Origin of the sequence: Bradyrhizobium sp. B117 (assembly GCF_038969555.1) — a bacterium.
In the GTDB taxonomy this organism is placed as follows: Bacteria; Pseudomonadota; Alphaproteobacteria; order Rhizobiales; family Xanthobacteraceae; genus Bradyrhizobium.
The window spans coordinates 5,850,854-5,963,610 of the sequence record NZ_CP152414.1; the positions used below are offsets into that span (position 1 = coordinate 5,850,854).

At 64.1% G+C, this 112,757-nt stretch carries 101 protein-coding genes and 3 pseudogenes (2 of these 104 running past the window's edge); 53 read left to right on the forward strand and 51 right to left on the reverse strand.

Annotation, left to right across the window (positions count from 1 at the left end; translation table 11 throughout):
* On the reverse strand, window positions 1–5 hold the start of the coding sequence (locus AAFG16_RS28765; protein WP_342730680.1) for a class I SAM-dependent methyltransferase. 640 nt of this gene lie to the left of the window's left edge; only the first 5 of its 645 coding nucleotides appear in the window; it begins with the start codon at window positions 3–5; its stop codon lies off the left edge, out of view.
* Window positions 6–13: 8 nt separating this feature from the next.
* Window positions 14–127 (reverse strand): annotated as a pseudogene (locus AAFG16_RS28770) (PadR family transcriptional regulator); the annotation flags it as partial.
* A gap of 91 nt (window positions 128–218) precedes the next feature.
* Between AAFG16_RS28770 and AAFG16_RS28775 the strand changes: the two are divergent.
* From AAFG16_RS28775 to AAFG16_RS28790, 4 genes are read left to right on the forward strand one after another with little or no spacing between them, the layout of a single operon-like run.
* The gene (locus AAFG16_RS28775) at window positions 219–902 is read left to right on the forward strand and encodes a GntR family transcriptional regulator (protein ID WP_342730682.1); all 684 of its coding nucleotides are present in this window, start codon (window positions 219–221) and stop codon (window positions 900–902) included.
* A complete protein-coding gene (locus tag AAFG16_RS28780; protein WP_342730684.1) occupies window positions 899–1,939 on the forward strand; it encodes a dicarboxylate/amino acid:cation symporter in 1,041 nt (346 codons plus the stop codon). The genes AAFG16_RS28775 and AAFG16_RS28780 overlap by 4 nt, the downstream gene beginning before the upstream one ends.
* Window positions 1,939–2,982 carry a low specificity L-threonine aldolase gene (locus tag AAFG16_RS28785; protein WP_342730686.1) on the forward strand — a complete coding sequence of 348 codons (1,044 nt, stop codon included), beginning with the start codon at window positions 1,939–1,941 and terminating at the stop codon, window positions 2,980–2,982. The genes AAFG16_RS28780 and AAFG16_RS28785 overlap by 1 nt, the downstream gene beginning before the upstream one ends.
* 41 nt (window positions 2,983–3,023) lie before the next feature.
* Window positions 3,024–3,377, forward strand: coding sequence for an MmcQ/YjbR family DNA-binding protein (locus AAFG16_RS28790; protein ID WP_283079721.1), 354 nt, complete (start codon window positions 3,024–3,026; stop codon window positions 3,375–3,377).
* An 18-nt stretch (window positions 3,378–3,395) separates the two neighbouring features.
* Here AAFG16_RS28790 and AAFG16_RS28795 read toward each other — a convergent pair whose 3' ends face one another.
* Window positions 3,396–3,908 carry a MarR family transcriptional regulator gene (locus tag AAFG16_RS28795; RefSeq protein ID WP_342730688.1) on the reverse strand — a complete coding sequence of 171 codons (513 nt, stop codon included), beginning with the start codon at window positions 3,906–3,908 and terminating at the stop codon, window positions 3,396–3,398.
* 104 nt (window positions 3,909–4,012) lie between these two features.
* Between AAFG16_RS28795 and AAFG16_RS28800 the strand changes: the two genes are divergently transcribed.
* The 3 genes from AAFG16_RS28800 to AAFG16_RS28810 all read left to right on the forward strand — a co-directional run bounded on the left by AAFG16_RS28800 (window position 4,013) and on the right by AAFG16_RS28810 (window position 5,821).
* Window positions 4,013–4,414 carry an Ohr family peroxiredoxin gene (locus AAFG16_RS28800; RefSeq protein WP_342730690.1) on the forward strand — a complete coding sequence of 134 codons (402 nt, stop codon included), beginning with the start codon at window positions 4,013–4,015 and terminating at the stop codon, window positions 4,412–4,414.
* Window positions 4,415–4,489: 75 nt separating this feature from the next.
* Window positions 4,490–4,903, forward strand: a complete 414-nt coding sequence (locus AAFG16_RS28805) for a cupin domain-containing protein (RefSeq protein WP_342730692.1) — start codon at window positions 4,490–4,492, stop codon at window positions 4,901–4,903.
* A 45-nt stretch (window positions 4,904–4,948) separates the two neighbouring features.
* Window positions 4,949–5,821, forward strand: coding sequence for a bifunctional helix-turn-helix transcriptional regulator/GNAT family N-acetyltransferase (locus tag AAFG16_RS28810; RefSeq protein ID WP_342730694.1), 873 nt, complete (start codon window positions 4,949–4,951; stop codon window positions 5,819–5,821).
* Here AAFG16_RS28810 and AAFG16_RS28815 read toward each other — a convergent pair.
* On the reverse strand, window positions 5,818–6,543 hold the full coding sequence (locus tag AAFG16_RS28815) for an SDR family oxidoreductase (RefSeq protein ID WP_342730696.1): 726 nt from the start codon (window positions 6,541–6,543) through the stop codon (window positions 5,818–5,820). The genes AAFG16_RS28810 and AAFG16_RS28815 overlap by 4 nt on opposite strands.
* Before the next feature lie 109 nt (window positions 6,544–6,652).
* On the opposite strand from AAFG16_RS28815, the gene AAFG16_RS28820 reads away from it, so the two are divergent.
* Together AAFG16_RS28820 and AAFG16_RS28825 are read left to right on the forward strand one after the other, a co-directional pair.
* On the forward strand, window positions 6,653–7,543 hold the full coding sequence (locus AAFG16_RS28820; protein ID WP_342730698.1) for a LysR family transcriptional regulator: 891 nt from the start codon (window positions 6,653–6,655) through the stop codon (window positions 7,541–7,543).
* A gap of 16 nt (window positions 7,544–7,559) precedes the next feature.
* Complete coding sequence (locus AAFG16_RS28825) at window positions 7,560–7,946, forward strand: ester cyclase (RefSeq protein WP_342730700.1); 387 nt, start codon at window positions 7,560–7,562, stop codon at window positions 7,944–7,946.
* Between the two features lie 22 nt (window positions 7,947–7,968).
* Here AAFG16_RS28825 and AAFG16_RS28830 read toward each other — a convergent pair whose 3' ends face one another.
* Window positions 7,969–9,189, reverse strand: coding sequence for an MFS transporter (locus tag AAFG16_RS28830; protein ID WP_283079729.1), 1,221 nt, complete (start codon window positions 9,187–9,189; stop codon window positions 7,969–7,971).
* 371 nt (window positions 9,190–9,560) lie between these two features.
* Between AAFG16_RS28830 and AAFG16_RS28835 the strand changes: the two genes are divergently transcribed.
* Window positions 9,561–10,019 (forward strand): cupin domain-containing protein, encoded by a 459-nt coding sequence (locus AAFG16_RS28835; RefSeq protein WP_342730703.1) that lies wholly within the window; start codon window positions 9,561–9,563, stop codon window positions 10,017–10,019.
* Window positions 10,020–10,202: 183 nt separating this feature from the next.
* Here AAFG16_RS28835 and AAFG16_RS28840 read toward each other — a convergent pair whose 3' ends face one another.
* Together AAFG16_RS28840 and AAFG16_RS28845 are read right to left on the reverse strand one after the other, a co-directional pair.
* Window positions 10,203–11,552, reverse strand: a complete 1,350-nt coding sequence (locus AAFG16_RS28840; RefSeq protein WP_342730705.1) for a squalene monooxygenase — start codon at window positions 11,550–11,552, stop codon at window positions 10,203–10,205.
* Between the two features lie 271 nt (window positions 11,553–11,823).
* Window positions 11,824–13,161, reverse strand: a complete 1,338-nt coding sequence (locus AAFG16_RS28845; RefSeq protein WP_342730707.1) for an extracellular solute-binding protein — start codon at window positions 13,159–13,161, stop codon at window positions 11,824–11,826.
* Between the two features lie 475 nt (window positions 13,162–13,636).
* Here AAFG16_RS28845 and AAFG16_RS28850 point away from each other — a divergent pair, with 475 nt between their 5' ends.
* Window positions 13,637–15,256 (forward strand): winged helix-turn-helix domain-containing protein, encoded by a 1,620-nt coding sequence (locus AAFG16_RS28850; RefSeq protein ID WP_342730709.1) that lies wholly within the window; start codon window positions 13,637–13,639, stop codon window positions 15,254–15,256.
* A gap of 178 nt (window positions 15,257–15,434) precedes the next feature.
* On the opposite strand, the gene AAFG16_RS28855 is transcribed toward AAFG16_RS28850, so the two are convergent.
* Entirely contained in the window at window positions 15,435–18,548 is a 3,114-nt protein-coding gene (locus tag AAFG16_RS28855; protein ID WP_342730711.1) for an efflux RND transporter permease subunit, read from the reverse strand.
* Window positions 18,545–19,648 carry an efflux RND transporter periplasmic adaptor subunit gene (locus AAFG16_RS28860; protein ID WP_342730713.1) on the reverse strand — a complete coding sequence of 368 codons (1,104 nt, stop codon included), beginning with the start codon at window positions 19,646–19,648 and terminating at the stop codon, window positions 18,545–18,547. Before AAFG16_RS28860 ends, AAFG16_RS28855 begins: the two co-directional genes overlap by 4 nt.
* 577 nt (window positions 19,649–20,225) lie before the next feature.
* On the opposite strand from AAFG16_RS28860, the gene AAFG16_RS28865 reads away from it, so the two are divergent.
* Genes AAFG16_RS28865 through AAFG16_RS28890 form a run of 6 tightly spaced genes read left to right on the forward strand, consistent with a single transcriptional unit; the run spans window position 20,226 to window position 24,284 of the window.
* Window positions 20,226–20,663: a Na+/H+ antiporter subunit E gene (locus AAFG16_RS28865; protein ID WP_342730715.1), complete on the forward strand. Its 438-nt coding sequence runs from the start codon at window positions 20,226–20,228 to the stop codon at window positions 20,661–20,663.
* Window positions 20,656–20,946 (forward strand): MrpF/PhaF family protein, encoded by a 291-nt coding sequence (locus AAFG16_RS28870; protein WP_027560005.1) that lies wholly within the window; start codon window positions 20,656–20,658, stop codon window positions 20,944–20,946. Before AAFG16_RS28865 ends, AAFG16_RS28870 begins: the two co-directional genes overlap by 8 nt.
* Window positions 20,943–21,236: a monovalent cation/H(+) antiporter subunit G gene (locus AAFG16_RS28875; protein ID WP_027560006.1), complete on the forward strand. Its 294-nt coding sequence runs from the start codon at window positions 20,943–20,945 to the stop codon at window positions 21,234–21,236. The genes AAFG16_RS28870 and AAFG16_RS28875 overlap by 4 nt, the downstream gene beginning before the upstream one ends.
* Window positions 21,233–22,177, forward strand: a complete 945-nt coding sequence (mbhE, locus tag AAFG16_RS28880; protein WP_342730720.1) for a hydrogen gas-evolving membrane-bound hydrogenase subunit E — start codon at window positions 21,233–21,235, stop codon at window positions 22,175–22,177. Before AAFG16_RS28875 ends, mbhE begins: the two co-directional genes overlap by 4 nt.
* Window positions 22,174–22,515, forward strand: coding sequence for an NADH-quinone oxidoreductase subunit K (locus AAFG16_RS28885; protein WP_342730722.1), 342 nt, complete (start codon window positions 22,174–22,176; stop codon window positions 22,513–22,515). Before mbhE ends, AAFG16_RS28885 begins: the two co-directional genes overlap by 4 nt.
* Window positions 22,515–24,284, forward strand: a complete 1,770-nt coding sequence (locus tag AAFG16_RS28890; protein ID WP_342730724.1) for a proton-conducting transporter membrane subunit — start codon at window positions 22,515–22,517, stop codon at window positions 24,282–24,284. Before AAFG16_RS28885 ends, AAFG16_RS28890 begins: the two co-directional genes overlap by 1 nt.
* 113 nt (window positions 24,285–24,397) lie before the next feature.
* On the opposite strand, the gene AAFG16_RS28895 is transcribed toward AAFG16_RS28890, so the two are convergent.
* Window positions 24,398–25,354, reverse strand: coding sequence for a LysR family transcriptional regulator (locus tag AAFG16_RS28895; protein ID WP_342730726.1), 957 nt, complete (start codon window positions 25,352–25,354; stop codon window positions 24,398–24,400).
* 9 nt (window positions 25,355–25,363) lie between these two features.
* On the opposite strand from AAFG16_RS28895, the gene AAFG16_RS28900 reads away from it, so the two are divergent.
* Window positions 25,364–26,833, forward strand: coding sequence for an MFS transporter (locus tag AAFG16_RS28900; RefSeq protein WP_342730728.1), 1,470 nt, complete (start codon window positions 25,364–25,366; stop codon window positions 26,831–26,833).
* A 258-nt stretch (window positions 26,834–27,091) separates the two neighbouring features.
* On the opposite strand, the gene AAFG16_RS28905 is transcribed toward AAFG16_RS28900, so the two are convergent.
* On the reverse strand, window positions 27,092–28,054 hold the full coding sequence (locus AAFG16_RS28905; protein WP_342730730.1) for an AraC family transcriptional regulator: 963 nt from the start codon (window positions 28,052–28,054) through the stop codon (window positions 27,092–27,094).
* Between the two features lie 214 nt (window positions 28,055–28,268).
* Here AAFG16_RS28905 and AAFG16_RS28910 point away from each other — a divergent pair, with 214 nt between their 5' ends.
* The 3 genes and pseudogenes from AAFG16_RS28910 (at window position 28,269) to AAFG16_RS28920 (ending at window position 30,657) form a co-directional block, all read left to right on the forward strand.
* The gene (locus AAFG16_RS28910) at window positions 28,269–29,039 is read left to right on the forward strand and encodes an alpha/beta hydrolase (RefSeq protein ID WP_342730732.1); all 771 of its coding nucleotides are present in this window, start codon (window positions 28,269–28,271) and stop codon (window positions 29,037–29,039) included.
* A gap of 193 nt (window positions 29,040–29,232) precedes the next feature.
* Window positions 29,233–30,090: pseudogene (locus tag AAFG16_RS28915) on the forward strand (alpha/beta hydrolase); the annotation flags it as partial.
* Window positions 30,091–30,162: 72 nt separating this feature from the next.
* The gene (locus tag AAFG16_RS28920; RefSeq protein WP_342740991.1) at window positions 30,163–30,657 is read left to right on the forward strand and encodes a DUF302 domain-containing protein; all 495 of its coding nucleotides are present in this window, start codon (window positions 30,163–30,165) and stop codon (window positions 30,655–30,657) included.
* 182 nt (window positions 30,658–30,839) lie between these two features.
* Here the strand turns inward: AAFG16_RS28920 and AAFG16_RS28925 are convergent, their stop codons facing one another.
* On the reverse strand, window positions 30,840–31,658 hold the full coding sequence (locus AAFG16_RS28925) for an alpha/beta hydrolase (protein WP_342730734.1): 819 nt from the start codon (window positions 31,656–31,658) through the stop codon (window positions 30,840–30,842).
* Window positions 31,659–32,053: 395 nt separating this feature from the next.
* Between AAFG16_RS28925 and AAFG16_RS28930 the strand changes: the two genes are divergently transcribed.
* Window positions 32,054–32,977 carry a LysR family transcriptional regulator gene (locus AAFG16_RS28930; RefSeq protein ID WP_342730736.1) on the forward strand — a complete coding sequence of 308 codons (924 nt, stop codon included), beginning with the start codon at window positions 32,054–32,056 and terminating at the stop codon, window positions 32,975–32,977.
* Window positions 32,978–33,155: 178 nt separating this feature from the next.
* A complete protein-coding gene (locus tag AAFG16_RS28935; RefSeq protein ID WP_342730738.1) occupies window positions 33,156–34,031 on the forward strand; it encodes an alpha/beta hydrolase in 876 nt (291 codons plus the stop codon).
* 18 nt (window positions 34,032–34,049) lie between these two features.
* Here the strand turns inward: AAFG16_RS28935 and AAFG16_RS28940 are convergent, their stop codons facing one another.
* Entirely contained in the window at window positions 34,050–34,625 is a 576-nt protein-coding gene (locus tag AAFG16_RS28940) for a DUF308 domain-containing protein (RefSeq protein WP_342730740.1), read from the reverse strand.
* Between the two features lie 101 nt (window positions 34,626–34,726).
* Window positions 34,727–35,311, reverse strand: a complete 585-nt coding sequence (locus AAFG16_RS28945; RefSeq protein ID WP_342740992.1) for a TetR/AcrR family transcriptional regulator — start codon at window positions 35,309–35,311, stop codon at window positions 34,727–34,729.
* A gap of 177 nt (window positions 35,312–35,488) precedes the next feature.
* On the opposite strand from AAFG16_RS28945, the gene AAFG16_RS28950 reads away from it, so the two are divergent.
* Together AAFG16_RS28950 and AAFG16_RS28955 are read left to right on the forward strand one after the other, a co-directional pair.
* Entirely contained in the window at window positions 35,489–35,986 is a 498-nt protein-coding gene (locus AAFG16_RS28950; RefSeq protein ID WP_342730742.1) for a peptide deformylase, read from the forward strand.
* A gap of 67 nt (window positions 35,987–36,053) precedes the next feature.
* Entirely contained in the window at window positions 36,054–36,293 is a 240-nt protein-coding gene (locus AAFG16_RS28955; RefSeq protein WP_342730744.1) for a LysR substrate-binding domain-containing protein, read from the forward strand.
* Between the two features lie 339 nt (window positions 36,294–36,632).
* Here AAFG16_RS28955 and AAFG16_RS28960 read toward each other — a convergent pair whose 3' ends face one another.
* Together AAFG16_RS28960 and AAFG16_RS28965 are read right to left on the reverse strand one after the other, a co-directional pair.
* Window positions 36,633–36,995 (reverse strand): metalloregulator ArsR/SmtB family transcription factor, encoded by a 363-nt coding sequence (locus AAFG16_RS28960; RefSeq protein ID WP_342730746.1) that lies wholly within the window; start codon window positions 36,993–36,995, stop codon window positions 36,633–36,635.
* On the reverse strand, window positions 36,995–37,657 hold the full coding sequence (locus AAFG16_RS28965) for an SRPBCC family protein (protein ID WP_342730748.1): 663 nt from the start codon (window positions 37,655–37,657) through the stop codon (window positions 36,995–36,997). Before AAFG16_RS28965 ends, AAFG16_RS28960 begins: the two co-directional genes overlap by 1 nt.
* A gap of 207 nt (window positions 37,658–37,864) precedes the next feature.
* On the opposite strand from AAFG16_RS28965, the gene AAFG16_RS28970 reads away from it, so the two are divergent.
* Window positions 37,865–38,215 (forward strand): cupin domain-containing protein, encoded by a 351-nt coding sequence (locus AAFG16_RS28970; protein ID WP_283079754.1) that lies wholly within the window; start codon window positions 37,865–37,867, stop codon window positions 38,213–38,215.
* A 74-nt stretch (window positions 38,216–38,289) separates the two neighbouring features.
* Here the strand turns inward: AAFG16_RS28970 and AAFG16_RS28975 are convergent, their stop codons facing one another.
* Together AAFG16_RS28975 and AAFG16_RS28980 are read right to left on the reverse strand one after the other, a co-directional pair.
* Window positions 38,290–39,171 carry an AraC family transcriptional regulator gene (locus tag AAFG16_RS28975; protein ID WP_342730751.1) on the reverse strand — a complete coding sequence of 294 codons (882 nt, stop codon included), beginning with the start codon at window positions 39,169–39,171 and terminating at the stop codon, window positions 38,290–38,292.
* A 166-nt stretch (window positions 39,172–39,337) separates the two neighbouring features.
* Window positions 39,338–40,588, reverse strand: a complete 1,251-nt coding sequence (locus AAFG16_RS28980; RefSeq protein ID WP_342730753.1) for a serine hydrolase — start codon at window positions 40,586–40,588, stop codon at window positions 39,338–39,340.
* A gap of 160 nt (window positions 40,589–40,748) precedes the next feature.
* Between AAFG16_RS28980 and AAFG16_RS28985 the strand changes: the two genes are divergently transcribed.
* Entirely contained in the window at window positions 40,749–41,114 is a 366-nt protein-coding gene (locus AAFG16_RS28985; protein WP_342730755.1) for a bleomycin resistance protein, read from the forward strand.
* 144 nt (window positions 41,115–41,258) lie between these two features.
* Here AAFG16_RS28985 and AAFG16_RS28990 read toward each other — a convergent pair whose 3' ends face one another.
* A complete protein-coding gene (locus tag AAFG16_RS28990) occupies window positions 41,259–42,158 on the reverse strand; it encodes an HNH endonuclease (RefSeq protein WP_342730757.1) in 900 nt (299 codons plus the stop codon).
* Between the two features lie 211 nt (window positions 42,159–42,369).
* Here AAFG16_RS28990 and AAFG16_RS28995 point away from each other — a divergent pair, with 211 nt between their 5' ends.
* Window positions 42,370–42,762, forward strand: a complete 393-nt coding sequence (locus AAFG16_RS28995) for a VOC family protein (protein ID WP_342730759.1) — start codon at window positions 42,370–42,372, stop codon at window positions 42,760–42,762.
* A 213-nt stretch (window positions 42,763–42,975) separates the two neighbouring features.
* Here the strand turns inward: AAFG16_RS28995 and AAFG16_RS29000 are convergent, their stop codons facing one another.
* From AAFG16_RS29000 to guaA, 3 genes and pseudogenes are all read right to left on the reverse strand, one after another.
* The gene (locus AAFG16_RS29000) at window positions 42,976–43,821 is read right to left on the reverse strand and encodes a hypothetical protein (RefSeq protein ID WP_342730761.1); all 846 of its coding nucleotides are present in this window, start codon (window positions 43,819–43,821) and stop codon (window positions 42,976–42,978) included.
* A 362-nt stretch (window positions 43,822–44,183) separates the two neighbouring features.
* Window positions 44,184–44,347: pseudogene (locus tag AAFG16_RS29005) on the reverse strand (Arm DNA-binding domain-containing protein); the annotation flags it as partial.
* Window positions 44,348–44,567: 220 nt separating this feature from the next.
* Window positions 44,568–46,166, reverse strand: coding sequence for a glutamine-hydrolyzing GMP synthase (gene guaA / locus AAFG16_RS29010; RefSeq protein ID WP_342730763.1), 1,599 nt, complete (start codon window positions 46,164–46,166; stop codon window positions 44,568–44,570).
* A 149-nt stretch (window positions 46,167–46,315) separates the two neighbouring features.
* Between guaA and AAFG16_RS29015 the strand changes: the two genes are divergently transcribed.
* The 3 genes from AAFG16_RS29015 (at window position 46,316) to AAFG16_RS29025 (ending at window position 47,645) form a co-directional block, all read left to right on the forward strand.
* Window positions 46,316–46,687, forward strand: a complete 372-nt coding sequence (locus AAFG16_RS29015; RefSeq protein ID WP_342730765.1) for a nuclear transport factor 2 family protein — start codon at window positions 46,316–46,318, stop codon at window positions 46,685–46,687.
* A 147-nt stretch (window positions 46,688–46,834) separates the two neighbouring features.
* Window positions 46,835–47,167 (forward strand): DHCW motif cupin fold protein, encoded by a 333-nt coding sequence (locus AAFG16_RS29020; protein WP_342730767.1) that lies wholly within the window; start codon window positions 46,835–46,837, stop codon window positions 47,165–47,167.
* A 268-nt stretch (window positions 47,168–47,435) separates the two neighbouring features.
* Window positions 47,436–47,645, forward strand: coding sequence for a cold-shock protein (locus tag AAFG16_RS29025; RefSeq protein ID WP_008141931.1), 210 nt, complete (start codon window positions 47,436–47,438; stop codon window positions 47,643–47,645).
* A 219-nt stretch (window positions 47,646–47,864) separates the two neighbouring features.
* Here AAFG16_RS29025 and AAFG16_RS29030 read toward each other — a convergent pair whose 3' ends face one another.
* A complete protein-coding gene (locus tag AAFG16_RS29030) occupies window positions 47,865–49,166 on the reverse strand; it encodes an RsmB/NOP family class I SAM-dependent RNA methyltransferase (RefSeq protein ID WP_342730769.1) in 1,302 nt (433 codons plus the stop codon).
* Window positions 49,167–49,202: 36 nt separating this feature from the next.
* Complete coding sequence (locus tag AAFG16_RS29035; RefSeq protein ID WP_342730771.1) at window positions 49,203–49,625, reverse strand: MAPEG family protein; 423 nt, start codon at window positions 49,623–49,625, stop codon at window positions 49,203–49,205.
* Between the two features lie 156 nt (window positions 49,626–49,781).
* Between AAFG16_RS29035 and AAFG16_RS29040 the strand changes: the two genes are divergently transcribed.
* The 3 genes from AAFG16_RS29040 (at window position 49,782) to AAFG16_RS29050 (ending at window position 52,215) form a co-directional block, all read left to right on the forward strand.
* On the forward strand, window positions 49,782–50,417 hold the full coding sequence (locus tag AAFG16_RS29040; RefSeq protein WP_342730773.1) for an acriflavin resistance protein: 636 nt from the start codon (window positions 49,782–49,784) through the stop codon (window positions 50,415–50,417).
* Window positions 50,418–50,419: 2 nt separating this feature from the next.
* The gene (locus tag AAFG16_RS29045; protein WP_342730775.1) at window positions 50,420–51,280 is read left to right on the forward strand and encodes a tetratricopeptide repeat protein; all 861 of its coding nucleotides are present in this window, start codon (window positions 50,420–50,422) and stop codon (window positions 51,278–51,280) included.
* Between the two features lie 92 nt (window positions 51,281–51,372).
* On the forward strand, window positions 51,373–52,215 hold the full coding sequence (locus tag AAFG16_RS29050; RefSeq protein ID WP_283079912.1) for a metallophosphoesterase: 843 nt from the start codon (window positions 51,373–51,375) through the stop codon (window positions 52,213–52,215).
* A gap of 10 nt (window positions 52,216–52,225) precedes the next feature.
* Here the strand turns inward: AAFG16_RS29050 and AAFG16_RS29055 are convergent, their stop codons facing one another.
* From AAFG16_RS29055 to guaB, 3 genes are all read right to left on the reverse strand, one after another.
* Window positions 52,226–52,522, reverse strand: a complete 297-nt coding sequence (locus AAFG16_RS29055) for a hypothetical protein (protein WP_342730778.1) — start codon at window positions 52,520–52,522, stop codon at window positions 52,226–52,228.
* Between the two features lie 150 nt (window positions 52,523–52,672).
* Window positions 52,673–53,695 (reverse strand): NADP-dependent oxidoreductase, encoded by a 1,023-nt coding sequence (locus tag AAFG16_RS29060; protein ID WP_342730780.1) that lies wholly within the window; start codon window positions 53,693–53,695, stop codon window positions 52,673–52,675.
* A 222-nt stretch (window positions 53,696–53,917) separates the two neighbouring features.
* On the reverse strand, window positions 53,918–55,411 hold the full coding sequence (gene guaB / locus AAFG16_RS29065) for an IMP dehydrogenase (RefSeq protein ID WP_027557456.1): 1,494 nt from the start codon (window positions 55,409–55,411) through the stop codon (window positions 53,918–53,920).
* 463 nt (window positions 55,412–55,874) lie between these two features.
* Here guaB and AAFG16_RS29070 point away from each other — a divergent pair, with 463 nt between their 5' ends.
* The 3 genes from AAFG16_RS29070 (at window position 55,875) to AAFG16_RS29080 (ending at window position 59,686) form a co-directional block, all read left to right on the forward strand.
* Window positions 55,875–57,365 (forward strand): MFS transporter, encoded by a 1,491-nt coding sequence (locus AAFG16_RS29070; RefSeq protein ID WP_342730782.1) that lies wholly within the window; start codon window positions 55,875–55,877, stop codon window positions 57,363–57,365.
* A gap of 219 nt (window positions 57,366–57,584) precedes the next feature.
* On the forward strand, window positions 57,585–58,628 hold the full coding sequence (locus tag AAFG16_RS29075) for a cache domain-containing protein (RefSeq protein WP_342730784.1): 1,044 nt from the start codon (window positions 57,585–57,587) through the stop codon (window positions 58,626–58,628).
* Window positions 58,625–59,686 carry a neurotransmitter-gated ion-channel ligand-binding protein gene (locus AAFG16_RS29080; protein WP_342730786.1) on the forward strand — a complete coding sequence of 354 codons (1,062 nt, stop codon included), beginning with the start codon at window positions 58,625–58,627 and terminating at the stop codon, window positions 59,684–59,686. The genes AAFG16_RS29075 and AAFG16_RS29080 overlap by 4 nt, the downstream gene beginning before the upstream one ends.
* Window positions 59,687–59,713: 27 nt before the next feature.
* Here AAFG16_RS29080 and AAFG16_RS29085 read toward each other — a convergent pair whose 3' ends face one another.
* Genes AAFG16_RS29085 through AAFG16_RS29095 form a run of 3 tightly spaced genes read right to left on the reverse strand, consistent with a single transcriptional unit; the run spans window position 59,714 to window position 62,556 of the window.
* Window positions 59,714–60,385 (reverse strand): response regulator transcription factor, encoded by a 672-nt coding sequence (locus tag AAFG16_RS29085; protein WP_342730788.1) that lies wholly within the window; start codon window positions 60,383–60,385, stop codon window positions 59,714–59,716.
* The gene (locus AAFG16_RS29090) at window positions 60,378–60,839 is read right to left on the reverse strand and encodes an Hpt domain-containing protein (protein ID WP_342740993.1); all 462 of its coding nucleotides are present in this window, start codon (window positions 60,837–60,839) and stop codon (window positions 60,378–60,380) included. The genes AAFG16_RS29085 and AAFG16_RS29090 overlap by 8 nt, the downstream gene beginning before the upstream one ends.
* Complete coding sequence (locus AAFG16_RS29095) at window positions 60,736–62,556, reverse strand: ATP-binding protein (RefSeq protein WP_342730790.1); 1,821 nt, start codon at window positions 62,554–62,556, stop codon at window positions 60,736–60,738. The genes AAFG16_RS29090 and AAFG16_RS29095 overlap by 104 nt, the downstream gene beginning before the upstream one ends.
* Window positions 62,557–62,580: 24 nt before the next feature.
* Here AAFG16_RS29095 and AAFG16_RS29100 point away from each other — a divergent pair, with 24 nt between their 5' ends.
* The 4 genes from AAFG16_RS29100 to AAFG16_RS29115 all read left to right on the forward strand — a co-directional run bounded on the left by AAFG16_RS29100 (window position 62,581) and on the right by AAFG16_RS29115 (window position 72,794).
* The gene (locus AAFG16_RS29100; protein ID WP_342730792.1) at window positions 62,581–62,778 is read left to right on the forward strand and encodes a hypothetical protein; all 198 of its coding nucleotides are present in this window, start codon (window positions 62,581–62,583) and stop codon (window positions 62,776–62,778) included.
* 402 nt (window positions 62,779–63,180) lie between these two features.
* Window positions 63,181–65,007, forward strand: a complete 1,827-nt coding sequence (locus AAFG16_RS29105) for an autotransporter domain-containing protein (RefSeq protein ID WP_342730794.1) — start codon at window positions 63,181–63,183, stop codon at window positions 65,005–65,007.
* A gap of 453 nt (window positions 65,008–65,460) precedes the next feature.
* Window positions 65,461–69,945: an Ig-like domain repeat protein gene (locus tag AAFG16_RS29110; protein ID WP_342730796.1), complete on the forward strand. Its 4,485-nt coding sequence runs from the start codon at window positions 65,461–65,463 to the stop codon at window positions 69,943–69,945.
* A gap of 713 nt (window positions 69,946–70,658) precedes the next feature.
* Window positions 70,659–72,794: an Ig-like domain repeat protein gene (locus tag AAFG16_RS29115; RefSeq protein WP_342730798.1), complete on the forward strand. Its 2,136-nt coding sequence runs from the start codon at window positions 70,659–70,661 to the stop codon at window positions 72,792–72,794.
* A 292-nt stretch (window positions 72,795–73,086) separates the two neighbouring features.
* Here AAFG16_RS29115 and AAFG16_RS29120 read toward each other — a convergent pair whose 3' ends face one another.
* Window positions 73,087–74,598 carry a hypothetical protein gene (locus AAFG16_RS29120; protein WP_342730800.1) on the reverse strand — a complete coding sequence of 504 codons (1,512 nt, stop codon included), beginning with the start codon at window positions 74,596–74,598 and terminating at the stop codon, window positions 73,087–73,089.
* 1,092 nt (window positions 74,599–75,690) lie between these two features.
* Here AAFG16_RS29120 and AAFG16_RS29125 point away from each other — a divergent pair.
* Window positions 75,691–76,617, forward strand: a complete 927-nt coding sequence (locus tag AAFG16_RS29125) for a class I SAM-dependent methyltransferase (RefSeq protein WP_342730802.1) — start codon at window positions 75,691–75,693, stop codon at window positions 76,615–76,617.
* Here AAFG16_RS29125 and AAFG16_RS29130 read toward each other — a convergent pair.
* The 3 genes from AAFG16_RS29130 to AAFG16_RS29140 all read right to left on the reverse strand — a co-directional run bounded on the left by AAFG16_RS29130 (window position 76,547) and on the right by AAFG16_RS29140 (window position 81,302).
* Entirely contained in the window at window positions 76,547–79,291 is a 2,745-nt protein-coding gene (locus AAFG16_RS29130) for a hypothetical protein (RefSeq protein WP_342730804.1), read from the reverse strand. The two genes, AAFG16_RS29125 and AAFG16_RS29130, sit on opposite strands and share 71 nt — an antisense overlap.
* Before the next feature lie 249 nt (window positions 79,292–79,540).
* Window positions 79,541–80,227 (reverse strand): RlmE family RNA methyltransferase, encoded by a 687-nt coding sequence (locus tag AAFG16_RS29135; RefSeq protein ID WP_342730806.1) that lies wholly within the window; start codon window positions 80,225–80,227, stop codon window positions 79,541–79,543.
* Between the two features lies 1 nt (window position 80,228).
* Window positions 80,229–81,302 carry a Ppx/GppA phosphatase family protein gene (locus AAFG16_RS29140; protein ID WP_342730808.1) on the reverse strand — a complete coding sequence of 358 codons (1,074 nt, stop codon included), beginning with the start codon at window positions 81,300–81,302 and terminating at the stop codon, window positions 80,229–80,231.
* A 217-nt stretch (window positions 81,303–81,519) separates the two neighbouring features.
* Between AAFG16_RS29140 and AAFG16_RS29145 the strand changes: the two genes are divergently transcribed.
* Complete coding sequence (locus tag AAFG16_RS29145) at window positions 81,520–83,892, forward strand: xanthine dehydrogenase family protein molybdopterin-binding subunit (RefSeq protein ID WP_342730810.1); 2,373 nt, start codon at window positions 81,520–81,522, stop codon at window positions 83,890–83,892.
* 55 nt (window positions 83,893–83,947) lie between these two features.
* Here AAFG16_RS29145 and AAFG16_RS29150 read toward each other — a convergent pair whose 3' ends face one another.
* The gene (locus AAFG16_RS29150) at window positions 83,948–85,390 is read right to left on the reverse strand and encodes a DUF5107 domain-containing protein (RefSeq protein ID WP_342730812.1); all 1,443 of its coding nucleotides are present in this window, start codon (window positions 85,388–85,390) and stop codon (window positions 83,948–83,950) included.
* Window positions 85,391–86,191 carry a hypothetical protein gene (locus tag AAFG16_RS29155; protein WP_342730814.1) on the reverse strand — a complete coding sequence of 267 codons (801 nt, stop codon included), beginning with the start codon at window positions 86,189–86,191 and terminating at the stop codon, window positions 85,391–85,393.
* A 107-nt stretch (window positions 86,192–86,298) separates the two neighbouring features.
* Between AAFG16_RS29155 and AAFG16_RS29160 the strand changes: the two genes are divergently transcribed.
* From AAFG16_RS29160 to AAFG16_RS29170, 3 genes are all read left to right on the forward strand, one after another.
* Window positions 86,299–86,802, forward strand: coding sequence for a YaiI/YqxD family protein (locus tag AAFG16_RS29160; RefSeq protein WP_283079930.1), 504 nt, complete (start codon window positions 86,299–86,301; stop codon window positions 86,800–86,802).
* A 2-nt stretch (window positions 86,803–86,804) separates the two neighbouring features.
* Window positions 86,805–88,613, forward strand: coding sequence for an ATP-binding cassette domain-containing protein (locus tag AAFG16_RS29165; protein ID WP_342730817.1), 1,809 nt, complete (start codon window positions 86,805–86,807; stop codon window positions 88,611–88,613).
* A gap of 108 nt (window positions 88,614–88,721) precedes the next feature.
* Window positions 88,722–89,801, forward strand: a complete 1,080-nt coding sequence (locus tag AAFG16_RS29170; protein WP_342730819.1) for a D-TA family PLP-dependent enzyme — start codon at window positions 88,722–88,724, stop codon at window positions 89,799–89,801.
* Window positions 89,802–89,930: 129 nt separating this feature from the next.
* On the opposite strand, the gene AAFG16_RS29175 is transcribed toward AAFG16_RS29170, so the two are convergent.
* The 8 genes from AAFG16_RS29175 to AAFG16_RS29210 all read right to left on the reverse strand — a co-directional run bounded on the left by AAFG16_RS29175 (window position 89,931) and on the right by AAFG16_RS29210 (window position 99,598).
* Window positions 89,931–91,118: a TIGR03862 family flavoprotein gene (locus tag AAFG16_RS29175; RefSeq protein WP_342740994.1), complete on the reverse strand. Its 1,188-nt coding sequence runs from the start codon at window positions 91,116–91,118 to the stop codon at window positions 89,931–89,933.
* A gap of 224 nt (window positions 91,119–91,342) precedes the next feature.
* Entirely contained in the window at window positions 91,343–92,260 is a 918-nt protein-coding gene (locus AAFG16_RS29180; RefSeq protein WP_342730821.1) for an SDR family NAD(P)-dependent oxidoreductase, read from the reverse strand.
* 232 nt (window positions 92,261–92,492) lie between these two features.
* Window positions 92,493–92,972, reverse strand: coding sequence for a MaoC family dehydratase (locus AAFG16_RS29185; protein ID WP_283079934.1), 480 nt, complete (start codon window positions 92,970–92,972; stop codon window positions 92,493–92,495).
* Entirely contained in the window at window positions 92,973–94,688 is a 1,716-nt protein-coding gene (locus tag AAFG16_RS29190; RefSeq protein ID WP_342730823.1) for an AMP-binding protein, read from the reverse strand.
* A 131-nt stretch (window positions 94,689–94,819) separates the two neighbouring features.
* On the reverse strand, window positions 94,820–95,707 hold the full coding sequence (gene mmsB, locus AAFG16_RS29195) for a 3-hydroxyisobutyrate dehydrogenase (RefSeq protein WP_342730826.1): 888 nt from the start codon (window positions 95,705–95,707) through the stop codon (window positions 94,820–94,822).
* A 25-nt stretch (window positions 95,708–95,732) separates the two neighbouring features.
* On the reverse strand, window positions 95,733–96,800 hold the full coding sequence (locus AAFG16_RS29200; RefSeq protein ID WP_342730828.1) for an enoyl-CoA hydratase/isomerase family protein: 1,068 nt from the start codon (window positions 96,798–96,800) through the stop codon (window positions 95,733–95,735).
* Window positions 96,797–97,942 carry an isobutyryl-CoA dehydrogenase gene (locus AAFG16_RS29205; RefSeq protein WP_342730830.1) on the reverse strand — a complete coding sequence of 382 codons (1,146 nt, stop codon included), beginning with the start codon at window positions 97,940–97,942 and terminating at the stop codon, window positions 96,797–96,799. The genes AAFG16_RS29200 and AAFG16_RS29205 overlap by 4 nt, the downstream gene beginning before the upstream one ends.
* 159 nt (window positions 97,943–98,101) lie before the next feature.
* A complete protein-coding gene (locus AAFG16_RS29210; protein WP_342730832.1) occupies window positions 98,102–99,598 on the reverse strand; it encodes a CoA-acylating methylmalonate-semialdehyde dehydrogenase in 1,497 nt (498 codons plus the stop codon).
* Window positions 99,599–99,696: 98 nt separating this feature from the next.
* Here AAFG16_RS29210 and AAFG16_RS29215 point away from each other — a divergent pair, with 98 nt between their 5' ends.
* On the forward strand, window positions 99,697–100,605 hold the full coding sequence (locus AAFG16_RS29215; RefSeq protein WP_283079940.1) for a LysR family transcriptional regulator: 909 nt from the start codon (window positions 99,697–99,699) through the stop codon (window positions 100,603–100,605).
* A 144-nt stretch (window positions 100,606–100,749) separates the two neighbouring features.
* On the opposite strand, the gene AAFG16_RS29220 is transcribed toward AAFG16_RS29215, so the two are convergent.
* Together AAFG16_RS29220 and AAFG16_RS29225 are read right to left on the reverse strand one after the other, a co-directional pair.
* A complete protein-coding gene (locus AAFG16_RS29220; protein WP_283079941.1) occupies window positions 100,750–101,370 on the reverse strand; it encodes a TetR/AcrR family transcriptional regulator in 621 nt (206 codons plus the stop codon).
* Between the two features lie 70 nt (window positions 101,371–101,440).
* Window positions 101,441–101,968, reverse strand: a complete 528-nt coding sequence (locus AAFG16_RS29225) for a PaaI family thioesterase (protein WP_342730835.1) — start codon at window positions 101,966–101,968, stop codon at window positions 101,441–101,443.
* A 155-nt stretch (window positions 101,969–102,123) separates the two neighbouring features.
* Between AAFG16_RS29225 and AAFG16_RS29230 the strand changes: the two genes are divergently transcribed.
* The 3 genes from AAFG16_RS29230 to AAFG16_RS29240 all read left to right on the forward strand — a co-directional run bounded on the left by AAFG16_RS29230 (window position 102,124) and on the right by AAFG16_RS29240 (window position 105,944).
* Window positions 102,124–102,894 (forward strand): enoyl-CoA hydratase, encoded by a 771-nt coding sequence (locus tag AAFG16_RS29230; RefSeq protein ID WP_342730837.1) that lies wholly within the window; start codon window positions 102,124–102,126, stop codon window positions 102,892–102,894.
* 328 nt (window positions 102,895–103,222) lie between these two features.
* Window positions 103,223–104,419, forward strand: coding sequence for an acetyl-CoA C-acyltransferase (locus AAFG16_RS29235; RefSeq protein WP_342730839.1), 1,197 nt, complete (start codon window positions 103,223–103,225; stop codon window positions 104,417–104,419).
* A gap of 229 nt (window positions 104,420–104,648) precedes the next feature.
* A complete protein-coding gene (locus tag AAFG16_RS29240; protein ID WP_283079945.1) occupies window positions 104,649–105,944 on the forward strand; it encodes an MFS transporter in 1,296 nt (431 codons plus the stop codon).
* Here the strand turns inward: AAFG16_RS29240 and AAFG16_RS29245 are convergent.
* From AAFG16_RS29245 to AAFG16_RS29255, 3 genes are all read right to left on the reverse strand, one after another.
* Window positions 105,941–107,338, reverse strand: a complete 1,398-nt coding sequence (locus AAFG16_RS29245) for a carbohydrate porin (RefSeq protein ID WP_342730841.1) — start codon at window positions 107,336–107,338, stop codon at window positions 105,941–105,943. The genes AAFG16_RS29240 and AAFG16_RS29245 overlap by 4 nt on opposite strands.
* A 6-nt stretch (window positions 107,339–107,344) precedes the next feature.
* A complete protein-coding gene (locus tag AAFG16_RS29250; RefSeq protein WP_342730843.1) occupies window positions 107,345–108,364 on the reverse strand; it encodes a transporter in 1,020 nt (339 codons plus the stop codon).
* Window positions 108,365–108,477: 113 nt separating this feature from the next.
* Window positions 108,478–109,257, reverse strand: coding sequence for an acetoacetate decarboxylase (locus AAFG16_RS29255; protein ID WP_342730845.1), 780 nt, complete (start codon window positions 109,255–109,257; stop codon window positions 108,478–108,480).
* A gap of 229 nt (window positions 109,258–109,486) precedes the next feature.
* On the opposite strand from AAFG16_RS29255, the gene AAFG16_RS29260 reads away from it, so the two are divergent.
* From AAFG16_RS29260 to AAFG16_RS29270, 3 genes are all read left to right on the forward strand, one after another.
* Window positions 109,487–110,662, forward strand: coding sequence for a patatin-like phospholipase family protein (locus AAFG16_RS29260; protein ID WP_342730847.1), 1,176 nt, complete (start codon window positions 109,487–109,489; stop codon window positions 110,660–110,662).
* A 470-nt stretch (window positions 110,663–111,132) separates the two neighbouring features.
* Complete coding sequence (locus AAFG16_RS29265) at window positions 111,133–111,558, forward strand: SgcJ/EcaC family oxidoreductase (protein ID WP_342730849.1); 426 nt, start codon at window positions 111,133–111,135, stop codon at window positions 111,556–111,558.
* Between the two features lie 187 nt (window positions 111,559–111,745).
* Window positions 111,746–112,021, forward strand: a complete 276-nt coding sequence (locus tag AAFG16_RS29270; protein WP_018319867.1) for a DUF3303 family protein — start codon at window positions 111,746–111,748, stop codon at window positions 112,019–112,021.
* Window positions 112,022–112,233: 212 nt separating this feature from the next.
* Here the strand turns inward: AAFG16_RS29270 and AAFG16_RS29275 are convergent, their stop codons facing one another.
* On the reverse strand, window positions 112,234–112,455 hold the full coding sequence (locus AAFG16_RS29275; protein ID WP_283079951.1) for a hypothetical protein: 222 nt from the start codon (window positions 112,453–112,455) through the stop codon (window positions 112,234–112,236).
* Between the two features lie 174 nt (window positions 112,456–112,629).
* Window positions 112,630–112,757, reverse strand: the 3' portion of a protein-coding gene (locus tag AAFG16_RS29280) for a hypothetical protein (protein WP_283079952.1). It continues 49 nt past the right edge of the window; 128 of the gene's 177 nt are visible here — the last part of the coding sequence; its start codon lies beyond the right edge, outside the window; the stop codon is at window positions 112,630–112,632.

Genomic DNA, 112,757 nt, shown 5'->3' on the forward strand with positions numbered 1-112,757 from the left:
TTCATCTGCGACCTCACTTGCCGAGGATTTCCGCCGCGGCACGATCCAGGATCGCAGCGATCCGGCGGGCTTCTGCGGAGTCGCTGCCGTGCTTGGTGCGCAGCGCGCGCTTGAGATTGTGGCGGGCACAAGTCCGTGATTTCGCTCCAGGCGCGTTTAGCCAGTGAAATCAGTAGATCGACTTGACATCCCGCTGACATGCCGCTGGTATGTCAGCCATGGTCACCCACTCTCTCGAGCGCGATCGCGCCTATTCGCTGCTCCGCGATCTCGTCACCTCCGGCGAGTTCGCTCCCGATGAGCCGCTGTCCGAACGCAGCCTGTCGACCCGGCTGGCGCTCGGACGCACCCCGGTCCGCGAGGCGCTCAAGGCACTCGCCAAGGACGGCCTGCTCACCATCCATCCGATGCGTGGCACCTTCGTACGCCAGATGTCGTTCGACGATCTGCACGAGATCCACGAATTGCGGCTCGCGCTCGAGGGCATGGCGGCCTATCTCGCCGCGACGCGCGGGCCGACCGAGCCGCTGCGCAACTGTGCGGAAGAGCTGCGCAGCATCGAGGCGCGCACAACACTCGATGTCGAAGAGGCCCAGCAGGTCGGCTGGGCCTTCCACGACGGGCTGTTTCGCGCGACCGGCAATGGCCGGCTGGTGCAGTCCTACGACAATTTGCGCGCGCAGAGCGGCCTCGCCCTGCAGAAGATGCGGCAATACAGCACTGAGCGCACGCGCCAGGCCGTCAGCGAGCATCTCGACATCTACGCGGCTGTCGAAGCGCAAGACCCCGACGCCGCGCAGCAGCGCATGTGGCGGCACCTGTCGTCCGCCTTCGAGGCGCGCCTCACCGCGCTGGGCGCGATCCGCACCCAATACCCTGGACAAGGAGACCGTCACGCATGATCCGGCCGCTGCTCAGATTGCCGCTCGTGTTCCAGATGCTGCTCGGATTGGTGCTGGGCCTTTGCGTCGGCCTGCTTTGGCCAGATGTCGGGGCGAGCCTGCGGCCGATCGGCACCGCCTTCGTCGAGGCGGTGAAGATGATCGTCATTCCCGTGGTGTTCGCGGCCGTGACCCTCGGCCTCTACCGGATGGGCAGCGAGCTGAAGGTCCTGGGCCGCGTCGCCGCGATCAGCCTCGGCTATTTCTACCTCGCCACGGTGATCTCGATCCTGATCGGCCTGCTGCTCAACGCCGCCTTCCATCCCGGCGCCGGCGCACCGCTCGCCGCCACCGGCAAGGTGCCGCAGAACCTCGCGGCGTCGGTCGACTGGATCAAGTTCTTCATGGACATGATCCCCTCCAACATCGTCGCGGCGATGGCCGAGCAGAAGATCCTGCCGACGCTGGTCTTCGCCATCCTGTTCGGCCTCGCGCTCGCCTCGATCGGCAAGGTGGGCGAGCCCATGATCGCCGTACTGGAAGCGGTGATGGCGGCGATGTTGGAGCCGATGATCCTCGCCTTCTCCACCCGCTCCTCCGAAGTAACCTTGCCGCTGCACATGGAGAAGCTGAAGGCAATGGGCGCCTCCGAGCGCATCGTCTCGGTGGTGCTGCCGCTCGGCTATGCCTTCAACCGAGACGGCGCCATCATGTATTTCGCGCTCGCCGTCACCTTCCTTGCGGAGGCCTATGGCGTGACGCTGACCTGGTCGACGCTGTTCACCATCGTGATGGTCACGACCATCGCGAGCAAGGGCAGCGCCAACGTTCCCTCCGGCGGGCTCGTCGCGATCGCCATGGTGCTATCGGCGATCGGGCTGCCGGTCGAGGCGCTGGCGATCATCGCCGGTGTCGACGCCTTCCTCGACATGGGCCGTACGGCGATCAACGTGTTCGGCAACACCGTAGCTGTGAAACTGGTCGAGCGGTTCGCGGGCGACGTCGTCGCCGACGAGGCGCAGCCGGTGGCGGTGGGTCTGAAAGTGCAGGATGCCTGATGAGCGCGCAAGACAGCAGCCATGACGGCATCGTCGACCTGCGCAGCGACACCGTCACGCTGCCGACGACGGCGATGCTGGAGCGCATGCAACATGCCCGGCTCGGCGATGACGGCCGCGAGGGCGATCCGACGGTTCGCGCGGTTGAAGCGCGCGGCGCCGCGCTTATCGGCAAGGAAGCTGCCCTGTTCGTGCCGAGCGGCACGATGGGCAATCTGCTGGCCATGCTCGCTCATGCCGAGCGCGGCACCGATGTGTTCGCCGATCGCGGCGCGCATCTGCTCAATTCGGAGCTCGGTAGCGTCGTGACGATCGCGGGGCTCATCCCGAAGCCCATCCAAAGCCGTCGCGGCGCAATGGACGAGACGGCACTCGAAGACGCGATCCGCGCCTCTGGTAGCCCCGGCCTGATCGCGATGGAGACCACGCATAACGGTGCCGGCGGCGCCGTGCTGCCCCTTCCCCACATGATACGAATTCATGCGATCGGGCAAGCCCGCGGGATTCCCGTGCATCTCGATGGCGCCCGCCTTTTCAACGCCTCGATCGCCCTCGGCGTGCCGGCGGCGCAGATCGCCGGGCACGCCGACAGTGTCATGGTCTGCCTGTCCAAGGGCCTGAGCGCGCCGGTCGGCAGCCTGCTCTGCGGAAGCGCAGCTTTCGTCGCGCGAGCGCGGGGCTTGCGAAAGCTCGTCGGCGGCACCATGCGGCAGTCCGGCATCGTTGCGGCCGCAGGGCTCGTTGCGCTGGAGACGATGATTGCGCGTCTCTCCGAGGATCATGCGGCGGCCAAACGGCTCGCGACGTCATTGAGCTGGCTCGACCCCGCCCTCGCCGACCCCGACCATGTGCAGACCAACATCCTCCGCGTCGATGTCTCCGCAACTACGCGCGACGCCGCCGCCTGGGCCGACGGCGTGAAGCAGCACGGCGTCCTGGTGCAGGCAAGCGGCCCCTCGCAGCTGCGGCTCGTCACCCATCGCCATATCGATGACGCGGCAGTGGATCGCACCATTGCAGCCTTCGCGGCGGTCCGGGGGTAGCCCGCGTTGCAAGCCGCGGGCAGCGTGCTATCGCTCGTGCCATGACTCCGAAGAGCTTCGAAACGCGCTGCCTGCGTCTGCCCGCGACCACCAAGGTGGTGCAGTGGGAAGGCACCTCCGTATTCAAGGTCGGCGGCAAGATGTTCGCGCTCGGTGGCGGCTTTGCCGCTGGTACCGGTGGCTACATGTTCAAGGTCTCGGACATGGCCTACACGATGTTGATCGAACATGGTGTCGCACGGCCGGCGCCATACCTTGCGCGCGCGAAATGGGTGCAACTCATCGGCAACAACGCCCTGCCCGACGCCGAGCTCACGGCCTATCTCGCGCAGGCCCATGCCCTGGTCGTCGCAAGGCTGACGCGGAAGTCGCGCAAGGCGCTGGGGCTGGAGTGAGCGCGCGCAGAGCGCGCGTCAGGCCGTTTCCTCGTTCGACTTGCCATGACGCAAGAGATTGTCGCGCAGCCGGCTCACCGTCTTCTGCACCACCGGAAACTCGTCGCCGAGGCCAGTCGCCTCGATCAGGGATCCGCCGAGATCCTGCTCGATCAGCTTGCGCCCCGCCGGCGTCAGGCTCAGGCGCACCTGCCGCTCGTCGGCGGGATCACGGTGGCGCTTGATCAGCCCCATCTGCTCGAGCTTCTTCAGGATCGGCGTCAACGTGTTGGATTCCAGAAACAGCTTCTCGCCGAGCGCGCTGACGGTCAGCTCGTCCTCGTCCGACAGCGCCACCATCGCGATGTACTGGGTGTAAGTCAGCCCGACCTTGTCCAGGAGCGGCTTGTAGGCGCGGCCGAAGGCGAGATTGGCCGAATAGACCGCAAAGCACAGGAAATTCGACAGTTTTCGCCGTTTCTCGGCGGCTTTGGGGGTACGGGCCACGGGAACCTCCGCAATTCGTGATCTCGCGACCAATATAAATCGCATCCGATTAAATCGGAAGAGCTTGACCGGTCCGAACATCGGGTTTATTTCAGCACGCATCCGATTATATCGGACACGATTTATTTTTAACCCGAAGGGAATCCCCCATGTCCACCGCTGCCAAGCTCCTCTTCACCGGCAAGACCCACGTCACCTCCGGCGCCGACGGTGCCGCGCGCTCCAGCGACGGGTCGCTCGACATCAAGCTGGCCCAGCCGCATCCGGCCGCAGAAAACCTGTTCGCCGCCGCCTGGTCGGCCTGCTACCTCGGCGCGCTCGGGCTCGCCGCCGCGCAGCGCAAGGTCAAGTTGCCGAGCGAGCCCTCGGTCGACACCACCATCGACCTCAACAACGCCAACGGCGCCTTCTTCCTGCGCGCCCGGCTCGACGTCAGCGTGCCCGGCGTCGACCGCACGGTTGCGCAGGAGCTGATCGAGGCCGCGCATGGCATCTGCCCCTACTCCAAAGCGGTGCACGGCAACATCGAGATGACGACGACTCTGGTCTGACGCGCGACGCGGCCCGGCCTCTATCGGCCGGGCCCGTGCGGTTTCAATCCATCCAGCGACCATCAGGAGCCGATCATGGGCCACCGTCTTTCGTCAGCCGCACGTATCCTCGCCAGCGCGGCCGTGCTCGCCACCAATCTTCTCACCCTCCCCGCGGCGGCGCAGCCGTCCGGCATCACGCGCATGGATTTGCAGCGCCACGATCTCAGCGCGCCCGGACGCGAGGCTGTTCAGGTCCGCGTCGACCTCGCCCCCGGCGTGGCGTTCGGTCGGCACACCCATCCGGGCGAAGAGATCATCTACGTGCTGGCAGGCGCTATCGAATACGACGTCGAAGGCAAGCCGCCGCTGACCTTGAAGACCGGCGACGTGCTGTTCATCCCGGCCGGCACGGTGCATGCCGCGAAGAACGTCGGCGCGGTGCCTGCGAGCGAGCTTGCGACCTATATCGTCGAGAAGGACAAGCCGCTGCTGACGCTGACGAGGTAATCTCCCGATTGACCCAAATACGATATCTGACTAAAGTCAGATATCATGCTCGACCCGGTCTCCCGCGTTCGCCGCTTCAACCGTGCAGTCACCTCCGCCGTCGGCGCGCTCGACAATTCGTTTCTCGGACGCGGGCGACCGCTCGGGGCCGCACGCGTGCTCAACGCGATCGGGCACGGACGCTCGGACGTCGCCGAGATCCGCGACTATCTCGGCCTCGATTCCGGGCTGATGAGCCGGCTGCTGCGCAGCCTCGAAGACGAGGGACTGGTCGAGACCCATGCGCATGCGGACGACGCGCGCCGCCGCGTCGCCACGCTGAAGCGCGCGGGCCGGCGCGAGTTCGCAGCGTATGAAGCGCTGTCGAACACGCAGGCCGAGGGCTTCCTTGCCCGGCATTCGCAGCGCGAGGCGCTGCTCGCGGCGATGGACTTGATCGCCGCAGCCCTGACGCGCGAGCGCGTCACGCTGGATGAGATGGATCCGCAGAGCCAGGAGGCGCGCTACTGCCTCGGCGAGTACTATGCCGAGCTCGGCCGCCGCTTCAAACAGGGCTTTGACGTCTCGTTGTCGCGCGATCCCGACGCCAAGGACATGTGCCGCCCGCGCGGCAGCTTCATCGTCGCGATGTCGGACGCGCTGCCGCTCGGCTGCGTCGGACTGAAGGGAACCGACCACGGCTACGCCGAGATCAAGCGGCTCTGGGTCGCTCCTGCCGCGCGCGGCTTGCGGCTCGGCCGGCGCCTGATGGACGCAACCGAGGCCACAGCGCGCGAGCTCGGCATCGCGCTACTGCGGCTCGACACCAACAGCGCGCTGCCCGAGGCCGACCAGCTCTACCGCACCACCGGCTGGCGCGAGATCCCGCGTTTCAACGACGATCCCTATCCGGACCTGTTCTTCGAGAAGCGGCTCTAAGTCGTCCGCGTCGGCCGCACCACGATCTCGTTGACGTCGACATCATCGGGCTGCTCGATCGCAAAGCGCACCGCGCGGGCGATCGCGTTCGGCTGGAGCGCAATGGCCCGGTAGGTCTTCATCGCTTCGGCCGCGGCGGGATCGGTGATGGTGCTGGCGAGCTCGCTTTCGACCACGCCGGGATGGATACAGGTGACGCGGATGTTGCCGTGCTCCTGGCGCAGGCCGTCCGAGATCGCCCGCACTGCGTATTTGGTGGCGCAATAGACCGCCGCGGTCGGCGATACGCTCAGCGCGCCGATCGAGGCGATGTTGATCACATGACCCGAACCGCGCGCGACCATCTCCGGCAGCACGGCCGCGATGCCGTACAGCACGCCCTTGATGTTGACGTCGACCATCCGGTCCCACTCCTCGACCTTCAGCGAGGCCATCAGCGACAGCGGCATCACGCCGGCATTGTTGATGATGACGTCCACCCGCCCCCAGACGCCGCGCGCGGCACTGGCAAAGGCGGCGACGCTGGCGCGGTCGGTGACGTCGAGCGGATGCGCGAGCGCCGTTCCGCCTGCAGCGTTCAGCTCGGCTGCGAGATCCTTCAGACGATCAACGCGCCGCGCGCCCAGCAAGACCTTTGCACCTGCCGCGGCGAGTTCGCGGGCGATGCCTGCGCCGATGCCACTGGAGGCGCCAGTGATGAGAACGATTTTATCCATTGCCATGAGGGGTCCTTTTTCGATCGCGTCGGCAGTAGCCGCGCGAAAGATGAACCGGAGCCGCCGTCGTGATAAGACGACGATCCTTAACCAGTTCGGCAAGCTGATCTAACCAATGGAACACGATCTCAACGCCCTCGCCGTCTTTGCGCTGGTCGCCGAAGAGCGGAATTTTCGCGCCGCTGCCGACCGTCTCGGGGTAACGCGCTCGGCCGTGAGCCAGACCATCCAGCGGCTCGAGGAAACGGTCGGCATCGCGCTGGTCCAGCGCACGACGCGCAGCGTCAGCCTGACCGAGGCCGGCGAGCGGCTGCATGCGGAAATCGCCCCCGCCCTCGCCGACATGCGCGCCGCGCTCGGCAACACCGAGGCATTGCAGGGACGGCCGCGCGGACTTTTGCGGCTCGCGGTGTCCTCGATCGCCGAGCATTTTCTGTCGGGACCGTTTCTCGCGTCTTTCGCTGAAGCAAATCCGGAGGTGCAGCTCGACGTCACCGTGACCGACGCGGAGTTCGACATCGTCGCCGCCGGCTATGACGCCGGCGTTCGGCTCGGCGAGGTCATCGAGCAGGACATGATCGCGGTGCCGATCGCCGGCGACGAACGCCAGCTCGCGGTCTGCGCCCCGTCGTTTCGCGACCGCTTCGGCGTGCCCTCCCACCCGTCCGAGCTTCCGTCCTTTCGCTGCATCGGCTGGCGTCCGGCACCGAACGTTACGCCTTATCGCTGGGAGTTTGCGGAGGGCGGCAAGGAGTTCAGCGTCGCGGTGGCGCCCGAGATCACCACCAACGACATGGCGCTCATGATCAAGCTGGCGGTGGCGGGCGCGGGCATCACCTTCGGCATGGAGGCGAGCTTTCGCCCTGCAATCGCGCGCGGCGAGCTGGTGCCGATCCTGGAGGACTATTGTCCCTTCTTCGCCGGCTTCTATCTCTATTATCCGAGCCGCCGCAACCTTGCGCCAAAACTACGCGCGCTGATCGACCACCTGCGGCGGCGCGCGTGAGCCGAAGGAATTTGCCATGACTGGTAACGACCTCGCCGGCATCTACCGCGCCTACATCGCCTGCCTGAACCAACAGGATTGGCCGGCGCTCGGGCAGTTCGTGCATAGCGACGTCGTCCGCAACGCGCGGCCGCTCGGGCTCTCCGGCTATCGCGGGATGCTGGAGCAGGATTTTCGCGAGATTCCCGATCTGCGATTCAACATCGAGATGCTGATCTCCGAGCCGCCCCGCATCGCCGCCCGGCTGAAATTCGATTGCACGCCGGTCGGGACGTTCCTTGGGCTCGCCGTCAATGGCAGGCGCGTGTCCTTTTGCGAGAACGTGTTCTACGAATTTCGCGACGGACAGATTCGGCAGGTGTGGTCGGTGATCGACAAGACGGCGATCGAGGCGCAGCTCTGACGCCGCGCCTCGACGGTCGCCATCATGCCGCCGCCGGCGCCGCCTCGCCTTGCGGCTTGGCAAAGGGGCGGAATGTCATCGCCATCAGGAACGCGCCCAAGCCCATCGCCCAGGAGGCGATGTAGAGCCAGGCGTAGCTGGAGAACGCGTCATAGATCAGACCGCCGGCGAGCGGGCCGGTCGCCATGCCAAGGCTCCCGGCCATCGCGGTGCCGCCGATCACCGTGCCCATCATCCGCAGCGGAAAGTTCTCGCGGGCGAGCACGGCGTAGAGCGGCATGGTGCCGGCATAGATGAAGCCGAACACGGCGCCGACCGCGTAGAACGTCGCGAGCTGATGCGCGAAGACATAAGCGAGCGCGCCGAACGCCTGGAGCAGCAGCCCCGAGACCAGCACGCGCTTGGCGCCGAAGCGGTCGCCCATCAGGCCGAAGGCGATGCGGCCGCCCATGCCGGCAAGGCCCTCGACGCTGTAGATCGTCACCGCCGCGATCAGCGGGATGCCGCAGCTCACGGCATAGGACACGGTGTGGATGATCGGGCCGGAATGGGTGGCGCAGCAGAAGAAATTGGTCGCGAGCAGGATCAGGAATTGCGGCGAGCGCAGCGCCTCGGCCATCGACATCTCCCCCTGCCCCGTGCCCGCGCCTGACGGCGCGGCCGCGGCCTGCGCGAGCGCGGGCGGGCGGCGCACCAGCAGCGAGACCGGGATCATGATGGCGCCGACCACGAGCGCCACGATCTGCATCGAGGTGCGCCAGTCGTGGCCGGAGACGAGCCAGGCCGCGAGCGGCGACATCGTCATCGGCGCCATGCCCATGCCGGCCGACACCAGCGACACGGCAAGGCTGCGGTGCGTATCGAACCAGCCGGTGACGGTCGCCATCATCGGCGCGAAGATCGCGGCGCAGGAGGCGCCGACCAGCAGGCCGAACACGAACTGGAACAGCAGAAGCGAGGTCGCATGGCTCGCCGCGAACAGGCTGAGCGCCAGCACGGTCGATCCCGTCAGCACCACCGGACGCGGCCCGAACCTGTCCGTCGCCGTGCCCCAGGCCATGCTGGTGCAGGCCATCGCCAGGAAGCCGATCGTCATCGCGCTGGAGATGCCGGTCACCGACCAGCCAGTATCCTTTGTGATCGGCTGCAGGAACACCGGCAGCGAGAACATGCCGCCGATCGCGACGCAGCCAAGCAGGCCGCCGGCGGCGACGATCACCCAGCGATAGGAGGAAGCATTCATTTTGGTCTCCCGTCAGATCTGTCTGGGTGGAAGACGAATGGGAACCGTGCGAGCCGACAGAGTAGCGTGATTTTTTGCGGTGGGCTCCCTGGCCTCGCGAATTTCGGGCCCGCACATCAAAAATCTCGAAAACAACCCCATGCACAGTAGCCGGCAGCAGCGGGATCAATGACTTACGAGGCGCATCGCTTGCGATGCCCAAGAATTGCTAGGAATCGCGATGCCAGCAGGCGATTTGACACGTCGGGCAAAACACCGGCATGATGTCATCATCCCGCCAGCATAGTCGCATCACGTTTGGACGCCCGCCGATCATGGCGCGCGGTCGCCGATCCGTGCGCGATGCGCTGGTTTTCGAATGGACCCTTGACATGCCAAAGATCGACATCGCCACAGTCCCGGCCCGCAAGGGCTCGGGCTATCCGGCCCCCTTCGACGCGCCGTGCGCCGAGCGCATCCGCAAGCGGCTCGGCAACGCCGGGGGACTTGCGGATTTCGGCGTCAATCTGATGCGCCTGCCACCGGACAACTGGTCGAGCCAGCGGCACTGGCATTCGCATGAGGACGAGTTCGTCTATGTGCTCGAAGGCGAAGTGGTGCTGATCGAGGACCAGGGCGAAACCGTGCTGCGCGCGGGCGACTGCGCCGCCTTCCCGAAAGGCAGCGGCAACGGCCATCACATGATCAACCGCTCGGATGCCGTGGCCGTCTATCTCGAAGTCGGCTCGCGCGCGCCCGAGGACCTCACGACCTGCTCCGACATCGACATGATGAGTGCGAACTCCGACGGCCGCTTCGTGCACAAGGACGGTACGCGCTATCCGGACTAAGCCGTGAACCTGCAAACGTGACTGGCGACTACGCTCGCTTCGCGCCTATAGCGACCAAGTTCGTGCGGCAGCGCGGTATGTCGCGATGGTCCATGAAGAGACTCATGCACCGCTGCAATTACGAGTTGGCTGATCCATCACGGCGGCACGCTCGAAAACGGCGTAAATCGCTCCCCGCAAGAGTCACACCTCGGTCATTTTCGCAAGCACTCGCTCGACGAGCGCAGGATCGCGATAGACGCTGCGTGGCTTCAATAGATGTTGGACCTCGACGGTTAGCTTATGGACGGCCGGATCTTCGGCGGCAAGCCGGGTCAGGGCGATACCGAAGTTGCGCGTCATCTCAAAATCCGCCGGACGTTGCCCACGCGTACTGGGAAACGCGAAGTCGAGTATGGCCACCGACCACGGCGTCTCGATCAACGTCGGCACTTCGGCGAAGAAAGCAGGTGCCAGCCCGGCGATTGAATCGCTGTTTACCGCTAGTCTCTCGAGAAGCCCTTGGAGCAGGCGCGCCTCCAGGGCGGCCACGCTCATGCCTTGCCCGTAGACGGGATTGAACCGACAAATTGCGTCGCCGATCGGCAACAGCCCGCGGGGAAAACCATCGAGCCGCTCGAAATGACGCCGCACGCTTTCCGGGAAACCGTAGCGCGCGACCCCGTCGAGGCGCCTGGCGTGCTTGATCGCATTGTAGATCGTCGGCGTCCGAAGCGATCGAGCATACGTCAGGAACCCCTCCGCATCACCGGGCGGGACCTCACCGAGGCGGCCGCTAAGGGTTACCATCCACCGGTCGCCCTCGAGCGGAAGCAAGATGCCACCCCGGCGATTGTGGGGCGCCTGAGCGAAGGTGATGACGCCTTTCCACTCGGTCGGCGCAGCGTCGGAGACTGCAAAGACACATGTGGAATAGGAGAGATCGATGCCGATTGTGGTCTCCTCGGGCAGCGGTCGGCCGCCCGATTGCAGCAGGGCGAGAGTGAGCGTGCCGCGTCCGGTGGCGTCGACGACAAGATCCGCAGCTATCGTCTCGCTCGTGCCCCTGCCATTCTCGCAGCGCACGCCGATGACCGCCTCTCCATTTGGCGACGCCAGCACTTCCGTGACCCGGCAGCGCTGGCGCAACATGATGTTGGCGAGGCCTTCGACCCGACGCCGCACGACGTGCTCGATGGTGGGCCGTGACGCCGCATAACCGCACCAGCCGAGATCGCGTTGCGGGAAGGGATTGTAGCCCGGGGGCTCGAGGCGAGTATCGAGACCGGCCTTGAGCCGTACGCCTCCCGCCCGTGCGAGATCCTGCTCGAATCCCGGGAACAGCTCGCTGAGAGCGCGCTGGCCGCTGAGCAGCAGCGCATGCACATGCCGCGCCTGCGGCGTGCCGGCGCGACGCGTGGGCTCCACGGGTAGAGTGTCGCGCTCCAGAACAACGAGCTGCTCGAAGTGGTCGGCAAGCGCCCCTGCGGCCGCGAGCCCACCCATTCCCGCGCCGATCACGACAGCCTGCTTGCCGACGAGAGTTGATGCCATCGCCACCTCCCATTTCCAAGTGTGTCTTGATCGACTCGAATCGATCCAAGCGCGGGCGAGCGCTCGGGGCCCGGTGATGATGGCTCGGTGTGCCCTGAGAGCAAAAACGGGTCGAGTTAAGCAAATAACGAGTCTGCGGGATGGTTGTGCGGCCGGTCGTCGAGAACGGCCCGTGCAGTCGTTGGGTACCCAGGTGTTGCGAACATTAGTCTTAGCGCTGGCCGCGTTTGGCCGATCCGCTACGTGGAGCGAGCCGCCATACCTCCCGTCGTCAGCCTCGCATGAAGCCCTCGCACTCGCCCTCCGCCCACGCGAGGCTGCTCTCCAGTGCTTCACCCCGCGAGTAGCGGAGGCACATTTTGGTCATCGTCGCCTGCGCGAAGATCTGCTGTGCGATCTTCGGCGGCGCGGGCCAAGCCGCGATTGATAGTCTCTGATGATTGTAGGGATTGGGATAGTGGTAGAGCGTGCCTTTCGGCGGCTCCGCTTCCGCCCAGACCCTTAAGTTCGTGAACTTCACGTAGGCCGGGAGATCATAACCGCCGCTGGCGACCACCAGCTTCTCAATCGACGACGCCTGCGAGAGATGCGCGAGCAGGCTCTTCGCCGCCTCCTTGTTCTTGGAGAAATTCCAGATGCCCCAGAAGAAAGGGAAATACGGCGCAAAGCGGCCCTTCGGGCCCGCCGGGAAGCCGTGGGTCCAGCATTGCTCGGCAACGTGTGGTGCATCGCGCTTGGCCACCGCCCAAGGACTCGGCGGATTCATGATCAGCGCGCCCCTGCCAGAGATCAACCATTTGTTGTTGGAAGCATCATCCCACGCCGGCACGTCGGGGGGCAGGAACGCGATCAGCCTCCTGTAAAATTCCAGCGCTTGGCGCACCTCGTCGGTCTTGACCGTAAGATTACCGTTGGCATCGACCAGCTGCGCGCCGAATGACTGGAAGAATGCCCCGGCGGCAACCACGCTGTCGACGGTCTCTCCCAACCCGATGCCGAAGGGGAAGCCGCCTTTGTGGCAGGCTTCAGCGGCCTTCAGGAAGGCGTCCATCGTCCAGCTGTCGGCCTGCGGCGGGCTGCCAGCCGGGTAGATCGCCTGCACATCGATGCCGGCGTATTTCTTCATCAGATCAATGCGAGAGCAAGGAGCCTGGATTTGGCTGCCGATCGTAGCGGGAATGGCCATCCAAGTGTCGTTTACTTGGCCAAGATACTTCACCGTGCCATTCACCTCGCCGTTCTGCTTGAGGATCGGCTCCATGACATCGTTCACCGGCTCGAGCCGTTCGGCATAATTGTGAACACGCCACGTGGTCATCGCAAGAATGTCGTGTCCGGCCTTCGCTTGCGCTTCGGCGGCGCCGGTTAGAAGGAGTTTGTTGCCTTGGCTGCCAATGTAATCAATCTGAACGTCGACCTTTGCCTTTTCGGCCCATTCTTTGACGAGATCCGCGGAGGTCGTGTTGGCGCCCGGCACAAAGTGGTCCCAAAAACCTATCGATAGCTTACCGGCGGCGTAGGCGCCGCGCACATAAGGCGCGGTGACGAGCGCGGCGGAAGACATGGCCGACGCGGTTACAAACTGTCGTCGAGAAAACTTTCGTGACATTTGTTCCCTCCACGCTGATCAATGGGCTGTTTTGTTTCTCGTGTGCTTCCTCGGCGCTGCGCGAAAACGAGGGCGCGCAGCTGTTGAAGATTTGGATGGCCGGGTCTGCGTCCACCCGCAATCATGATACGACAAAGCGATAGCGGCTGCGCTGGTCGCGATAGAGGCGCGTCGCATGGTCTTCAAGGCCATGACAACTTCCTTGGCATTCACGAGGGGCGTTGCCGCCGATCCTTCAAGCAGAGGCCCACGTTAACTCTCTTACCGCCGCTCGGGTACGGCCGGGCAGCAAGGTAAGCCGTTGGCTGCACTCCTGGATTGTCTCTGCGCAAATTGGAGCCAGCCTAAAGACCGTATCAGGTCGTGGGTGAACGCTCTTGACATTCTGCTTACATTCTCCTCACCGACGGCATATTCTTGCGTTGCAACCGGCACGGGACACCGTCGGGAGAAAGTTACCCAAGGAATTGCCAGCTTGCGGTATCTCTTCGAGCAGTACGCGTTCGACACCGACCGTCGCGAACTTTACCGCGGGGCGCAATTGGTTTCCGTTGCTCCGCAGGTGTTCGATCTGCTCGCTTACCTGATCCGCAACAGGGAACGGGTCGTGAGTAAGGACGACCTCATCAATAACGTTTGGAACGGCCGTGTCGTGTCCGATGCTGCAGTGACGACGCGCCTGAATGTCGCTCGGAGCGTGATTGGAGATTCCGGCGAGAAACAACATTTTATCAAAACTCTGCAACGCAAGGGCTTTCGTTTTGTTGGGGCGGTGCAGGAAGTGCGCCAGCCTGCAGACGTGTTGCCCCCAGCCTGTTCTGGTGAACAGATCTTTCAGGGTGTAGCTGACCCGGATCGGCCCGATGCCGCGACCGTTACGATGTCCATTCCTGCGCCGCGTCTTTCCATCGTCGTGCTGCCATTCGCAAACGTCGGAGGTGATCCCGAGCAGGACTATTTCGTCGACGGCGTGACCGAGAGCCTGACCACCGACCTTTCGCGCATCAGCGGCTCATTCGTGATCGCTCGCAACACCGCTTTCACCTTCAAGGGCAAAATTGTCGATGTAAGGCAGATCGGACGCGAGTTGAACATCCGCTATGTTCTCGAAGGTTCAGTGCAGCGAGGCGGCAACCGGATTCGCGTGAATGTTCAGCTGATCGATGCCGAAACCGGCACTCACCTCTGGGCCGAGCGGTTCGAGAAACCCGTCGCCGACCTGTTCGACACGCAGGATGAAATCGTATCGCGGCTAGCAAACACGCTGAATGCCCAGCTCATTCAGGTTGAGGCGCGGCGAGCGGGACGTTCAACCCATCCCGATGCGATGGACCTGTATTTCCAAGGCTGGGCTTACGAGAACAATGGGACGACCGCGGACTACATGACGCAAGCGCAGGTCTTTTTCGACCGTGCCCTGGCGCTTGATCCCGGAAACATTGAGGCGCTGGTCGGTTCGGCGCGGGTTAGAGCGGCGTTTGGTGCCAACCTTATGCGCGACGACTGGACCGCACACTTTGTTGCGGCCGAAGCAGTCATAGTGCGGGCTCTGTCCCTTGCGCCAAACCATGCTCGGGCCCATAGCGTCCTGGGTTTCGTCCAGTCATTTACCCATCGCGCGGTCCAAGGCATCGCTGAATGCGAACGAGCGTTGGTACTGGATCACAATTTGGCCGACGCTCATGCCTTCATCGGTCTCGCTAAGACTTTTCTCGGTCGCAGCGATGAGACCGAGGCCCATGTCCGCGAGGCGCTTCGCCTCTCTCCTCGCGATAACTACGCCTACCGGTGGTCAATGTTTGTCGGTCTCGCCAAGTTGGCGCTCGGCGCCGACGTGGAAGCGGTTGCCTGGCTGCGCCGGAGCATCGAGGCCAACCGAAACCATCCCATCCCGCATTGCTTTCTCGCCGCCGCCCTGGCTCTGCTCGGCTCACCGGACGAGGCGCGGGCCGCCGCGCAGGCGGGCCTTGTGCTCAATCCGACCTTCACTCTCCGCCGCTTCCGAGCCCGCGCGGCGAGCGACCATCCGGCTTACCTCGCCGGGCGCGAGCGTGTGTATGAGGGCCTGCGCATGGCCGGGGTGCCGGAGGGCTGATGTCCGCTTCGGGTCCAGAAGCTGCCCTACCCGTCAGGTCGCAGTTTTCCCCGACAGACATTACATACGAAAGCGCGCCCCCACTGCGGGTGCCGAGACTGTAAAGCTTTGTCCAAGGGGTATGAGCGCGGCTTCGATCAACGGGATGAACCCGCTCAAGACGAAGGACATAGGTTGACTACATTGTCGTAGGCGAGGATTCCCCTTTCGAGCTTTGCCCTCTGCGCATTGGCGGCTTACGCAGCGCGGGACCTTCGGCCGACTCCGTGGCGCCGAACCAGGTGACATAGAGCGTCGGCAGGAAGACGAGCGTAAGAACCGTGCCAACCAGCAAGCCACCCATGATCGCGAAGGCCATTGGACCCCAGAAGACTGTTGGTGCGATCGGAATCATTCCAAGGACAGTCGACACAGCGGTCAACATGATCGGGCGAAATCGGGAACTGCTACCGTCGACCGCGGCTTCCCAGGGCGTCTTCCCTAGAGCACGTTCGGCGTCAATCTGACCAATCAGAATGACCACGTTCTTGCTGATCATGCCGAGAAGCGCCAGCACACCGAGAATGGCGACGAAGCCTAGCGGCCTTCCTGACAGCATCAAGGCGGCAACGACACCGATCAGACCAAGCGGCGCCACGCTGAGGACCATGAAAAGTCTCGGAAAGCTCTGGAGTTGCGCCATAAGGATAGTGAACATGACGAACAGCATCACCGGAACCACAGCCAGCACGGATGCCTGCGACTTCTGGCTCTCTTCCACCGTGCCACCCACGACCACGTCGTACGACGGCGGGAGCGTCTTTCTGAAGCTCTCGATCGCCGGCGACAGCGACGTGACCACGCTTGCCGGCAACGTGTTGCCGACGATAGCCGCCTGGACGGTCAAGGTCGGAACGCGATCGCGTCTCCAGATGAGTGGAAATTCTTGGTCATATTCGAAGGATGCAAACTGGCCGAGAGGAACGGTTTGCCCGCTGGGCAAGGCCACCTGCAGATTGCGCAGGCTGTCCAGCGAAACCCTCTGCGCGTCGGTCGCACGCGCGACCACGTTGACCAGGTAGATATCGTCGCGAACCTGGGTTATCGGCGTGCCGGTCATCATCGCGTTCAACGTGGTTGCGATCGCCTGCGAGCTGAGGCCGAGAAGGCGGGCTTCATTCTGATCGACGCGGATGCGCACCTGTCGATCGGGCTCCATCCAGTCGAAATTGACCTGCCTGGTCTCCAGACTGGAACCAACGATCCGTCCAACATCGAGCGCAATCTCTCGTACCCGCTCTACGTCAGGCCCGCTGACGCGGTACTGTACTGGCCATCCAACCGGAGGTCCAAGCTCGAGCGGAGAAACGAACGAAATTGCCTTGGGGAATTCCTGAGCCAGGAGCTTTTCGAGCTTGGCATGCAGCCGGTCGCGGGCCGCAACGTCCTTGGCGACCACAACGCTCTGGGTGAAGAAGTCGTTCGGTAGTTGCACATTGAGGGGCAAGTAGAAGCGGATGGCGCCGCGTCCAACATAGGTGCTCCATCTTGCGACATCGGAATCCGCCCCAAGAGCCGCATCCAGACGCTTCGCCGCCGCCTCGCTCGCATAGATTGACGCGTTCTGCGGCAAACTGATATCTACCAGCAGTTCCGGACGATCCGACGACGGAAAGAACTGCCGCGGGATCAACGGCATCGCAAGGACCGCGGCTACCAGGAGCGCCACCGAGATCGCGATCGTCAGCCATTTCCCGCGCATCGCGAATGTCAGGAAGCTCCGGTACATCCGGAAAATCCTGCCCGGATCCGCGGAGTCGCGTTGCCGGGGCGGGACCAAGATCGCAGCGCCGAGCAGTGGCGTGAAAATGACCGCCACGAACCACGATACCAGCAGCGCGATCGTGACCACGGCGAACAGCGAGAACGTGTATTCGCCGGCCGAGCTCGCCGCAAAGCCCACCGGGATAAAGCCCGCGATCGTCACCAACGTGCCCGCGAGCATCGCCATCGCATGGGTCCGGTATGCGAAAGTTGCCGCCTCGACCTTGCTGGCGCCCTCCGCCAATTTGTTGAGCGTCGCGTCGGTCGTCGTCATCGCGTCGTCGACCAGCAACGCGAGCGCAATGATCAGTGCGCCAAGCGATATACGCTGCATGTCGATGCCAAGAAGCGCCATGATCGGAAACACGATCGCCAGCGTGAAAGGTATGGCAAGCGCAATGATCAGGCCGGGGCGTACGCCGAGGCTGATGAAGCTCACCACCATGATGATGGCGATCGCCTGCATCAGCGAGACCATGAACTCCCGGATCGCGTGGTCGACGACAACGGGCTGGTCCGCGACCAAGCTCGGCTCGATTCCGATCGGAAGTTCCGCCGTGATCCGGGCCATTGCCTTTCTGAGGTTGGCGCCGAGCGCAAGGATGTCGCCGCCATCCCGCATGGCGATGGCAAGTCCTATTGCCGGCTGACCATTGACACGAAACATCGGCTGGGGCGGGTCGGTGTAACCGCGCCGTACGCGGGCTATATCTCTCAAGCGCAGCATGCGGCCGCCCGCCGAGAAGTTGATGTTGGCGATGTCCTGCTCCGACTGGAAGCCTCCCGACACCCGAATCGAAATGCTTTCCGAGCTTGTCTGTATCGTTCCGGCCGGACGCACGATGTTTTGCGACTGGAGCGCTGCAATCAGGGCGGACCGATCAACGCCGAGGGCCGCGAGCTCCTTGGTGGAAAATTCGACGAAGATCACTTCATCCTGCTCGCCCAACAGCTCGATCTTCGACACGTCGGGCACGAGAAGCAGCCTCGAGCGGGTCTCCTCGACCCGATCGCGCAACTCACGCTGGCTGAAGCCGTCGCTGGTGAAGCCGTAGATGATCCCGAACGTATCGCCGAATTCGTCATTGAACGCCGGCCCAATGACGCCGTCGGGCAGCGTATGGCGCATGTCGCCGATCGACTTGCGCACGTGGTACCAGGTGTCGGCAACCTCTCTTGCGTTTGCGCTGCCCTTCAGATTCACGAAGACGATCGAGACGCCGGCCCTCGTGAAACTTCGCAGGAAGTCGAGATGCGGCGTTTCCTGAAGTCGACGTTCGAGGCGCTCCGTCACCTGTTTCACCGTTTCCTCCACGGATGCTCCGGGCCAGGCGGCCTGAACAACCATGGTCTTGATGATGAAGGCTGGATCTTCGTTGCGCCCCAACCGGAAATAGGACAGTACGCCGGCAATGACCGCAACGATCATCATGTAGACGACCAGCGAGCGGTGCTTCAGCGCCCAATCGGAAAGATTGATTCCGCTCATGGCCCTGATCCGAGAACGCGGACTGTCTGACCCGAGTGAAGCGCCTGGACGCCGGCGGTGACAATGACTTCACCGGTGTCGAGTCCTTGCGAGATCACCGCTTGGGCTTCATCGAACCGTAGCACATCCACATTGCGAACTGAGACCGTGTTGTTGGCGGGATCGACGACCCAAACGGCGGGGCGTTGGTTCATCCTGGTCAGGGCGGAAGAAGGAATATCGATCATCGGCCCGGCACTCGTGCTCACCCGTCCGACGACCGTCGCGCCCAGCCGCATCGCCGGCGGGGGATCGGTCAGACCGACTCTGACCTCGAAGGTCCGCGTCACGGCGCTGGCCTGCGCGGCGACCTCGCGAACGCGCCCCTTCGCCTTTATTGTCGGATCATCGGCCAGGCTGACTTCGACCTCCGGATCCGAGGAAGCCGATCTGACCAATTGAGAGGGAATGTCGAAGACGGCGTCGCGGCCGTCTTGTCGCGCAATCCTCGCAATCATCTGCCCGACCTGGACCACCTCGCCGGCTCCCGGGCCGGTGGCAGTTATCACGCCGGGTGCATCGGCCGTCAGTTCGGTGAAACCGACGAGGTCATGTGCGGCGCTCAGTTGCGCCTCAGCCGCGTCGACCTGCGACTGCGCAGTTTGCTGGGCCTGGGTGGCAGCATCGAAATTGGCGCGCGTCGTCCAGCCCTGCGCCAAGAGCGTCTCCTGACGGTCGAAGTGATTGCGCGCCTGCGTCAACTGTCCCTGCGCCGCAGCCAGAGATGCCTGCGCCTGACGCAGTCCATTCAGTTCGTTCTGTGACTCCAATCGCGCCAGCACTTGGCCGGCTTTGACCCTGTCGCCAATCTTGGTGTCGTTGCTCAGAAGTCGCCCGGATATCCGGAACGCAACATTCACTTCATCTTCGGCTTCGATCCGCCCTGTAAATGTCAGGGGTGTTGTGACCTTGCGCTTTTCCACAGTCGACGTGCGCACGATTCGCGGAACGGGCGTGTCATTCGTTGCCTGTTCTCTGCCGCAGGCTCCCAGGGTCAGCGAGAATGCCGCCACGAACGTCGACGTTACCATGTATCGGAACGTGCAACGGCTGCCGCTCATGGACATCACCTCTTGCGTTCCAAGACTATCGCCATGGGTATTTTGCCGAACGGCTTTGGTATAAAAATCGGTAAATCTACTCGGTGCGGCTGGATTTAATCGTGGTTTGCCGAGGTGTGTTCGTAGGGAGTTTTCCTAGGGGTGATCAGGCCTTCACCCGATATCGCCAGTTCTGCTGCCAATACATGATGGGATCATGAGATGGAGTATGGCGCGCGGCGGAGCCGTCGCGCGCTACTCGCGCTTCGCTTGATCGGCGCCGTCGAACCTGGAGGGTCGCGAGATCCTGTCCAAGACGATGGCGCCGGATGATCCGCTCGTGGGCGCCATCGGAACCATTTTGGATGATGATGTATCGCTACGCCAGCTCGCGGCTTGACGCATTGAATGACTTGCCGAGAGAGACATCTCCCGCGAAGTTTACGTTTGTCTCCCGCAAGTCCGTATCTTCGCCGCAACGCAGGCGCCGACGTTAGAAACGAGCCAGGAAGCGGCCATGAAAGGTCCCTCGGCTGATCCAGATGCATCCGCCGCCGCAGCTGGTCCATTGTGGCCGGTCGCGACGTACCGAGCATCATTGTTCTTTTGCCTGTGGCTGGTGCTTGCCGGTGTCGATGTTGCCGATCTTCCCGCCGCCGCGGCCGCGATCGCCGCCGCAACTTGGACGAGCCTGCACCTGCTCGAGCCGAGCCGCGCGCGGCGATCGGTTCGCGCCATCGCCCGCCTGATCCTTCTTTTCCTGTATCACTCGGTGGTCGCCGGAGCAGACGTTGCAGGGCGCGCACTTAATCCCCGATTGCCGCTGCACCCGGGATTTGTGACCTATCCGAGTCGGCTTTCGCCCGGGCTGCGGCAGAACGTGTTCACGACGCTCACCAGCCTGCTGCCCGGGACGGTGCCGGCGGGCGAGGAGAACGGAGAGATCGTCTATCATTGCCTCGACATTCGGCAGCCGGTCGTGACCGATCTTGCCGCCGAGGAATTGGCGCTGGTTCAAGCCCTATACAATGACTGAGTTCCTGACCGCCGCAGTCGGGTTGATCCTGGCCCTGCTGGCACTCGGGCTGGTGTCGATATTGCGTGGTCCGGGCGATGCGGACCGTATGATGGCGGCGCAATTGATCGGCACCGCAGGCATTGCCGTGTTGCTCCTTCTCGGCACCGTGACGGGCGTCCCGGCGGCCATCGACGTGGCATTGATCCTGGCGTTGCTCGCCACCTTCGCGTCCATCGCGTTCGTCAAGAAGGGGCTTTCCCGCCTCGAAACCGACGGGCTTGATTCAACGGGGGACAGATGAACCTCGCACGCGACGTCGTGACGATTGCCTGCGTGTCGGCGGGAGCGTTCTTCTTCCTCGCCGGCACCGTCGGCCTTCTTCGCTTTCCCGACACCCTGACCCGCCTACACGCGCTGACCAAGGCAGACAATCTCGGCCTGGGCTTCGTCGTGCTTGGCTTGCTCCCACAGGCAGGAAGCCTGCGCGACGGGTTGAAGCTGATCTGCATCTGGATGTTCGCACTGCTTGCCGGCGCCACCGTTTCCCAATTGATCGCGCGCACGGCGCGCCAGAGCGGAGCGGCCAAATGAGTACCGCAACAGTCTTCGAGATCGCACTCGCCGCCGTGGTGCTGGGCCTCGCCATCTGGACCATCGCCGTCCCCGATACCTATTCGTCGACCGTCGGGTTCGTCGCCTACGGCCTCCTGGTTGCGCTGATATGGGTGCGTCTCGACGCGGTCGATGTCGCACTAACGGAGGCCGCCATTGGCGGAGGTCTCGGCGGCGTGATGCTGTTAGGGGCGGCCGCCAGACTGCGCGGTAGCGAGGTGACAACGGCCGAACGTTGCAGCCTAACCGTGCGTCTCAGCGCCGCCATATTGTCTGCATCGACAGCGGCGGTGCTGGCCTTCGCAATCCTGCTCCTGCCGAATCCGCCACCAACGTTGGCACCGGCGGCCGTCTCGAATGCGGGAGCAACCGGAATGGCCAATCCCGTCACCAACGTGCTCATGGCCTTCCGCGGGATGGACACCATGCTCGAGAAGGTCGTGCTCCTGCTTGCCATCGTCGGTGTGTGGTCGCTCGCGGCGGACCGCAATTGGGGCGGTCGTCAGGGACCGCGCCACGAGGCCGACCCCAAGGGCGTTCTCGCCTTTCTCGCGCGCCTCCTTCCTCCCGCGGGCATCGTCGTCGGCATTTACATGTTGTGGACGGGGGCCGATCACCCCGGCGGAGCATTTCAGGGCGGCGCGGTTCTCGCGTCGATGTGGCTCTTGGTCATCATGGCTGGTTTGGCGGATACGCCACCCGTGAGCAGTCCACGGCTGCGGCTGGTCCTAGTGGCCGGGCCTGGCCTGTTTCTGGCCGTCGGCTTCGGTGGACTTTGCTTCGGAGCGGCGTTCCTCGCCTACCCGGTTGCAATCGCTAAACCTCTGATCCTTGGCATCGAGGTCGCGATGACCCTGACGATTGCAGCGACACTCGCCCTCCTGCTCGCCGGCGCGCCGGAAAGGAGTGTCGAGCCATGAGCGGCGTCACGGTGTTTGGATCATTCGCGGCTGCGGCGATTGGACTTGGGCTCTACGGCCTGATTACCAATCCGCGACCGCTTCGCAAGATCATCGCATTCAATCTGGTCGGCAGCGGCGTCTTTCTTCTGTTTGGCATCGTCGGACGAAGGGGCACCGCGGCGGGCGTTGGCAATGATCCGGTCCCACAAGCCCTGGTGATCACGGGAATAGTGGTAGCGTTTTCAGCAACGGCCCTGGCGATCGCCTTGCTGCTCCGATTGTTCCAGACCGGCGGCTCCCTGACGCTCGGCAGTCGCGCGCCGCCGGACCCGCGGTCCGACCCATCCGGTGACTGATGTTGGCTCCTGCCTCAGCGCTGGCGACGACGACGTTCGGCTTCGTGCTAGTCCTGTCGGTCGCCGTACCGGTTGCGGGCATCCTGCTGGCATTCACTCTCGGCGACCGTTACGTCCGGCAGGTAGCCCTAGCGGTTGTGCCGTTAGGGTTGGCGATTGCGGGGGCCATTCTCCTGGCCGTGCCGCAGGGCGGCGGCCTCATAGTCTATCTACTTGGTGCATGGTCGCCCCCGCTAGGAGTGGCCTTGCGCGCGGACGGACTGTCGGCGGTGATGCTCGCGACCACGGCGATTGTGATCTGCGCGGTCGCCGTCTTCGCCACGACTGACTTTCGTCCAGCATCGGACGCACGCACATCCTTCGCATTCTGGATCCTGTTGCTTGCCGTTTGGGCAGCGCTGAACATGATCTTCGTTGGCGGCGATCTCTTCACCCTGTATGTCGCGCTGGAGTTGCTGACATTCGCCGCAGTCCCGCTGGTCTGCCTCGATGGCCGCGCGGAGACGCTTCAGGCCGCGTTACGCTATCTTGTCTTTGCATTGCTCGGCTCGGTTCTCTACCTGCTGGGCGCGGCCCTGCTCTACGGCTTTTATGGGACGCTCGACATGGTGCTCATGTCGCGTGTCGTCTCAGCGCAGCCGGGCGTGCTCATTGCCGTCGCATTGATGACGGTCGGCCTCCTCGCAAAGACCGCGCTCTTCCCGTTGCACCTGTGGCTGCCGTCCGCTCACGCGGGCGCGCCGGCCGCGGCGAGCGCAATTCTATCCGGCTTGGTCGTGAAGGGATCGTTCTTCATCCTTCTGCGGCTTTGGTTCGACGTGATACCTGGCCTGCACAGCCTTGCCGCCACGCAGTTCCTGGCGGCACTGGGGACCGGCGCGATCGTGATCGGAAGCGTGGTCGCCTTGCGGCAGGAGCGCCTCAAGCTGCTCGTAGCATATTCGACGTTGGCTCAGATCGGGTATCTCTTCTTGATCTTTCCGCTCGCTGCCAATGCCTTGGGTCAACTCGAGACCGGGCAAGCCTTTGCGGCGGGATTGCTGCAGGCGATCTCTCACGCCTCCGCAAAGGCGGCGATGTTCCTGGCCGTCGGATCGATCTACACCGGGCTGGGCCATGACCGCATCACCGGGCTGGGCGGTGTCGCACGTGTCCTACCTCTCAGCGTACTGACCTTCGCAGTGGGTGGCCTCGCGCTGATGGGCGTTCAACCCAGCGGCGCAGCCTTTGCGAAAGAGCTTCTGCTGCAGGAGGCAACGAGGACAGGACAGTGGTGGTGGGCCGCGGTGCTGCATGTCGGTGGAATGTTCACGACCGCCTATGTCCTGTTGGTTCTGGCCTATGCGCTCGCGCCTTCGGATCAACCGATCGCGCCTATCCAGACGGCGCTGCCAAGCCGCGACCTACCCGCGCTCGCCCTGGCGATCTGTTCGCTGCTGCTTGGCTTAGTACCCTGGGAACCATACTTGCCGATCTCACATGATGTGCTGCCGAAATTGTTCAGTAGCGATGGGTTCGCAAAATTGCTCCTGTCGGTGCTGGGAGGTGCGACGCTCGCCGTCCTGCTAAATCCCTGGCGGCATCCGCTGGCTGCCTCGTCCGGCTGGAAGGCGCTGGAGAAGGTCCTCGAGCCGCTACGGCGCATCTGCTTTGGATTCGGCAACCTGGTCGAACAAGCCGATGGTCTTCTTCGCGAATGGGCCGCGGCAGGCATCTCCCTGCTACTGCTCGGCCTGGCCCTTGCCGTATTGATGTTCGCCGCAAACTGAAGACATATCGTTCGGATTGATCCAGCCCGGCAGCAGCCGGTTCTGCCGCACACGAACCACCATCATTCGCACCGGGTTCGCTTTGAGTCGGGCGCGTCGAACGCTCGGCCAAGCTAAGTCGTCTTCGGGTCATTTTCGAGGGTTTCAGCGGAGATTGTCGGGACGCATTCGTCGGCCTCGTCCAAAAGCCATGCAACGAATGCCTTCACCCGTGCATCACTTGCCAAGACCGCGGGCCAGCGCACGAGGTGTACCTTCGTCGACGGCATGTCCCAGGTCTTAGGCAGCACGCGCACAAGGCGGCCGTCGATGAGCGCGTCGCGCGCGAGGAGTGAGCGCGTCAGCACGACGCCGCTGCCTTGAAGTGCGGCACCGATCGCTGTCGCCATGTTGGCGTAACGTAGTCCAACCGGCGGCGGCGCGTTGAGGCCAAGTCGCGCGAACCACGTCGACCAGGACCACTCGGTTCCCGCGTTCGCGTCTACGCCAGCCCCCTTATGGATCAGCGGCAGCGCGGCGATGCGCGTCGGGTCGTCGAGCGGCGCGGACGGCAATAGTCGCGCGTGGCACACCGGGAAGACCTGCTCGCGGAACAACACGCGCTGCGTCGAGGTCTCGCGTGCCTCGCCCTCGAGGAGCCAATGGATCGTGATGTCGAGATCGAGGTGGATCGCTTGCGCCGTGCTCTCGACGATGATCAGTTCGATCGGCGTCGATGGGGCCTTGAACATCGGCAGGCGTGCGACGAGCCAATAGTCCGCAAGCGCTGCGCTGACGCCGACGCGCAGTGGGCCATTGCTGGCCGCAGCGCGGCATCGCGCGCGTAGCTCCCCGAGGCCGGTGAGGAGTTCCGCAAGGCCGGATGCAAGCGCTTCACCCGCGGGCGTCGGCCGCATGCCGCCCGAAGTCCGCGTCAGCAGCGGCAAACCCATAAAGTCTTCCAGCCGGCGCAACCGGTGGCTCACTGCGCTTTGCGTCACGCCGAGGTCGCTTGCTGCGGCGGTGACGCTGCCGAGACGGTGCACGGCTTCGAAGGCAATCAGGGCATCGAATGGAGGTTGGGCGGTCATGCCGGCATTATGAAGGAGATTCATGCTGAGTTGAACACTCGGCATACGCCACGAGCGCAAACCGATGATACCAAGCGGGCATCGCAGCGCTTCTGCGCGGCACTTTCCCGGTTCGGCAGAGGATTTGTGAAGTCGGCACCCTCCCTATCCGCTCGTGATCTTTCCGTTGCCCTGACACTCGGCCTCGGTGCGTTCTTCACGAATCTCGACGTCACCGCCGTCGTCGTCGCGCTGCCTGAGATAGCGCGTACCCTCAGCTTCGGCATGACCGCGACGGCGTGGGTGATCGATGCGTATTCGCTCGCTTTCACGGGCATGCTGCTCGCGGCTGGGGCAATCGCCGATCGCTTCGGTCGCCGCCGCGCTTTGCTGACAGGCAATGTGATCTTCCTTGTCGCGTCCCTTGCCTGCGGCCTTGCCTGGGACGGTCCGTCGTTGTGGGTCGCCCGTGGTCTGCAAGGCGTTGGCGCGGCGTTCGTCGTCACAGGCGCCCTGGCGCTCGTCGCCAGCGCGTTCCCGGATGCCGCGGTCAGAGCGCGTGTGTTCGCCTTGATGGGCGTCGTCTCCGGTGTTGGGATGGCCGCGGGGCCGACGCTCGGTGGCGTGATCACGGCTTGGACCGGGTGGCGCTGGATCTTCTTCATCAACGTGCCGTTCTGCGCGGCCCTGGCCATTGCGGTGCCGCGGTTCGTCGCCGAGAGCCAGGCCGCGGAGAAGCGCCCGCTCGATCTTGTCGGCGTTGCCCTGTTGACGACGGCACTCGCGCTACTGATTGACGCGACGTTGCGCGTACGTGCCGACATGATCGGCGCCGCGAGCCTCGGCGGCGCGGCGCTTCTGCTGTTGGCAGGCTTCGCCCTTCAACAGCGTCGGCGCGCTGTGCCGCTCCTCGACCCGACCGTGTTCGGGACACCCGCGATGATCGGTGTCGGCCTGCTGCTGATTGCGGTCTCCGTCAGCTACTGGGCCATCCTTGTTTATCTGCCGCCAGCGATGCAGAGCGCATTCGGGTGGCACGCCAATCGTACTGGCCTCGCGCTGCTCGCTGCAACGGCGCCGATGCTAATCGTGCCGCCAATTGGCGGCCACCTCGTGATGCGCATCGGTTGGCGCTGGCACTTCGCGCATTCTCTCGCGATACTCGCGGTCGGTAATCTCCTTTTACTTGCATCGCTCTGGCGGACAGATAGGGCCGAGATCCTCGGCCTTATGCTCGCGGGCATGGCAGCGATCGGCAGCGGCGCGGCGCTCGCCCACCCGCAACTTTCGGGTGCCCTGCTCGCGCTCGCCCCGCCGGACCGTTCCGGCATGGCCTCCGCCATGACGATCGTGGCGCGACAGGGCGGCTTCGCGCTTGGGATCGCTGCGCTGGCCGTAGTTGGTGGCGGACAAGCCTTCGAGGCCATTTTTGCTACCGCGGCGTCAACAGCAGTCCTGGGCGTTCTTGCAGCAATTTTCCTGCTTCCCGCTGATCGGTGAGCGTATGAAATATGGGTCTGGTTTGCCCCCGCGACCGTCGGCGATCAGGCTGCCGTGCTCGTAGACGCACTTGCTCCCAGAGATGACATGCTTTCCGGCTCAATGTCCCGAACTTATGCGTCGCCTCCTGTATCCGATGCGTTTGCGGACATCAGGCCGGCAAGCGCGAGCAACTGACGCAGGAGACGTTTTGTGCGTCCCCTCTCCCCGCTTGTCCAACTCAAAGGTTATTCTTGGATTTACCGAGAGCACCCGAGGTCAATCGGCAACTTCTGCTTCCTGAACGTCGCCGTGCCTTTCGCCGCCGTTAGAGCGTCGGGCTGCTCGGTATCGGCCAGGCGACAAGCCGTGATGTCGAAAGAACAGCTTCGAGAACGCCGCCGATGTCTCGTAACCGACCCGGCTGGCAATCCGTGCGATGGGCTCATCGCTGGTTTCCAGCAGAAACGCCGCTTCCGCCATCCGGCGTTCGATCACATAGCGATGCATGGACCGGCCGACGAGCTTGGTAAAGCGCGCTGAAAACGCCGAACGGCCGAGCCCGACGCGACGGCCAAGGTCGCTCAGAGTCCAGGGACGCTCCGGGCTTTCGTGAATGAGCTTGAGCGCCGGTCCGATATGCGGGTCAGAAACGGCCCCGAGCCAGCCGCCTTGTCCGGGACTGAGAGACGAGATCCAGCTTCGGAGCACCTCGACAAAGAGCACTTCCGTCAGTCGTGAAAGCGCGACGCGTTGGCCGGGACGCTCAAGCGCGGACTCGCTGACCATGCGACGCAGGATCGCTTCAAGCCAACCGCCGTCCGTCGTCGGCTTCAGCAGGAGCACGGGCGGCAGTAGCTCCAGCACGCCGCCACACAGCGGCCGCGACACCGTGAAATTGCCGCAGATCATGGTCGAGTGCGGGTTTGCGCGGCTGCCGTGACGAATGACGCCGAACCGCGTCGACGCTCGATCGATATCTATGATCCGCAAAGGCTTGGCCCGGCGGTCCGAATAAAACACGTGGGGCTCGCCGCGCGTAATCGCGACAAAATCGCCCTCGGTCATCTGGATCTCTTGTCCGTGCTCGAGCGCGAGGGTCGCCGATCCTCGGCTGAGATAGTGAAACAGCGCGTAGGGGCGCGCCGGCAGCTCGAGATGCCAGGGATGGCCGAGCTCGAAGTGAAACAGCAACGTCCCGGCGAGACGAACGCGATCGAGCATCTGGGCGAGGATGTCCATGCCGTCGAGACTATCCCCGTGGACGATCGGACACAACACGCGGACGATTGGTCCCTGTGGTCCGGAAGGTTCGCGAATTACGTCATGTCGCAGCGGGCCGGCATCACGTGCGGCGACCATTTCGCCGACGGCGGATGGCAAAACCGCGAGGTTGCTGGAAACGCCTGTCCATCCCCCCGGACTTGTTCGTCCGACATTCCAACAGGAACATTCAATGCTAAATATGCTTCTCTCAGCCGCCACCGCACTCCTGGCCGGATCGACATTGGTCGGCGCCGCTTATTCCGCCGAACTGCCCAAGGGAGCAGCCCACAACGTCGTGCTCGTGCACGGCGCTTTCGTGGACCAGACGAGCTGGCAGCCCGTCGCCGATATCCTCACGAAGAAGGGCTACAACGTCACGCTCGTCGAAAATCCGCTCACCTCGCTCACGGCTGACGTCGATGCCACCAAGCAGGCGCTCGCGAAGCAGGACGGCAAGACCGTTCTGGTCGGCCACTCCTGGGGCGGAGTGGTGATCACGCAAGCCGGCGACGATCCCAAGGTTTCGGCGCTGGTCTATGTCTCCGCCTTCGCGCCGGACGTTGGCGAATCCCTGGCATCGCTGTCAAAAGCCGGCCCGCCGACCGAAGGTGGCAACGCGATCCGTCCCGACGCGAAGGGCAATTTGTACATTGACCCGAAGGTGTTTCCGTCGGCGGTCGCGGCTGACCTTCCGCCGGAGATCGCCGAGCACCTGGCCAAGTCGCAGCTTCCATTGAGTTTCGCTGCGTTCGAGGCCCCCGTCACCATTGCGGCCTGGCATGACAAGCCGACCTTCGATGTCATCACCACGAAGGACAAGGTCATCGCGCCCGAGGCCCAGAAGTCGTTCGCAGCCAGGATGAAGGCTCAGGTGACGGACGTCGCCGGAAGCCATGCCTCGCTCGTCGTCCATGCCAAGGAAGTCGCCGAGGTGATCGAAAAGGCAACGCTCGTGAAGTGACAGTGCCGCTCCCGGCGCCTTTCACGCCGGGAGCGCACACGTTCGCTTCGGGCAAATGCGGAGCGTCCAGACCGCGATAGCGAAAAGCCGGCGAAGCCGCAGAAGCACGAGCGCCGTCCTGGAGAAGGCCTCGGTCGCTGCGCCACGCCGGTCCCCCACCCGATTATCTCATGCCCAGCATCCGGAGGATGACATGACTCAACGCGACATCGCGAAAAAGGACGCCGCCACACTCGAAACGGCGCCAACCCTCTATATCGAGGGCAACGGAATCCGCTTTGCCTATCGCCGTCTCGGCCCCGCGATCGGAACTCCGCTGATTCTTCTGCAGCACTTCTCGGGCAACATCGACGCATGGGATCCCGCCGTCGTCAACGCGCTGGCCACTGATCGCCCCGTGATCGCTTTTGACAACGCTGGGGTCGGCCGCTCGACCGGTCAAACGCCCGACAACGTCGAGGCGATGGCGCGAGACGCCATCAATTTCATCGACTTGCTCGGCCTTTCCGAAGTGGACCTGCTCGGCTTTTCCCTCGGCGGCTGCGTCGCTCAGCAGATCGCCGCCGAGCACGGACAGATAGTCCGCAAGCTCATTCTCGTTGGCACTGCGCCGAAAGGCGGCGAGGAACACCTGTTGGCGGTTCTGCAGGACGCATTCTCCAAAACCGATGCGCCGGACCCGCGCCTGCCGCTGTTCTTCACGAGTTCACCTGCCAGCCAAGCCTCCGGCCTGGCCTTCCTGAAAAGGGCGAAGGTGCGTCAGGACGATCGGGACACCGACAACGGCAGCGCTGTCACCGATCCGCAGGCCAAGGCGCTGATCACCTGGTGTGCCACACCTGATCCTGAGCACGCCACTCTGCGTGCCATCCGCCAACCCACTCTTGTGGTCAGCGGCAGCGACGACACCATGCTCCCCGCGAGCAACGCCTACGCGATGTTCAGGGAGCTCAGCAACGCCAAGCTGGTCCTCTATCCCGATTCAGGTCACGGCGCCCTGTTTCAGCACCACGAGATGTTCGTCGGCCACGTCCGGACTTTCCTGGACGCGCAGCCCGCGACTGCGGCGCACTTCGACGCCATCAGACGCACTCCATCAGCAAGAATTGCTACAGAGGACAAACTGACAATCGCGAAAGTCGAGGTGGAGCGATTCACCCTCACGAGCTCAAAACCGTTCGACGCTGTCGTGGCGGCCTTCAAGTCCGCTGTCGGCCAGCCTGACACTGTCGAATTTTTCAAGGAGACGAGAGCGACAAATTCCTTCACGGATTTGGAACGCATTGTAAAACGCAGCCTCGGTCGAACGGACCTTATGCTCTTCGCACAGTTCGACCTGGGCGACATTCTGCGTCGCGAGGCCGAATCCGGGACGTCCAGGATCATGCGGTTTGTGGTCGGCAATCCACTCATCATGAAAGAAATGGTCAAGCACGTCCCTGATGCTGGGTCCTACGCTCCAGTCACAGTGCTTGTTGATGAGCGTGCCGACGGCGTGCACGTCTCTTATGACAAGATGGAGAGCTATTTGATGAATTATGGCAGCCCGGAAGCCCTTGCTGTCGCCCGAGCTCTCGATGCGAAGATCACAACCTTGCTGCACGAGTGCGCAAGCTAGGCGTCCGGATGACGTCTTCGGCCGACCGAAGTGAGTACCGGCAACTGCGGCCATCGTGCACCGCGTGAGAATACCAGGGGGAAGCCGATCAGTTACCGGCTTCCCCGCCGCATCGCTATTGATCAGCCTTTCGAACCAACAGTCGCTGCGGCCTTATAGGCGATGACGGATGAGAGATGTCGTCAAGACCTGATGAACGAGAGCAGGTCGGGGTTGAGGACATCCGCATGCGTGGTAAGCATGCCATGGGGATAGCCGGGATAAGTCTTCAGCGACCCGTTCTTAAGCAGGTTGACCGCACGCGGCACGGAACTTGCGAACGGGACGACTTGATCAGCCTCGCCATGCATCACCAGCACCGGCACGGTGATCTTCTTGAGGTCTTCGGTATAATCTTCGAGCCAAGAGTCGACAGTCGCGTAGTGAGCGAGGGCACCGCCGGCCATGCCTTGGCGCCACCAGTTCGCAATGATTGCCTCCGAAGGCTTCGCCCCATCTCGGTTGTAGCCGTAGAACGGATTCTCAGGGACGAAACGGTAGAACTCCGACCGGTTGCCCAGCACGCCTGCCCGGATCGCCTCGAACCACTCCGGCGGTTGACCGGACGGGTTGTCCTCGCTCCGGTACATGTTCGGCGTCAGTGAAGCGACCAGCGCCGCCTTCGCGACGCGCTCCTGGTGGCGAGCGACATAGCGAGCCACCTCACCGCCACCTGTGGAGTGGCCGATGTGGATCGCGCCGCGCAGGTTGAGGTGTTCAGTCAGGGCCGCGAGGTCGGCAACCCAGTGGTCCATGTCGTTGCCCGTGCCGGGCTGGTCGGACCGGCCGTGGCCGCGCCGGTCGTGGGCGATCACCCGGTAGCCGTGGCGAAGGAAGAAGGTCATCTGGGCGTCCCAGTCGTCCGCTGTCAGCGGCCAGCCGTGGCTGAAAACGATCGGCTGGCCTGAGCCCCAGTCCTTGTAGAAGATGTTTACGCCGTCTGTAGTAGTGATCGTGGGCATCGAGTCGCTCCATCTGCGCTGTTAGACATTTTATTGAGAAGATAGCGATTAACTGATCCATTGAGCCACGCGTTACTCATTTCGCGGGCGGAGTTTTAGAATTAAAGGCCCCAGCGAGCCCTTGCCTTGCCTTGGCAACACCCGATCGCCGACGCGTTATCGGCCGAATTGGCCCGGCAGTATTCGTCGTTCCTGCGCATTTGTGCGCGTTTCCTGCTGAATAAGGGAAACCACTCTCAATCAAGTCCATGGCAAAAAACGATTGCCGGCTTGGAAGTTGAGGGCATTATTGTTGGCTCCTTTTGATTGAACCGCTGCGAAGGTAAGTCTTGCTCCCGCTAAAGACAAAGACCTAGTAGGCTGCGATGTATGCCTTGGAAGCATATTGAGGACCGATGGAACTTCGGCATTTGCGCTATTTCATTGCAGTCGCAGAGGAAGGTAGCTTTTTGACCGCTGCCCAACGGCGCCTGAACACTTCGCAGCCGTCGCTGAGCCGGCAGATTCGGGATTTGGAATCCGAAGTTGGCGTGCAGTTGCTGGAGCGCCAGGCGCGTGGCGTAGTGCTGACCGAGGCCGGAAGAGTTTTTCTCGATCACGCGCGGCTGGCGCTGTCGCAAGTCGAAGCGGCGACAGATGGTGCGCGGCGGACCGCACAGCCGCAAAAGCCCGTACTTTCCATGGGGTTCATGGTCGGGCTGGAGGTGATGTGGCTCCCCCACATATTGCGTATCCTCCGCGAGGAAGAGCCGGAGATCGAAGTCACCCTGTGTAGTCAGTCCTCGCCAGAACTTGCCCTCGCATTAACGCGCGGGAAGCTGGATATAGCCTTCCTCCGCCCGGAGCGACAGAGCACGGGCCTGACCTTCAAATTGTTGGCGAAGGAGCCCCTGATCGCGGTGCTGCCGGCGGACCATCGCTTGGCCTCGCGCAAGAGGATTCGGCCGCAGGATCTTGCCCGCGAGATCTACGTCAGCTCGGCGAGAACGTCTCCGGTATTGCAAGCCGTGATTCAGAGCTACGCGTTGAAGGTCGGGATTACGCTCAAGCCAAAGTACGAAGGCGAGAACATATCGTCGGCAATGTCGCTGGTCGCATCCACGGGCGGAGTGACTCTCGTTCCGCTCTATGCGCAAAATATGCTGGCGCCAAACGTTGTTGCCAGAGCGCTCGATGGGATCCCTCCGACAGTCGATCTCACTCTCGGCTACAACCAGGCGAATTCCTCCCCTCTGCTCCACCGGCTTTTGTCCCGCGCGGATGAACTGGTCGCCAACGTTCAAAATCAGAGCATCATCCGCTACGTTGAAGCCGATTAGTGGGCAACGCCCTGGTTCTCCAACCTCTGCTTCCCGATCCAATCGTTGACCAGCTTTGCGACGCCCGGATGGTGATGCCCCTCGTAGAGGCTTTCGATTCATTTTGAGACCTCGCGCATCTCCGCTAGGATGCCGGGCGCCATGCATCGATAGTTCGCCGGCGGATCGGGAAAGCGTCATGTTGAAGCAAGCTGACGGACCGGACATCGGGCAGATCGCGATCGACGGCGGCATCACGCTGCGCAGGATGCTGGTCCGCGGTAGCGCACTGAGGCGAACCGCGCTTCTGCTGCATGGTTTTCCCGAAACCGTCCATGCGTGGACAGGCATTTCGCTCGCGCTGGCTGACGACCACGACGTTCACAGCTTCGACTGGCCCGGCTTCGGCTTCTCGTCGCGTCCGCCGATCGATCGGTTCGCCTATGCACCCGCAGACTATGCCCGCGTGCTGAAGGGCTATATCGAGGCCGCGGGCATCGACCGCACGAAGCTCACGATCTACGCGACCGACATCGGCGCTTTGCCGGCCCTGCTCCTGGCGCTCGATGAGCCCGATATCGCAAGATGCCTGATCGTCGGCGATTTCGCGCCCTTCAACCGGCCGGCGCTGATGTGGCAGAACCTGCAGGCCCTGAAGTCGAAGCCGTCATCGGACCATGTCCGCGCCGCGATGAACGCCGGCCGCGACGAGATCCTGCAAAACACCTTCTTTCGTGGCCTGCCGAAGGAGGCGCACTACGACGTCCCGCAGGCGTTTCGCGACGACATGGCGAGCGCATGGAGCCGCGACGGGATGACCGTCGTGGACGCGTTCTATCACTACTACGCCTCGTTCACCCGCGACCAGGACCATTTCGAGGCCAACCTCGCGCGGCTGAAGACGCCGGTGAAAGTGGTGTGGGGCAGCGACGACCTCTACATCACGAAGGACATGGGCGCCGAGCTCGCCGAGCGCGTCGGCGCGGAGCTGAACGTGCTTGCGGGCGTCGGCCACTACCCTCACCTCCAGGCCCCCGAACAGACCATCGCGGAAATCCGCGCGGCATCGCGCTGAGCGAGGCCCGACGCGCGCTCACCGGGCGCGCAGGCGCCATGCGCTGACGGTGAGCCAGACGGCCGAGACCAGGAAGTAGACCGCGCCGACGGCGGCATAACCCGTGACGGTCGCGATCGATGGCGACATCGGCGTCGTGGCCTGGAAGATGAAGAACGCGCCGGCGAGCGCCGACTGGCCGCCGCTGAGCACCATGGCCCACTGCGCGCCGAAACTTTTCCAGCGCCGCACGGCCGTGCCCAGCTGGAGCAATCCGGACAGGATCGCCCATGCCCCGAACACACCGAGGACCCAGTTCATGCTCGTCTGCAGTGCGAGAAGGACCGCGATCGCGGTCGCAAGGCTGACCACGACGTTCAGCATCTGCGTACGGTTTTGATTGAGCCCGCCGCTGCGCAGGCCATCCACAAGGTTGGCCGCGGCGTCCCATGCCGGATAGAGCACGAGCAGGATGCCGGCGATCGCGGCAGACGATTGACCCACCACAAGGGCGGCAACGACCCAGGCGATCGAGAACGCCGCTCGCAAGAAATAGTATGGCTTCAGCCATCGTTCGCGATCGGCACGAACCAGATCCAGTTGATGTTGCACCATTGCAGCTTCTCCTTTACCTACTAGTTGGTAGTCTATGTGCGCGGCAAGACGCCTCACCCCGGCTCGCCTGCGGGGGTGCTGTGATCCTCTCGCCGATGTCTTCAGTGCCTGGTCGACAGCCGCTCCAGCAGCGGGGCGGTGATCACGCCGAACATCTTTGGATCGCCATAGGCGCGCGCCGACAGCATCGCGCCGTGAATGGTTGCCATGAATCCTTCAGCCTCGACCTTGGCCGAGTTGGAGAGGTGAAGCCGTCCCTTCCGCCTGCCGCGCTCCATCACCGACGTCAGCCAGGACGCGAGCGCGCGGAAGTGCGCACGGACTTCGAGCGCCACCTCCTCCGGCAGGATCGGCAACTCGCTGGCCAGGAGCGCGCAGACGCAGAAGGGCGCCGTCGCGTCCGTGATGCACGCCTCCCAGTACCCGAGATAGCTTTTGAGCTGGTCGCGCGGATCCGGGATGTTGCGCTCCAGGGCAGCCAGTCCTGCTTCGGCTTCTTCGCGGTAACGCGACACGAGGGTGCGGACCAGATCGACCTTGCTGGCGAAATGGTGGTGGATGCTCGGCTTGCGGATGCCGACGACATCGGCGATGTCGGCATAGCTGAAGCCGTTATAGCCGCCCGCGATGATCAGGCTGCGCGCGCAGGCCAGGATGTCGTCGGCGGTCGAGGAAACGTTGGTCATGGCCATTAGCTACCTTCCAGTTGGTAGGGCGTCAAGAACGGGGTGCTTCAACCATCCGTGAGTGCTAAAGCGCGATGAGATTGGGATGAATCGTCATCGCGCTTTAGGTTGTTGTTTGAGCATGATCTTTTCGGAAAACCGCTGCGCACTTTTCCGGATCATGCTCTAGGAGCCTGCATGACCATTCGCCCGATCGTCCGTTATCCCGACCGCCGCCTCGCAGTCCCTGCCCGCCCCGTCACTACGTTCGACGCGGCCTTGCGCGAGCTCGCTGGCGATTTGCTCGAGACGATGCGCGCCGCGCCCGGCATCGGCATCACCGCACCGCATATCGGCGTGCCCTTGCGCGTCGTCGTGCTCGAGCTCGACGCCAAGGCGGGGCCGCAGACCTACGTCAATCCGGCGATCGAATGGGCCTCGCCCGAGATGATCATGCACCGCGAGGGCAGCGTCTCGATGCCCGGCGTCAACGACGAGGTGCAGCGCCACGCCCGCGTGCGGATCAGCTATCAGGATCTCGACGGCAACATGCAAAGCGAAGAATCCGACGGCTTGCGCGCGGTCTGCCACCAGCACGAGATCGACCAGCTCGACGGCATGTTCTGGATCCAGCGGCTGTCGCGGCTCAAGCGTGAGCGGCTGGTGAAGAAGTTCGAGAAGATGTCGCGGGGGTAACGCGCCGGCGTCCCCCGCGCGCCGTTATTTTCGCCAGGCCTTCCGGGCCCGGCCGCCGAAGATGGTCGTGCAGATCGTTCCCGACCTCAGAGCCCTCGCGGCGTCCTGCCTGGCAGGCTTGGGATTGACCGTGCTGCCGAGCTATCTCTGCGGAAGGCAACTCAGGGAAGGCACCCTCGTCCGGCTGCACGAGCCGACGGAGACCCCGGCCAACGAGATATTCCTTGCCTGGAGCCGCCTCGGATTGCAGCAGCCTCGCGTCGCCGTCATGCGGCAACGGCTGCTGGAGGCTGCCGCCGATTGGTGAGACCCGATCCGGCACCGCGCCGCGGCGGCCGTGCGCGATCGCGACAGTGGGACGGCCTATATGCTCTATCGCAAGGATCGGTTCGAATGTTCTGGAGGCGCCGAGCTTCTGAAGCCTCACAAGCTCAAGGACACCTCGCCCACCAACAGGTTGTCGCGACCTGCTGCAATTCGGCGATGTTCATGAATTTCGATCGCGGCCCGCACTGGGTCTCGGTCTACAGGGCGCGATGGCGCTGGGGAGATGAAGGCGCAAGATCGGTAGAGCGACGCGAAACCTATCGCTTTTCCTGGGGACGAGACATGATGGGTTTCGCTGCGCTCGACCCATCCTACGAACTCACGCCCTCTTCCCACCCCGCTTGGTGATCGGTGCGTTGCGACGCTCCCGTTTGCCGCGCGCGATCTCGGTCGCCAGCGCATCCAGCTTCGGCTCCCAGAAACTCCTGAACTGGCCGATCCACGCATCCACCGTCCGAAGCCCGGCAATGTCGACCGAATAGAGCCGGCGTTGCGCATCCGCCCGGACGATGGCAAAGCCGCTCTCGCGCAGCACCTTGAGGTGCTGCGACACGGCCGCCTGCGTGATGCCGAACTCGGCCCCGATCACCTCGACGACCTCACCGGATGCCATTTCGCCCGATACCAGCAGCTCGAGGATGCGGCGGCGCACGGGATCGGCGAGGACCTCGAAGGCGTGCATCAGCTTCCTGTGCCCGGATGCGCGATGTCGGGCGGCATCTCGCCGCGATAGAACGCGATGGTGCGGTCCGAGCGCTGCTTCGCTTCGGCCGGATCGACGCCGCTTGCGACATGCGCCGCGCGCCAGTACTCCCCGCTCGTCGTCATGAAGTCCTTGCCCGCGGCAGAGCCCATCCATGCCTCGGCCGTCTCGTGGTCGACCGATGCGCCGGTCGCAACATATCGCTCGAGCCCCGCAAGCGCGAGGTCCCAGCCGATGCCGACCGCGCCCGGACCGAACTGATTCCAATGATCCTCGATGATCGCGGTGTGCTCAAGCGTCAAACGCGCCTGGCCTCGTTCGGCGGCGAGCTTGACGTCGATCCAGCTCACCCCGCCGCCGAATTCCCAGGTCGCGGCAAAATGGGTCGGCGGCGTGCACGCGGTGATGGTGCCGCCGGCATTGCCCTTGAGCTGGTACCGTCCGCCGATCTGGAAATCTCCCTCGATCGGCAGGAACCAGCGCGGAATACGCTCCCGGCTGGTCACCGCGTCCCAGAGATCGTCGACGCTGGTGTCGTAAAGGCGCGTCAGCGTCACGGCACTCGCCGCCTTGCCATCTTTCTCAAAGTTTTTCACCGAACGCGTGACGAGCCCCAACACCCTGGCGGCGTCGATCTCCATTGCAAATCTCCCCGTCGTTGAGCGCGGACAGGAATATCGGCCGACACTAATATAAGTCAATACTTTTATAATGACTTCGCGCTGCGTCAAACCGCCTCGCGGGGCCAATCGAACAAAACCTTTGCTCGTGCGTCTACCCGTCCCCACTCCGCCAAGACCCACCCCAAGTCCCACCCCACCAAGTCCTGGCGCAAGACGGAAACATTCATGAAAGTTCGCAAATTCGCCATCACCGACGCTTCGTTCGAGCGCTCGCCTGGCCAGAACGGTGAGATCTTCGCCGGCAACGTCGTCGACCAACGCGACGGTGGACCGGTCACCATCGGCTTCGGCCGCTACGCGCCAAACCAGCACCTCGATGAAAAGCTCACCGTTGATGACGTCATGCTCGTGCTGGAAGGCAAGCTCTCGGTGACGAGCGGTGGAAGCACCGTCACCGCGGGTCCCGGCGAGATCGTTTACATGCCGAAGGGCGAGACGGTCACCATCCACTCCCATGAGCAAGGCGCCGTCACCGCCTACGTCACTTATCCGCACTGGCAGGAGGCGCGCGAGTGAGGCGCGAACCTTGACGTCGATGGCGGCCTGCCGATTTTCCTGCAATCGGAAGGACAGGCCGCCGTCAGAGATCGCTATTTCAGCGGCAGGAACAGCTCAACGACCGTCTCGTGCTCCGGCACATCCGGGAAGAAGCTCAGCCGCTGGCAATAGAGCGGGAAGTCGCGCGCCTCCTCGCCGCTGGCCGGAAGCCAGTCGCGATAGAGATAGAGTGCGGCGGGCTCCAGATTGTCGGTGTAGCCGACGACGCGCAGCACCGCGCAGCGTCCGCCGGGGATCTCGCCGGCCTTGATGTCTTCGCCATTCGCCACGATCGGCTGATCGGTCCCGGCACAGAGGTCCGCGCTGTAATCGGCCGGCTGCGCCGGTCGCCGTTCGGAGCGCCAGACATTGAAGGTCGGGCTCGTGCTGGGATGCAGGCCCGCGGACCTGCGCCAGGCGATGAAGCGCTGGATGGTGGCGCCGAGCGTCGCCGGGTCGCCGCGGTGTTCCATGATCGCCACCTTGATGGTGGGCACGTCGCGGATCGTCACGTCGTCAGGGGTAAAGGTCGTCTGCATGAGCTTGCTCCTCGCAATATCGAGAGGCCCGAAGGCCGCAAGCCACGGTTGCCACACGGGCGATTTCCGGAACGACGACGGCGACTGCCCGAACCGTTGCCGAAAGGCGCGGGCGAAGGCATCCGGTGCATCGTAGCCGGCGTCCATCGCGATGTCAGTGACGCTTTGCGCGTCGCTGTAAGCCAGCCGGTAGGAAGCGCGCTTCATACGGGCGAGCTGGACATAGCGATGTACTGACAACCCAAAGGTTGCAGAAAACTGCCGGTGGAAATGGAATTTCGAGAAGGCCGCAACGCCACTCAGGCTGTCCAGGTCCAGATCCGTGTCCAGATGCCGGTCGATATGCTCCAGCACCCTGCGCATCCGAGCCCGATAGTTTTGCAGCGCCGCCGTCATCGTCCCTCCTCCGTGGCGGGTGCAGTTAGCCGGTGACGGCCCTGGCGTGCTCGACCGATCTTGCGGTTTGGCGTCTCGTAGGATGGGTAGAGCGCAGCGAAACTCATCGACTTTCTTCGGAGGAGCGAGGATGGGTTTCGCTTCGCTCTACCCATCCTACAAGCCGTCACCCGCCCGCCATCAGCTCCTTCGCCAGTGCCATATACGCCGGTAGCGTCACGGGATCGTTGGCGGCGTTGCCCGCCACGGGGTGCGAGGCGTAGCGCGCGATCACCATCTCGGCCTTGGGATCGACATAGATGCCCTGGCCGTGCACGCCGCGCGCCATGTAGGCGTCGTGGGCGTTGTGCGTGACCCACCATTGATTGCGATAGGACGCGCCCGGCAGCGTGGTGTAGCCGGCCGGCTTGAATTTTTCGGGGTCGCCGCCACGCGCGATGTCCTCGACCACGGTCGACGGCACGATCTGGCGGCCGTTGAAGCGGCCAAAGTTGCGCATGGTCTCGCCGACGCGGGCGAGATCGCGCAGCGTCGTGGACAGACCGCCGCCGCCGCTCTCGGTGCCGATGCGGTCGACGTGGTAATGCGCATCCTCCTCCGCGCCGATCTGGGTCCAGATGCGCTCGGAGAGCAGATCCGACAACGTCAGGCCGCTGGCGCGCCTGACGATCCAGGCGAGCACGTCGGTGTTCACGGTCTTGTAGGCAAAGGCCTTGCCGTGCTCGCCCTGCTTCTTCTGCGCGACAAGATAATCGAAAATGGTGGTCGGGCCGTCATAATCAGGCGGGGTCGGCGCCATGCCGTTGGCGCGCCTGAGGCCCCAGACATGCGAGTTCTTGTCAGTGTAGACTTCCGTGTATTCGAGCCCCGTGGTCATATCCATGACCTCGTGCACGCGCGCGTCGCCAAACCCGCTCGACTTCAGCTCTGGCACATAATCCGCAACCGGCGCCTGCGGATCGATCCTGCCCTCGGCGACCAGCATGCCCGCGAGCACGCCGGTGAACGACTTCGTCACCGACATCGCGATATGTGGCTTGTGCGGCTTCAGTGCGCCGAAATAGCGCTCGTAGATCAGCCTGCCTCGATGCAGCACCGCGACGCCGTCGGTGTAGGTCTCCTCCAGCATTTTTGCGAACGTCATGGGCCGCCCGTCCATGGCGGTCGAGGCGACCCCGCCGATGTCATGATCTACGCGCGGCAGCACGGATGCAGGCCCTGCCCCACGCCAGACATTCACCGTCGGCACGAGTTGGCGGACGTTGCTCCAGGCCCAGCGCAGCTCGGGAAAGCTGCGGAACGAACCGTTCTGGAAGGTGATCGTCCGCTCCGGCGCCGGCGGAAAACCCTTCATCCAGCCGAGCGTTTCAGGATCGGTCTCGGTCGCGGTGGCGGGCGCTTGAGTCGCAGCGGACATGAACACGGGCTCCAGAGGGAATGTCGATGTCGTAGCATAGGAGAGCACGGCGAAGATCCTGCGTTTGTGCAAGGGGACCTGCACGAGGATCAGAGGCAACATGCGAAGCGTCTTGCGGGCTGATGCAGCGACTGGCAGTAAGACCTGACGGAGCGACCCGATGACCGATAGCGCGACGGCGAACCTTCCTTCGAGAGACTTCGGAACAACGGCGAGGTTTTACGGAGCCCTCGGCTTCGAACAGATCTGGCGCGACGACGAGTGGATGATCCTGAAGCGGGGCGGTCTGACGCTGGAGTTCTTCCCGCATTCCGATCTCGACCCTGCGACGAGCTGGTTCAGCTGTTGCCTCCGGTTGGATGACGTCAACGCGTTCTTCGAGGCCGTTCTCGCCGCCGGCGTGCCCGAAACGACGACCGGCTGGCCCCGCGCCCACCGCCCCCGGCGAGAGGCGTGGGGAGGAAGTGTGGGTGCCGTCATCGATCCCGACGGAACGCTTGTCAGGATCATTCAGAACGGGGATTGAATGGCCGTCGCCAATGTCGAGGACAGCGCGGAGCCCACGACATCGCGCTCCACCCGACTCTGCCCGTGCCAGAGGCGCGAATGAACTACCTTCCTTTGCTGAAAGTGACCAAGCCACCGGCTTCGGTACAAGACATCGCCGGCGTTACTGTTTGAAGCAGTGCTCGCGGTGCCACTTCAAAAAATGCGGATGAGGTCGATCCGACGGTCTTCTTGGCTCAAGTGCACGACCGGTCTTGTTGATGACCGATCGAACTCCTTCCAAATCGTTTGTCTGGCGTGAGATCAAGATTTCCAGATCGTCGGCCAAGCTGATCAAACCACGATCGAACATCCAATGGGCGGTACCGGATAAAGCGATCCCGTTGCTAACGATGTCCGGCCCGCTTGCTTCGACAGGGCGAATATGCGCCGCCGCGACTTCTGCACGCCCCATTCCGTTGATGAGCTTCAGCCCGGTTATGGCGCAGCGCTCATCATAAGCGCGCAATGCGATCCGGCGAAAAACGCGATCGCGCAGAACTCTGGATACTGTAAGGCTGGCGCGATCTCGTTGTTGCTCAAATATGAACGGCGCCTGTTCCTCGTCGAGTTGGGACAATCGAACATCGCTATCAATTCGGGGCAATAACGGCGCGCCTTCTGCAAAACCGAGTTCAAATATTCTATTAAAATCGTCTGGCGAGATTAGGCGGACCGCCGCCTGAGCACGTCCTGAAATGCGCCCCTGCTCGTTCAAGACGCCGCGCTCAACGGGACCAGTTGCGCTGTTGAAAGGAACCGGATTCGCAAAATCGAGGTAGCTTCCTGGCTCGATCATCGCGAGATACATTCCCGGAGCACCTGGGTCGGGAACGACCTGCTGAACCCGAGCAATCGCAAAGTAGCCGCGCGTCTCGGCTACCTTGCTCGGTTCGTAATAGATGATCCAATCGCCGATGCAGGCTTGAACGCGCCGCAGGTACTGACTTGGAAACTGGTATCGTTCAGCCGGACTGTCATCGTAGATCGAGTCCAATCGATGGATGAATACCCCCAATCCCATAATGGCGCCGGCGTCTTTTCCAAGAAGTAACTGCCCAACTCAGCTCATAAGATGGGTGTGGAGCGAAACGAAAGCTATCAGTTTTTTCGTTCGACGCGCGATGGGTTTCGCTCCGCTCTACCCATCCTACGCACTGCTTCATTATTGCCAAATACGTTGTTATCTTTTGTCGAAAGAAACTTGATTGACCAATCGACCGAGGCCCACTCGAATGACAAGCTTGAACAATCTAGAGTGCGTAACCCTCTTCGTTGATGACCTCGCGCGCGCGAGGGCATTCTACGAGGCTGTGTTCGACGCCAAGCCGATCTATTCCGATGCCGTATGCAGCGTGATCGGGCTCGGTGGCGTCATGGTCAATTTGCTGGAGGAGACACAGGCGCCGCAGCTCGTGGAGCCGGTGGTGCCGGCTGCTTCAAGCGCCGGACCTCGCATGCTCATGACCATTCGCGTCGCCGATGTCGATGAAGCGTGCGCGAGGCTTCGGCAAAGCGGCGTAGAGCTGGTAAACGGCCCCATCGATCGTCCCTGGGGTCGTCGCACCGCCGCCTTTTCCGACCCATCCGGCCATATGTGGGAGATCGCACAGGAGATCCCTTCCTAGAATCCGCCACCCAAAGTAGTCGTAGGATGGGTGGAGCGCAGCGATACCCATCAATTTCGTTTTGCAAGCGGATGGGTTTCGCTGCGCTCTACCCGTCCTACGGGCTGCGCAAACAGCAGGGTGAATTACGCCTTCCGCTAATCCACCCTACGAGACGAGATTGGATTTGTAGCCCGCATGAGCGCAGCGTCTCCTCCACCGCCAGGTTGGGGATCATATGCCGCTTACCGAATAGCTCAGGCTCGGGATGTAGGAAATGTTCCATATCCGTTCGATCATCACTTGTGCTGTTTTCAGTGCAAGCTGAGTGTCCGTTGCGTTCGGCACATATTTCAACTTATGGACAATCCGGTTCCGAAACCCTCGAACGGCGTCTATGTCTTTGAATAGAGAGTTTGGCAGTACATCCCAAAGCTCCAGCAAATTGGAGACCATGCTGATGGTGAAATCGCGGCCAACCAGTAAAGCATGCCTCTCACGATTGATCTTCTTTTGGCCGTTCTCATATTCACGATTGAGGCTATCGAGGTGACGCTCCCACAAGTGGGCAATGCTCCCCTCGGTAATGAACCATGCGAGAACCAGAGATGTCTCGTAGTTTCCAACTTTGTACTCGCCCAACCCCTTCGCGAAGGATGCCAAGTCCTTTTCGGAACCTGGCGAACTAATGACTGAAGCAAACATAGTCGAGGCGCGCTGAACGACCTCAATAGGGACGACTTGCCGCATTATGATTTTTGAGTCGTACTCGATTGGCACTCCACGCGGGTAGCTTGAAAGGTGCCGGCCGCCCATTTGGAAGACAGATGCGATGCTTTCTGTTGCTATGTTTTCGCCGACGCTCTTACCGTCTTCGTAGCGAACGCGGAATGCATCTCGGTTGGTGATCTCATGGAGATTGAAATAGGCAAAGTTGGCGACTTCCAGCATCGCCGAGTCGAGCAGCAGGTAGAAGGCGTTTAGGAAATCGAGATATTCGCCCCACCTTCTTACGCTGTCCTCAATCCCCCCAGGCTTGTCTTGTTCCTGATGTCCTTCCAAAGCCTCAATGCGGAGCATGATCCGACCGTCCCTGCAAATCTTTATCGTGTAAGAATCCGTCTCACACGAAAAGACTTCTTCTGCCATTTGGTCATGAAACCAGCCTTCGCGCTCCCGGCTTGAGAAGTCGGGTTTACTGCACGCCCAAAATGGCCTTGATGGGTAGAAGGCAGTGAATTGGCCTGTTGGCACGGACTGGCACTCCTTGATGATGCTCAGCAGTTATTCAACGAACCCTTGGGTCCGCGTATTGAATTGATACTCCCCGCTCCACGTCCCCCTGGCGCGGTCCGGCAGAGTGCGGGCCTCGCGCGGCGACAGATTATGCCGCACTCCAACGCTGCCGGCTCGGGTGCCGATAATCGCGCCAGGTCCGCGTCATACCGGGCGATAGCCAGCGTTTCGCGCCGCCCATTCAGGCGATAGTCGCACCTAAAGGAAATGGTCCCTGTGGGAAAAACCGCCGCATACATCCCGTCGCGGTCAGCACTTTGAATATTTTTTTCCTGGGCTTCAGAGTGAAAAGGTCTCGATCAGTCGCCAAGATCAGCCTCCGGTTAGTGTTCCCGCAAGATACCGTCAGACCACCTGACGGTACCTCCTACGGGATTTCCGGCTGTCTCTGGCTGTACCGTCATCCATACCGATAGAGTGACCGAGATTGAGTAATACGGGGCTAGACAGTTTGAGATGTTCAAACCCTGCTATTACGTGACCTACTCGATCTTCTTAGACCACCTGAGACAGCGTGAGGCTATCTTGTATCACTCCCACTCAATCGTCCCAGGCGGCTTGCTCGTCACGTCGTACACCACCCGGTTTACGCCCTTCACCTCGTTGATGATGCGCGTGGCGGTCTCGCCCAGAAACTTCATGTCGAACTGGTAGAAGTCCGCGGTCATGCCGTCGGTGGAGGTGACGGCGCGGAGGCCAACCACATAATCGTAAGTGCGGCCGTCGCCCATGACGCCGACGGTCTTCACCGGGAGCAGCACCGCAAAGGCCTGCCAGATCTCGTCGTAGAGGCCGTGCTTGCGGATCTGGTCGATGTAGACGGCGTCGGCCTTGCGCAGGATGTCGAGCTTATCCCTCGTGATGTCGCCGGGGCAGCGGATGGCGAGGCCCGGGCCCGGGAACGGGTGGCGGCCGACGAAGATTTCGGGCAGGCCGAGTTCGCGACCGAGCTTGCGCACCTCGTCCTTGAACAGCTCGCGCAAGGGCTCGACGAGCTTCATGTTCATGCGCTCAGGCAAACCGCCGACATTGTGGTGCGACTTGATGGTGACCGAGGGGCCGCCGGTGAAGGAGACGCTCTCGATCACGTCGGGGTAGAGCGTGCCTTGCGCCAGGAAGTCGGCGCCGCCGATCTTCTTGGCTTCAGCCTCGAACACCTCGATGAAGAGACGGCCGATGGTCTTGCGCTTCACTTCGGGGTCGGTGACGCCTTCGAGCTCGCCCAGGAATTGTTTTGACGCATCCACGTGCACGAGCGGGATGTTGTAGTGGTGGCGGAACAGGTCGACGACCGTCTTGGCTTCGTCGAGGCGGAGCAGGCCGTGATCGACGAACACGCAGGTGAGCTGGTCGCCGATGGCTTCGTGGATCAGCACGGCTGCGACCGCGGAATCGACGCCGCCGGAGAGGCCGCAGATCACCTTGCCCTTGCCGACCTGCTGGCGGATTTTTGCGATCTCCTCCTCGCGGAAGGCGCGCATGGTCCAGTCGCCGGTGAGGCCGGCGATCTTGCGGACGAAATTGCGGATCAGCTTGGCGCCGTCGGGCGTGTGCACCACTTCGGGGTGGAACATCAGGCCGTAGTACTTGCGCTTCTCGTCCTGGATGATCGCGAAGGGCGCGTTCGGCGAGGTGCCGGCGACGGAGAAGCCCGGCGGCATCTTGGTGATGCGGTCGCCATGGCTCATCCAGACCTGGTTCTTGCTGCCTGATGACCAGATGTCCGCGAACAGCTTGCTTTGTGCCTTCACCTCGACATCGGCGCGGCCGAATTCGCGGTGATGGCCGCCCTCGACCTCGCCCCCCAACTGGGCCGCCATGGTCATCTGGCCGTAGCAGATGCCCATCACGGGCACGCCGGAATCGAAGATCGCTTGCGGGGCGCGGGGCGAGCCGGCCTCATGCACCGATTCAGGGCCGCCGGAGAGGATCACCGCTTTCGGCTTCATCTCGTTGAAGGCGGCTTCGGCCTTGTTGAACGGGACGATCTCGCAATAGACGCCGTCCTCGCGCACGCGACGCGCGATCAGCTGCGTCACCTGGCTGCCGAAGTCGACGATGAGAATCTTGTCATGCGCCGAGGCCACGGAGGGCGTCGACGCGGAGCGGTCGTTCTGTGCTGCTGTCATGGCAAGCAGATACGCGACCACGCCTCTGCCCGCAACCGCGCCGGCTCCCGCGCCCACATGCTTCTTTGGGCATGGACAAATGGATATAGGTAAGTATTATTGACCTAATTGCCTCACCTATCGAACAGGGGCCAATCAGGGAGATCGCCATGTCACAACATCATCAGCCATCAACGCTAGCCGCGCTCGGCCGGACCTGGGTCGAGGCCTGGAACGCGCGTGACCTCGAGCGGGTGCTCACGCTCTATGACGAGGCGGCCGTGATGACCTCGGACCGCATTTCGGCGATGGGGATCGACGCCAGCGGCACCGTGCGCGGCAGGGAAAGCTTGCGGGCCTATTGGGGCAAGGCGCTCGCCCTGCTGCCGGAGCTGCATTTCTCGCTGATCGATGTGTTCGTCAGCCCTGACAGCATGGTGGTGTTTTACGAGAACGAGCGGGGGAAGAGGATCTGCGAATATCTGCGGGTCAACGATGCCGGGCTGATCGTGCAGGGTTCGGCGAACCATTTGGCGCATTGAGTGCCGCCTCTCGATGAGCACGCGTAGGGTGGGCAAAGGCGCGCTTGCGCCGTGCCCACCATATCTTTCAGGATTGCGGAAAGACACCGTGGGCACGCTTCGCTTTGCCCGCCCTACGAATTGCGAAAATCCAAGGACCATCCTCCCATGAAGCTCCCCACCTCCCCGTTCACCGTCACCGACTGGAGCAAGGTCGAGGCGACCACCCATCCCGGCGAGACCGGGCAAGCGCTCTGGCGCACCCTCAATATCGGCGAATTGCGCGTGCGGATGGTCGAGTATTCGCCCGGCTATCTCGCCGATCATTGGTGCGACCGCGGCCACGTGTTGTACGTGCTCAAGGGCGAGCTCGACTCGGAGTTGCGCGACGGGCGCAAGTTCAAGCTCACGGCGGGGATGAGCTACCAGGTCTCCGATTTCGGCGATGCCGCGCACCGGTCCTCGACGGCAACAGGAGCGACGCTCTTCATCGTCGATTGAAACGCGCGAATACGGCCAATTTGCACCGCAAAATAGCAAAGTCCCCGGACATGCCGGGCCACGGGTGGTGCCTTGAAGAAGTCTAATTATCTCGCTATATTGTGATCATCGATACTTGGCCGAACGACTGGGCCGCTTCGCCTCGTCTAAGACAGGCGCGCACGCTTCAGATGATTTCTCCAAAACATCGACTCATCAGGGCTATGGGCGCAGCGTTGCGTACCGGCCCACGTGCGTACCGTCTCTAACTAACTAAAGGAAATTTCCCATGGCTATGGGCACCGTGAAGTGGTTCAACACCCAGAAGGGTTATGGTTTCATCCAGCCGGACGACGGCCAGAAGGACGTTTTCGTCCACATCAGCGCTGTCGAGCGCGCTGGCCTCTCCTCCCTCAACGAGGGCCAGAAGGTCTCGTTCGACATCGTGGCCGACCGCCGCAGCGGCAAGTCGTCGGCCGACAATCTCCGCGTCGGCTAATCGCCAGCGCACCGTTCTGACCGCGGACGTACCGGCAGAACGCTAGAACTCGAGAGCCCCGCGACCGGGATCCGGTCCGCGGGGCTTTTGTTTTGAGGGAATCCCGCGGCTGCGGCGGTTCCGTAGGGTGGGCAAAGGCGCGCTCTTCGCGCGCCGTGCCCACCACCCGTCAAATGGGCAAAATGGTGGGCACGCTTCGCTTTGCCCACCCTACGAGAGCTACGAGACCTTTTTCAGCACCGCGACGAAGAACCCGTCCGTCCCGGTCCGCCGCGGCGTCATCAGCCAGCCCTCAGGCGATTGCAGCGCGGCGTCGGCAAACGCCTCGGCCTTGTCCCAGAGCACGCTGGCGGTCTGCTCGGGCGGAACCACCGCAAACTCCGGATGGCGCTCCACGAACGCCTTCACCTGCTCGCCGTTCTCCTCTGCCAGCACCGAGCAGGTGATGTAGGCGATGCGGCCGCCCGGCTTCACCAGGGGAACCGCACGCTCCAGCACCTCGGCCTGGTCGCGCAGGCGAATCTCCAGTGCGCCCGGCCGCATGCGCCATTTGGCGTCGGGGTTGCGGCGCCAAGTTCCAGTTCCCGTGCAAGGCGCGTCGATCACGACGAGGTCGGCGCTGGCGTGGATGTCGGCGAGCGGATCGGCCTCGCCCTTGGGCGTGCGGACGTCGGCATTGTGGACGCCGGCGCGCGACAGCCGCTCGTGGATCGGGGCCAGCTGGCGCTTGTCGCGATCCGTGGCGATGAGGCGGCCCTTGCCCTGCATCAGGGCTGCGAGCGCCAGCGTCTTGCCGCCGGCGCCGGCGCAGAGATCGATCACCTGCTCGCCCGGTTTTGCCGCGGTGAACTGGGCCGCAAGCTGCGACCCCTCATCCTGCACTTCAACGCCGCCCTTGATGAAATCCTCCTCCGCCTGGATGCCGGGGTTGCGCGCATCGGCTGAAAGCTCGATGCGCAAACCCGTTGCCGACCACGGCGCAGGCTTCGCGTGAAGATGAGCAAGCGCCTTCAGCACCTTGTCGCGATTGGATTTTAGCGTATTGACGCGCAAATCGAGCGGCGCCCGGCTCGCCATCGCGGCCGCCTCCGCGGCGCGATCCTCGCCGAACACTTTTGCGAAGTGCGGGTCGAGCCACTCGGGATAGTCGCCGACGACCGCAGCCGGGGCGTCCTTGAGGGAGCGCGAAGCCAGCGCCGCCTGCTCGGCATCGGTCAGCGGCGCCGGCGCAAAGCGGCTGCCGTCGAACATCGCGGCCATGGTGGCCGAGTCCATGTCGCGCTCGAGCCGGAGCATGCCGATCAGCCTTGCGCGCGCGGTGTCGGCGTCCATGAGGTACGCGCTCGAGGCGTAGCGGCGCAGCACGTCCCAGACGAGGCCGGCGATCGCGGCGCGGTCGCCGGAGCCGGCGAAGCGGTGCGCGGTGCCCCACTCCTTCAGCGCCTTGGCCGCGGGCACGCGGTCCTTCTCGATAATGTCGATCAGTTCGATGGCTGCGGACAGCCGGGCAGCGGGAGTCATTTTGAATCTTTCAGATCAGGATTGGCGCGCAAGCGCCTAGATCAGCAGGAGCATCTTCAGCGCGAAATAGATCCACATCGCGAGCAGCACCAGCACGCCGGCGAGCCAGACGGAGGAGCGCCGGCCGAGATCATTCGAGGAGACGAAAACGCCAGCATGGGCAAAGCGCGCCACCACGAACACCCAGGACATCAGCACGATGAAGAGATCGGCATGCCGGAGCGGCAGCGCCAGCGCGATCAACGCGTAGAACAGCACCGGCAGCTCGAACTGGTTGCGGTAGCAATTGGCGATTTGTGTGGCGCCCTCGGGCCAGTTCGGCTCGCCCAGCGCAATGTCGCGGATCTTGGTCTCGCCCGAGACCAGCGAGCGCCGGCGCGCCAGGGCCATGCCGATCAGCAGCGCGAAGGTAAGACCAACCTGCACGAAGACAGGCAGCAGGACCATTTGAATGGACATCGGAACTTTCCCGTAGAGCGGAGGGCCGCCGACCGTCATTAGCCGCGACTTCTGGCGCTGACAATCAACGAGTTGAACCGGCGTTCCCGATCAGGCGACCAACCACCGATTGTTAAAGCGATTTCGCCCCGTTTGGGCGCAAGGCGAGAGACCGCCATGAATACCCCGTTCAGCCAGATCGCCGGCTCGATTGCTTCTTGGGTCGAATCCGCGGACGGCCAACTCGGCATCCTGATGTCGGCGCTGGCCGGTTGCGCCACGGCGCTTGCGGTTGCGCTGGCGATGACGGTGTATTTCCGCCTCTCCTACCGGACCTGGCGCGACGTCGTCAGGCACGGCCTGGCGACGCTCGCCGCCATCGCCCTCGTCGCCTTTGCCGCCTACGACATGCGCCACGCCGCGCTGGCCTATCTCGGCCTCAACCCGTCAAAGCCCGCGGTCGAGTTCGAGATCCGGATGCCCCGGGAGACGCTGACGGCGGTATCCGACAGCCAGATCGAGCTGCACACCGACCGCAACCAGACGCTGGCGCTGGTCGACGGCGTGCGCGACCTCACCGACGGACGCGCCGTGCTGCGCGGCGCGGTCGCGCTCAACCACCGCACGGCCGACCGCGTGCTGGTCGTGAACCTGCCCGGCCAAGGTATCTTCGAATTCCGCCTCCGCCTGCCCGCCGAGCCGCATCGCTCCGCAGAATTCGGCCCCTGGCACCTCGTCGACAGCGTCGCCTCGACGGTCGCCGGCAGCGTCGCTGCGCAGGACGCCTACACGATCCGCTACCGCGTGCTCTGATCATGCTCCGAACGAAATATTCCGTCCTCGCTGCGCTTGCCCTCGCCACACTGCTTTGCCCTCATATGCCGGCCGTCGCCGCGCCGGCCGACATCGCTACCTGTGACCGACTGGCCGCCCATCCCACCGATCCGGACAGGCCCGCCGACGTGAAAGGCAATCTCGAGATCGCCGATGCCGACATCGCGGCCGCGCTGAAGGCCTGCACCGCGGCGGCTACGTCGGCGGATGCTCCGCGCCGCATCTGGATGGAGCTCGGCCGCGCCTATGAGTTCGCCCGGCAGCCGGCTCAGGCGGCAAGCGCCTATCGCAAGGCGGCCGACGCCGGCAGCGCTTCCGCAATGGCCGGGCTCGGCGCACTCCTGATCAACGGCAATGGCATCAAGAAGAACATCGCCGAGGGACGAACGCTGACCGAGAGGGCCGCGAATGCCGGCGACGTCGAAGGCATGATCAATCTCGGCTCGCTCTACGGCGCCGGTGTCGGCGGGAAGACCGATTTCGCGATGGCCCGCAAATGGTATGCCAGGGCGGTCGAGGCGAATTCCAGCGAGGCCATGTATCAGCTGGGATTGATGACGCAGGACGGCGATGGCGGTCCGAAGGACGATGCCGCGGCCAAGGCGCTGTTCGAAAAGGGAGCCGCGCTCGATCACGCCGACGCGCTGGAGCGGTTAGGCGCCTATGCCGAAGCCGGCCGCGCGGGCGAGAAGGATGTCACGGCGGCGATCACCTTTTACAAGCGCGCTGCCGCGCTCGGCAATGAAGATGCCGGCAAGGCGCTGGAGCGCCTGCGCTGTCCGTTTGGCCTCAGGGATCGCGACGGCAAATCCGTCGGACGGATTTGCTTTGACGGCGAATGAAGGACGGTTACCGCGTGTTTTAAACTTTGTTCGTTGCGATGCATGCGTGCGTCGTCATCGTTTCGACGCGTGACGATCTGTATGCTCATCACATGTCCGAATTTCGCCTGACGCAGATTTCCGACACGCATCTTGGCCGGCGCTTTCCTGGCCTGATCGCCAACTTCCATCGCGTCAGCGCGCACATCGACACCGAGCGGCCCGATCTCGTCGTCAACACCGGCGACGTCTCCTTCGACGGGCCGAGCAGCCGCGATGATGTCGCGTTCGCCAAGAGCCTGCACGCCGACCTGCCCGTCGCCTGCCGCTATCTGCCGGGCAATCACGACATCGGCGACAATCCGACCGCGATCGGTCCAGCGCCAAAACCGCCGGTCGCCGAAGCGCACCGCCGGCAGTTCTGCGACCTCATCGGCGAAGACCATTGGTCGTTCGAAGCGGCCGGCTGGCGCTTCATCGGCCTCAACTCGCTGGTGATGAATTCAGGGCTCGCCTTCGAGGCCGAGCAGTTCGACTGGCTCGCCTCCGAGATCGCGCGCGTGAACGGCAGGCCGGTTGCGCTGTTCGTGCACAAGCCGGTGTTTCTCCACCTGCCCGACGACCCCGAGACGCCGGAGACCTCGATCCGCTACGTCCCGCAGCCGGCGCGGGCGCGGCTGATCGAGATGTTTGCACATGTCGACCTGCGCCTGATCGCCAGCGGTCACGTGCATCAGCGGCGCGACTTCACCCACCGCCATACGCGCCACGTCTGGGCGCCCTCGGCCGGCTTCAAGATCAACGATGCGCGCCAGGACCGCATCGCGATCAAGGAAGTCGGACTGGTGGAATACCGCTTCCGGCCCGACAGTGTTGAGGTCCGCCACGTCCGCGCGGCGGGTCAGGTCGATATCGACATTGAGGAGCTGTTCGCCCAGATGGGCGGCGAGCATTAAGGCTCGCCTCTCAAGCGACGCTCTTCAGATCCTGCTGGATCGCGGCGAGCAGGGATTGCAGCGCCTCGCTGTTCACGGGCTTCGCCACCGCGTCATTGGCCGGCAGATCGCTCGCGACCTTGGGAGCCCTGGCCGGACGCTTCGGGAATGGCGGCGGTGGCGCGGCCATCGCAGGCCGGCCGAAATCGCCTTCCTCGCTATGCACGAACTTGCCGTGGATCACGTCGTCGTGGCGGCCCATGACGAACATGGCCACCCAATAACCGGCAGCCAATAGGATTACGCAGAAAACACTGATCTCTAACATCGCAACACCCAAAATATGCGCGATGATTCAATGCCTTCGCCTTGGCGTCAATGAACCGACGGTCACACCTGCGGCTTTTGCGGGCAGGTGTGGCCGATTGGTGACTCTTTGTTAACCATTGATGTCCGGCGCGTGACGCCGGGGCAACAATTACAGCTTGTCCGGGCCGACCCGCACCAGCTGCTTGCCGAAATTGGCGCCCTTCAACAGGCCGATGAAGGCGCCGGGCGCGCTCTCCAGGCCCTCGGTGACGAACTCCTTGTACTTGACCTTGCCGTCGCGGACCCAGGTGGACATGTCGCGAAGGAAGTCGCCATGGCGCGAGGCGAAGTCGGAGACGATGAAGCCGCGGAAAGTGAGCCGCTTGGTCAGCGTCGCGCGCATCATCGATGCCGCCCATTTCGGCGGCTTGGCTTCGGTGTCGTTGTAATGCGCGATCAGGCCGCAGACCGGCACGCGCGCGAACGGGTTGAGCAGCGGGAACACCGCCTCGAACACGGCGCCGCCGACATTCTCGAAATAGACATCGATGCCCTTCGGGCAGGCAAGCTTCAGCTTGGCCGGAAAATCGGTCTCGCGATGATCGAGGCACTCGTCGAAGCCGAGCTCCTTTACCACGTAGTCGCACTTGTCCTTGCCGCCGGCGATGCCGACCGCGCGTGCGCCCTTGATCTTGGCGATCTGCCCGACGGCCGAGCCGACCGCGCCGGAGGCGCCGGCGACGACGACGGTCTCGCCTTCCTGCGGCTTGCCGATGTCGAGCAGCCCCGTGTAGGCGGTCATGCCGGGCATGCCGAGCACGCCAATGGAGGTGGAGATCGGCCCGAGCTTCGGATCGACCTTGATCAGGCCCTTGCCGCTGGAGATCGCATGCGTCTGCCAGCCGGAGCGGATGCGGACGATGTCGCCTTTGGCAAAATCCGGATTGTTGGAGGCCGCGACCTCGCTCACCGCCTCGCCTTCCATCACGCCGCCGACCGGCACTGGCGCCGCGTAAGACGGGCCCTCGCTCATGCGCCCGCGCATATAGGGATCGAGCGACAGCCAGATCGTGCGCAGCAGGACTTCGCCGGCGCCGGGCGTCGGCACCGCGAATTCCTCCAGGCGAAAATCAGACGGTTTCGGTTCGCCGACGGGACGCGCGGCGAGAACGATGCGCTTGGCTTGGGACATGGCTTCCTCCTGACTGCTTGTTGCAGTCATTTAGGAGGTGCGTGGGAATGACGCAAATCCCACCTTGGCTGTCATGCCCCGCTAAGGCGGGGCATCCAGTACTCCGAGACAGTGCGGCTAGAGTCGAGCCGCTGCGGCGTACTGGATCGCCCGCCTTCGCGGGCGATGACACCGAGAGTCGGCGCGCGCTGAAACCAGTGTGCCGCCGCGAGCAGAGTGCGACTAACCCCCGCCCGGATAGTTCGGCGCCTCGCGCGTGATGGTGACGTCGTGGACGTGACTTTCGCGCAGGCCCGCGCCGGTGATGCGGACGAACTGCGCCTTGTCGTGCAGCTCCTTCATGTCCTTGGCGCCGACATAGCCCATGGCGGCGCGGAGGCCACCGGCGAGCTGGTGCATGACGTTGCCGACCGGGCCCTTGTAGGGCACCTGGCCCTCGATGCCCTCAGGCACGAGCTTGAGCGAATCCTTGATGTCCTGCTGGAAGTAGCGATCGGCCGATCCCCGCGCCATCGCGCCGACCGAGCCCATGCCGCGATAGGCCTTGTAGGAACGGCCCTGCCACAAGAACACTTCGCCCGGCGTCTCGTCGGTGCCGGCGAGCAGCGAGCCGACCATGGCGATGTCGGCACCGGCGGCGAGCGCCTTGGCGAGGTCGCCGGAGAACTTGATGCCGCCGTCGGCGATGACGGGAATGTCCGCCTTCTTCGCCGCTTCGACCGCATCCATGATCGCGGTGAGCTGCGGCACGCCGACGCCGGCGACGATGCGCGTGGTGCAGATCGAGCCCGGGCCGATGCCGACCTTGATGCAATCAGCGCCGGAATCGATCAGCGCCTGCGCGCCGTCGGTGGTGGCGACGTTGCCGGCAACGACCTGCACCGAGTTGGACAGGCGCTTGATGCGGTTCACCGCATGCAGCACGTGGCGGGAATGGCCGTGCGCGGTGTCGACCACGACGAGGTCGACGCCGGCATCGATCAGCCGCTCGGTGCGCTCGAAGCCGGTGTCGCCGACGGTTGTGGCGGCGGCGACGCGCAGGCGCCCCTGGGCGTCCTTGCAGGCGAGCGGATGGGCGACCGCCTTCTCCATGTCCTTGACGGTGATCAGGCCGACGCAGCGATATTGCTCGTCGACCACCAGCAGCTTCTCGATGCGGTGCTTGTGCAGCATCCGCCGCGCTTCGTCCTGGCTGACATTCTCGCGCACCGTGACGAGGTTCTCGTGCGTCATCAGCTCGGAGACTTTTTGCCGGCGATCGGTGGCAAATCGCACGTCGCGGTTGGTGAGGATGCCGACCAGCTTGCCCGGGGTGGACTTGCCGGCGCCGGTGACGACGGGAATGCCGGAGATGCCGTGGTCGCTCATCAGCTTGAGCGCATCGTCGAGCGTGGCCTCGGGGCTGATGGTGAGCGGGTTCACCACCATGCCCGACTCGTAGCGCTTGACCTGCCGCACCTGGGCGGCCTGCCCTTCGGGATCGAAATTGCGGTGGATGACACCGAGGCCGCCGGCCTGCGCCATGGCGATCGCCATGCGGGCTTCGGTGACGGTGTCCATGGCGGAGGCCATGATCGGGATGTTGAGCGGAATGGCGCGGGTGACGCGGGAGCGGATGTCGACCTCGCCCGGCATCACGTCAGACAGGCCCGGCTTCAACAGCACGTCGTCGAACGTAAAGGCTTCGCGGATGCCCTGAAGTTGCACCGTGGCCATATGCCAACTCCTTCCTGCGGCCGTGCCGCAAATGCTTATGGATGAGCGCCGCCCTCGGCGTACCTTGCGGCATCGCCGGAGAATCGGAGCCCATCGGTGGGGTTGACGCCGGTCGATAGCACGGCCGCGTGACGAATCAAAGCAATTCGGACCGCCGGCCAGCCATGCACAGGCTTTTTACGTAAATTCGGCGGGGATAGCCCGGCGAAGGCCCACCCACCCGCCATTCCGGGGCGCGACCAAGTCGCGAGCCCGGAATCCATCCCTCAGCGGTCCCTGCGGCCCGGTGGATTCTCAGGTGCGCAATTGCGCACCATAGCTCGCGCCGCGTGGCGCGCCCTGGAATGACGAAGGAGCGAGCACAGCATTTAGGTGCTATGCGTTGATCCGCAATGGTCGCCGCCGGGCGGCGGTGTTAAGCCGCAAGTCCACCCATTCTTCTGATTTTCATTACCAATCTGTCATGGTCGACAAGCAACGCGTCATTCCGCTGATCGTGGCCACTGCTCTCTTCATGGAGAACATGGACTCGACCGTCATCGCGACCTCGCTGCCGGCGATCGCGGCCGATATCGGCACGAGCCCGCTGACGCTCAAGCTCGCCATCACCTCGTACCTCTTGTCGCTGGCGGTCTTCATCCCAGCGAGCGGCTGGACCGCCGACCGGTTCGGCGCGCGCATGGTGTTCGCGATCGCGGTCGGGGTGTTCATGGTGGGCTCGGTCGGCTGCGCGCTCTCGACCTCGGTCACCGATTTCGTGTTCGCGCGCATCCTGCAGGGCATGGGCGGAGCGATGATGACGCCGGTCGGGCGCCTCGTGCTGCTGCGCTCGGTCGACAAGAGCGCGCTTGTCAACGCCATGGCCTGGGTGACGGTCCCTGCCCTCATCGGTCCCGTGATCGGACCGCCGCTCGGCGGCTTCATCACCACTTATGCCTCGTGGCACTGGATCTTCCTGATCAACATCCCGATCGGGCTGCTCGGCATCTTCATGGCGCTGAAGTTCATCGATCCCATCAAGAGCGAGACGCAGGAGCCGTTCGATCTCTACGGCATGGTGCTTGCGGGCATCGGCCTTGCCGGCATCGCGTTCGGCCTCTCCGTCGCCGGGCTCAACCTGCTGCCCTGGAGCACGGTCGCGGCGCTGGTCGTCGGCGGTGCGATCTCGATGACGCTCTACGTGATCCACGCCCGGCGGACGGGATCGCCAGTGCTCGATTTCTCGCTGCTGAAGCTGCCGACGCTGCGCGCGGCGATTTTGGGCGGCTTCATGTTCCGGCTCGGCATCGGCGCGCTGCCCTTCCTGCTCCCGCTGCTGATGCAGATCGGTTTTGGCCTGTCGCCGTTCCATTCCGGCCTCGTCACCTTCGCCTCCTCGTTGGGGGCGATGGGCATGAAGACGCTGGCGGGCCGCATCATCCGCACCTTCGGCTTCCGCAACCTGATGACGGCGAACGCGATCATCAGCGCGTTCTTCCTCGGCGTCTGCGCGCTGTTCACCGTGACGACGCCGCTCTTGATCATCATGGTGATCCTGGTGGTCGGCGGCTTCTTCCGCTCGCTGGAGTTCACCGCGATCAACACGGTCGCCTATGCCGACGTCGAGACCGCGCAGATGAGCCGCGCCACCACGCTCGTCAGCGTCAACCAGCAGCTCGCGGTCTCCGCCGGCGTCGCCGTCGGTGCCGCCTCTGTGGAGACGACGATGTGGCTCAGCCATGTCAGCGAGCTCAATGCCACCGTGTTCGCGCCCGCCTTCGTCGTGGTGGCGCTGACCTCGGCCGCGTCGAGCTGGTTTTTCTGGCAGATGCCGGCCGATGCCGGCCACGAGATCTCCGGCCGCAAGGCCACGGAGATCGCGAGCCGCAAGGGTGCGGGCAAGGGCGCGGCTAAGGCTGCCGTCAAGGCCGCGACCGAGGATACCCAGGACGTGCGGGACCAGCGGCTGGGGTAGCGCCGCCATCGGCTGCTTATGCTGGCGGATTTCAGACTTTCATCAACGCCGATTGATATTTGCCGCCACGCGCAGCGGCTAGAGTGCTGCCTCATGTGAGCCGGCGATGAATGGATGGCTTCCACGCGAAGCCGCCTCCAGTTCGCAGCTCATCTCACCGCAATTGCGTCTTTCCCTCGATCAGGCCGCCATCTCACGTCCGCCGCCACGGATTTCCATATGCTCGCGACCCAAAATTCCATTCCAGCCGCGGAGACGGCGACGGACCGGCTCGATTTCGAGCGCGCTCGCCAGTCACCCGGCCTGTCGGGGATGCTCGCCGCAATCGTGGTCGCCGTGATCGCGGCCGCCTTCGGCGTCATGCTCTGGTATGCCGACAGCTACGAGATCGAGATCGGCACCCGCGTCCGTGGCGACGAGATGCGGCTCGTCAACGGCGAGCTCTCGACCGCGTTCGACCGCGGTGGCCGCTTCGCATTGGCGCTGGCCGAGGTCACGGCGCGGCGAGCGACGATCCGCCAGGCGCTTGCTGCGCGCGATAGGGCCGAATTGATGCGCCAGTCGGAGGAAACCTTTGCCCACCTCCACCAGCAGGCCGGCGTGCAGATCTTCGGCTTCCAGGACAAGAACATCCGTTATTTCCTGCGCGTCCACAAGCCCGAGCAATTCGACGACGACATCTCCGGATTTCGCCCGATGATCGTCGCCGCCAATCGCACCACGCGCCCGCAGGTCGGACTCGAGATCGGCGTTGCCGGGATCGGCCTGCGCGGGGCGACCATCGTCGAGCAGCAGGGCGTCATGGTCGGCACCGTCGAAGTCGGCCTCGATCTCAAGCCGTTGATCGAGAGCGTCAAGGCAACGTCCAACGCCGACATTGCGATCGTTATCGTCCCCTCGCTTGCGGGCATCGCGCTCGATCCCAAGCTGCCTGCCTTCGGCGATCTCGTGCTGGCGATGTCGACCGACGACCGGCTCTTCTCCTCGCTGCTGAAGACGATGCCGCTGCGTCCGGCGCATGACAGCGTGGCCGCCGCGCCGACGCTCGAGGGCCGTCGCTATGACCTGATCACGCGGCCGCTCGTCGATTTCAGCGGCCGCATGATCGGCTTCTCCATTGCGCTCAAGGCTGATTACGGCACCGAGCTCGGACGCTCGCGCACCGAATTGCGCGTCGTTGCGATCTGCGGCGGCATCTGCGCCTTCATGGCATTCGCACTTCTGTTCCGCGCCACGGCCGCTCGCGGCAGGGCATGGCCATGAGAGCAATCGCCGGCATCCTCGGCCTTTTCCTGACGTTGTTCTGTCTCGTGCCAGCGCCGGCCGAGGCCGCTCCAACCGAGTTGCCCGCGGGAGCACAGCTACCGGTGCGGGTGCGGGTCGCGGTGCGAATCCTCAAGGTGCTCTCCATCAAGGAGGTCGTTGGAGAGGGACGCCTGTTCGTCGAGGTCACGCAGCGCTGGACCGATCATCGGCAGGCCTTCGACCCGGTCGCCATAGGCTTCGGACGCCTCGATCGCACAGGTGCGGATGCCGACGCGTATCTGAAATCGATCTGGACGCCCGGTCTCGAAATCGAGAATCGCATCGGCGAGCCGGAGGCTCGCACCGTGGCGACGTCGACCTATGCCAACGGCGAAGTGATGCTCATCGAGCGCTACGAGGCGCGCTATCGCTTTGGCCTCAACCTCAATGCCTTCCCCTTCGACCGCCAGGATCTCACCCTTTCGTTCTTTCTGCCGCGCCACGCGGCGCAAGACGCAATCCTGATCTCCACCGAATCCGATCGGGACATCTCCGGCATCGAGGATACGACCGCGTCGGTCGACTGGCGTGCCGCCGGCCTGCGCTTCGCCAACCGCGATGCGATGGGCTGGAACGCCCGCAGCTATTCCAAGCTCGACGTGACCATGACGCTCGCGCGGATCTCGACGCACTACCTCCTGCGCATCTTTGTGCCAATCATGGCCGTGCTGGCGGTATCTGTTTTCGTGCTGTGGGCGCCGGATCTGATCTCGAAGGACAAGGGCAGCCTGATCTTCTCGTCGCTGCTCGCGCTCGCAGCCATCAGCTTCACGTTTGAATCGAGTTTTCCGGGCTGCATTTCGCTCAACACCCCGGTCGCCCAGATCATCTCCCTCGGTTACATGTACCTGATCGTGGTCCTGATCGTCGACATGTCGCTGGATACAATGTCACGTCGCACGCGGGCGGTGAGTGGCGCCGTGATCGATGAACTGAGGCGGCAGATGCGCTGGGCACTGCCATCCATCATGGCTGCGATCTGCATCGGGGCGGCGGTGCGGGCGATCCCGGTCTGACCCCGGGGCGTTCCGCCTCAATGTCCGTCACGCGCGGGCCGGCTGCTGCACCGGCATCAGCGCATAGCCGACGCCGCGCACCGTCGCGATCGGCGCCGCCGTTCCGTCATATTGCATCTTCCGCCGCAGCCGCACGATCAGATTGTCGACCGTGTGCTCGCTGATCTCGCGGGGATCGCGATTGGAGATGACGTCGAGCAGGAAATCGCGGCTGAGCGGCCGCGTCATCTGCGAGGCAAGGGCGGCGAGGATGTTGAATTCGCCCGAGGTCAGCTTGACCATGCTGCCGTCGGGACGAAACAGCTCGCGCCGGACCGGGTCGAGAATCCAGCCGTCGAACGTGATCACCGATTCCTTGGTCCGGCGCAGGACGCTGCGGATGCGGGCCAGCAGCGTGCGCAGGTTGATCGGCTTGGAGATATAGTCGTCGCCTCCCGCCTCCAGCCCCGACAGGATGTCGTCATCGGAATCCCGGCTGGTGACGAAGATCAGCCCGCATTGCTCGCCGAGCCGCAATTCGCACGCGAGCGCAATGCCGTCGGCGTCGGGCAGGTTGATGTCGAGCAGGACGATGTCGGGCCTGAGCGCAGCGAGCCCCGCGCGCAGCTCGCCGCCGGTCGCCATGCCATGCGCGACCATGCCTTCCTCCCGAAGGAACGAGGTCAGCATCAGCCGGATCTCCGGTGCGTCTTCAACCATGAGTACGATCGTCGACATCGGCCCCTTCAAGCTCGCTGTTGATGGAAGCAGGCATCAGCCTGCTCTGCCCGGCGGCGTCCAGGTCCCTCAGGACGAGGGCGATCTGCCGTCGCAGCGCTCGGATCGCCTCGTCGAGACCGCCGCGGTCCGCTCCGGCGGCCCTCGCCGCCGTCAGCGCAACATCGGCGCGCGCGGCAAGCTCGGGCATTCGCAGATTTGCCGCGCTTCCCTTGATGCGGTGCGCGACGCTTGCAATATCCTTCGGCGCCAGATCGGCTCGCGCCAGCGCGCGGTCCAGCTCCCTGAGGCTGGTGCCGAACAGGCCCTGCAATTCATCGATGCGGTCGCGCTCAAAGACCTCTTCGAGCGTGAACGATCCGGATGCCTGCTGCGAGGCGAGAAAGGCGCCGATCTTCCAGGCGACGTCGTCGGGTGCAAACGTTGCAGCCAGCACGAGGTCGGCGCCCTCCTCCAACAGCCGCGCGGCGTCTCCTTCGGCGGGAACGCCGACGATGAACATGCCCTCTCCCGCCGCGCGCTGGCGCAGCGATCGCACGAAGCCCGGCGGCGGGCCGACAGCAACCATCGCCGCGAACTCCCGCGCCGCAACCATCGTACCGGCAGCCTCGAACGACTGCGCCGGAAAGACACCCCAGATCCCCTAGCGGACCATGCGTCGCCTTGCACGCATCACCCACCACGAGAACATCACCGCCGGCCTTCAGCGACGCGCTCGGGCCGGATGCCGGCCAGTGCCGGGCATCCACCGCCGCCTCGATCGCGGTATACAATGCTGCGACGTCGATCGGCTTGGCCAGATGCCCGTCCATACCCGCGGCAAGGCACGCGGCGACATCCTGCGACATGACGTTGGCCGTCAGGGCGACGATCGGGACCTGGCTGTGCGGAAATGGCAGAGCGCGAATGCGACGGGTCGCTTCCAACCCGTCGACGTCGGGCATCTGCATGTCCATGAGGACCGCATCGAACCTGGCGCTCCGCACCAGTTCGAGCGCCTGCTCGCCGGACCTGACGAGCGCGATGCTGTGCCCCGCCTTTTCCAGGATCCCGCGGGCGACCATCGCATTGATGGGGAGATCCTCGACGAGCAGCAGATTGAGAGGACGGACTTGCGGCACTGCTACGTCGACGGCATCGCCGTCAGCCGGTTCATCGATTGCCGGCAGCGGCAGGCAAAAACGAAAGCGGCTGCCCTCTCCCGGCGCGCTTTCGACGTCGATCTCGCCATGCATGCCGTCGACCAGCCGCTTGCAAATGGCAAGTCCAAGTCCCGTGCCGCCGAAGCGTCGCCGGATCGACGCGTCCGCCTGCCCGAACGCCTGGAACAGATGCGCCCGTTGCTCGGGGGTGATCCCGATGCCGGTGTCGGACACGCAGAACGTGATCAGCGCCCCATCCCGCGATCCGGCTGCCGTAACCTCGACGGTGACACTGCCCTGGTTCGTGAACTTCACGGCGTTACCGATCAGGTTGAACAGGATCTGCCTCACGCGTGACTGATCGCCGAGCACCCATTGCGGCACGAGGGGCGAGAGCTCCAGCTGGAGACTTAGTCCCTTCTCGTGCGCGCGCGGCGTCATCAGATTGACGATCTCGCGCAGGCTTTGCCGGAGGTCGAACGGCGCGCGCTCGTAGACCTCGGCCTGCCGTTCGAGCTTCGAGATGTCCAGGATGTCATCGAGGATGTTGAGCAGCCCCTCCGCCGAGGATTTGATAATCGACAGGCGCTTGCGCTGCGACGGCGGCAGCGGCTCGTCGAGCGCCAACTGCGCCATGCCGAGGATTCCGTTCATGGGCGTGCGGATCTCGTGGCTCATCACCGCCAGGAAGTCGGCCTTGACGTTCGCGGCCGCTTCCGCTGCGTCCTTGGCTTCACGCAGGTCGAGGTTGACCTGCTGCTCGCGCGCGATGCGCAGATATTCCTCGCGCCGCAGTCGGTTGAACTGCGTGCGTGCCACGGCTCCGACGACGTAGCCGACCGCCACGACCAGCACGATGATCGTGAGATCGAGCGGGCTCTCCGGATCCGGCCTGAGCACCGCCCAGAACAACAGGCTGACGATCGGCGCATAGGCGCTCATCAGCGCCACCCAGCGAAACCGCCCGGGCAGGCACAGATTGAGCGCGATGGCGATCAGCGGCAGCAGCAATCCGCCGTGACGGGTCAGGCTCGGATGGTTGAAGACCAGCGCGTTGAGCGTGAAGAACGCAAACTGGTGCGCGTAGGTGATCGCGACGATGCGTACATATCCATGCGTCCGCAGCAGGGCCAGCACGGCGGCGACCGCCGCAACCGCGATCAGGACACGCACTTCCAGGAAGAACGCGAGCCGCGAGCCGCTCAGCGTCATGACGTCGAGCGGCAGGAATGACAGGCTCGCGGCGGTGTCGGCCAGGACGCACAACAGGGCCATCGCGCGCGCCGACCGCCAGACACTCTCGGAGAACGCCGCCTCCGTGCTCGGGTCACGAAATTCGCCGCTGGTCCCGATGCGTCCCTGAAGGTCCAATTCTACCGCCGGCATCCCGGCCTATCCTCGCGCTCATTCACCCTGAGGTCTTCCATTGCAGAGTTGATCCACCCTCGTCCAGAGCCAATGTCGGCGGCTCTTTCGTTTCCGGCCGGCGGGAAGATCAACGCGCATTGATGGTCGTTTCCACGCCTTTCGCCTACCAGCCCTTTAGTTCGATCCCAGACAGGTCCGACGTCGCCTCACACGCGGGTCCACGTCGCAGCCAACTGCGGCTGGGATCCCGACGAGTGGGAATTGGGTATGGCCTTCGTTTGTCTCGACAGGTGCGCACGTCTCGCCGGCTTCAAGCGGGCGACCTCGGCGGCGCCCCTGGCTGTGCTCCGCACGCTCGCGTTGCTCGTTGTGCTTCAGGCAACCGGCATAGGCTCGGCGCTCGCGGCAACCACCTGTGCCGGCATCAATGCAGGCGCCTTCAACGTGAGCGGGGCCGACTCTCAGCCGAACACGCCGGTGTGTCTGACCGCCGGCGACGTCATCAAGCTGAACTACACGTTCGTCGTCGATACGACCCTCGTCTACGGCATCCAGATGGGCGTCGGCGGCCACAACACCGACAACTCCGGCGTCGTGTCGGGCACGCTGCAGATCACCGTGGCGACGTCGGGCACGCAGAATTTCGGCTGGAACGCCCTCAGCGAAGGCCTGCCGTCGCAGATCGACGTCACGGTCACCTGCACGGCCGCTCCCAGCCCCGGCCCGGTGGTGACCAGCGCCAATCCGGCATCAGGCCCGATCGCCGGACAGCAAACCACCATCGTCATCGGCCAGAACCTCACTGGCGCGACCTCGGTCAAATTCGGCGGCGTCAACGTGCTCGGCTTCACGGTGCTGAGCGCGACGCAGATCTCGGTGGTGACGCCTCCGCACGCAGCGGGTGCGGTCGATGTCACCGTAACGACGCCGCTCGGCTCCGCCACGGGGACGGCCATCTATCGCTACGCGGCCATGCCCGATCCGACCCTTGATCCGAACGTGAAAGCGATGGTCGACTTCCAGGTTCACACCGTGCAGGTGATGGGACAGCAGCAGATCGACAATGTGCAGGACCGGCTGATCGAGCTGCACAATGACGACGTCCCCCTTGTCAGCAACAGGGCGTCCTTCGCACAGATGCCGGCATCGCAGAGACAGTATGGCCTGCCGGCGAATGCCGGAGACAGGACGAGCTCCGCTTCCGACATGACGCAGGCCCGGCAGAACTCGAAAGACGGACAGGCCGTGCCGGTGCCGGCGGGATCGGATTCATCGCTGCGCTACTGGACCGCAGGTGCGCTGCTGTTCGGCCGCGACACCACCTATGCCGATGCCAAATACAACGTGTCCTCGACCGGACTGACCGCCGGCGTCGACTCGCGCCTGACCCGAAACCTGAAGGCCGGCGTCGCCGTCGGCTTCGGCATCGATCATGCCACGATCGGCAGCGACGGCTCGCACATCAACGCCAATATCTGGTCCACACAGGCCTATGCCAGCTACCGCGTCGCCCCGCAGTGGTTCATCGACGCGATCCTCGGCTATGCCGTCGGCAGGCTCGGCAATTATCGCTACGACACCTCCGCGCAGGCCTTCGGCTCCGGACATCGCGGCGCCAACGACCTATTCGGCTCGCTGTCGGTAAGCCGCGAGATCAAGGTCGAGCGCTGGAAGATCGCGCCGTATGCGCGGCTCGACCTGCAATGGATCCGGCTCGACGGCTATGTCGAGACCGGCGCCGGCATCTACAACCTCGCGTTCGACCAGACCTCCGCCGTCGATCTCGCCGGCGTGCTTGGCACCAGGTTCAGCCATGTGATGGACACGTCCGCCGGCACGCTCAAATCCAGCGTCGAGCTCGCCTATCGTCGCAGCCTGAGCGGCTCCTATACGCAAGCGATCGCCTACAGTTTCGATCCCACGACCATCTACAGCGCGTTCGGCTCGGCGGAGAAGCGCGACCAGGCCCTGATCGGTCTCGGCTTCGAGCTGCAGGTGAACCGCTCGGTCAGCCTCGGCCTTCAGCTCGACGAACTGATCGCCAGCAACGCACGGAGCGAGCGCGGGCGTGCGCACGTGAAGATCGGATTCTGAGACGGCACCGGGCCGCAGAATCGGTGGCGCGGACACACGAAGACTTCAACACGGCTTCCGGAGGACAACATGAATGTTGCAGGCAAATCAGCGCGAGCAGAATCGGCCGCACGGCCTCGCGCTCAGAATGAAACGGGCTGGCTCCTGGCCGTGGCCGCCGCCTTCCTGATCGTTCACATCGTCGCCCTGACGATCTGCGATCGCGCCACGGCGGACCGAACAGCCCCGAGACAATTGGCGCTGTCACAGGACTGCGACTAGCGGCTGCCCGGTCCCAGGATCAATCCGCGTTGATGGTGGATTTGCCGTCCGTCGCCTACCAGACCCGACAGAACGATCTCAGGTGTGTGAGATATCAAGCGTTGGCGGATCACCTCCTCTGACGTCCCCTCTCCTCGCCTGTCCAATCCCTGCGACGTCCATCGCGCGGGATTCGAACGACGGGGACAGGGCATGCATTCCGATGATCTCGATGAGCTAGCGCATGGCGGGCACCTTGAGAGCAGCCGCGCCACGCGAGCGACATCGTCGTTCGTCAACGCAAAGCCGATCACAACGGTGCTGTTTCGCACCGTTCGAAACGCTGTGGTCGGCCTTTGGCTGGCTGCCGTTCTGCTCTTCTGCGCGAGCGCCCCGGCCCATGCCTTCCGGACACTCCCGAACGGAACGATCGGAACCGCGTACTCGCAGAGCGTCACGATCTATACCGACATCTCCGACTGCCAGGTTTCGAACATAGGCGTCTTCGTGCCGGGGGTCACAGTTTCGGATACGTCGAACAGCCCCACGTGCTCCGTCTCCATGAGCGGCACCACGACGGCGGCGGGCACCTATTTCGGGTCCATATCGTTCTTCACCGGGTCCGGAAATCTTCCCCCGGATGCGACCCCGCTGGGCTCGGGCTGGGGCAGCATCCCCTACCAGATCACGATCGACAAGGCGTCGCCGACGCTGTCGGTCTCCTCGTCGTCATCGTCCATCATCTACGGCAATCCGGTGACGCTGACGGCGACGCTGAGCGGCGGCTATTCGCCGAGCGGAACAGTCACCTTCTACGCCAACGGATCGTCGGTCGGGACTGCGTCTCTCTCGGGGATGACCGCAAGCCTGACGGTCAGTTCGCTGCCGGTCGGATCGGACGCGATCACCGCGAGCTATTCGGGCAACTCCAACAACAATTCGGCTACGAGCGGCTCCGCCGCGGTCACGGTGGCCCAGATCACCCCCTCGATCGCACTCGCCGCCTCGTCGTCTTCGGCAAGCTATGGCTCGTCCGTCGCGCTTGTCGCAACCCTGACAGGCGGGGCCTCGCCAAGCGGCACCGTCACCTTCCTGGAAGGCGCGACCCAGCTTGGCAGCGCCACCATCTCCGGGACGACCGCCATCCTGGCGGTGTCGTCGCTGTCCGTCGGCCCGCACACGATCACCGCGACCTACAACGGCGACACCACCAACGCCTCGGTCACGTCGGGCTCGATCACCGTAACGATCACGCAGGATGCGCCGACCGTCACCCTGGGCGCATCCTCGACGTCGACCAGCGCTGGCGACCCCGTAACGCTGGTCGCTTCGCTCAGCGGCGGCACCTCACCGAGCGGATCCGTCACCTTCTATGACGGAGCCACCTCGCTCGGCTCCGGCACCGTCTCCGGGTCGGCCGCGATGCTGACGGTATCGTCGTTGTCGACTGGATCGCATACGATCACCGCGGTCTATGGCGGCGACAGCCACAATGCCGGCGCGACCTCCAACGCCATCACGGTGACGGTCGGCAGCGCGTCGCTGTCAGTCTCGCTTTCGAGCTCCTTACTGTCGCCGACGCTCGGCCAATCGGTGACCTTTACGGCGACACTTTCCGGAGGCTCCTCGCCATCAGGCTCCGTGACCTTCAAGGATGGCTCCGCGACACTCGGAGCAGCCACGATTTCGGGCTCAACTGCAACCTTCACGACCTCGTCGCTTGCGGTCGGCACGCATCCGATCACCGCAATTTACGGCGGCGACGGCAGCAATAGCTCGGCAAGTTCAGGCACGATCACCGTCACGGTCGGCAAGGCCTCGCCGTCACTAACCGTTTCCAGCTCGTCAAGCTCGCCGACCGTCGGCCAGTCCGTGACCTTCACGGCAACACTTTCCGGCGGCTCCTCGCCGAGCGGCACCGTGACCTTCCAGGATGGCGCCACAGTGCTCGGCTCCGCCACCATTTCAGGCTCAAGCGCGACCTTCGCAACTTCCAGCTTCACGGTCGGCACACATGCGATCACCGCCGTCTATGGCGGCGACGGCAGCAACGCGACGACCACCTCCAGCGCGATCACGGTGACCGTTGGCCAGGCATCGCCTTCGGTCTCGCTCTCGGGGTCATCGACCGCGCCGGCCGTCGGCCAGTCCGTCACCTTCACGGCAACGCTGTCCGGCGGATCGTCACCGAGCGGCACCGTGACCTTCCAGGACGGAGCCACCGTCCTCGGCTCCGCCCCGATCGCGGGTTCGAGCGCAACCTTCGCCACCGCAGCGCTTGCGGTCGGGATACACACGATTAACGCGGTCTACGGCGGAGACAGCGGCAACGCCGGAGCGACATCGACCGCCGTGACGGTGACCGTCGGCAAGGCGTCGGCCTCGCTCGCGCTCGCGGCCTCGTCGACCTCGCCGTCGGCCGGACAGTCGGTCACCTTCACCGCCACGGTTTCGGGCGGATCATCGGCAAGCGGCACCGTGACCTTCAACGACGGCGCCACCGTCCTCGGCTCCGCCGCGATCTCGGGCACGACGGCAACCTTCACGACGGCGGCGCTCGCGATCGGCGCGCACAGCATCACGGCTGCCTATGGCGGGGACGGCTCCAATGCCGCGGCGACCTCCGGCGCCGCCACCGTCACGGTCGCCAAGGTCTCACCTTCGATCTCGGTGTCGGCCTCGTTGACGTCGCCGGCCGCCAGCCAGTCGGTCACATTCACGGCAATATTGTCCGGCGGCTCCTCGCCGAGCGGCACCGTGACATTCCGGGACGGCGCCTCCACGCTGGGCACTGCGACGGTCTCGGGCTCGACTGCAATCCTCGTGACCTCCGCGCTGACCGCCGGCGGCCATTCCATCACCGCGGTCTATGCCGGCGACAGCAGCAATGCCGCCGCGACATCAGGTGCGATCGCTGTGACCGTCGGCCAGGCAGCGCCCTCGATCCTGCTGTCCAGCTCGACGACTTCGGCGCCCGCCGGCCAGTCGGTGGTCCTCACCGCGGTGCTCTCCGGCGGCTCCTCGCCATCGGGCTCCGTCACCTTCAAGGACGGCACGACCACACTCGGCACGGCGACCATCTCGGGCGCGACCGCAACGTTCGCAACATCGACGCTTGTCGTCGGCTCCCATTCCCTGACGGCGATCTATGGCGGCGACGGCAGCAATGCCTCGGCAACATCGAGCGCGATCGCGGTGACGATCGGCAAGGCCGCGCCCTCGATCGCCGTATCGAGCTCGGCGAGCGCACCTGCGGCCGGCCAGTCCGTCACCCTGACGGCGACATTGTCGGGAGGCGCTTCCCCGACCGGCAGCGTGAGCTTCAAGGACGGCACGACCATGCTGGGCGCGGCGACGATCTCCGGTTCGACTGCATCCTTCACGACCCCGCCCCTGGCGTCGGGCGCGCATTCGATCGTCGCGGTCTATGCTGGTGACGGCAACAACGCCGCCGCAACATCAAACGCCATCTCGCTCACGGTCGGACGATCCGATCCTGGCACAAGCGCGGCGGTGCGTGGAACCGTAGCCTCGCAGGTGTCGACGGCGGTCCGCTTCGGCCAGGCGCAGATCGGCAACATATTCCAGCGTCTCGAAGGCCTGCACGATGCGGATGATGGCGCATCCGGTTCCGGCCCGATCGCGGCCGCAGGCCCGTCCGGCGCATCGGCCAGCAATTCCGAAATCGACCGCCGCGCGGCCGGCCTCTTCAACGACCGGCCCGCAGCAGCACAGGCACTCGGCTATGCCGATGAGCTGCCGATCCGCACGAGCCTGACATCGCAGTCCGACGCCGGCCGTGCCGTCAATCAGCTCGCCGCCGCGCTTCCTCACGCGGTCGAGAGCATCAACAAGGCCAATCTGCTGCCCTTCAATGTCTGGGCCTTCGGAACGGTTGGCTTCGGCCGGCTGCAAAGAGACAATAGCTACGACAACCGTTTCACGTCCTCGGGACTGACGCTCGGTTTCGATCGAACCGTCACCGACGGCCTCAGGGCGGGCGCGGCATTCGGTCTCGGCTTCGACCACAACAAGATCGGAACGGACGGATCGAGGATCGACGCGCGCAGCTTCAACGCGACGATCTATGCGAGCTGGAACTTCCTGCCCCATACCTATCTGGACGTCGCCGGCGGTTATGGCTGGCTCCGTTTCGACGGCAAACGCTGGTCCAGCGACGGCAACGTCATGCTGGACAGTCAGCGCGCGGGCAGCCAGCTCTTCGGCACGGTCGGCGTGAGCCATGTCTCCCGATGGGAGGGCTGGAAGCTTTCAAGCTACGGCCGCTTCGATATCGTGAACGCGACACTGGGCGCCTACAACGAGACCGGCTCGAGCCTATGGGCCCTGAGCTACGACAGCATGAATACGACCAGCGTCGCCAGCGTTCTCGGCGGCCGCCTCGCCTATCCGATCCTGCAAAGCTGGGGCGTGCTGACGCCGGCCGTTCGCGCGGAATGGCGGCACGCCTTCGACGGCGGCTATGTGCAGGGTCTGAACTACGTCGATCTTGCCGGCCTGACCTCCGGCTATACGCTCACGGGCACCCCGACGGCGCGTGACACCATGACCGGCGGGCTTTCCGTGAAGGCCGATGTCGGCAACGCGCTGAGCCTCGATTTGGAATATCTGCTGACGAGCTCCCTCAACGGCGTCGAAAGCCAGAGGCTGCGCGGGGCAGTGAAGTACGGCTTCTGAGGCCCGCCGCGGCGCCGATCAGGTCAGCTCATGCGCCCGGTATGTGCCGTCTGGCTGCGCGTGCTGAGAACGTTGCTGATCTGAACGCTGTAGCTGCGCGCCCTCGCCGGCCGGACGCCTGCCGGGCAATCGGCGATATCGGGGCTGTGCGACTGAACCTTGCAGGTGCTGACTCCGAGTGTGGAGTAGACCCGCCAATCTCCAGCATCAACCCGCGTTGATGGTGGATTCCGCGCCCTTCGCCTAACTGAGCATCAGTCGATCCAGACACGCAGGACGTGTGTCGCGCGAATTTGCAGGCTCTCAGGCCGCACATCCCGCCCCAGGCGGGTCCGCCGAAACAAGTCTTCGGCCTGGGTCCGAACGAGGGGGCGGATAAAATGATCTCTGTTTATTTCGACATGCTTGCGTGCCGCAGGCGGCTTCGGTTGGGGCAGCTAAGCTTCGCCGCGATGCTGGCGATCTTCGTGTTTTTCGCCGTTCACGGCTCCGCCCGCGCCAACCGGATCTTACCGGGCGCAACGATCGGAACACCGTATTCCCAGACAGTCATCGTCTATACGGACACCGTCTCATGTAACCCTCAGCCGTCTAACTTCAACTTCCCGGGCCTCACTGTGGGAGGTACCAATGCCTTCGGAAGCAAGACGTGCGCCTTTGTAGTGACCGGGACGCCAACTGCGGCAGGGACATACACCGGCGGATATTGGTTCGTGGATGGATCCGACACCTATCCTGCCGACGCTAACAATTTCATCGTGACCTACCAAATCACGATCGACAAAGCCTCGCCCACACTCTCCGTCTCGCCCTCTGCTTCGTCTGTGACCTACACGAACGCGCTGACGTTGACGGCGACTTTGAGCGGCACCTCGGCACCGACCGGAACGGTCACCTTCTATGATGGCGGGACCTCGATCGGCACGGCGACCGTCTCGGGCGCGACCGCCAGCCTGACGGTAAACACTCTCTCGGTGGGCACCCACGCGATTGCCGCGACCTATAATGGCGACTCCAACAACAACACCGCGACGGGCGGGACGACCGCGACGGTGATTCAGGTCACTCCCGTGATCGCGGTCAACGCGTCCTCGACGTCCTCGAACAACGGCGCCTCGGTCGCCCTGGTTGCAACAGTGACCGGTGCGAGCTCTCCGACCGGAACCGTAACCTTCTACGAGGGCTCGACGCAGCTCGGCACCGCCACGCTGTCGGGCCCGACCGCCATCCTGATGCTCGGCTCGTTTCCGCCGGGCTCTCACACGTTCACCGCAACCTATAACGGCGATATCAACAACGTCTCCGTGACCTCGACCTCGGCCACGCTGTCGGCCGCCAAGGCGACGACGATGCTCTCGGTGGCGAGTTCGACGATGACGCCAGCAACGGCGCAATCGGTGACGCTAACCGCGACGCTGTCGGGCGCGATTTCGCCGACCGGCACCGTCACTTTCAAGGACGGCGCGACCATCCTCGGCACGGCGACGGTATCGGGCACGACGGCGATATTCGCCACTCCAGCCCTCGCGAAGGGCTCGCATGCGATCACGGCCGTCTATGGCGGCGATGGCAACAATGCCAGCGCGACCTCGAGCGCCATCACCCTCACCGTGGGCCGCCCCGATCCGACCGCCGACGCGACGGTGCGCGGCCTCGTCAGCTCCCAGGTATCGAGCGCCGTCCGCTTCGGGCAGGCCCAGATCAGCAACATCTTCAGTCGCTTCGAAGCGCTGCACGACGAGGACGACGACGGCGCCGGGAACGGCTCCGGTGGCGGCCAGCAAACGGCCCGGAACGGAACAGGCCCGACCAACATCGCATCGGCCAGCCTCACCGGCGACACGCGTGCGGCGAACCCACTCGACAGCCAGGCCAGTGCGACCTCCGCGCTCGGCTATGCCAGCGACCTGCCGGTCCGCACCGGCGCTGCGACGCAAAGCGATGCGGGCCGCGCCGTCAGCCAGCTCGCGGCAGCGCTGCCGCAGGCGATGGACGCACTCAACAAGACCAACCTTCTGCCGTTCCACATCTGGACCGCGGGCACCGTCGACTTCGGCCGGTTGCAGAACGACAACCGTTTCGACAATCGCTTCACGAGCTCGGGCCTGACCCTCGGCTTCGACCGGCGGATCCTCGACGATCTGAAGGCCGGCATGGCGGTCGGCCTCGGCTTCGAGCGGACCGACGGCGGGACCAACGGCTCGCGGATCGATGCGAGCAGCTTCGATGCTACGCTCTATGCGAGCTGGCGCTTCCTGCCGCACACTTATCTCGACGTCGCCGGCGGTTACGGCGCGCTCCGCTTCGACAGCAGGCGCTGGTCCGGCGACGGCAACGTCATGCTCTCGGGCGTACGCTCGGGGCGCGACGTGTTCGGCTCGCTCGGCCTGAGCCACGTCTCCAAATGGGATGGCTTCAAGCTCTCGTCCTATGGACGGCTCGACGTCGTCAGGGCGACGCTCGACGGTTACAGCGAAACGGGTTCGAGCGCGTGGGCCCTGAGCTATGACAGGATGAACACGACCAGCATCGCCAGCGTTCTCGGCGGCCGCCTCGCCTATCCCATCCTGCAAAGCTGGGGCGTGCTGACGCCGGCCGTCCGCGCGGAATGGCGGCATGCGTTCGACGGCGGTTATGTGCAGGGCCTGAACTACGTCGATCTGGTCGGCCTGACCTCCGGCTATGCGCTCAGCGGCACCTCGACCGCACGCGACACCATGACCGGCGGTCTTTCCGTGCGCGCCGATGTCGGCAACGCGCTGAGCCTCGATCTGGAATATCTGCTGACGAGCTCCCTCACCGGCATCGAAAGCCAGAGGCTGCGCGGGGCAGTGAAGTACGGCTTCTGATGATGCCAATGATTTCGCCAAGCCTGGAGGACCACTGACAATGTCGATCGGAGAAGAGCAGCGCGAGAGCTCCGCCGCTGAGCGAGAATGCGCTGCTGGCGATCATCGCGGCAGGCTTCGTCATGCTCCACGTCCTGACTGCCGTGTCCCTGCTGCCGCCCTCGGCGACGACGACCGCCGCTCCATCGCTGGAACAGATGCTCGCGCATTACGACTAACGGCAACGAAAAACGACGGCCTGAGGGCCGCCGCTCTTCATCGTCTGCCGCCCTCTCGGGCCGCTCGAAGCGCGTCAGTTCAGCGTGATGCGATAGAGCGTGACGCCCAATCCCAACGGCTTCGGCGTCGAGCCTGCGGTCGAGCTTTGGAGCTGAACCTCGCCGTTGACCGCGGTCGCCGTGTAGTCCTCGATCAATTGCAGGCTCGGATCCGGTGCGCCGCTGGTGTTGCCGGAATGAGCGTTCGCGTAGTCGATGAAGTTCTTGAGGTTGCTCGTGGTCGCGTCGACCTGGTAGCGCTTGACCCTCACCGGCCCGCTGTGGCCAACCGTCTTGAAGATGTTCGAGACGGAAATGGAGAAGTTCTCCGCCGTGCCGGTTCGGGTGTTGGCGTCGTTGTTGAACACCAGATACGGGTCGAAATTGTAGACCATGACATTGGTCGAGCTCTGGTCGCTGGTGACGAACGCATTGAGGTGCGACCCCGAGGTCGGCGTCACCGTGACCTGATTGCGCAGCCCCGTCATCAGATTGTACATCTTGAACACGTTGGTGTGCGGCTTCGGCAGGAAAGTGTAGGAAGTTTCGCTGCCATAAGTGTGCAGCAGGCTGGCCGTGCCGAGGGCCGAAGGAGCGGCCGGCCCGCCATAGACGAGCCGATCCTCGACCGTGAGGAAGGATCCCATCGTCACGCCCTGGGCCAGCGCCTCCGGCAGGAACGCGGCAACCCATGCTGCTCCCTTGTGCGACCAGTTGACGTCGCCGTTCGAGCAGCTCGACGGTCCCCATTCCGACAGGAAGAGCGGCACGTTCTGCATGTTGTACGCATTCAGCTTGGCCCTGTAGGCATTGGTCATCTGCTCGAACAGGGCGAACGGCTGAGTGACGTCATCGCAGGCATGCTCGACCGTGTTGGTGCGGAGGGTTTCGACCGAGCCGTAGTAATGGAACGAGAAGTGATTGAGCGGCATGTTGAACTTGGCGCCGTACGGCAGAGCGGACGGATTGAAAACCTGCTCGATGAACTGCTCCTCCAGCGAGGGGCCCGTTCCCTGCGGTCTCACAATCAGATTCCAGCCGGCCATCGCGGGGCCCGCGACCTCGATGGTCTTGCCGTTATAGGCGCTGTTCTGGCCAAGCTCGGCGTTCACCGCGGTGATCGCGTCGGCAAAGATCTTCTGCACCGGCAGGAGATTGCGGCCGAGACGCCGCACGTCGCCATTGTTGGGAAATCCCAATTGCGGATTGTCCTCGTCGGTGATCGCGTAGGCCTGTGCAGTTGAGCTGAAGCTGTACGTCGTCGGGTTCATCCACCACAGCCAGCGCTTCCAGGGGCCGAGGTACGGAGGGGTGCACGTCGAGCCGTTGCACACCGGGTAATCAGCCGCGATGTCGATCTCGTTGCTGACCTCGAAGACCGCCGTTTGCGCGCTGCCCGTGAACGCCCTGGTGGCGATGTAGCGCACCAGTGCCTTGGCGTAATCCTTGTAGTGATCGATGATTTTCGGGCTGTTGGCGTTGTTCGGATCGATGCGCCGGTCGCCCCACGTCTCCGGCTCGCCGTAGTGAATAAAGCTGATCGGCATGTGCGAGGCGACCGCCATGTGGGGTGAAAGATTGGCCTTGACAGTCGAGCTGCCACGACAGCGGGAAGCAATCGCCCGCGCTAAAGGTGGGAGGGGTGGCGGCGTCGTTGCCGCCGAAATTTCCCTGGGCGTCGATATCGCAATATTCATCTGTCAGCAGCAGGCGGGCCCGCTTCGTGCCGATGCCCGCGAGCAGCGGCAGCATCTGATCGGTGAGCGTATCGGGGTAACCGCTCACGGAGCCCGGCGCATTGCCGCTCTGGAAGATGTTCCGCAGCGTCGGCAGCACGTTGCCGCCATTTTGCGGAAGCGTCGAAGCCGCGTCGATCGAGATGGTCGCGTCCGCCGCGGCGATCTGAATCTGGCTCAGACTCAGCGCGGTCGCGGCAACAGCCGCGAGAACGAGACGACGATGCTGCCGGCCCGCTGGACGGCCCGGATTGTTCAAGATGTGCATGCTATTCCCCAGAAGCAGAATTGCCCGCTTAGATTGCGGCAGACAGCATCATCACCCTCGATCGCTACAGGATTATGATAACATCACATAACGAATGATGCGCGCGGGAAGATTGCGAGATGTGCGCCGCGGGCTGTGGGCGGGCGAAACGGTTTGGCGCTCGCCAAGCCTGGTCGCGCCCTGCGCGCGACCAGGCCGGCAATGTCCGCCGAATGCGCGGGATCAGGACCGATCCCGGTGAGATAGCTCGGATCGGAGTTGCAGGCGGCGTTGCTGCTCGTTGAAGCGAACGTCACTGACGGGATGGTAAGCGCGCCTGCCTTCAAAAGATTGCGTCGCGAAACAGACATCTTCAATGCATTGCAAATTCGCAAGGACGCCCCTCCCTGGACATCAAGGCCAGGGAGAGCGGGCGATAAAATGTAACGCCTGATTGTTATATTATGATATCAAATCGATTTCGCGAAGCTCGCGCCGGACGGCGAAATGCAACAAAAAAAGCAGACGGATTCCCGAACGTCACGCCAAATGACGATATTGCCGCCACGAAATATCATATCGAACGCGCACCGCATCAAACTGTCGTATTTCGCGTGATAGACGGTGTCCGTCGGGACGAATTGGGGATGTTGCGCGTGAACAGGCTGTCCAGGGACATCATCAAATCGACCTTCCTGAGGGTGCATCGGGTGGCGCTGAGCGGCGGCCTCGTCGTGCTGCCGAACCATTACTACACGCCGATCGCCGACGTGCGCGAGCTGGAACGGACGAAGGACAAATGGGCGAAGCGGTCGCCGATGACCGGGATCGACGCCGACATCGCGCGGCAAGCCTCGCGCCTGCGGGAGATCGTCAAGCCGTTCGAGCCCGAATACCGCGGCAACAGCACCTACCAGGAAGGCGCGGCCAAGGGCTTTGGGCCGGGCTTCGGCTATGTCGAGGCGCAAGCCCTGCACGGCGTGTTGCGCTGGCTCAAGCCCAAGCGCGTAATCGAGGTCGGGTCAGGCGTGTCGACACATTGCGCGACGAAGGCGCTGGCGATGAACGCGTCGGAGGGGCATCCCGGCAGACATACCTGCATCGAACCATATCCGAGCGATTATCTGAAGAGCTCGCCCGAGATCGAGCTGGTGGCCGCCAAGGTGGAGGAACTCGACCCCGCGACGTTCGATCAGCTTGGAGACGGCGATTTCCTGTTCATCGACACATCGCATGTGGTCCGGCCGGTCGGCGACGTCGCTCACCTCTATCTCGAGGTGATACCGCGCATCAAGCCGGGCTGCGTGATCCACATTCACGACATCTATTTCCCCTACTCGTTTCAGCGCGATCTCCTGGACGCGCTGTTCCAGGGCGCCGAGACGACCGTGCTCCAGGCGCTGCTGACCAACAACGACCGGCTGGAGATCCTGTTCTGCCTCAGCATGCTGCACTATGACGCGCAGGACGTGCTGAAGGAGGTCTTTCCGGAATATGTACCGATCCCCGACGTCAACGGCTTGAACGTGCCCAATACGACGGGCCATTTTCCGTCGTCGATCTATCTGCGCGTGCGCGGGTAAACGGTGCCGTAGCGGCACCGGCGATGGCCGCTGGTGCGTTGTCGCAAGCAGACGCGCCCGACGATCGAGCGCGCACCGGGTTCGCGCAGGCTGTCAGGTATGCGCGGCCAGTTGAGACTGATTGGCCGCATCCTGGGCCGCGCTGACAAGCGTGCCGCCGTGGCCGTCGGAGGTCAGCCACGAAGCTCGTGGCGGCGTACTGGCCGAGCAACGTCAACGACGCGATATGCGTGCCATCGGAGACGGTGAGATGGCCGCCGCTGTTGCTGGCATTCGCCGTATAGCCGAGCGTCGTGCCCGCACCGCTGAACGCGATATCGGCCAGGTCGATGCGGTCGCCGTCGCCGAATCCCGTGATCGATCCGGCGAACGCGTCGGAATTGTCGAGCTGAAGCGTCGCGCCGCCCGGCGCGAAAGCGAGCTTGGCGGTGGAGGTGCCCGGGATATCGAGTGTCGTGCCTGCTGCGATCGCGGTTACGGCGATGTCCGGAGCGTAGGTCTTTGCAATGGTGATGCGGCCGAGGCTATCGTACCCGTTCACGACGAAGCCCCCGTCAGGGAGCGCGGCGACCTGGACCCGATCCCCGAACGAGACACCGAGACCGTAGGCGGGACCGGCTGGCTGTTGCTGGTACGCATCGAACACCTGCGCTTTTGCGGCGTTATTCTCTCGCCACGTCACGACGAAATTGCCGTCCGCCAACGCGGCGACTTTGGGGTAGAAGGGAGAGAATCCGGAGTCTGGCCGGTCGAGCCGGAACTGCAATCCAATTTTCGTGCCGTCGGCGGCAAATTGTTGCACCCAGAGCGGGTGAGCAAAGCCGGCTTCATATGACTCCCACGCGATGACAAACCCGCCGGTCGGCAGCGCGGCAATGCTGGCGCCGGCTCCGCCGTTTGGCGGTTGTGAGGCGAGTCTGAATTCAGAACCGACCTTATTGCCGCTGGCATCAAAGATCTGTGCAGTCATCTCCGGTACGAGTTGATGGGTCTGGACCACAACGAAATTGCCGTCGGCTAAACCCGCCACTCCCCAGGCCCCCGAATCGACCGTGATCTCGCTGCCGACCTTGGTCCCATCAGCCGCGAAAATCTGAATCGCGCGGCTGTTCTGGAGGCTGATTTCACCGGTCGGACTCGAATATCCCCACTCGACGACGAAGCCGCCGTTTGTGAGCTTGGAGATATCGCCGAGATACACGCTTTGTGGATGGGTTGTCCGGGGGCTGACTTGAAGCGGCGCGCCGGTCGGGGCGCCAGTCGAGTCGAATAGCTGAACCTCGATGGTGTCGTAGTACTGAGTCGGGAAGACAGAGGAGTTGTAGGTTTGATGCACGCCCGCGACAGCGAACCCGCCATTCGCCAGTCCCGTGACCTTGACACCGGGTTGAAACGGCAGGGTCGCCGGAGCGGACACCGGCGCGCCATCCGGACTGAAGATTCTGGCAGAGCCGGCGTTACCTCCTACGACCACAAAATTTCCGTTCGTCAATGCCGCCATTGGCGCTGGATATATGCTGAAGGAAAAGTCGCCCAGCGGAAACTGAGGCCCGGCGGCGTGGACGCCCGGCGCAGTCGTCGCGACCTGAAGTGCCGAGAACGACGCCGCGAACACACCCGAAAAATCCGGGCCTCTGCCCATCCCGTCGACGATGACGGAGCCATTCTGATCGCCACGCACGAAGGACAAGCCGCTCATCGGCAAGTCGGTAGCACCGACCGTGTAGCTGAACACCATCTTGGTGGGATCGCCGAGCGCTTCGGTTGCGGCCGCGTCATAGACCGCGACGCCGCCGTCGTTGAGCGTGAACGTCAGTCCGTCGCCCGTGACCGTCACGGCGCGGCTCATGGTCACCGTGAAGACCACGGTGTCGCCCGCATGCGCCACGCCGTTTGATGGCGAAGCGGTGACGGAGGTCACCGTCGTCGGCGGCGTGTCGACGTGGATGGCCGAGAAGGAGGCGGCGAACACGCCGGAGAAGTCGGGGCCAAGACCCATCCCGTCGACAATGACAGAACCGTTCTGGTCGCCGCGCACGAACGACAGGCCATCCAACGGAAGATCGGACGCTCCAACCGTGTAGCTCAACACCATCTTGCTGGGGTCGCCGAGCGCAGCGGTGGCGGACGCGTCAAAAACCGCGATCCCGCCATTGTTGAGTGTAAACGTCAGCGCGCCGCCAGTGACCGTCACACCACGGCTCATGGTCACCGTGAACGTCACGGTGTCGCCCACGTGCTCCACGCCGTTTGATGGCGAGGCCACGACAGATGTCACCGTTGTCGGCGGCGTGTCGACCCGAATGCCGGAGAAGGGAGTGGTGAACACGCCGGTGAAGTCGGGGCCTCGGCCTGTGGAATCGATGATGATGGAGCCGTTCTGGTCGCCACGCACGAAGGAGAGGCCATCCACCGACAAATCGGACGCTGCGACTTTGTAGCTGAACACCAACTTGGTCGAATCGCCGAATGCTGCGGTTGCCGCCGCGTCGTAAACGGCAATGCCGCCGTCGTTGAGCGTGAATGTCGGCGTGCCGCCCGTGAGGGTCACGGCGCTGCTCATGGCCAACGTGAATGTCACGATGTCGCCGGCTTGGATCACACCGCCGGTTGAGGAAGGGGTGATGGTTTCTCTCAAAGCGATGATGGACAACACGCTCGTCGGCTCAGACATCGCCCGGTCTCCTCAAACAGTTCCGGCTCGAAATCTGCCTGAGATTGCGTACGCGACAGGAGACCACCGGATCATGGCGGCCGGATCATCGCTTTGCATCGCTACAGAATTATGATATTATTAACATTGAAATGATATCGCGCCACAACTCTCAAGACGTCGGATCGACGTCCAAGCGCTCGGCAAGGGCCGCGCACGGCAACAGATGATCTCGGTCGAGCGGCGAGGCTCTTAGGGAAAGGCTGGATACTATTCTCCGCCCGCCCCACGAAATCCCGTCGCCAGCACGTAGCGCTCCGACGAGTCTTGCCGGCTCGCCGCCGGCTTCACATGGCGCACCGTCGCAAAGTCGCGCTTGAGCTGGGCGAGCAGATCGGCGTCGGCACCGCTCTGGAACGTCTTGGCCAGGAACGTGCCGCCGGGCTTGAGCACGTCGCAGGCAAAGGCGGCCGCCGTCTCGACGAGGCCGACGATGCGGAGCTGATCGGTCTTGCGGTGACCGGTGGTGTTGGCGGCCATGTCGGACATCACGACGTCGGCCTTGCTGCCGAGCATTTCCGTGAGCTTGTCGGGCGCATCATTGTCCATGAAGTCGAGCTGGGCGAAGTCGACGCCGACGATCTCCGGCATCTCCAGCAGGTCGATCGCGACGACCTTGCCCTTGCCCTCCGCGGAGCCGACGCGCTTGGCGGCGATCTGGCTCCAGCCGCCGGGCGCGGCGCCGAGGTCGACCACGGCCATGCCCGATTTCAGCAGCCGGAACTTGTCGTCGATCTCGAGCAGCTTGAACGCGGCGCGCGAGCGATAGCCTGCCGCCTTTGCTTTCGCGACATAGGGATCGTTGAGCTGCCGCTCCAGCCAGAGCTTCGATGACAATTTGCGCTTGCCGCCGGTCTTGACCTGGACGTGCAAGCGGCCGGTGGTGTCTTTCGCCATCTCACCAGCTCCTGAGCGCGCCGTCCTCGCGCATCATCTCGACCAGCATGCCTTCGCGCAGGCCCCGGTCGGCGACGCGCAGGCGCGGCAGTGGGAAGGCGCGCCTGATCGCATCGAGGATGGCGCAGCCGGCCAGCACGAGATCGGCGCGTTCGACGCTGATGCAGCTGTTGTTGGCGCGCTCCTCGTAGCTCATGCCGAGCAGCTTGCTGATGGTCGCGGTGATGTCGGCGTCGTTCATCCAGATGCTGTCGATGCGGCGGCGGTCGTAGCGCGGCAGGTTGAGGTGAATGCCGGCCAGCGTCGTCACCGTGCCCGAGGTGCCGAGCAGGTGCATATCCGTGAGGTCGCGGCCGTGCTCCTCCGCGAACGGCGCGACGTGGTTTGCCACATCCCGCTCCATGGCGGCGTAGATCTCCGGCGTCACATCGCGGCCGCCGAACTGTTCGGCGAGCGTGACCACGCCGTACGGGATCGACATCCAGGCTTTGATGCGCGGCTCCGGATTCTCCGGGTCCCGCTCGATCCGCACCAGCTCGGTCGAGCCGCCGCCGATGTCGAACAGGATCGCGCCCCTGCCCCGGGGGTCGACCAGCGGCGAGCAGCCGAGCACGGCAAGCGCAGCCTCGGTCTCGCGGTCGATCACCTCGAGCTCGATGCCGGTCTCGGCCGCGACGCGGCTGCGGAAACCTTCGGCGTTCGAGGCGGCGCGGCAGGCTTCGGTCGCGATCAACCGCAGGCGCCGCGCCTTGCGCAGATTGATCTTGTCGCGGCAGATGCTGAGCGCGGCGATGGCGCGCTCGATGGCGGCCTCGCTGATGCACCCGGTCGCCGAGACCCCCTCGCCGAGCCGGATGATGCGTGAGAAGGAATCGACCACGCGAAAGCCGTCGTGGGTCGGACAGGCGATCAGCAGCCTGCAATTGTTGGTGCCGAGGTCCAGCGCCGCGTAGACGCCGGTTCCGACGGCCTGCGCGGGGACGGCCGGTTCGGTGGCCAACGCCACCGCCGCCATCGACCCCTCCAGCTCACCGTGCGGCACATGGCCGTCGCGGAGCCGCGTGTGGTCATTCATTACGAACTGTCTTTCCACGACCGCAAGGGGCCGATCCGGAATTGCTTTTTCGCCTGAAACATTAGCAGCGCGGTGGGCCTGCGCAACATCGCATCACATGGGACCATGTCCATTCGTGCGTTGTCGTGAACGGGTCCGTGGGCTATCTGAAAGGGGGTCCGGCCCCCTCCAGGCGCCCCGCGAAATCGCGCAAATGCCGGCTTTTCAGGTCATTTCCATGCAAGAACACACCAAATCCTCCACGCTCGAAAACGCTATTGCACTGCAAAAATACGGCGTCGGGCAGCCGGTCCGCCGCAAGGAAGACGACACGCTGGTCCGCGGCAAGGGCCGCTACACCGACGATTTCAACCTGCCCGGCCAGGCCTATGCCGTGATCGTCCGCTCCACCCATGCCCATGGCGTCATCCGCGGCATCGGCATCGACGCCGCCAAGGCGATGCCGGGCGTACTGGGGGTGTGGACCGGAACCGACCTCGATGCCGCCGGCTATGGCCCCTTCACCTGCGGCCTGCCGCTGAAGAGCCGCGACGGCTCGCCCCTGCTCCAGACCAACCGTCAGCCGCTCGCAACCGACAAGGTCCGCTTCGTCGGCGATCCCGTCGCCTTCGTGGTGGCGGAGACGCTGGCCCAGGCGCGCGACGCCGCCGAGGCCGTGGAGCTCGACATCGAGCCCCTGCCCGCGGTGACCGATCCCGAGGAAGCTGCAAAGCCCGGCGCGCCGCAGCTTTACGACCACATTCCTGATAACGTCGCGCTCGACTACCACTATGGCGACATGGACAAGGTCAATGCCGCCTTCGCCAGCGCCGCCCATGTCACCAGGATCGACATCGAGAACACTCGCGTCGCCGTGGTCTCGATGGAGCCGCGCGTCGGCCTTGCCTCCTACGACAAGACAACCGAGCGCTACACGCTTCAGGTGCCGACGCAGGGCGTCGCTGGCAATCGCGCCAATCTCGCCAAGAACCTGAAAGTGCCGAACGAGAAGGTACGTATCCTCACCGCCAATGTCGGCGGCTCCTTCGGCATGAAGAACATCAACTATCCCGAATACATGTGCATCCTGTACGCGGCGAAGGAACTGGGCAAGCCGGTGAAGTGGCTGGACGAGCGCTCCACCAGCTTCCTCTCCGACAGCCACGGCCGCGCGCAGAAGATCCATGCCGAGCTGGCGCTCGATGCCGAGGGGCACTTCCTCGCGGCAAAGCTGTCCGGCTACGGCAATCTCGGCGCCTACATCACCGGCGTTGCCCCGGGGCCGCTCTCGCTCAACACCGGCAAGAACTTCTCCAGCGTCTACCGCACGCCGCTGATGGGCATCGACATCAAGACGGTGCTGACCAACACCACGCTGATGGGCGCCTATCGCGGCGCCGGCCGGCCCGAGGCCAACTACTACATGGAGCGGCTGATCGACCGCGCCGCCGACGAGATGGGCATCAACCGGTTGACGATGCGCAAGCGCAACTTCATCAAGCAGAACCAGATGCCGTTCGCCGCGTCCTCCGGCGTCACTTATGACAGCGGCGACTTCCAGGCGGTTTTCAACAAGGCGCTGGAAATCTCCGACCACGAGAATTTCGCCAAGCGCAAGAAGGAAAGCAAGAAGGCCGGCAAGCTGCGTGGCATCGCGGTCGGCTCCTATCTCGAGGTCACGGCGCCGCCGAGCGCCGAGCTCGGCAAGATCGTGTTCGATCCTGATGGCACGGTGCAGCTGATCACCGGCACGCTCGATTACGGCCAGGGCCATGCCACGCCGTTCGCGCAGGTGCTGTGCGAGCAGCTCGGCGTCCCCTTCGAGAGCGTCAAGCTGGTGCAGGGCGACAGCGACATCGTCCACACCGGCAACGGCACCGGCGGTTCGCGCTCGATCACCGCGAGCGGCATGGCGATCGTGGGCGCCGCCAAGCTCGTCATCGAGAAGGGCAAGCGCGCCGCCGCGCACATGCTGGAGGCGTCCGAAGCCGACATCGAGTTCGAAGGCGGCAGTTTCACCATCGCCGGCACCGACCGCAGCATCGACATCATGGAGCTGGCGAGGAAGCTGCATGACGGCAAGGTGCCGGAGGGCGTGCCTGACAGTCTCGACGTCGACCACACCAGCGAGGCGGTGCCGTCGGCCTTCCCGAACGGCTGCCATGTCGCTGAAGTGGAGATCGATCCGGACACCGGCGTGGTGCAGATCGTGCGCTACAGCGCGGTCAACGATTTCGGCACGGTGATCAACCCGATGCTGGTCGCGGGCCAGCTCCATGGCGGCGTGGTCCAGGGCATCGGCCAGGCGCTGATGGAGCACATCCGCTACGACGAGAGCGGCCAGCCGATCACGGGCTCGCTGATGGACTACGCCCTGCCCCGCGCCGAGGACGTGCCGAACATGACGGTCGGCGACCATCCGGTGCCGGCGACGACCAATCCGCTCGGCAGCAAGGGCTGCGGCGAAGCCGGCTGCGCCGGCAGCCTGTCGACGGTGGTGAACGCGGTGCTCGATGCGCTCTCCGACCACGGCATCAAGCACATCGACATGCCGCTGACCCCGGAGCGGGTGTGGCGCGCGATCCAGGATGCGAAGGGTCAGGCGGCCTAGGGGAATTCCGCGACCGGGGGGACGCCGGGGGCTTCGCCTCGCATTTCGAAAGAGATCACTTGATCGCCGTTTCGGCGGCGATCAACTCTTTTCCGTCCGTGGTCGTGATCGTTAGCCGTATCTTTTCCCCGCTGCGGTCATCGGCAATCGCTGCCGAAATGCGATTTCCATTGTTCGGATCGGCGCTCACTTCCCCGCTGAACAGAGCCGTGTCACCCCGTTTCAACGTGACAAGCAACGGGATGGCCGGTTCGATGCTGAAGAACTCGAGGGCGGCGCGAGACGCCTCGGCCGAGAAATTGATCAGGATTTTCTCGTTCGCATGCGTCACGTTGCTCATGCCGACGGTCGGGCTGTAGGTTTCCGGAATCGACACCTCACTGCGTGCGGGAAAATCTGCGCTGTGGAAAAACTGGTCTGACACACCCGCCCATAATTCGACATACGGCCGCCACTCGTTCGGATCCTTCCAGGCATCGGTTTCGCCGGTGAACGATGGAAACCCCCATGTCCACATTTTCAAGCCCCGCGTGAGGGTATTGTCCGCAATGCGAATGATGCCTTCTGCATTGTCATGGTTGATGACGCCCCAGAAATTCCCACCCTGCATATCTGGTGCAGCATAGGCGATGCCCATCGTTGGCCAGTTCTTGAAGTAGCGCAGGTTTTCAAAGCGCCACTTGCCCATACCCGCGCTCTCGTCGCCGTCTGCCAGATTGGCCGACCAGGCAGGCGTCGTGTAAGTCCGGATCGGCGCGATGATTTCGGCGCCGCCCGTTGCCCTGGGATTTTTCGGCTCCGATCCCGGAGCGAGCGTCGTGCACGTCCAGTACTCGTATTGGACAGCCCTGTCGTTCGGATTCTTCAGCACCACGCGCGCATCGAGCGCGGCACGATCGGCCTTCAGTGTCACGTAGTAGTTCGCCTCGATGCCGGTCGCGCCCCTGAACTTGCTGGGCCGCGCGGAATAGTCGAAGTCATCCTTGAACGACATCTCGACCGTCACTTCGTCGGCGTCCTCCTTCACCACCCGGAAAGCCCACGGCTTCAGCCACGTCTTGCCGTGCTCGGCATCCGGGAACGTTGGGAAGATTCCGCCGTAGACCATCAGCCAGTCGTAGTAGAAATTTCCGGCCTTCATGCCGTAGGGCACTCCGACTTCCGTTCGATAAAGCTGCTCGTGGCCGGTCGGCTTGTAGACCATGGAAACAATACGCCCTCCGAATTCGGGGACGAGCGTTACCTTCAGATATCGGTTCTCAAGCACGTAGGATTTGAAATTGCGTTCGTCGATGATGCTCTTGTCGAGCGCCCCGCTGACAAAGCCATTCTCCGCATCGACGGCGAACTTGACGGTGCTCCACGTCGTCGTCTGCTCACTGAGCGACACACGATCGGGCAGCGGCGCGGCGGCATGCGCGGCGCAAGGCGCACAGAGCGACAACAGGAGTGTTATTCTGAAACTGACGAAGGCACGCAAGAAGACCTCAACTGGCATTCAGGCCGCCGCCTGCTCGCGCGGCTGGTAGATCGCGGTGTGCTGGCAATGCGCAATCGGGGTCGTGCCGTTGGCGACGACCAGCGCGTCGAGCTCGACGAAGCGGTGGCCTTTCTTCTCGTAATTCGCGGTGACTTTTGCCCGGGCAGTGATCTCGTCGCCGGTGCGCACGGCGGACAACAGCTGCATGCGGCTGCCGACATGGATCCATGGGCCCAGAATGGTGTTGTCGACCAGCACGCGGTTCATCACGCGCTGGATCAGGCCGGGGTGGCCGAGCCCCTCGCGCGCGAAAATCGGATCGGTCTCCCTGACGTCGGCAAGATAGTCGGTCGCGTCCTGGCCGGCCCAGCGGCGCGGCGTCGTGCCGAGCCATTTGCCAATTTCGAACGTCGCGGGACTGACCGGTTTGCGCTCGGCCACCCCCGGCACCTCGACATAGTCACCCAGTGACACCACCGGCGCAGCCGCCGGCAGCGAGGCCGTCCCCGTCGCGCAAAGCTCGGTGCGGCTGAAGACCTCGATCGTCAGCAGGCCGTTGTGCTCGGTCGCATCGACGTCGGCGGTCTCCCCGTCATAGACCGGCTTGATGAAGCGGGCCTCGACCAGCCCGCGGGAAAGGAAATCGCGGCCCCAGCGGGCGATCGGCACGTGCATCATGTAGGCGAAGACGTCGACGCCCGGGACGAGCCCGCCGGAAAAGCCGAAGCGGCGCGCCACCGTGTCGTCGTGCATCTTGTTTTCGGACTGTTTTGCAGTGTTGTAGGCCTCGACGCGCCAGGTTTCGAGCCGGTTCGGCATGGGGTCATCTTCCCTCTATTTTTGTTGCTTCGGGGCCGATCGTAGGCCCCCGGGAACAGCGGTCAATCCCCTCGCCTTTGCGGCCCGAATGGGGTACCACGCGGCCAATGACTGACACCCCCACCCGCATCTATGTCGACGCCGACGCCTGCCCGGTGAAGGACGAGATCTACCGCGTCGCGCTCCGGCATAACGTTCCTGTGAGCGTGGTCGCCGGCAACTTTATCCGCGTGCCCCCGGATCCGCTGATCGAGCGCATCGCGGCCGGCGCCGGCATGGACGCGGCCGATGACTGGATCGCCGAGCGAGCCAAGCCGGGGGACGTCGTCGTGACATCGGACATTCCGCTGGCGAGCCGCTGCGTCAAGGCGGGCGCCGACGTGATCGCGCCGAACGGGAAACCGTTCACCGAGGAGTCGATCGGGATGACGCTGGCGGTGCGCAATTTGATGACGGATCTGCGCTCAGCCGGCGAAGTCACCGGCGGCCCGCGCTCGTTCTCGCCGCGCGACCGCTCCGCGTTCCTCTCGGCGCTCGACCAAACGCTGCGCCGGATCCAGCGCCGCCGCACTGACGCGGCCGCAACGAGCCAGAATTTGAGTCAAGGCTAATCATGGCGCCGCCGCTGATCCAACTGAAAGACATCAGGCTGACCTTTGGCGGCACGCCGCTGCTGTCAGGTGTCGAGCTCAATGTCGCGCCTTCCGAGCGCGTCTGCCTGATCGGCCGCAACGGCTCGGGCAAATCGACACTGCTGAAGATCGCGGCCGGCCTGGTCGAGCCCGATAGCGGCACACGCTTCGTGCAGCCCGGCGCCACAGTGCGCTATCTGCCGCAGGAGCCGGATTTCGGCGCGCACAAGACCACGCTCGCTTATGTCGAGTCCGGGCTCGCCCCCGGCGACGACCAGCACCAGGCGCGCTACCTGCTGGAGCAGCTTGGCCTCACCGGCGAGGAAAACCCGCACAATCTCTCCGGCGGCGAGGCCCGCCGCACGGCCCTGGCCTACGTGCTCGCACCCTCGCCCGATATCCTGCTGCTGGACGAGCCGACCAACCATCTCGATCTCGCCACCATCGAATGGCTGGAGCAGGAGCTCGACAGCCGCCGCAGCGCGCTGGTGATCATCAGCCACGACCGCCGCTTCCTCACCAACCTGTCGCGTTCGACCGCCTGGCTCGACCGCGGCAAGATCAAGCAGATCGACCGCGGCTTTGCCTCGTTCGAGAGCTGGCGCGACGAGGTGCTGGCCGAGGAAGAGCGCGACCAGCACAAGCTCGACCGCAAGATCGTCGACGAGGAGCACTGGCTGCGCCACGGCGTCTCTGGCCGGCGCAAGCGCAATGTCAAGCGTCTCGCCAATCTGCACGCGCTGCGCGACCAGCGCCGCAACTATCGCGGCACCGCAGGCGCCGCCAGTCTCGCCGCGGCGGAAGCCGAGCAATCCGGCAAGCTGGTGATCGAGGCCAAGGGCATCACCAAGGCCTATGGCGAGCGCAAGATCGTCGAGAATTTCTCGACCCGCATCCAGCGCGGCGACCGGCTCGGCGTCATCGGCCCGAACGGTGCCGGCAAGACCACGCTGGTCAATCTACTCACCGGCGGGGCGGAGCCTGATTCCGGCATCGTGCGGCTCGGCGCCAATCTGGAGACGGCGACGCTCGACCAGCACCGCGAAAGCCTCGATCCCAAATCGACGCTCGCCGAAGCGCTGACCGGTGGCCGTGGCGATCAGATCATGGTCGGCGGCAAGCCGAAACACGTCGTCGGCTACATGAAGGACTTCCTGTTCGCCCAGGAGCAGCGCGGCACGCCGGTGGAGGTGCTCTCCGGCGGCGAGCGCGGCCGTCTGATGCTGGCGCGCGCACTGGCAAAGCCCTCGAACCTGCTGGTGCTGGACGAGCCGACCAACGATCTCGACCTGGAGACGCTCGACGTGCTCGAGGAGATGCTCGGCGATTACGAGGGCACGGTCATCCTGATCAGCCACGACCGCGACTTCCTCGACCGCGTCGTGACCTCCGTGATCGCGCCTGAGGGCAACGGCAAGTGGATCGAATATGCCGGCGGCTACAGCGACATGCTGAGCCAGCGCGGCGCGGACCTGAAGCGCGAGACGAAGGCGCAGCCTGTTGCAGAAAAGAAAGAGGAACGCGCCCCTGTTCCGTCGTCCGCGCCCAGGCGGAAGCTGAGCTTCAATGAGAAGCACGCGCTGGAAACACTGCCGAAGAGGATGGACACGCTTCAGGCCGATATTGCAAAATTGCAGCGCGTGCTCGACGATCCCAACCTCTACGCCAAGGATCGCAAGACATTCGACGACACGTCGGCTGCGATCGCCAAGGCCCATGAAGAACTGTCCGCCGCCGAAGAGCGCTGGCTCGAACTGGAAATGCTGAGAGAAGAGATAGAGCAGGCTTGAATCGTAGGATGGGTAGAGCGTAGCGAAACCCATCGCTTAAAAGGAATTGCCTCTGATGGGTTTCGCTTCGCTCTACCCATCCTACGGGGCCGAAAATAGAGAGAGCCAATGACCACTCCCCTCGCCGCCAAGATCGCCCGCGAATACGGCACCCCCTGCGCCGTCATCGACATGGACAAGGTCGAGCGCAACATCGCGCGCATCCAGAAGGCCTGCGATGATGCGGGTGTCGCCAATCGCCCGCACATCAAGACCCACAAGAACCCGACCATCGCGAAGATGCAGATCGCGGCCGGCGCGAAGGGCATCACCTGCCAGAAGATCGGCGAGGCCGAGATCATGGCCAATGCCGGCATCGACGACATCCTGATCAGCTACAATCTGCTGGGCGAAGAAAAGATGGCTCGGCTCGGCGCGCTGAACGCCAAGACCAACATGACGGTCGCCGCCGACAATTCGACCGTGGTGGGCGGCCTGCCGAAGGCCGCCGCAGCTTCTGGCCGCCCGCTGTCGGTCGTGGTCGAATGCGACACGGGCCGCAAGCGCGCGGGCGTCGAGACGCCCGCAGAAGCGATCGCTCTGGCACGCGAGATCGCGGGGTCGAAGGGGCTCGAATTTGCCGGCTTCATGCTCTACCCAACCGAAACCGGCTGGGGCGATGCGCAGAAATTTTTCGACGAAGCGCTCGCCGGGGTGCGGGCGCACGGGCTCGATGCAAAAATCGTCTCGACTGGGGGCACGCCGAACCTCATCAACCTCGGCAAGCTCAAGGGTGGCACCGAGCACCGCTTCGGCACCTACATCTACAATGACCGCATGCAGGTCGCGGCCGGCTCCGCCACCTGGGACGACTGCGCGCTGCACATCTATTCGACCGTGGTGAGCCGCGCCGCCCCCGAGCGCGGCATCCTCGACGCCGGCTCGAAGACGCTGACCACGGACACCGGCGGCCTCGACGGCCACGGCCTGATTCTGGAGCACCCCGAAGCCAAAATCGCAAAGTTCGCCGAGGAGCACGGCTTCCTCGACCTGTCCCGCAGCAACACCCGCCCGAACGTCGGCGACGTCGTCCGCATCGTGCCGAACCACGTCTGCGTCGTCGTCAACATGATGGACGAAGTGGTGATGGTGCGCGGCGAGGAGATCATCGGCACCCTGCCGGTGGCGGCACGGGGGAAGCTGCGGTAGAGCTGCGGGAGCGCCCGCGCATCCTTTGAGCGGCAAACCGCCGTAGGGTGGGCAAAGCGAAGCGTGCCCACGACTTCTCGTGGTAACTGCGAAAGATGGTGGGCACAGCGCTTCGCGCCTTTGCCCACCCTACGATTTCTGCGATTGGGCGAGCCACTCCAATACACCCCTGCCCGCGGCAGCCCCAGTCGCGAACGAGGCCTGCAGCAGGTAGCCGCCGGTCGGCGCCTCCCAGTCCAGCATCTCGCCGGCGGCGAACACGCCGGGCACTTTGCGCAGCATAAAGTGCGCGTCGAGCTCGTCGAAGGCGATCCCGCCGGCGGTCGAGATGGCGCGGTCGATCGGGGCGACACCGGTGAGCTGAACCGGAATCGCGTTCACCAGATGCGCAAGCTCGGCCGGCGAGAACGCGGCCAGTTGCCGCCCCGACGCAATGGCGGCCTCCTGCATCAGGCCGATGCCAACCGGCGACAATTGCGCCGCCTTGCGCAGGAAGTTTGCAAGGGATTGCTTGCCGCGCGTGCCTGACAGGCGCGTGGTCAGTGCGTCGGCGGTGAGGTCGGGCCGCAACGCGATGGTCAGCGTCGCCTGCCCGACGCCCAACACCGCCTCGCGCAGCTCGGCCGAGAGCGCGTAGATCGCGCCGCCCTCGATGCCGGCGCGCGTGACCATCGCCTCGCCGCGCACGGTGTGCGCACCGATCGTCAGCGCCACGCCCTTCAGCGGCTGCCCCTCAAAGCGGTCGCGGAACAATTCGGACCATCCGACCGTGAAGCCGGAATTGGCCGGCCGCAGCTTTGAGATAGCGATGCCTTTCGCCGCGAGGATATCGACCCAGCCACCGTCCGATCCGAGCCGTGGCCAGCTTGCGCCGCCGAGGGCCAGCACCGTGGCGTCAGCCCCGGTGGCGACCGTACCATTCGGTGTTTGAAACTGAAGCCGCCCCTCAGCATCCCAGCCGGTCCAGCGATGACGAAAGGCGAACCGGACGCCGGCGCTATCGAGCCGCCGCAGCCAGGCGCGCAGCAAGGGCGAGGCCTTGAACGCCCTTGGAAACACCCGCCCGCTGGTGCCGACGAAGGTCGGCTCGCCCAACGCTTCGCTCCAGGCACGCAACGCGTCCGGCGAAAAGGCGTCGATTGCGGCTTGCAGCCTCGGTGCGGCCTCGCGATAGCGCGCCATGAACTGCGGCAGCGGCTCGCTATGGGTGAGATTGAGCCCGCCACGGCCGGCCATCAGGAATTTGCGGCCAGCGGACGGCATGACGTCATACACGGTGACGCTGGCACTCCCCTGCGCCAGCACCTCCGCCGCCATCAGCCCGGCGGGGCCGGCACCGATGACGGCGATGTGGGATTCGGATGGGGTCATGGCGGGAGTTTAGGCTGAGCTGGACGCCAAAGAATAGGTCGTCATGCCCGCATCCACGGGAGCCACGCGGGCGATGCCAAGAACGTGGATGGCCGGGACAAGCCCGGCCATGACGGAAGGCATCATTCCGGGTTCGTCGCTTCGCGAGGCCCCGGCCATGACGGAGGTGGTTAGAGCTTGATCCCCGCGCGTGCCGCGGCCTGCGCGACGTATTTCTGCGTCTGCTCGAACGCACCCTGCAACGCCCTAGCCTTCGACATGTCGCTGATCTCTCCGAAATGCGCGGCGATCGCGTCCGGGGTCCAATCGGCTTCCGGCAGGTTGATGCCCTCACTCTCCACGACCTTGATCACGGCGAACGAGCCGGCGCCGGCGCCCATGATGGTGCGGGTCGGCGCGTCCTCGCTCAGCATGTACTCGACCGCGGGCGTGATCGCGTTCGGCTTCATCAATTGCAGCGCCTGCGGCGGCAGCAGCTCTTCGGTCATCCGGGTCGCTGCTGTCGGCGAGATGATGTTGACGCGGATGTTGTTCTTGCGGCCTTCCTCGGCGAGCACGTTCATCAGGCCGACCATGCCGGATTTCGCCGCGCCGTAATTGGCCTGGCCGAAATTGCCGTAGAGGCCGGAGGACGAGGTCGTCAGCACGATGCGGCCGTAATTGCGGTCGCGCATGCCGGCCCAGGCCGCCTTGCAGCAATAGAAGGTGCCGACGAGATGCACGTCGAGCACCTTCTGGAAATCGGCCGCCTCCATCTTGCCGAACGACTTGTCGCGCAAAATGCCGGCATTGGCGCACATCAGGTCGACGCTGCCCCACTCCTTGGTGGCGCGCTCGACCATCGCGGTGACCTGCTCGAAATTCGAGACGTCGGCGCCGTCGGCCATCGCGGTGCCGCCCGCTTTGCGGATCTCCTCAACCACGGCTTCGGCCGGCGACAGCGAGCCGCCGGTGCCGTCACGCGCGCCGCCGAAATCGTTGACGACGACCTTCGCACCGCGGCTGGCGAGCCCGAGCGCATGCGCCTTGCCGAGACCATTGCCCGCGCCGGTGACGATGACGACGCGTCCGTCGAACCTGATTGCCATGGGTGAAGTCCTGTTCTTCCCTTTTCCTTCTCCCCTTGTGGGAGAAGGTGGCGCGAAGCGCCGGATGAGGGGTCTCTCTCCACAGATGTGCTCGCGGAGAGAGACCCCTCACCCGGCTTCGCTTCGCGAAGCCACCCTCTCCCACAAGGGGAGAGGGTCCAAGCGCACCGATTTGAGAGGCTTTTGAGCAGCGATGGATGGCCGGGTCAAGCCCGGCCATGACGGCCCCGCCCTACTCGAAATAGATCAGGCCGAGCCAGTCGGCGACCAGCGCCGGCTTGTCCTCGCCTTCGATCTCAACCGTCACATTGGTGCGGGACTGGAGCTCATTGGGCTTGCGCAGCTTGGCTTCCGCCAGCACGAAACGGCCGCGGACGCGCTTGCCCGAGCGCACCGGCGAGATGAAGCGCAGCTTGTCGAAACCGTAGTTCACGCCCATCGTGGTGCCCGCGATCACGGGCATCACCTCGTAGGACATGATCGACAGCAGCGACATCGTCAGGAAGCCGTGCGCGATGGTGGTGCCGAACGCCGTCTCCTTCTTGGCGCGCTCGGGGTCGACATGGATGAACTGGTGATCCTCGATCACGTCGGCATAGGTGTCGATGCGGGGTTGATCGACCAGGTGCCACGACGATACGCCGATCTCCTTGCCGACCATGGCCTGATAGGCTTCCAGCGAAATTGGCGGCTTCTTCCAGACTTCGTTCACTTAGGTCTCACTCCGTGTTTTCGGCAGCTCCGGAAAATCCTCCTCGCGGAATTCCCGGCCGCGCAGCGGATCGCTGCGATCATCGTCGCGTTCGAGCCGTCGTAGCTGCACACGGCGGATTTTGCCAGAGATCGTCTTCGGCAGCTCGGCGACGATTTCGAGCCGGCGGATGCGCTTGAACGGCGCAAGGCGCGTGTGCAGGTGTTGGAAGATGGAGAGCGCCGTCTCGGGCGTCCGCTCCGCGCCCGAGGTCAGCAGCACGAAGGCCTTGGGGATCGCGAGCCTGATCGGATCGGGGCTCGGCACCACCGCAGCTTCGGCGACGAGCTCATGCTCGAGCAGCACGCTCTCCAGCTCGAACGGGCTGATGCGGTAGTCGGAGGATTTGAACACGTCATCGGAGCGTCCAACGAAGGTGAGATAGCCGTCCTCATCAGCGAAGACGACGTCGCCGCTGCGATAGAGCTCGCCTTCGGCGCCCGCCAGTTTTCCGTCGTCGCCCTGATAGCCCTGCATCAGGCCGGCGGGGCGGTCCGCGCCGAGCAGCAGCGCCACCTCGCCCTCCCTGGCCGGATGGCCATCGGCGTCGCTGACCTGCACGCGATAGCCCGGCAGCGGCCGGCCCATCGAGCCGACCTTGATAGGCTGCCCCGGCGAGTTGCCGGCAAGCGCGGTCGTTTCGGTCTGGCCGTAACCGTCGCGGATGGTGAGACCCCAGGCGGCCTGCACCTGGTCGATCACCTCTGGATTGAGCGGCTCGCCGGCGCCGCAGACCTCGCGCAAGGCCACCTTGAACGAGGCCAGGTTCTCCTGGATGAACAGCCGCCACACCGTCGGCGGCGCGCACAGCGTGGTGACGCCGCAGCGGCCGATGGTGGCGAGCAGCCCTTTGGCATCGAAGCGCGGCTGGTTGACCACGAACACGGTCGCGCCCGCATTCCACGGCGCGAAGAAACAGCTCCAGGCGTGCTTGGCCCAGCCGGGTGACGAGATGTTGAGATGGACGTCGCCGGGCTTGAGCCCGATCCAGTACATGGTGGAGAGATGCCCGACCGGATAGCTGCGCTGGCTGTGGCGCACCAGTTTCGGTTTTGCCGTCGTGCCAGATGTGAAGTAGAGCAGCATCGGGTCGTCGGCGTTGGTCGGGCCGTCGGGCGTAAAACTCTCGGGCGCCTTCGCCGCCTCGTCATAGGCAAGCCAGCCATCCGAGGCCGTGCCGACAACGATGCGAGCGATATTCTCGGCACCCAGGCTTGCGAATTTCGCGACCTGGTCTTCGGCCGCTACCACCGCCTTGGCCTTGCCGCGATCGAGCCGGTCGCGCAGCTCGTCGGCGGTGAGCAGCGTGGTTGCGGGAATCAAGACGACGCCGAGCTTGATCGCCGCCAGCATGGTCTCCCACAGCGGAACCACATTGCCGAGCAGCAGCAGGAGATGGTCGCCGCGCTTCAAGCCCTGCGCGCGGAGGAAGTTCGCGACCTGGTTGGAGCGCTGCGAGAGCGCCGCGAAGGACAGCTTGGTCTGCTTGTCCTGCGCGGCATCGACGATCCAGAGCGCGGGACGGTCCCTGGCGTCCGCGTCCTTTGCGAGCTCGTCGAACCAGTCGAGCGCCCAGTTGAAGGGAACCGGATCGGGCCAAAGGAAGTCTTTGACCGCTGTCTCGTAATCCGTGCGGTGATGAAGCAGAAACGCGCGCGCTTCCTGAAATGTGGTCATGGTTCGGGCCCGTCGAATTGACCTTCGAGCGTAGCCCGGATGGAGCGAAGCGCAATCCGGGGCGCCTGCGCAATTCGAAGGAACCGTCCCGGATTTCGCTTCGCTCCATCCGGGCTACGGGCAAAGCCTCGCTATTTTCCAGCGAGGCTGCGAACGTGCTTGATAATTCCGGAAAAATCCACCCCGCCCTGGCCGGCTGCGTCGAAAGACTGATAGATCTCCTGCGCATGCTTGCCGAGCGGCGTCGCGGCGCCCGCGGCCTTGGCGGCGTCCTGCGCCAGGGTCAGGTCCTTCACCATCAGCGCCGAGGCAAAGCCCGGCTTGTAGTCGTTGTTCGCCGGCGAGGTCGGCACCGGGCCCGGAACCGGGCAATAGGTCGTGAGCGACCAGCACTGGCCTGACGAGGTCGAGGCGACGTCGAACAGCGCCTGATGCGAGAGGCCGAGCTTTTCGCCGAGCGCAAAGGCCTCGCTCACCGCGATCATGGAAATGCCGAGGATCATGTTGTTGCAGATCTTGGCCGCCTGCCCCGCGCCGGCGCCGCCGCAATGCACGATCTTCTTGCCCATCTTCTCCAGCACGGGCTTTGCCGCCGCGAATGCGCCCTCCTCGCCGCCGCACATGAAGGTGAGTGTCGCGCCCTTGGCGCCGCCGGTGCCGCCGGAGACCGGCGCATCCACCGAGAGCGCGCCGCTCTTGGCCGCGAGCGCGTGCGCCTGCCGCGCGCTCTCGACGTCGATGGTGGAGCTATCGATGATCAGCGCGCCCTTGGTCATGACAGGAACGACCTCGTTCCAGACGCCGAGCACATGCTTGCCTGCGGGGAGCATGGTGACGACGACATCGGCGCCCTTCACCGCGCCCGCGGCGCTGTCGGCGACGCCGGCGCCATCCGCCTTGGCCTGATTGCGCGAGGCCTCGACGAGGTCGAACGCCACCACCTTGTGGCCGGCCTTGACCAGATTGGCCGCCATCGGGCCGCCCATGTTGCCGAGACCGATGAATGCGATCGTGGCCATTGTCGTTTCCTCCGCTATAGCCTTGTTAATTGAATTTGAGCTCGTCGGCCCCGATCTCGGCGAGATATGGCGCCAGCATCTCTGGCGTCACGTCCTCGATCCGCGGCGGTGACCAGGTCGGGTTGCGGTCCTTGTCGATCACGGCGGCGCGCACGCCCTCGCGGAAATCGTCGCTGCGGAAGACTTCGCATGCGGCGCGATATTCGCGCACCAGGCATTCTTCCAGGTTCGAGGCGGTACGCGCGAGCCGCAGCAATTTCAGCGTCACCACCATGCCACGTGGCGATTTCTCTTTGAGCGTCTTCAGCGTGGCCAGCGCGAACTCCGAGCCGTCGCGCTCGAGCGCCGCAAAAATGTCTTCCATGCGATCGAAGCCGAACAGCGCGTCAATGATCGGCTCTTTCGCTGCGACCGGCCCCGCAGCCTCACCGGTCGTAAAACCGTTGACGAGCTTGGTCACGTCGGCCGCGCTTACGCCCGGGCGAACCTTCGTTAGCGCCTCGCGCAGCACCGGCCATTTGGCCGCCGGCACCACGGCATCCGCAAACTTGGCGTGGATCGCATCGGGGCCGTTCATGGTCTGGCCCGTGAGGCCAAAATAGGTGCCGATCTCGCCGGGCGAGCGCGACAACAGCCAGGTGCCGCCGACATCGGGGAAGAAGCCCAGCCCGACCTCGGGCATTGCCAGCTTGGTGCGATCGGTCACGACGCGATGGCTGGCGTGACCGGAGAGACCGACGCCGCCGCCCATCACGAGACCGTCCATGAACGCGACATACGGCTTAGGATATCTCGCGATCCGCGCATTCATGACGTATTCCTGGCGCCAGAACCGCGCGCCGAGATCGCCGCCTTCGCGCGAGCTCTCCCAGAGGCCGCGGATGTCTCCGCCCGCGCAGAGGCCGCGCTCGCCGGAGCCTTCCAGAATGATCAAGGCGACTTCAGGATCAGTCTCGAATCTATCGAGCGCCGCGTCGATGCCCTCGGACATCTCCAGCGTCATCGCGTTGATCGCCTTGGGACGGTTGAGCCGGATCACGCCCGCCGCGCCCTCGCGGCGAACGATGAGATCGCCCTCCTCCACAGCACTCATCGCGCGCCCTCGATCAGTTTGCGCGCCACGATGAGCCGCATGATTTCATTGGTGCCTTCGAGGATCTGGTGCACGCGCAGATCGCGCACGATCTTCTCGATGCCGTATTCGCTGAGATAGCCGTAGCCGCCGTGCAGCTGCAGCGCATGGTTGGCGACCTCGAAGCCGACATCGGTGCCGAAGCGCTTTGCCATCGCGCACAGCATGGTGGCGTCGGGGTCCTTGCGGTCGAGCGCCGCCGCGGCGCGCCACAGGAAGGTGCGTGCGGCCTCGAGCTCGATCGCCATGTCGGCAAGGCGGAATTGCAGGGCCTGGAATTCGTCGAGACGTTTTCCAAACGCCTTGCGTTCCTTCATGTAGGCGCGCGCCTTGTCGAGCGCCGTTTGGGCGCCGCCGAGCGAACATGCGGTGATGTTGAGACGGCCGCCGTCGAGGCCGGCCATCGCGATCTTGAAGCCAACACCCTCTTCGCTGAGCCGGTTGGCAACCGGCACGCGGGCGTTCTCGAACATCACGGCGCGGGTCGGCTGCGCGTTCCAGCCCATCTTGCGCTCATTGGCGCCGAAGGAGACGCCCGGCGTCTTGCCGTCGATGACGAGGGTCGAGATACCGCCGGGGCCATCGCCGCCGGTGCGCACCATGGCGACCAAAAGGTCGGTGCCGCCGGCACCCGAGATGAACTGCTTCTGGCCGTTGAGGACGTAGCAGTCACCGTCGCGCACGGCGCGGGTGCGCAGCGCCGCCGCGTCGGAGCCGGCGCCCGGCTCGGTCAGGCAATAGCTCGCGATCAGCTCCATGCTGCACAGCTTCGGCAGCCATTGGTGGCGCTGGGTGTCGCTGCCGAAGGCATCGATCATCCAGGACGCCATGTTGTGGATGGAGATGAAGGCCGATGTCGTCGGGCAGCCCGTCGCCAGCGCCTCGAAGATCAGCGCCGCGTCGAACCGGCTCATCGCGGATCCGCCGACATCGTCGCGGATGTAGATGCCACCCATACCAAGGCTTGCTGCCTCGCGCATGACGTCGACGGGGAAATGCTTCTCCTCGTCCCAGCGCAAGGCGTGCGGCGCGATCTTCTCGGCCGCAAACGCCAACGCCATGTCGCGAACCGCGACCTGATCCTCGTTCAGAGCGAACTGCATGCTGCCGCCTACCCTTTCACTCCATCGTCATTGCGAGCCACCGGGTCCGCGCGAAGCGCGGCCCGATGACGGGCTCCGCGAAGCGATCCAGCATCCCTCCGCGGAGACAGTCTGGATTGCTTCGTCGCAAGAGCTCCTCGCAATGACGGCTGAGGAACCTTACTTCATCAGCGGGATCGAGAACTCCGCACCTTCCTTGACGCCGGACGGCCAGCGCGAGGTCACCGTCTTGGTCTTGGTGTAGAAGCGGACCGAGTCCGGGCCGTGCTGGTTGAGATCGCCAAAGCCGGACTTCTTCCAGCCGCCGAAGGTGTAATAGGCGATCGGCACCGGGATCGGCACGTTGATGCCGACCATGCCGACATTGACCTTGGCCGCGAAGTCGCGCGCGGCGTCGCCGTCGCGGGTGAAGATGGCAACGCCGTTGCCGTAGTCATGATCCGACGGCAGCGCCAGCGCTTCCTTGTAGTCGTGCGCGCGCACGACCGAGAGCACGGGCCCAAAGATCTCTTCCTTGTAGATCCGCATGTCCTTGGTGACGTTGTCGAACAGCGAACCGCCGAGATAGAAGCCCTTTTCATAGCCCTGCATCTTGAAGCCGCGGCCGTCGACGGCGAGCGTCGCGCCTTCCTTGATGCCGATGTCGATGTAGCTCTTGACCTTCTCGACAGCTTCGCGCGTCACCAGCGGACCATAGTCAGCGGACGGATCGATCGAGGTGCCGATCTTGAGGCTCTCGACGCGCGGGATCAGCTTTTCCATCAGCCGGTCGGCGGTGGACTTGCCGACGGGAACGGCGACGGAGACCGCCATGCAGCGCTCGCCGGCCGAGCCGTAGCCGGCGCCGATCAGCGCGTCGACGGCCTGGTCCATGTCGGCGTCGGGCATCACGATGGCGTGGTTCTTGGCGCCGCCGAAGCACTGGCAGCGCTTGCCGGTCTGGGCCGCGCGCTCATAGATATATTGCGCGATCGGCGTGGAGCCGACGAAGCCGACGGCCTTGATGTCGGGGTCGTCGAGGATGGCGTCGACCGCCTCCTTGTCGCCGTTGACGACGTTGAGGATGCCGGCCGGCAGGCCCGCTTCCATCATCAGCTCGGCGAGCAGCATCGGCACGCCAGGATCGCGCTCCGACGACTTCAGGATGAACGCATTACCGCAGGCGATTGCGGGCGCGAACTTCCACATCGGGATCATGGCCGGGAAGTTGAACGGGGTGATGCCGGCGACGACGCCGAGCGGCTGGCGCATCGAATAGATGTCGATGCCGGGGCCGGCGCCTTCGGTGTACTCGCCCTTCATCAGGTGCGGGATGCCGCAGGCGAATTCCGCGACCTCGAGGCCGCGCTGAATGTCGCCCTTGGCGTCAGGCACGGTCTTGCCGTGCTCGCGCGCGAGCAGCTCGGCGAGCTTGTCGTAATCGCGCTGCACCAGCTCGACGAACTTCATCATCACGCGGGCGCGGCGCTGCGGGTTGGTCGCGGCCCACTCGGGCTGCGCTGCGCGCGCGTTCTCGACGGCGGCGCGGACTTCGGCCTTGGACGCCAGCGCGACCTTGGCCTGCACGTCGCCGGTCATCGGCTCGAAGACGTCGGCGGTGCGGCCCGAGGTACCCTTGACCTCCTTGCCACCGATGAAATGTCCGACTGAACGCATGGAATGATCTCCTTGAGGCCTGATCCGCTTTGACAAATCCTATCGACCTGCATTTTATAGGATTCAAGTCTGAGATATTGCACCATAGATGTGCGAAAATGCTGGATCAAGGTAGCATCGACTGGGACGACTTTCGCTTCGTGCTGGCCATCGTACGGGGCGGCTCGGTGTCGGCTGCGGCCAAACAGCTCGGGGTCGACCATGCCACCGTGATCCGCCGCGTCGACCGGCTGGAGAAGCACCTGTCGGCCAAGCTGTTCGACCGGCGCAAGACCGGCTACCTGCTCACCGAAGCCGGGCAGCGCGTCGCCGACAGCGCGGAAGCGATGGAATCCACCATCGTCGCCAACCAGGAGCAGGTCGGCGGCTCCGTGGCGCGGCTGACCGGCACGGTACGGATCGGCGCGCCCGACGGGTTCGGCACAGCCTTCCTGGCGCCGCGGCTGGCGCCCTTCGCGGACCGCTATCCCGATCTCGACCTGCAACTTGTAGCGACCGCGCGGCTGTTCAGCCTCTCCAAGCGCGAGGCCGATATCGCAATCAGCCTCACCATGCCGAAGGAAGGCCGCATCGTCGGCCGCAAGCTCCTGGACTACCGACTCGGGCTTTATGCCGCCCCCGCCTATCTCGACCGCTTCCCGACAATCGCCTCGCGGCAGGACCTGCCACAGCACCGCTTCGTCGGGTACATTGAGGAGCTGCTGTTCACGCCGGAGCTCGACTATCTGCCGCAGGTGTCGCCGCGGATCTCCGCCCGCTTCCGCAGCGCCAATCTGATCGCGCAGCTCAATGCCACCCTCTCCGGCTTCGGCATCGCGGTGCTGCCGCATTTCATGGCGAGCGATTACCCGCAGCTCGTCGCAGTCCTGCCGGAGGAGATCTCGATCACCCGGACGTTCTGGATGCTGATGCACGCCGATAGCAAGGACCTCGCGCGGATCAGGGCGGTGGCGGATTACATCGGGGAGATCGTCGAGCGCGAGCGGGCGTTGTTTGCGGGGCGGTGAGCACCGGTCCGTAGGGCGGGCAAAGCGACTTGTCCGCCGAAGCTCGCAGAGCGAAGGCGGAAGCGCGCCCACCAAATCTTTGCAATCATCGAAAGAACGTGGGCATGGCGCTGGCGCGCCTTTGCCCACCCTACGGCATCTCGCCTAGTTCTGCTTCTTTTTGGACGGTGCAGCCTTTACCGGCTCGCGCTTCGCGCCCTCCAGCGCGCTGTCCTTGCCCGCCTTCAGCACCTCGTCCGACAAGTCGCTGGAGCCGGCGATGCGCGCCAGCAGCATAGTGCCGGCCATCGTCGCCAGCGTCGCGATCGCCTGCTTGCGCGCGGCCTTGCGCGGCTGGTTCGGGATGAAGTCGGTCATCATCTCGATCATCTCGTCGAGCTTGCCGGCAAAGGCCTTTCGGGTCTTCGGGCTCTCGCGGGCGATCTCGGCCCCGAGCGCCGGAATCGAGCAGCCATGGCCGGGATTGTCGCGATGCAGCGCGGAGAGATAGGTCTCGACGATCTGGGCCAGCTGCTTTTCTGGCGCGACCTGATCGGACTGCTTGCGCCAGTGCTCCATCGAGCGGTCCATGGCGTAGGCGAAGGCCTCGATCACCAGCGCCTCGCGCGAGTCGAAATGCGCGTAGAAACCGCCATGGGTCAGGCCCGCCTCCTTCATGAGGTCGGCGACGCCGATGCCGTGGGCGCCCTTCTCGCGCAGCCGCACAGAGGCCTTCTTCACGATCCGATCGTGGGTTTCCTGTTTGTGTTCCCGGGAATAGCGCATGCGAGTCTCATTGAATGTCGGAGATCATCTCATAACACAGAAATCAACCAGGCGGTGCATTAATTCGTGTTCAGACATTGCCGATCATGGAAAAGGTTGCAGTTGCATGGACTGCGAGCGCGCCCTTGCCGTCGCGCACAAAACCCTCGGTGTAGCTGGTCTGGCGGCCCAGCTTGATGATCTTGCCTTCGGCCGAGATCAGCCCCGACCGTACCGACAGCGGGCGCAGGAACGTCATCTTCAGGTCGAGGGTCACGGACGATTGACCAGCCTCCAGCCGTGTCGAAATGGCGCATCCCATGGCGGTATCGATCAGCGCCGCCGCCGTCGCGCCATGCAGCAGCCCGATGGTATTTTCGAGATCCTCGCGCGGCTCCAGTTCCATGACGATTCGCCCTGGCGCGACCACGGCCATGACGAAGCCGATCAGCTTTGCGAAGGGCGGCGGCGGCAGCCGGCCGTCGCGGATGCCAAGCATGGCGTCCATGCCCGACAGCCCCATCGCCGCTTTCGCGACGGGCGCCGGCACCTGCCAATCCACCATGCGCTCACGCCGCTGCACCGGCGAAAACAGGTCGAGTTGATCAAGTTCGGTCATGGCGGCCCCTTTGTATGATATACGTCATACTATGTCACGGACTTCGCGCTGGCAACACTGTCCCTACCCCGCTTGACAAGCCGGCCGTTTCGGCCCGGAAGTGGATACCGACGCGCGCGCCTCGCGCCTGTCCACGAAACCTTCGAGATGCCCCGATGGAAATGCTCAACAATCACTGCGGCGTGACGCGCGATGCGCGCGGTGTCGTTCATGTCGCGATCTGCAACGCCGGCTCGCTCAACATTCTGGGCTCGCCCGTGACCGACGCGGTGCGCGAAGGCCTGCAGCAGCTTAGCTCCGACCGCAGCATCCGCGTCCTGGTGCTACGCGGCCAGAGCGAGAAGAGCATGATCGGCGGCGCCGACATCAAGGAGATGGCCAAGCTCGACCAGACGTCAGCCGAGGCCTTCATCAGCCGCCTGCGCGATCTCTGCGAAGCCGTGCGCCAGTTTCCGGCTCCCGTGATTGCGCGAATGCCGGGCTGGTGCCTCGGCGGCGGGCTCGAGGTCGCAGCCGCCTGCGACTTCCGCATCGCCGCGCATGATGCGCATTTCGGCATGCCGGAGGTGCGCGTCGGCATCCCCTCGGTGATCCACGCGGCCCTGCTGCCGCGCCTGATCGGCTGGGCCCGCGCGCGCTGGCTGGTGATGACGGCTGAGAACATCGACGCGGCAACGGCGCTGGCCTGGGGCTTGATCGACAAGGTCGCTCCGGCGGGAGGTCTGGATGCTGAAGTCGAGCACCTGGTCCAAGCCCTGCTCGAATGCGGCCCGGAGGCGTTGCGCTCGCAGAAGGCGCTGCTGCGGCAATGGGAGGAGCTGCCGCTGACGGAATCGGTGAATTTGAGCGTCAAGGTCTTTGGTGAGTCGTTCCTGACGGACGAGCCGACGCGGCTGATGCAGGCGTTCGTGAACAGGAAGCGGTAGACCTGCCGCCGAGTAGCAGCCGTCGCCACACCCAAGGTGTCATGCCCCGCGAAGGCGGGGCATCCAGTACGCCGCGGCGCCAGTTGCAAAAGCGAATTCGCCAACACGGGCCTCTGGAATACTGGATTGTCCGCCTTCGCGGACAATGACAGCGTCGTTTGGGGCGGCGGCTGCACTGACGCCGAAACACTGGCGTCGACCACCCCCCAAACGAACGACCAAATCTCATCCGACCCACGACATTTTCTCATCCCTCGCGCGGTTGCATTTTTTGCGCCGCATCATATGATGAACATAATCTTACACATCATCGCCAGGGAGTTTTGTCATGGCCGAAGCCGCCGATCCCGTCGTCATCGTCTCCGCCGCCCGTACCCCGCTCGGCCGCTTCATGGGCGAGCTGTCGCCTCTCCCCGCCCACAAGCTCGGCTCGCACGTGATCGGCGCCGCGCTGGAGCGCGCAAAGCTTGCGCCGGAAAAGATCGATGAGGTCTTCATGGGCTGTGTGCTGCCGGCCGGCCAGGGCCAGGCGCCGGCGCGGCAGGCCGCGCGCGCAGCTGGCCTGCCCGATGCCACCGGCGCCACCACGGTCAACAAGGTCTGCGGCTCCGGCATGAAAGCCACCATGCTGGCGCACGACATCATTCGCGCCGGCTCGGCCGAGATCGTCATCTCCGGCGGCATGGAGAGCATGAGCAACGCGCCCTATCTGCTACAAAAGGCGCGTGGCGGCTATCGCGCCGGGCACGACCGCATCATCGACCACATGATGATGGACGGCCTCGAAGACGCCTACGAGACCGGCCGCTCCATGGGTGATTTCGGCGAGGCCACCGCGGAGGCCTACCAGTTCACCCGCAAGGACCAGGACGCCTATGCGATGGAGACCCTCAGCCGCGCCCGCAAGGCGGTCGAGGGCGGCGCGTTCAAGGCGGAAATCGCGCCGATCACGCTGACCGAGAAAGCGGGTCCCCGCGTCATCGCCAATGACGAGCATCCGCTGAAGGTCGATCCGGCAAAAATCCCCGGGCTGAAGCCGGCGTTCCGCGCTAATGGCACCATCACGCCGGCCGCCTCCTCCGCCAATGCCGATGGCGCCGCCGCGCTGGTGCTGACGAAGCGCTCGCTGGCCGATCGCAATGGCCTGCGTGCCATCGCCGAGATCAAGGGCCACGCCACCCACAGCCAGGAGCCGCAATGGTTCACCACCGCGCCGATCCCGGCGATCCGCAAGCTGCTGGACAAGGTCGGCTGGGCTGCCTCCGACGTCGACCTGTTCGAGATCAACGAGGCCTTCGCCGTGGTCGCGATGGCGGCGCAGCGCGATCTCGGCATCCCCCGCGACAAGCTGAACATCAATGGCGGTGCGTGCGCGCTCGGCCATCCCATCGGCGCGACGGGCGCACGGCTGATCGTGACGCTGCTGCATGCGCTCGAGGCCAATAATCTCAAGCGCGGGGTCGCGGCGCTCTGCATCGGCGGCGGCGAAGCCACCGCGATCGCGGTGGAGCGGCTGACGCACTAAAGCGCGATGAGATCAGAATGAATCGTCATCGCGCTTTAGGTTATGGTTTGAGCATGATCTTTTCGGAAAACCGCTGCGCACTTTTCCGGATCATGCTCTAACGCCTGATGTTCTGAATTCCCCGATGTCCTGAATTGAGGGAAGTCTGTCATTTCAGACTTTCCCTTTCCGTGCCAGACTGCAACGATGACGCAGGTCTCCAAGACCTGCCAACCAAGATTGAGGCCCAATGATCTCGAACTGGCTCGCGGCGGCACTCGGCCGCCGCAATATCCACTACGGCTGGGTGATGGTCGGCGTGACCTTCCTCACCGCGCTGATCAGCGCCGGCACGGTTGGTGCGCCCGGCGTCTTCATCGTCCCGCTTCAGAAGGAGTTCGGCTGGAGCACGGCGGAGATCTCCTCCGCGCTGTCGATCCGCTTCATCCTGTTCGGGCTGATGGCGCCGTTCGCGGCCGCTCTGCTCAACCGCTACGGCCTGCGCAACGTCACGCTGGCGGCGCAGCTCATCGTCGTCTCGGCGCTGGTCGCTTCGCTCGGCATGACCCAGGTCTGGCAGCTCATCGCCCTGTGGGGCGTCGTGATCGGGATCGGCACCGGCATGACCGCGCTGGTGCTGGGCGCCACCATCGCAACGCGCTGGTTTGCAGCAAGACGCGGCCTCGTCGTCGGCATCATGACGGCGAGCGTCGCCACCGGCCAGCTCGTGTTCCTGCCGCTGCTCGCAAGCCTGACCGAACGCTACGGCTGGCGGCTTGCGCTCGGCTTCGTCTGCATCGCGCTCGGCGTATCGGCGATCGCTGTGCTGCTCGCGATGCGTGATCGGCCGAGCGACGTGGGCTTGCGTCCGTTCGGCGATGAAGGCACGGCACCCCTGCCCGCCCCGCCGGTCAACCATGGCTCGATCACGGGCGTGGCGCTCGGCACGCTGCGCGACGCCTCGAAGTCGAGCGCGTTCTGGATCCTGTTCGCGACCTTCTTCGTCTGCGGCGCCTCCACCAACGGTCTTGTCCAGGTGCACCTGATCCCGATGTGCCTCGATTTCGGCATCCCGCAGGTGCAGGCGGCGAGCCTGCTCGCTGCCATGGGCATCTTCGACTTCTTCGGCACCATCATGTCGGGCTGGCTCTCGGACCGCTACGACAACCGCTATCTGCTGTTCTGGTACTACGGCCTGCGCGGGCTCTCGCTGATCTTCTTGCCCTTCAGCGATTTCTCGTTCTACGGCCTCTCCGTCTTCGCGATGTTCTACGGGCTCGACTGGATCGCGACCGTGCCGCCGACGGTGCGTCTCACCGCGCAGAAGTTCGGACCCGAGCGCGCCAATCTGGTGTTCGGCTGGATCTTTGCCGGTCACCAGCTCGGCGCCGGCACCGCAGCGTTCGGCGCCGGCTTCTCGCGGACGGTCTATCAGAGCTATCTGCCTGCGTTCTTCATCGCCGGCGCGCTCTGCGTGTTCGCCTCGCTGATCGTGCTGGCGCTGTCGCGGCAGCCCAAGCCACAGCCGAAACCTGCAATGGCTTAGTATCTGATCGTGGTGGTGACGCCGAACACTGCGGCGTCACCGATCCGCGAGACACCGGTCGGATCGTTCGGATTGGGGATGCCGCCGGAGGGCCGCCACACGTATTGGAAGTAAGGTGCAATCAGCCAGCCCGGCTTGATGTGCGCCTCGTAGATCATCTCGAGCAAGGTCTCATTGCTGCGCACCGGCCCCTGCACGCCGGTGTAGAAATTGGTGTCGAGATCGAGATTGCGCGCCGTGTTCGAGATCCGCATATAGGCCATGGCCACGCCGAAACGGTCGAGCGGACGGCCCGGCGTGAAGCCGACGAAGCCGATGCCGCCGTCCAGATAAAGGTCGATCAGATTGCGATCCGGCGGGCTGTAGGCGATGCGGCCGAACGCGGTGACGCCGGGGAGCGAGGCTGAGGTGCTGTTCTCCTTGACCTCCGGTGGACGGTAGAGCACCTGCTCGACCACGGCGAAGATGCCGTAATTGCCATGAAGCTTGGCCGCAAGGCCGCTGCCGTCAGGGTCGGCGATCGATTGTCCCTCCGCCGTGAAGCGCTGGCTGTCGAACGAACCATAATGCTTCCACGCGCCGGGCGTGAAATTGCCGGCGAGCGGGCGGCCGCCGACATCGATGTCGTAGTTGAAGCGAACCTGGCCGATCACCCAGGGCGGATCGTTGACGCGGAATGCGAGGCCATGATGGTCGCGCAGCTGCGGATCCTGATCGCCCGGGCCGGACGGATCGCCGTTGAACACTGCACCGAACAGCGTGACCCGGTCCGACAGCGTGGCCTTGACGCGGATGCCGGGCACCGCGATCGGCGGCGCCGGGCCACCGGCCGGAAGGTTGCTCGCCTTGATCGCGGGCCAGCCGAAAGTGCCGTTGATGAAGAGATCGTCGGTCTCGCTGTCGAAGAACTCGACATCGGCGGCCTGCTGGCCAGCCCTGATGTTGAGGCGGTCGTTGAAGAAACTCTGCTCGAAATAGGCGTTGTAGAGCCGCTGGTCCGGCAGCGCCTCGATCTCGCTGATGGTCGCGAGATTGACCACGTAGTTGCGCGAGAGTCCCTGGCCATAGATCACGAAGCCATTGGCGTAGAAGCGGCCGCCGGTCCAGCCGACCAGCTTGTCGAGATCGGCATCGACCGACAGGTCGAGCCGGCCGAAATGGATGGCGCCGCGCTTCACGCCGCCGGCGACGTTGGCGATGTTATCCGCGATGTAGGTGGCGCCGAAGTTCAGGCCCTTGTTGGCGAGGCCGTCATGCCACTCGTTGAACCATTTCGGAAACAGCCATTCGGCCGCGCTCTCGTCCTTGGCGCCGGCGAATGCGTCCGTGCTCGCCAGGGCGAGCGCAATGGCGGCGGCGCCCTGCATCAGCAATCTATGGGCAGTCGCGATCACGGCAGGCTATTTTTTGAAGATGCCTGTGCGCCGCATGAACAGATAGGCCGCACCGACCGAGCAGATCATCAGCGCAGCCGCCCAGATGAATCCCTCGTCGACATCGGTGAGCGGCAGGCCTTTGGTGTTCATGCCGAAGATGCCGGTGATCAGCGTCGGCGGCAGCAGCAGCGAGGTCACGATCGAGAGCGTGTGGAGGTGGCGATTGCTTTCCTCCTCGTTCTTGAAGCGAAGCTCCTCCTCGAGCAGGCGGCTGCGCTCGCGCAGCTCGACGATGTCGTGGTCGAGGCCGTCGAGCCGCTGCGCCAGCTTGCCGGCATGGATGCGTAGCGCGGGCGCGAGATGGTCGGTGTTCTTCTGGTCGAGGCGGTGGAACAGCACGCGCAATCCGGTGAGCTGGCGATGCAGCCTGACGCAGGTCCGGCGCAGCCGGCCGAGATTGCGACGCATCTCGGGCTTGGCGTCATCGGCAAGAATGCGCTCCTCGATGTCGTCGATCTCCTGGCCGAGCTTGTCGACCATCCGGTCGAGCGTGTCGGCGACCTCGTCGACGATCTTCTCCAGGAGATGGGCGACATTGTCGACGCGGTAGCCGCCTTCGAGCACGCGCCGCGTCGCATCCGCCGAGCACAACGCCTGATGGCGGCCGGAGACCAGCAAATGCTCGGTCATGGCGAAGCGCAGGAACGCGGTTTCTTCCGTCGCGCTGTCGATCTCGCGCACGAGATCGGAGAACACGCCGTAGACGCAATGGTCGATGACGTGGAGCTGCTGGAACGTATCGTTCGACAGCAGCAGCTCGCGCGCGAGCGGTGGCAGCGGCGATGCCGCGATCCACGGCCGCACGCGACCATCTGTCAGGTTGAAATGCAGCCAGAGCCGTCCATCATGGCTGAACTCGATCGGCCGGTCGATCGGCAGCGCCTCGGCGCTGCCGTCGGCGTGCAGGCGAAACGCCCAGACCAGGCCGGGAATGGCGGGCTCTGTGTTCTCTATCGCGCTGACAAGCTTTGCCGGCTCAGCCATGGCCAACCCCAACCGTCAACAGATGCCCCGCTCCGGAAGATGGCTGACGGCATCTTCCGGACCCACGGGTACTCAATTACGGCTTTGTTACAGTTTGATGATGGCGAGCCGCCCTACTCGGCGGCCAGCCCCGTCGCGGCGGCTTCGGCTTCCTTGACATAGTCGTGCACGACGCGGCCGAACGGCAGCGTCAGGTCGGCGATGTAATGGTGCGCGCCGAGGCAGCGGCGAACCGGGAAGTCGGCAACCGGCGCATTGACGTGCGGCACCAGATGCAGCCGGCCCGGCCCCATCCACGAGCCCTTCGGCACGATGTCGATCAGGTTGATCGCAACGAGCTGGCAGACCTCGAGGCAGCCATCGACGCCGGGGATCATCTTCAGATTAACTTGCGTCTTCGACAGCGTCGCGCGGGTGAGATCGCCGTTGCCGGCCATGCTCTCGTGCTTGTAGCCCATCGTGCCCATAGCGACGAGCTGGCCGGCATATTCCAGCGTGCCGGTCAGCGTGTCCTTGACGATCTCGAGCTTGGGGTGGGCATACTTCTTGGGAAAGCCCCAGATCTCGCGGCCGGCGGCGATCGGCGGATCGTCGTCCAGATACATCTGCGAGACGAAGTTCACCTCCTCGCCGTTGAGGCGCGCGGGGATGACGAGGCCGGACTCGGTGTAGCTGCCGAAGCCGGAGGAGTCCGGCATCTTGATCCATTCGTAATGCACGATCGGCTGGTCGATCGGCTCGAGCGGCTCAGGCAGGCCGGCGCGGATCAGGTCCGGGTCGGTCTCGTAGGTGATGACCAGGAATTCGCGGTTGACGAAGCGGTACGGGCCGGCCGGATAGCTCGGTCCCGCAGCCGGCATGGACGGAAGTCTCAGCACGTCTTCCCTGCGCATCATGATCTCCTGTGTGATGCCTCTGTGACGCTGGCCCGGCGGCTCACGGATATTATGCAAATTGCTAGCCGCCGTCATTGACTGCGATGTGAAGGATTTCCGTCAGCCGCGCGACCCGCCGCCATTCCGGCTGCGGCCACCGTGCATGCGGACGATGCATCGGCGCCGCAATTGTCATCAGGCCGTCACCGCGGGACGCAATCGTCCGGAATAGGCAGGAGGCATCACCATGGACGCCCGTACGTCGCAACCGACACATTCGACACATCAGCCCCCTTCGCGCGGCTGGAGGCCCGAGCGCTGCGATCGCGTCGCGCTGGTGTTGCAAGGCGGCGGCGCGCTCGGCGCCTACCAGGCCGGCGTCTACCAGGCGCTACATGAGGTTGGCATCGAGCCCGACTGGGTCTGCGGTGTTTCGATCGGTGCGATCAATTCCGCCATCATCGCCGGCAACAAGCCGGAGAAGCGGCTGGAGGCGCTGCGCATCTTCTGGGAGCGCATCACCAACCGCAAGATCTGGCACTACACGCCCGATGGCGACGTCTTCCGCCAGTGGCGCAATCTCACCAGCGCCTGGATGACGTCGGCGATGGGCCAGCCCGGCTTCTTCACCCCGCACCAGATCAATCCCTGGTTCAGCCCGGTCGGCGCCAGGACCGCCACCAGCTATTACGACACGATGCCGCTGAAGGAGAGCCTGCTCGAGCTCGTCGACTTCGACCTCATCAACGAGAAGAAGGTCCGCTTCGCGGTCGGCGCGGTCAACGTGCTCTCCGGCAACTTCATCTATTTCGACAACGCCCATGACGAGATCGAGCCGGAGCACATCATGGCCTCCGGTGCCCTGCCCCCGGCGCTGCCGATGGTGCGGATCGGCACCGATCATTTCTGGGACGGCGGCATCGTCTCCAACACGCCGCTGCAGCACCTGCTCGACCAGGAGGACGCGCTCAACTCGCTGGTGTTCCAGGTCGACCTGTTCAGCGCCCGCGGCGTGCTGCCACGCTCGATCCAGGACGTGATGGCCCGCCACAAGGACATCATGTATTCCTCGCGGACGCGCCACAACACCGACGTCTACCGCCGCACCCACAATCTCAAGGTCCTGCTCTACAAGGCGCTGGCGAAGCTGCCGGAGGAGCAGCTGTCCGACGAAGAGCGCAAGCTCAAGGCGAGCCTGCGCAACATGCCGGAGATCGCGATCCTGCATCTGATCTACCAGCAGAAGGCCTATGAGGGCGATGCCAAGGACCACGAGTTCTCGGGCACCTCGATGCGCGAGCACTGGACCAGCGGCTACGAGGACACCAAGCGCACGCTGAAGCGCCGGGACTGGATCAAGATGCCGGAGGAAGGCATGGGCCTCGTGGTGCACGACGTGCACCGGGAGACGGAGAGCGCGTGAGAGGCGCGCCTCGCACGAGGTGCTCCAAACCAAAAGTTCGAAAACAACCCCATGCACAGTAGCCGAGGCATGGCGGGTCAATGACTTACCGCGTACGCCGCGCCATTTGACACGTCGGGCAAAACACCGGCATATTGGCATCATCGCAGGACTGCGCGGGACGCTCGTGTCTGGGCATCAATGGACACGTCGCGGAGTGTCCTCGGGCCGCGCGCAAACACCCGGCTCATGCACCAAAGATCAATAAGCTGCGCTAGGTCCTAGCAGCACGCCAGCGAAGCCCGGCACCGAGGTTTCGGTTACGCGAAGCGCCTGCAATCTCTACCGCGCGGCTTCGTCAATGGTGCTGACGGTAATCCCCCGGAATTGCTGTTGCGCCTGGCCCGGTCTGGGATGTGTCATTCAACGCATCCACTTCGAGACAGACGGCTGCCCTGCAGCCGCGTCGTACATCGGGTCTGGAGATGATCATGCGCAACATAGCATCGGTGATGGCAATCGTGATCTCGTTGAGCGCGCCGGCTTTGGCCCAGAAGGCCGAGATCGACGCAAACAATGCGAAATGGATCGAACTGTTCAACAAGGGCGATTTTGCCGGGATTGCGTCCCTTTACACCGCCGACGCGATCGCATTCCCGCCCGGCTCCGCGATGGTGCAGGGCCGAACAGCCATCGAGGCAATGTGGAAAGGCATGGCTGAACGAGCGACCGATCCGAAGCTCACAACGGTGGACGTCAAACCGCTTGGCCCTTCCGCGGCACGCGAGATCGGCACGTTCGTCCTGAAGACCAAGGGATCGGCACCGCAGGAAATCACCGGCAAATATGTCGTTGTGTGGGAGAAAGTCGGAGACGACTGGAAGCTCGCCACCGACATCTGGAACGATGGCAAATAGCCCTCTTACGGTTTGCAGGTCCGTTCTGCGCCGGAAGGGAAGAATCGGGACCGTGCCCGAGGACGGCGCGTTGGATCAAACCGACGCACCGGTTCATTGGCCGTTGTTATTCGAGCCGCCGGCGCTATCGTGCGCCTGCGGCACAGCCGCGACATTCATCCGATAATTCTAGTGATGGGAGAATCGCATGAAATTCATAACCACCTGGAGCGTACCCCAAGGCACCTTCAATGCAGCCGTCGCCCGCTTTCTGGAGACCGGTGGCGCGCCACCCGAGGGCGTCAAGATGCTGGGTCGTTGGCATGGCATGAATGGACAGGGATTTGCGATCTCTGAATCGAGTGATCCAAAAGCCATGTATCGTTGGCTCGCGCAATGGTCTGACCTGCTCCCATTGACCGTTACGCCTTGCCTCGAGGACGGAGACGCGGGAGAGGTGATGGCGTCGCTCCCCAAACGGTGACCGTCAAGCGTTGATCATCGATACCCACGTCGCTGCCGCCGCCGAAACCGGCGGCAGTGACATGCTCGCCAGCGACGACGCCGCCCCTACGGGCGCGCCGTTGCCCAGGACATCATGAGCTGGGCTTATTATGTGCTGATGGATGGTGCGTTCCTTCGCAACCAGCCGTAAGTCCCGAGCGTTCGTCGCCGCCCGAGCGGACGCGCCGGTCATCACCTGGTTCGCTCTTTCAGGGGTGCTCGTTCGCTCTCTTCAGAGAAGTGGAGACTCTTGATGATCATTGTCAATGAAAGTGCGATGAATAACCAGAGCAGCAGGCTCACCGCCCCGCCGATTAGCAGGCCACGAAAGACGCGTATCCCGTCATCCTCGTCAACGTGCTTCGGGTGCTTGTGACGCGTATGGCGATCGCGGATCGGATCGATTTCACCCATCCGCAATGCAAGGATCGTCCGGTCAAGTACTTCAAGAGTGAATTCAGTGTACCTCCTTCGAGGTACCTCATTCGCTCAGCGATGCCGGCCGGCACTCCGCCGGAAATTCGGTAAATCATCGGTCGATTCGGCAGGCTCCCGGCTTCGCGCTCAGGCGCCGCCCCCGTCGCCGGGTTACGTTTGCTGTTCATCTCTGGTCAGCGCTTCAAGTCGATCCAATTGACCTGCCAAACCAGCAAAGCTTCTCGCAATATTCTTCATCATGAAAGCGCGGTCTTTGGAGATGCCGGATTTTTGAGAAA

Bases quoted from the DNA above. Each gene is read 5' to 3' on its own strand.
- AAFG16_RS28935 (WP_342730738.1), top strand. From the start codon at position 33,156: ATGTTGAAGCAAGCTGACGGACCGGACATCGGGCAGATCGCGATCGAC.
- AAFG16_RS28830 (WP_283079729.1), bottom strand. From the start codon at position 9,189: ATGAATGCTTCCTCCTATCGCTGGGTGATCGTCGCCGCCGGCGGCCTG.
- AAFG16_RS29140 (WP_342730808.1), bottom strand. From the start codon at position 81,302: ATGAATGACCACACGCGGCTCCGCGACGGCCATGTGCCGCACGGTGAG.
- AAFG16_RS29180 (WP_342730821.1), bottom strand. From the start codon at position 92,260: ATGGCAATCAGGTTCGACGGACGCGTCGTCATCGTCACCGGCGCGGGC.
- AAFG16_RS29055 (WP_342730778.1), bottom strand. From the start codon at position 52,522: ATGTTAGAGATCAGTGTTTTCTGCGTAATCCTATTGGCTGCCGGTTAT.
- AAFG16_RS29220 (WP_283079941.1), bottom strand. From the start codon at position 101,370: ATGCGCTATTCCCGGGAACACAAACAGGAAACCCACGATCGGATCGTG.
- AAFG16_RS29075 (WP_342730784.1), top strand. From the start codon at position 57,585: ATGCTCGCGACCCAAAATTCCATTCCAGCCGCGGAGACGGCGACGGAC.
- AAFG16_RS29240 (WP_283079945.1), top strand. From the start codon at position 104,649: ATGATCTCGAACTGGCTCGCGGCGGCACTCGGCCGCCGCAATATCCAC.
- AAFG16_RS29100 (WP_342730792.1), top strand. From the start codon at position 62,581: ATGGTTGAAGACCAGCGCGTTGAGCGTGAAGAACGCAAACTGGTGCGC.
- AAFG16_RS28890 (WP_342730724.1), top strand. From the start codon at position 22,515: ATGTTGGCTCCTGCCTCAGCGCTGGCGACGACGACGTTCGGCTTCGTG.
- AAFG16_RS29155 (WP_342730814.1), bottom strand. From the start codon at position 86,191: ATGCCGAACCGGCTCGAAACCTGGCGCGTCGAGGCCTACAACACTGCA.
- AAFG16_RS29070 (WP_342730782.1), top strand. From the start codon at position 55,875: ATGGTCGACAAGCAACGCGTCATTCCGCTGATCGTGGCCACTGCTCTC.
- AAFG16_RS28845 (WP_342730707.1), bottom strand. From the start codon at position 13,161: ATGTCACGAAAGTTTTCTCGACGACAGTTTGTAACCGCGTCGGCCATG.
- AAFG16_RS28805 (WP_342730692.1), top strand. From the start codon at position 4,490: ATGGGCCACCGTCTTTCGTCAGCCGCACGTATCCTCGCCAGCGCGGCC.
- AAFG16_RS29260 (WP_342730847.1), top strand. From the start codon at position 109,487: ATGGACGCCCGTACGTCGCAACCGACACATTCGACACATCAGCCCCCT.
- AAFG16_RS29080 (WP_342730786.1), top strand. From the start codon at position 58,625: ATGAGAGCAATCGCCGGCATCCTCGGCCTTTTCCTGACGTTGTTCTGT.
- AAFG16_RS29120 (WP_342730800.1), bottom strand. From the start codon at position 74,598: ATGCCGATCAGCTTTATTCACTACGGCGAGCCGGAGACGTGGGGCGAC.
- AAFG16_RS28815 (WP_342730696.1), bottom strand. From the start codon at position 6,543: ATGGCAATGGATAAAATCGTTCTCATCACTGGCGCCTCCAGTGGCATC.
- AAFG16_RS29105 (WP_342730794.1), top strand. From the start codon at position 63,181: ATGGCCTTCGTTTGTCTCGACAGGTGCGCACGTCTCGCCGGCTTCAAG.
- AAFG16_RS29265 (WP_342730849.1), top strand. From the start codon at position 111,133: ATGCGCAACATAGCATCGGTGATGGCAATCGTGATCTCGTTGAGCGCG.
- AAFG16_RS29035 (WP_342730771.1), bottom strand. From the start codon at position 49,625: ATGTCCATTCAAATGGTCCTGCTGCCTGTCTTCGTGCAGGTTGGTCTT.
- AAFG16_RS29170 (WP_342730819.1), top strand. From the start codon at position 88,722: ATGACCACTCCCCTCGCCGCCAAGATCGCCCGCGAATACGGCACCCCC.
- AAFG16_RS29270 (WP_018319867.1), top strand. From the start codon at position 111,746: ATGAAATTCATAACCACCTGGAGCGTACCCCAAGGCACCTTCAATGCA.
- AAFG16_RS28895 (WP_342730726.1), bottom strand. From the start codon at position 25,354: ATGACCGCCCAACCTCCATTCGATGCCCTGATTGCCTTCGAAGCCGTG.
- AAFG16_RS29135 (WP_342730806.1), bottom strand. From the start codon at position 80,227: ATGGCGAAAGACACCACCGGCCGCTTGCACGTCCAGGTCAAGACCGGC.
- AAFG16_RS28985 (WP_342730755.1), top strand. From the start codon at position 40,749: ATGACCGATAGCGCGACGGCGAACCTTCCTTCGAGAGACTTCGGAACA.
- AAFG16_RS29160 (WP_283079930.1), top strand. From the start codon at position 86,299: ATGACTGACACCCCCACCCGCATCTATGTCGACGCCGACGCCTGCCCG.
- AAFG16_RS28975 (WP_342730751.1), bottom strand. From the start codon at position 39,171: ATGACGGCGGCGCTGCAAAACTATCGGGCTCGGATGCGCAGGGTGCTG.
- AAFG16_RS28825 (WP_342730700.1), top strand. From the start codon at position 7,560: ATGACTGGTAACGACCTCGCCGGCATCTACCGCGCCTACATCGCCTGC.
- AAFG16_RS28790 (WP_283079721.1), top strand. From the start codon at position 3,024: ATGACTCCGAAGAGCTTCGAAACGCGCTGCCTGCGTCTGCCCGCGACC.
- AAFG16_RS28835 (WP_342730703.1), top strand. From the start codon at position 9,561: ATGCCAAAGATCGACATCGCCACAGTCCCGGCCCGCAAGGGCTCGGGC.
- mmsB (WP_342730826.1), bottom strand. From the start codon at position 95,707: ATGGCCACGATCGCATTCATCGGTCTCGGCAACATGGGCGGCCCGATG.
- AAFG16_RS29045 (WP_342730775.1), top strand. From the start codon at position 50,420: ATGCTCCGAACGAAATATTCCGTCCTCGCTGCGCTTGCCCTCGCCACA.
- AAFG16_RS28780 (WP_342730684.1), top strand. From the start codon at position 899: ATGATCCGGCCGCTGCTCAGATTGCCGCTCGTGTTCCAGATGCTGCTC.
- AAFG16_RS29015 (WP_342730765.1), top strand. From the start codon at position 46,316: ATGTCACAACATCATCAGCCATCAACGCTAGCCGCGCTCGGCCGGACC.
- AAFG16_RS28980 (WP_342730753.1), bottom strand. From the start codon at position 40,588: ATGTCCGCTGCGACTCAAGCGCCCGCCACCGCGACCGAGACCGATCCT.
- AAFG16_RS28870 (WP_027560005.1), top strand. From the start codon at position 20,656: ATGACTGAGTTCCTGACCGCCGCAGTCGGGTTGATCCTGGCCCTGCTG.
- AAFG16_RS28855 (WP_342730711.1), bottom strand. From the start codon at position 18,548: ATGAGCGGAATCAATCTTTCCGATTGGGCGCTGAAGCACCGCTCGCTG.
- AAFG16_RS29020 (WP_342730767.1), top strand. From the start codon at position 46,835: ATGAAGCTCCCCACCTCCCCGTTCACCGTCACCGACTGGAGCAAGGTC.
- AAFG16_RS28785 (WP_342730686.1), top strand. From the start codon at position 1,939: ATGAGCGCGCAAGACAGCAGCCATGACGGCATCGTCGACCTGCGCAGC.
- AAFG16_RS29060 (WP_342730780.1), bottom strand. From the start codon at position 53,695: ATGTCCCAAGCCAAGCGCATCGTTCTCGCCGCGCGTCCCGTCGGCGAA.
- AAFG16_RS29175 (WP_342740994.1), bottom strand. From the start codon at position 91,118: ATGGCGGCGGAGGTGCTGGCGCAGGGGAGTGCCAGCGTCACCGTGTAT.
- AAFG16_RS28930 (WP_342730736.1), top strand. From the start codon at position 32,054: ATGGAACTTCGGCATTTGCGCTATTTCATTGCAGTCGCAGAGGAAGGT.
- AAFG16_RS28800 (WP_342730690.1), top strand. From the start codon at position 4,013: ATGTCCACCGCTGCCAAGCTCCTCTTCACCGGCAAGACCCACGTCACC.
- mbhE (WP_342730720.1), top strand. From the start codon at position 21,233: ATGAGTACCGCAACAGTCTTCGAGATCGCACTCGCCGCCGTGGTGCTG.
- AAFG16_RS28960 (WP_342730746.1), bottom strand. From the start codon at position 36,995: ATGCACGCCTTCGAGGTCCTCGCCGATCCCGTGCGCCGCCGCATCCTC.
- AAFG16_RS29025 (WP_008141931.1), top strand. From the start codon at position 47,436: ATGGCTATGGGCACCGTGAAGTGGTTCAACACCCAGAAGGGTTATGGT.
- AAFG16_RS28775 (WP_342730682.1), top strand. From the start codon at position 219: ATGGTCACCCACTCTCTCGAGCGCGATCGCGCCTATTCGCTGCTCCGC.
- AAFG16_RS29030 (WP_342730769.1), bottom strand. From the start codon at position 49,166: ATGACTCCCGCTGCCCGGCTGTCCGCAGCCATCGAACTGATCGACATT.
- AAFG16_RS29145 (WP_342730810.1), top strand. From the start codon at position 81,520: ATGCAAGAACACACCAAATCCTCCACGCTCGAAAACGCTATTGCACTG.
- AAFG16_RS28900 (WP_342730728.1), top strand. From the start codon at position 25,364: ATGAAGGAGATTCATGCTGAGTTGAACACTCGGCATACGCCACGAGCG.
- AAFG16_RS28995 (WP_342730759.1), top strand. From the start codon at position 42,370: ATGACAAGCTTGAACAATCTAGAGTGCGTAACCCTCTTCGTTGATGAC.
- AAFG16_RS29275 (WP_283079951.1), bottom strand. From the start codon at position 112,455: ATGGGTGAAATCGATCCGATCCGCGATCGCCATACGCGTCACAAGCAC.
- AAFG16_RS29000 (WP_342730761.1), bottom strand. From the start codon at position 43,821: ATGCTCCGCATTGAGGCTTTGGAAGGACATCAGGAACAAGACAAGCCT.
- AAFG16_RS28925 (WP_342730734.1), bottom strand. From the start codon at position 31,658: ATGCCCACGATCACTACTACAGACGGCGTAAACATCTTCTACAAGGAC.
- AAFG16_RS28940 (WP_342730740.1), bottom strand. From the start codon at position 34,625: ATGGTGCAACATCAACTGGATCTGGTTCGTGCCGATCGCGAACGATGG.
- AAFG16_RS29250 (WP_342730843.1), bottom strand. From the start codon at position 108,364: ATGGCTGAGCCGGCAAAGCTTGTCAGCGCGATAGAGAACACAGAGCCC.
- AAFG16_RS28885 (WP_342730722.1), top strand. From the start codon at position 22,174: ATGAGCGGCGTCACGGTGTTTGGATCATTCGCGGCTGCGGCGATTGGA.
- AAFG16_RS29215 (WP_283079940.1), top strand. From the start codon at position 99,697: ATGCTGGATCAAGGTAGCATCGACTGGGACGACTTTCGCTTCGTGCTG.
- AAFG16_RS29190 (WP_342730823.1), bottom strand. From the start codon at position 94,688: ATGACCACATTTCAGGAAGCGCGCGCGTTTCTGCTTCATCACCGCACG.
- AAFG16_RS29085 (WP_342730788.1), bottom strand. From the start codon at position 60,385: ATGGTTGAAGACGCACCGGAGATCCGGCTGATGCTGACCTCGTTCCTT.
- AAFG16_RS28970 (WP_283079754.1), top strand. From the start codon at position 37,865: ATGAAAGTTCGCAAATTCGCCATCACCGACGCTTCGTTCGAGCGCTCG.
- guaB (WP_027557456.1), bottom strand. From the start codon at position 55,411: ATGGCCACGGTGCAACTTCAGGGCATCCGCGAAGCCTTTACGTTCGAC.
- AAFG16_RS29150 (WP_342730812.1), bottom strand. From the start codon at position 85,390: ATGCCAGTTGAGGTCTTCTTGCGTGCCTTCGTCAGTTTCAGAATAACA.
- AAFG16_RS28905 (WP_342730730.1), bottom strand. From the start codon at position 28,054: ATGGACATCCTCGCCCAGATGCTCGATCGCGTTCGTCTCGCCGGGACG.
- AAFG16_RS29255 (WP_342730845.1), bottom strand. From the start codon at position 109,257: ATGCGCAGGGAAGACGTGCTGAGACTTCCGTCCATGCCGGCTGCGGGA.
- AAFG16_RS29130 (WP_342730804.1), bottom strand. From the start codon at position 79,291: ATGTCTGAGCCGACGAGCGTGTTGTCCATCATCGCTTTGAGAGAAACC.
- AAFG16_RS28820 (WP_342730698.1), top strand. From the start codon at position 6,653: ATGGAACACGATCTCAACGCCCTCGCCGTCTTTGCGCTGGTCGCCGAA.
- AAFG16_RS28990 (WP_342730757.1), bottom strand. From the start codon at position 42,158: ATGGGATTGGGGGTATTCATCCATCGATTGGACTCGATCTACGATGAC.
- AAFG16_RS28810 (WP_342730694.1), top strand. From the start codon at position 4,949: ATGCTCGACCCGGTCTCCCGCGTTCGCCGCTTCAACCGTGCAGTCACC.
- AAFG16_RS28910 (WP_342730732.1), top strand. From the start codon at position 28,269: ATGCTAAATATGCTTCTCTCAGCCGCCACCGCACTCCTGGCCGGATCG.
- AAFG16_RS29210 (WP_342730832.1), bottom strand. From the start codon at position 99,598: ATGCGTTCAGTCGGACATTTCATCGGTGGCAAGGAGGTCAAGGGTACC.
- AAFG16_RS29235 (WP_342730839.1), top strand. From the start codon at position 103,223: ATGGCCGAAGCCGCCGATCCCGTCGTCATCGTCTCCGCCGCCCGTACC.
- AAFG16_RS29230 (WP_342730837.1), top strand. From the start codon at position 102,124: ATGGAAATGCTCAACAATCACTGCGGCGTGACGCGCGATGCGCGCGGT.
- AAFG16_RS29200 (WP_342730828.1), bottom strand. From the start codon at position 96,800: ATGAGTGCTGTGGAGGAGGGCGATCTCATCGTTCGCCGCGAGGGCGCG.
- AAFG16_RS28860 (WP_342730713.1), bottom strand. From the start codon at position 19,648: ATGAGCGGCAGCCGTTGCACGTTCCGATACATGGTAACGTCGACGTTC.
- AAFG16_RS29225 (WP_342730835.1), bottom strand. From the start codon at position 101,968: ATGACCGAACTTGATCAACTCGACCTGTTTTCGCCGGTGCAGCGGCGT.
- AAFG16_RS28840 (WP_342730705.1), bottom strand. From the start codon at position 11,552: ATGGCATCAACTCTCGTCGGCAAGCAGGCTGTCGTGATCGGCGCGGGA.
- AAFG16_RS28950 (WP_342730742.1), top strand. From the start codon at position 35,489: ATGACCATTCGCCCGATCGTCCGTTATCCCGACCGCCGCCTCGCAGTC.
- AAFG16_RS29165 (WP_342730817.1), top strand. From the start codon at position 86,805: ATGGCGCCGCCGCTGATCCAACTGAAAGACATCAGGCTGACCTTTGGC.
- AAFG16_RS28965 (WP_342730748.1), bottom strand. From the start codon at position 37,657: ATGGAGATCGACGCCGCCAGGGTGTTGGGGCTCGTCACGCGTTCGGTG.
- AAFG16_RS29040 (WP_342730773.1), top strand. From the start codon at position 49,782: ATGAATACCCCGTTCAGCCAGATCGCCGGCTCGATTGCTTCTTGGGTC.
- AAFG16_RS29050 (WP_283079912.1), top strand. From the start codon at position 51,373: ATGTCCGAATTTCGCCTGACGCAGATTTCCGACACGCATCTTGGCCGG.
- AAFG16_RS28875 (WP_027560006.1), top strand. From the start codon at position 20,943: ATGAACCTCGCACGCGACGTCGTGACGATTGCCTGCGTGTCGGCGGGA.
- AAFG16_RS29205 (WP_342730830.1), bottom strand. From the start codon at position 97,942: ATGCAGTTCGCTCTGAACGAGGATCAGGTCGCGGTTCGCGACATGGCG.
- AAFG16_RS29110 (WP_342730796.1), top strand. From the start codon at position 65,461: ATGCATTCCGATGATCTCGATGAGCTAGCGCATGGCGGGCACCTTGAG.
- AAFG16_RS28945 (WP_342740992.1), bottom strand. From the start codon at position 35,311: ATGACCAACGTTTCCTCGACCGCCGACGACATCCTGGCCTGCGCGCGC.
- guaA (WP_342730763.1), bottom strand. From the start codon at position 46,166: ATGACAGCAGCACAGAACGACCGCTCCGCGTCGACGCCCTCCGTGGCC.
- AAFG16_RS28795 (WP_342730688.1), bottom strand. From the start codon at position 3,908: ATGCGATTTATATTGGTCGCGAGATCACGAATTGCGGAGGTTCCCGTG.